The sequence below is a fragment of the Bradyrhizobium sp. genome, from assembly GCF_027307225.1.
Taxonomy (GTDB): Bacteria; Pseudomonadota; Alphaproteobacteria; order Rhizobiales; family Xanthobacteraceae; genus Bradyrhizobium.
Window position 1 is genome coordinate 1 of sequence record NZ_DAHUXJ010000006.1, and the last position, 83,207, is coordinate 83,207.

68 protein-coding genes and 3 pseudogenes are annotated in these 83,207 nt (G+C 61.1%); 31 read left to right on the top strand and 40 right to left on the bottom strand.

What is annotated here, in order from left to right:
* A pseudogene (locus M6D32_RS00700) lies at positions 1-137 on the top strand (integrase core domain-containing protein); the annotation flags it as partial.
* 98 nt (positions 138-235) lie between these two features.
* Here the strand turns inward: M6D32_RS00700 and M6D32_RS00705 are convergent.
* Both M6D32_RS00705 and M6D32_RS00710 read right to left on the bottom strand, forming a co-directional pair.
* Positions 236-874, bottom strand: a complete 639-nt coding sequence (locus tag M6D32_RS00705) for a DUF1109 domain-containing protein (protein ID WP_298252355.1) — start codon at positions 872-874, stop codon at positions 236-238.
* Between the two features lie 2 nt (positions 875-876).
* On the bottom strand, positions 877-1,422 hold the full coding sequence (locus tag M6D32_RS00710) for a sigma-70 family RNA polymerase sigma factor (protein ID WP_298252357.1): 546 nt from the start codon (positions 1,420-1,422) through the stop codon (positions 877-879).
* A 371-nt stretch (positions 1,423-1,793) separates the two neighbouring features.
* Here M6D32_RS00710 and M6D32_RS00715 point away from each other — a divergent pair, with 371 nt between their 5' ends.
* Together M6D32_RS00715 and M6D32_RS00720 are read left to right on the top strand one after the other, a co-directional pair.
* Positions 1,794-2,465 (top strand): hypothetical protein, encoded by a 672-nt coding sequence (locus tag M6D32_RS00715; RefSeq protein WP_298252359.1) that lies wholly within the window; start codon positions 1,794-1,796, stop codon positions 2,463-2,465.
* Between the two features lie 131 nt (positions 2,466-2,596).
* Entirely contained in the window at positions 2,597-3,376 is a 780-nt protein-coding gene (locus M6D32_RS00720; RefSeq protein ID WP_298252361.1) for an enoyl-CoA hydratase, read from the top strand.
* Between the two features lie 115 nt (positions 3,377-3,491).
* Here M6D32_RS00720 and M6D32_RS00725 read toward each other — a convergent pair whose 3' ends face one another.
* Positions 3,492-3,779, bottom strand: a complete 288-nt coding sequence (locus M6D32_RS00725; RefSeq protein WP_298252363.1) for a hypothetical protein — start codon at positions 3,777-3,779, stop codon at positions 3,492-3,494.
* 693 nt (positions 3,780-4,472) lie between these two features.
* On the bottom strand, positions 4,473-6,326 hold the full coding sequence (locus M6D32_RS00730) for an acetyl-CoA hydrolase/transferase C-terminal domain-containing protein (RefSeq protein ID WP_298252365.1): 1,854 nt from the start codon (positions 6,324-6,326) through the stop codon (positions 4,473-4,475).
* 166 nt (positions 6,327-6,492) lie between these two features.
* Between M6D32_RS00730 and M6D32_RS00735 the strand changes: the two genes are divergently transcribed.
* The 3 genes from M6D32_RS00735 (at position 6,493) to M6D32_RS00745 (ending at position 9,507) form a co-directional block, all read left to right on the top strand.
* Positions 6,493-7,110 (top strand): glutathione S-transferase N-terminal domain-containing protein, encoded by a 618-nt coding sequence (locus M6D32_RS00735; RefSeq protein ID WP_298252367.1) that lies wholly within the window; start codon positions 6,493-6,495, stop codon positions 7,108-7,110.
* Positions 7,111-7,197: 87 nt separating this feature from the next.
* Positions 7,198-8,517: an MFS transporter gene (locus tag M6D32_RS00740; protein WP_298252369.1), complete on the top strand. Its 1,320-nt coding sequence runs from the start codon at positions 7,198-7,200 to the stop codon at positions 8,515-8,517.
* Positions 8,518-8,544: 27 nt separating this feature from the next.
* On the top strand, positions 8,545-9,507 hold the full coding sequence (locus M6D32_RS00745) for an amidohydrolase family protein (protein WP_298252371.1): 963 nt from the start codon (positions 8,545-8,547) through the stop codon (positions 9,505-9,507).
* On the opposite strand, the gene M6D32_RS00750 is transcribed toward M6D32_RS00745, so the two are convergent.
* From M6D32_RS00750 to M6D32_RS00760, 3 genes are all read right to left on the bottom strand, one after another.
* Positions 9,495-10,406, bottom strand: a complete 912-nt coding sequence (locus M6D32_RS00750) for a hypothetical protein (protein WP_298252373.1) — start codon at positions 10,404-10,406, stop codon at positions 9,495-9,497. The two genes, M6D32_RS00745 and M6D32_RS00750, sit on opposite strands and share 13 nt — an antisense overlap.
* Positions 10,407-10,424: 18 nt before the next feature.
* Entirely contained in the window at positions 10,425-11,852 is a 1,428-nt protein-coding gene (locus M6D32_RS00755) for a hypothetical protein (RefSeq protein ID WP_298252375.1), read from the bottom strand.
* Positions 11,853-11,955: 103 nt separating this feature from the next.
* On the bottom strand, positions 11,956-13,350 hold the full coding sequence (locus M6D32_RS00760; RefSeq protein WP_298252377.1) for a CoA transferase: 1,395 nt from the start codon (positions 13,348-13,350) through the stop codon (positions 11,956-11,958).
* Between the two features lie 55 nt (positions 13,351-13,405).
* On the opposite strand from M6D32_RS00760, the gene M6D32_RS00765 reads away from it, so the two are divergent.
* Positions 13,406-13,696: a hypothetical protein gene (locus tag M6D32_RS00765; protein WP_298252379.1), complete on the top strand. Its 291-nt coding sequence runs from the start codon at positions 13,406-13,408 to the stop codon at positions 13,694-13,696.
* Between the two features lie 509 nt (positions 13,697-14,205).
* On the opposite strand, the gene M6D32_RS00770 is transcribed toward M6D32_RS00765, so the two are convergent.
* Positions 14,206-15,477: a tetratricopeptide repeat protein gene (locus M6D32_RS00770; protein ID WP_298252381.1), complete on the bottom strand. Its 1,272-nt coding sequence runs from the start codon at positions 15,475-15,477 to the stop codon at positions 14,206-14,208.
* 405 nt (positions 15,478-15,882) lie between these two features.
* Between M6D32_RS00770 and M6D32_RS00775 the strand changes: the two genes are divergently transcribed.
* Both M6D32_RS00775 and M6D32_RS00780 read left to right on the top strand, forming a co-directional pair.
* On the top strand, positions 15,883-16,905 hold the full coding sequence (locus tag M6D32_RS00775; protein WP_298252383.1) for a medium chain dehydrogenase/reductase family protein: 1,023 nt from the start codon (positions 15,883-15,885) through the stop codon (positions 16,903-16,905).
* 367 nt (positions 16,906-17,272) lie between these two features.
* Positions 17,273-18,331 carry an HAD family hydrolase gene (locus M6D32_RS00780; RefSeq protein WP_298252385.1) on the top strand — a complete coding sequence of 353 codons (1,059 nt, stop codon included), beginning with the start codon at positions 17,273-17,275 and terminating at the stop codon, positions 18,329-18,331.
* Positions 18,332-18,422: 91 nt separating this feature from the next.
* On the opposite strand, the gene M6D32_RS00785 is transcribed toward M6D32_RS00780, so the two are convergent.
* The 3 genes from M6D32_RS00785 to M6D32_RS00795 all read right to left on the bottom strand — a co-directional run bounded on the left by M6D32_RS00785 (position 18,423) and on the right by M6D32_RS00795 (position 24,467).
* Positions 18,423-21,974, bottom strand: a complete 3,552-nt coding sequence (locus M6D32_RS00785) for an error-prone DNA polymerase (RefSeq protein WP_298252387.1) — start codon at positions 21,972-21,974, stop codon at positions 18,423-18,425.
* The gene (locus M6D32_RS00790; protein ID WP_298252483.1) at positions 21,971-23,437 is read right to left on the bottom strand and encodes a DUF6504 family protein; all 1,467 of its coding nucleotides are present in this window, start codon (positions 23,435-23,437) and stop codon (positions 21,971-21,973) included. Before M6D32_RS00790 ends, M6D32_RS00785 begins: the two co-directional genes overlap by 4 nt.
* A gap of 241 nt (positions 23,438-23,678) precedes the next feature.
* Entirely contained in the window at positions 23,679-24,467 is a 789-nt protein-coding gene (locus tag M6D32_RS00795; RefSeq protein ID WP_298252485.1) for a DNA repair protein, read from the bottom strand.
* 174 nt (positions 24,468-24,641) lie between these two features.
* Between M6D32_RS00795 and M6D32_RS00800 the strand changes: the two are divergent.
* Both M6D32_RS00800 and M6D32_RS00805 read left to right on the top strand, forming a co-directional pair.
* A pseudogene (locus M6D32_RS00800) lies at positions 24,642-25,118 on the top strand (biotin synthase); the annotation flags it as partial.
* Between the two features lie 88 nt (positions 25,119-25,206).
* A complete protein-coding gene (locus M6D32_RS00805) occupies positions 25,207-26,652 on the top strand; it encodes a UdgX family uracil-DNA binding protein (protein WP_298252389.1) in 1,446 nt (481 codons plus the stop codon).
* A 144-nt stretch (positions 26,653-26,796) separates the two neighbouring features.
* Here M6D32_RS00805 and M6D32_RS00810 read toward each other — a convergent pair whose 3' ends face one another.
* Positions 26,797-27,969, bottom strand: coding sequence for a M20 aminoacylase family protein (locus M6D32_RS00810; protein WP_298252391.1), 1,173 nt, complete (start codon positions 27,967-27,969; stop codon positions 26,797-26,799).
* A 140-nt stretch (positions 27,970-28,109) separates the two neighbouring features.
* Here M6D32_RS00810 and M6D32_RS00815 point away from each other — a divergent pair, with 140 nt between their 5' ends.
* From M6D32_RS00815 to M6D32_RS26895, 5 genes and pseudogenes are all read left to right on the top strand, one after another.
* On the top strand, positions 28,110-29,729 hold the full coding sequence (locus M6D32_RS00815; RefSeq protein ID WP_298252393.1) for a GMC family oxidoreductase N-terminal domain-containing protein: 1,620 nt from the start codon (positions 28,110-28,112) through the stop codon (positions 29,727-29,729).
* Positions 29,730-29,911: 182 nt separating this feature from the next.
* The gene (locus tag M6D32_RS00820) at positions 29,912-30,550 is read left to right on the top strand and encodes a DUF4433 domain-containing protein (RefSeq protein ID WP_298252395.1); all 639 of its coding nucleotides are present in this window, start codon (positions 29,912-29,914) and stop codon (positions 30,548-30,550) included.
* 1 nt (position 30,551) lies between these two features.
* Positions 30,552-31,643: a macro domain-containing protein gene (locus M6D32_RS00825; protein WP_298252397.1), complete on the top strand. Its 1,092-nt coding sequence runs from the start codon at positions 30,552-30,554 to the stop codon at positions 31,641-31,643.
* A 26-nt stretch (positions 31,644-31,669) separates the two neighbouring features.
* Complete coding sequence (locus M6D32_RS00830; RefSeq protein WP_298252399.1) at positions 31,670-32,221, top strand: Panacea domain-containing protein; 552 nt, start codon at positions 31,670-31,672, stop codon at positions 32,219-32,221.
* Positions 32,199-32,784: pseudogene (locus M6D32_RS26895) on the top strand (hypothetical protein). Before M6D32_RS00830 ends, M6D32_RS26895 begins: the two are co-directional and overlap by 23 nt.
* Before the next feature lie 186 nt (positions 32,785-32,970).
* On the opposite strand, the gene hpnO reads toward M6D32_RS26895, so the two are convergent.
* The gene (gene hpnO, locus M6D32_RS00835; RefSeq protein ID WP_298252402.1) at positions 32,971-34,362 is read right to left on the bottom strand and encodes an aminobacteriohopanetriol synthase HpnO; all 1,392 of its coding nucleotides are present in this window, start codon (positions 34,360-34,362) and stop codon (positions 32,971-32,973) included.
* Between the two features lie 122 nt (positions 34,363-34,484).
* Here hpnO and M6D32_RS00840 point away from each other — a divergent pair, with 122 nt between their 5' ends.
* A complete protein-coding gene (locus M6D32_RS00840) occupies positions 34,485-35,072 on the top strand; it encodes a DUF2147 domain-containing protein (protein ID WP_298252487.1) in 588 nt (195 codons plus the stop codon).
* On the opposite strand, the gene M6D32_RS00845 is transcribed toward M6D32_RS00840, so the two are convergent.
* Entirely contained in the window at positions 35,040-37,628 is a 2,589-nt protein-coding gene (locus M6D32_RS00845; RefSeq protein ID WP_298252404.1) for an MMPL family transporter, read from the bottom strand. The genes M6D32_RS00840 and M6D32_RS00845 overlap by 33 nt on opposite strands.
* A gap of 445 nt (positions 37,629-38,073) precedes the next feature.
* Here M6D32_RS00845 and ispH point away from each other — a divergent pair, with 445 nt between their 5' ends.
* Both ispH and hpnH read left to right on the top strand, forming a co-directional pair.
* Positions 38,074-39,000, top strand: a complete 927-nt coding sequence (gene ispH / locus M6D32_RS00850; RefSeq protein ID WP_298252489.1) for a 4-hydroxy-3-methylbut-2-enyl diphosphate reductase — start codon at positions 38,074-38,076, stop codon at positions 38,998-39,000.
* 33 nt (positions 39,001-39,033) lie between these two features.
* Positions 39,034-40,182 (top strand): adenosyl-hopene transferase HpnH, encoded by a 1,149-nt coding sequence (gene hpnH / locus M6D32_RS00855; protein ID WP_298252406.1) that lies wholly within the window; start codon positions 39,034-39,036, stop codon positions 40,180-40,182.
* On the opposite strand, the gene M6D32_RS00860 is transcribed toward hpnH, so the two are convergent.
* The 6 genes from M6D32_RS00860 to M6D32_RS00885 form a co-directional block, all read right to left on the bottom strand.
* Positions 40,123-40,854, bottom strand: coding sequence for a phosphorylase (locus tag M6D32_RS00860; protein WP_298252408.1), 732 nt, complete (start codon positions 40,852-40,854; stop codon positions 40,123-40,125). The genes hpnH and M6D32_RS00860 overlap by 60 nt on opposite strands.
* On the bottom strand, positions 40,851-42,809 hold the full coding sequence (shc, locus tag M6D32_RS00865) for a squalene--hopene cyclase (protein WP_298252491.1): 1,959 nt from the start codon (positions 42,807-42,809) through the stop codon (positions 40,851-40,853). Before shc ends, M6D32_RS00860 begins: the two co-directional genes overlap by 4 nt.
* Positions 42,810-42,869: 60 nt before the next feature.
* Complete coding sequence (gene hpnE, locus M6D32_RS00870) at positions 42,870-44,117, bottom strand: hydroxysqualene dehydroxylase HpnE (RefSeq protein WP_298252410.1); 1,248 nt, start codon at positions 44,115-44,117, stop codon at positions 42,870-42,872.
* 29 nt (positions 44,118-44,146) lie between these two features.
* Positions 44,147-44,986, bottom strand: a complete 840-nt coding sequence (gene hpnD, locus M6D32_RS00875; RefSeq protein ID WP_298252412.1) for a presqualene diphosphate synthase HpnD — start codon at positions 44,984-44,986, stop codon at positions 44,147-44,149.
* Positions 44,983-45,861 carry a squalene synthase HpnC gene (gene hpnC / locus M6D32_RS00880; RefSeq protein WP_298252414.1) on the bottom strand — a complete coding sequence of 293 codons (879 nt, stop codon included), beginning with the start codon at positions 45,859-45,861 and terminating at the stop codon, positions 44,983-44,985. The genes hpnD and hpnC overlap by 4 nt, the downstream gene beginning before the upstream one ends.
* Before the next feature lie 179 nt (positions 45,862-46,040).
* Complete coding sequence (locus M6D32_RS00885) at positions 46,041-46,274, bottom strand: hypothetical protein (RefSeq protein ID WP_298252416.1); 234 nt, start codon at positions 46,272-46,274, stop codon at positions 46,041-46,043.
* Positions 46,275-46,717: 443 nt separating this feature from the next.
* Between M6D32_RS00885 and M6D32_RS00890 the strand changes: the two genes are divergently transcribed.
* Positions 46,718-47,218, top strand: coding sequence for a hypothetical protein (locus tag M6D32_RS00890; RefSeq protein WP_298252417.1), 501 nt, complete (start codon positions 46,718-46,720; stop codon positions 47,216-47,218).
* Between the two features lie 9 nt (positions 47,219-47,227).
* On the opposite strand, the gene M6D32_RS00895 is transcribed toward M6D32_RS00890, so the two are convergent.
* From M6D32_RS00895 to M6D32_RS00910, 4 genes are all read right to left on the bottom strand, one after another.
* On the bottom strand, positions 47,228-49,621 hold the full coding sequence (locus M6D32_RS00895) for an MMPL family transporter (RefSeq protein ID WP_298252419.1): 2,394 nt from the start codon (positions 49,619-49,621) through the stop codon (positions 47,228-47,230).
* 365 nt (positions 49,622-49,986) lie between these two features.
* Complete coding sequence (gene eutC, locus M6D32_RS00900; RefSeq protein WP_298252421.1) at positions 49,987-50,790, bottom strand: ethanolamine ammonia-lyase subunit EutC; 804 nt, start codon at positions 50,788-50,790, stop codon at positions 49,987-49,989.
* Positions 50,791-50,796: 6 nt separating this feature from the next.
* The gene (locus M6D32_RS00905) at positions 50,797-52,380 is read right to left on the bottom strand and encodes a B12-binding domain-containing radical SAM protein (RefSeq protein ID WP_298252423.1); all 1,584 of its coding nucleotides are present in this window, start codon (positions 52,378-52,380) and stop codon (positions 50,797-50,799) included.
* 143 nt (positions 52,381-52,523) lie between these two features.
* Complete coding sequence (locus M6D32_RS00910; RefSeq protein WP_298252425.1) at positions 52,524-53,906, bottom strand: ethanolamine ammonia-lyase subunit EutB; 1,383 nt, start codon at positions 53,904-53,906, stop codon at positions 52,524-52,526.
* Between the two features lie 328 nt (positions 53,907-54,234).
* On the opposite strand from M6D32_RS00910, the gene M6D32_RS00915 reads away from it, so the two are divergent.
* Positions 54,235-55,974 carry a methyl-accepting chemotaxis protein gene (locus tag M6D32_RS00915; protein WP_298252427.1) on the top strand — a complete coding sequence of 580 codons (1,740 nt, stop codon included), beginning with the start codon at positions 54,235-54,237 and terminating at the stop codon, positions 55,972-55,974.
* 63 nt (positions 55,975-56,037) lie between these two features.
* Here M6D32_RS00915 and M6D32_RS00920 read toward each other — a convergent pair whose 3' ends face one another.
* The 4 genes from M6D32_RS00920 to hpaR all read right to left on the bottom strand — a co-directional run bounded on the left by M6D32_RS00920 (position 56,038) and on the right by hpaR (position 60,380).
* Positions 56,038-57,561 carry an altronate dehydratase family protein gene (locus M6D32_RS00920; RefSeq protein ID WP_298252429.1) on the bottom strand — a complete coding sequence of 508 codons (1,524 nt, stop codon included), beginning with the start codon at positions 57,559-57,561 and terminating at the stop codon, positions 56,038-56,040.
* 151 nt (positions 57,562-57,712) lie between these two features.
* Positions 57,713-58,489 carry an aldolase/citrate lyase family protein gene (locus M6D32_RS00925; protein WP_298252431.1) on the bottom strand — a complete coding sequence of 259 codons (777 nt, stop codon included), beginning with the start codon at positions 58,487-58,489 and terminating at the stop codon, positions 57,713-57,715.
* Between the two features lie 146 nt (positions 58,490-58,635).
* On the bottom strand, positions 58,636-59,721 hold the full coding sequence (locus M6D32_RS00930) for a malate/lactate/ureidoglycolate dehydrogenase (protein WP_298252433.1): 1,086 nt from the start codon (positions 59,719-59,721) through the stop codon (positions 58,636-58,638).
* Between the two features lie 134 nt (positions 59,722-59,855).
* Positions 59,856-60,380, bottom strand: coding sequence for a homoprotocatechuate degradation operon regulator HpaR (gene hpaR / locus M6D32_RS00935; protein WP_298252434.1), 525 nt, complete (start codon positions 60,378-60,380; stop codon positions 59,856-59,858).
* A gap of 202 nt (positions 60,381-60,582) precedes the next feature.
* On the opposite strand from hpaR, the gene M6D32_RS00940 reads away from it, so the two are divergent.
* The 5 genes from M6D32_RS00940 (at position 60,583) to M6D32_RS00960 (ending at position 66,219) form a co-directional block, all read left to right on the top strand.
* On the top strand, positions 60,583-60,981 hold the full coding sequence (locus M6D32_RS00940) for a 5-carboxymethyl-2-hydroxymuconate Delta-isomerase (RefSeq protein ID WP_298252437.1): 399 nt from the start codon (positions 60,583-60,585) through the stop codon (positions 60,979-60,981).
* A complete protein-coding gene (hpaE, locus tag M6D32_RS00945) occupies positions 60,974-62,512 on the top strand; it encodes a 5-carboxymethyl-2-hydroxymuconate semialdehyde dehydrogenase (protein WP_298252438.1) in 1,539 nt (512 codons plus the stop codon). The genes M6D32_RS00940 and hpaE overlap by 8 nt, the downstream gene beginning before the upstream one ends.
* 221 nt (positions 62,513-62,733) lie before the next feature.
* The gene (hpaD, locus tag M6D32_RS00950) at positions 62,734-63,717 is read left to right on the top strand and encodes a 3,4-dihydroxyphenylacetate 2,3-dioxygenase (RefSeq protein ID WP_298252440.1); all 984 of its coding nucleotides are present in this window, start codon (positions 62,734-62,736) and stop codon (positions 63,715-63,717) included.
* Between the two features lie 12 nt (positions 63,718-63,729).
* Positions 63,730-64,494, top strand: a complete 765-nt coding sequence (locus M6D32_RS00955) for a substrate-binding domain-containing protein (protein ID WP_298252442.1) — start codon at positions 63,730-63,732, stop codon at positions 64,492-64,494.
* A gap of 99 nt (positions 64,495-64,593) precedes the next feature.
* The gene (locus M6D32_RS00960; protein WP_298252444.1) at positions 64,594-66,219 is read left to right on the top strand and encodes a thiamine pyrophosphate-dependent enzyme; all 1,626 of its coding nucleotides are present in this window, start codon (positions 64,594-64,596) and stop codon (positions 66,217-66,219) included.
* A gap of 93 nt (positions 66,220-66,312) precedes the next feature.
* Here M6D32_RS00960 and alkB read toward each other — a convergent pair whose 3' ends face one another.
* The 11 genes from alkB to M6D32_RS01015 are packed head-to-tail and all read right to left on the bottom strand — an operon-like array spanning position 66,313 to position 76,037.
* Positions 66,313-66,966, bottom strand: coding sequence for a DNA oxidative demethylase AlkB (gene alkB / locus M6D32_RS00965; protein WP_298252446.1), 654 nt, complete (start codon positions 66,964-66,966; stop codon positions 66,313-66,315).
* 12 nt (positions 66,967-66,978) lie between these two features.
* Positions 66,979-67,725 (bottom strand): 2OG-Fe(II) oxygenase, encoded by a 747-nt coding sequence (locus M6D32_RS00970; RefSeq protein WP_298252448.1) that lies wholly within the window; start codon positions 67,723-67,725, stop codon positions 66,979-66,981.
* A gap of 47 nt (positions 67,726-67,772) precedes the next feature.
* Positions 67,773-68,459, bottom strand: coding sequence for a DUF2848 domain-containing protein (locus tag M6D32_RS00975; protein ID WP_298252450.1), 687 nt, complete (start codon positions 68,457-68,459; stop codon positions 67,773-67,775).
* Positions 68,452-69,801, bottom strand: coding sequence for an amidase (locus M6D32_RS00980; RefSeq protein ID WP_298252452.1), 1,350 nt, complete (start codon positions 69,799-69,801; stop codon positions 68,452-68,454). The genes M6D32_RS00975 and M6D32_RS00980 overlap by 8 nt, the downstream gene beginning before the upstream one ends.
* 22 nt (positions 69,802-69,823) lie before the next feature.
* The gene (locus M6D32_RS00985; protein WP_298252454.1) at positions 69,824-70,144 is read right to left on the bottom strand and encodes a hypothetical protein; all 321 of its coding nucleotides are present in this window, start codon (positions 70,142-70,144) and stop codon (positions 69,824-69,826) included.
* Entirely contained in the window at positions 70,141-71,490 is a 1,350-nt protein-coding gene (locus tag M6D32_RS00990; protein WP_298252456.1) for an acyclic terpene utilization AtuA family protein, read from the bottom strand. Before M6D32_RS00990 ends, M6D32_RS00985 begins: the two co-directional genes overlap by 4 nt.
* Positions 71,490-72,203, bottom strand: a complete 714-nt coding sequence (locus M6D32_RS00995) for an ABC transporter ATP-binding protein (protein WP_298252458.1) — start codon at positions 72,201-72,203, stop codon at positions 71,490-71,492. Before M6D32_RS00995 ends, M6D32_RS00990 begins: the two co-directional genes overlap by 1 nt.
* Positions 72,193-72,921 carry an ABC transporter ATP-binding protein gene (locus M6D32_RS01000; RefSeq protein WP_298252460.1) on the bottom strand — a complete coding sequence of 243 codons (729 nt, stop codon included), beginning with the start codon at positions 72,919-72,921 and terminating at the stop codon, positions 72,193-72,195. The genes M6D32_RS00995 and M6D32_RS01000 overlap by 11 nt, the downstream gene beginning before the upstream one ends.
* On the bottom strand, positions 72,911-73,831 hold the full coding sequence (locus M6D32_RS01005; protein ID WP_298252462.1) for a branched-chain amino acid ABC transporter permease: 921 nt from the start codon (positions 73,829-73,831) through the stop codon (positions 72,911-72,913). The genes M6D32_RS01000 and M6D32_RS01005 overlap by 11 nt, the downstream gene beginning before the upstream one ends.
* Positions 73,824-74,753, bottom strand: a complete 930-nt coding sequence (locus M6D32_RS01010) for a branched-chain amino acid ABC transporter permease (protein ID WP_298252464.1) — start codon at positions 74,751-74,753, stop codon at positions 73,824-73,826. The genes M6D32_RS01005 and M6D32_RS01010 overlap by 8 nt, the downstream gene beginning before the upstream one ends.
* Positions 74,754-74,792: 39 nt before the next feature.
* Positions 74,793-76,037 carry an amino acid ABC transporter substrate-binding protein gene (locus tag M6D32_RS01015; RefSeq protein ID WP_298252466.1) on the bottom strand — a complete coding sequence of 415 codons (1,245 nt, stop codon included), beginning with the start codon at positions 76,035-76,037 and terminating at the stop codon, positions 74,793-74,795.
* Positions 76,038-76,403: 366 nt separating this feature from the next.
* On the opposite strand from M6D32_RS01015, the gene M6D32_RS01020 reads away from it, so the two are divergent.
* The 5 genes from M6D32_RS01020 to M6D32_RS01040 all read left to right on the top strand — a co-directional run bounded on the left by M6D32_RS01020 (position 76,404) and on the right by M6D32_RS01040 (position 81,536).
* Positions 76,404-76,814 (top strand): Zn-ribbon domain-containing OB-fold protein, encoded by a 411-nt coding sequence (locus tag M6D32_RS01020; RefSeq protein ID WP_298252468.1) that lies wholly within the window; start codon positions 76,404-76,406, stop codon positions 76,812-76,814.
* A gap of 6 nt (positions 76,815-76,820) precedes the next feature.
* The gene (locus tag M6D32_RS01025; protein ID WP_298252470.1) at positions 76,821-77,960 is read left to right on the top strand and encodes a thiolase; all 1,140 of its coding nucleotides are present in this window, start codon (positions 76,821-76,823) and stop codon (positions 77,958-77,960) included.
* Between the two features lie 129 nt (positions 77,961-78,089).
* On the top strand, positions 78,090-79,004 hold the full coding sequence (locus M6D32_RS01030) for an SDR family NAD(P)-dependent oxidoreductase (protein WP_298252473.1): 915 nt from the start codon (positions 78,090-78,092) through the stop codon (positions 79,002-79,004).
* A gap of 146 nt (positions 79,005-79,150) precedes the next feature.
* Positions 79,151-80,293 (top strand): SMP-30/gluconolactonase/LRE family protein, encoded by a 1,143-nt coding sequence (locus M6D32_RS01035; protein ID WP_298252475.1) that lies wholly within the window; start codon positions 79,151-79,153, stop codon positions 80,291-80,293.
* Positions 80,294-80,462: 169 nt separating this feature from the next.
* Positions 80,463-81,536, top strand: a complete 1,074-nt coding sequence (locus M6D32_RS01040) for an SMP-30/gluconolactonase/LRE family protein (RefSeq protein WP_298252477.1) — start codon at positions 80,463-80,465, stop codon at positions 81,534-81,536.
* Positions 81,537-81,761: 225 nt separating this feature from the next.
* Here the strand turns inward: M6D32_RS01040 and M6D32_RS01045 are convergent.
* Positions 81,762-83,207, bottom strand: a 1,446-nt coding sequence (locus M6D32_RS01045) for a phosphoenolpyruvate carboxylase (protein ID WP_298252479.1), incomplete at its 5' end; no start/stop codon positions are given.

Sequence of the window (83,207 nt, forward strand, 5' to 3'; positions counted from 1 at the left end):
CAGATGACAGAGCCCGACATCTGCCAGAGTGGCTACATCGATACAATTGGCACCGGCCGCATTGCAGCCTAAAGTGCAAACCACCTATCAGCCGTCTCGGTCTGACCGGGGACAACCTCTTGAGGCTCCACAGCTAGAGCCTATCTGGTTTTGATTGAATCAAAACCAGGCTCTAGATTCTTGTTTTGACGCGTTTTCTTCACGCGAACCGCTTCCCACTTCGCTCGAAAACGCTCTAGAACCTGAGCACCTTCGCGCCGATCAACGCGCCAGCCGCGGTCACGATCGCGGTCGCGATCGTGTACCAGGTCACCACGAACAGCGGCGAGTCGTCGGTGCAGTGCGACGCATAGAGCGTCGCCGCGAAGCCTGCCGAGATCAGCCCTGCCATAGCACCGGCCAGCGCCGGTCGCGCCGGCGCGCCATGGCGTAATCCGATCAGCGTCCCCGCCAGAAGCGGCAGCGAGAGCAGCGGAATGGCGAGCGTGCAGACCCGCGAATTATGTCCGATCAGCCGCGTCATCATCGGCAACCGCTGCGGCATCATCATTTCGCCCGCGATCCCGGCGGCAACGATTCCGATGGGAATCAACAGCAGCCATCCGCGATCCCTGAGCGAGGCTTCCGGCCGCGAAAGATGCAAGCCGACTGCGATGGCCGAGATCGCCAGCGCCAATGTGATCAGGAACTTCAGATCGAAAAACGGATTATGCATCGCCGTCATCACATCCGGACGAACGCCGAGCGTTATCAAGAACATCGCGAGCGAAACCGGTGCCGCGGCCAGCAGCGCGAGCGCCAGCACAAATCCAACCGGACGGACGCGGTGCGGATTGTCGGCGGCGAGCGTTCGAATGAGCTGTTCGGTTTCCATCCTTAGCCCTCCCGCAATTTGGCGGTGAGGCCCGCGAGCGCGCGATGCAACGCCACGCGCACCGCTCCTTCGCTCATGGCGAACTTCGTCGCGGTTTCCCTGATCGAGGCGCTCTCTACCGCGATCGATTGCAAGACCTCGCGCTGACGCGGAGGAAGAGTTTTCAGCAGAGTTGCAACCTCGTTGGTGGAAGCAGTCTCGGCGGCGGGTTGGTCCGGAATGGTCTCGGCAAAATCGTCGATATTGACGAAAACCCGCCGGCCCCGGCGCCGTAGCGCATCGATCAGCTTGTTGCGGGCAATCGCAAACAGCCAGGGCGCGAACGGCGCGTTGACGTCCCAGGTATGCCGTTTCAGATGTACCGCGAGCAAAATATCCTGCACGACGTCCTCGGATTGATCGACCGGTTGGCCGGCCCGCGTTAGCCCGCGGCGAGCCCCGGCCCTCAATACCGGAGTGACCGCCCTGAGCAGGCGATGATATGCGGCGCTGTCGCCTGAAATGGCCAACCGCATCAGGCCAGTCCACTCGTCACCACTTTCGCGCACGCGCGCTCCCAACTTCAATTCGGTCGCTTTTTCAAATTGTTACGCCCGCAGGCGCCAGTCACGAAATCGTGATTAGGCCACAAGCCGGCCGGAATCGCCTCACGTGATTCACGCGCTCCGGCTCATACCATATTCTGCACCTCTGGCAGGACCTGATGAATCAGGGCTAATTCAATGGGCCTGCCGCGCTTTCGCCCGGACTTGTCCGAAGATTCCCATTTTTTGCCCCGCTACGGACATAGCAGGCGGTCTTTTTCCTCGTGTAGCGACACTGACGTTCTGACATCCGTAAAGGTGGCCGCCGCGATAGGGAATGTCAGAACCGGGACACTAGCGACACTAGCTGGACTGGCAAAACGGGGAGATTGCCAATGATCATCAGAGCCAGCGGACGCTCGGCCTTGATCGCAGCCGCCGGACTCCTTGTGCTGCTCGCAAGTCCGGTCAAGGCGACGGACGGCGGCGATTCCGCAGCCGGCGCAACGCCGGACAGCCACGCCGCCGCGCCTGCGACCCTCCAAAAGACCACCAAACACGCTTGGCACCACCGCGGACACTCCGCGCACCGCAGGCTCCATACGATCGCGAAGTCCGACGATGACAAGAACGTCGATGACAAAAAGGTCGAGGACAAGAAAGCGATCGTAACGGGGGTCGCTACGACCACGGGCGACAACAGGCCGTTGGCCGATATCCCGCCGTCGATCGCCAACGCCAATGCCCAGATGCTGCTCGCCGGCGTGCAGATCAGTGCTGCCGCGGCAATACCGCCGGGAACCGACGTGCCGCCGACGACAACCGACACTGCAAGCGCTGACAATGGGACCGTGGTGGTCGCCTCTGATCAGCTGAACGATATCGACCGGACCCTGCAGGAAGGCACGTCGACAGTCGCCATGGCAGCGAGTTCGCCGCCCCCATCCGCAACGACGATGACCGGCCAAAGCTCGGCCTGGGATCAGACCTCCCTGATCGGGAAGATCTTCATCGGATTTGGCGCATTGCTGACCATGGCCTCGGCCGCGCGCATGTTCATTACCTGATATCGATGCGTCAAAGTAGGATTCTGGCCGGACCGGCTGTCTGGCCAGATCCGCATCGAACTGCGCCTACTTGAAGCGCATTCCTTCAGCAGGCACATTTGCAGGCCAATGCAGGATACGGAGTGCGGATCATGAAGACATTCGAACACATTATCGTCGAGACCAGGGGCAAGGTTGGTTTGATCACGCTCAACCGCCCGAAGATGCTCAATGCATTGTCCTTCGGCGTATTTCGCGAAATCGCAACTGCCGTCGACGAGCTCGAGGCGAACGACGGCGTCGGATGCATCGTCCTGACCGGCAATGAAAAGGCGTTCGCCGCCGGCGCCGACATCAAGGAGATGCAGCCGAAAGGCTTCGTCGAGATGTTTTCCAGCGACTTCATCGCGATTGGTGGCGACCGCGTTGCCACCTGCCGCAAGCCGACGATTGCCGCTGTGAGCGGTTATGCGCTCGGCGGCGGCTGCGAACTCGCGATGATGTGCGACATCATCATCGCTTCCGACACCGCAAAATTCGGCCAGCCGGAAATCACGCTTGGCACCATTCCCGGCATCGGGGGCACACAGCGGCTGACGCGCGCGATCGGCAAGTCCAAGGCGATGGATCTTTGCCTGACCGGGCGGATGATGGACGCCACCGAGGCGGAACGTTCCGGCCTCGTCAGCCGCATCGTTCCCGCCGACAGGCTGATGAGCGAAGTGCTGGGAATCGCGGAAAAGATCGCCGAGATGTCGCATCCGGCGGTGGAAATGGCCAAGCGCGCCATCAACCGCGCGTTCGAAACCCCGCTTTCCGAAGGGCTTCAGGTCGAGCGCGACCTGTTCCGCTCCACCTTCGCGCTGGAGGACCGTTCCGAAGGCATGGCGGCCTTCATCGAAAAGCGGAAGCCCGTGAACAAGAACAGATAGCTTGTCCTTGCGGATAAGCGAGAACAAGAACCGTCATTGCCTGCGACAAACGCGAAGCTTTTGCGCAAGGGAGCAGCGCGACGAAGCAATCCATCTTTCTTCGTTGCTGGACCGTTCAGGCCGCCTCTAGCCGCCTGATTTCTATTTCGAACTCAAAGCGCAATTGCGCACCTTCGTCGTCGGGCAGCCAGTTGGTCATCTGCGGAAAGATCGTCCGGTAAAGCAGAACGGTCCTGGGCTCCCAGGGAAACCGCTCCGCCGCGCGGGCTTCGGCCAAAATCCTGTAAAGTTCGGCGCGCGCCGAGTCAGGATCGCCGCGATATTCCGGCGTGGGAGAATCCTCGCCGAACAGTTCAGATTGTTTGCCAGCTTGGAAAAGGTCTGTCTGTCCGGAAGAGGCCATGTCTCACGCAATTTCGACGCTGAATCACTAAATCATGCGCGATCTAGCGGGGTTCTTACAACCGCTTCCATTGAAATTGGCCTCTACAAACGTTCCGGCCGTCCGATCTATTTCGGATTATCCGAATTTAACTTGACGCCGGGGTAGAAGCAGGATTATTGCGATTCGGTCCCGTCCCACAAAGGGGCGGCTCGCGATCGTCACGAACGCGGGGCGGGATGCGATGGACGCGGAAGGCGCAGCGAGACGAGCAGCGCCAAAGCGGACGGCGAAGCCGTGTGGTCCCGACGCCCCGACGCTGGCGTCAACTCGCGACAATGCTTGCGCATTGCGCGGGGACGGTGGCAAACAAGCCCGGTCACCGAGGAGAGCGCGGAGGAAACCGCTAAAGCCATTGCGCGGGGAATGCCGGGCGAACCGGCGCAACCGTGGTGACTAACTCGTGTGCTTTTTACTTTTGCCCACGAGGCTGCGGGTGCGGTTGGAGCGCCCGGCATTCCCTGCGCCCTGACCTCGAGGGCAAGGTATCCAAACCAAAACTCGGGCAGATATGCCGCGAGATCGCGAAGCTGTATCCAGGAGATACGCTGCTATTTGACAAGTGAATCTGTAGGCGCTGATAGGCGAAATCGCGGAGGCTGTCACCGGGCGCGCGTTCGCGCGACCCGTTGGCTCGCAATCACGGCTCGGCTATCAACCTTTCGGCTTCCGCGCCAAGGCTGCGATCAGCAGCGCCCGATAAAGCCGTTCCTGCCAGGTCGAAGGTTTATCCAGTCCCAATCTCGCGAGACATTCGGCGTCGGCGCGTTGAAACGGCTGCCGCCATCCCCGCCATACCAGGCCGGGCAAACGCTGCGGCGAGCGCTGCATCTCTTGCAGAAATTGCAAAGCCGGAATCAGGCGCTGCTCGACATCCGTGAAATCGCTGCCGAACGGAAATGACGGAAGCAAACCCGCCTGCCGCGCCGGCCGCAACGCCTCCGCAATCCGCTCCGGATAGTTTTCGCGGAAAGCACGCGGAATTTGAAAACCCGCCGGCAGTTTGCCCGCATCTTTCGCCAGACGGGTCAGTTCGTCCTGAAAACGGGAATCCGTGACCTGCAACATTGCCGCGATCACCTCGGCGTCGGATTTGCCGCGGAGATCAGCGACGCCGTACTCGCTGACGACGACATCACGCAGGTGCCGCGGAATGGTCTCGTGGCCGTAGTTCCAGCGAATGTTGGATTCCAGCCGGCGGCCCGCCCACCGGGTCGCCTCGACGGTCAGGACCGAGCGCGCGCCGGCCAGCGCAAAGGCCTGCGCCACGAAGTTATATTGCCCGCCGACACCGCTCACGACCTGCCCATTGTCGAGGCCGTCGGATATCGCCGCGCCAAGCAAGGTCACCATCATCGCATTGTTGACGAAGCGCGCATCGACACGGGCGCGGCGTTTGCTTTCTTCTTCGCCGTAGAGTTCGTTGGTGAACGACACCGCCGTCATCTGGATGCGCGCGATCTGCTCGCCCGTCATCTCGCGCAAGGCACGATAAAACGATTTTGGGCCCAGGAAAAATGCGCCGTGGAGCAGGACGCCGTCCACCTCGCGCTTGATGATGCCGGCGTCGATCAGGCCGATGAAGGCCTCGAACACCATTTCGCTGACGCCGTAGAGTCCCTTTTCGAAGTGGGCGGTTTCCGACGGCGGCGCGGCCGGCGCGAGCCGCGTCATGGTCTCCTTGAACCGCACGCCGTCGCGATGGCGCAGGATCAGACCTTGCGCCAGCGCATCGCCGACCTGGCCGATGCCGATCTGCAAACTGCCGCCATCGCGAACGAGGCCGGCCGCATGCAAGCCGATCGCGTACTTGGTGTCTGTGACTGGCTCGGACGGCGGTGCGAACAGGGGAAAATCGGTTTCCGGGCTCTCAAGCACCGCGCTGAATTCTTCGGCCGCCAGATCGCCGGCGCCGGGCATGAAGGGCAATTCGGAATTGACTTGCCCGATCAGCCTGAAGGATGCACGTCCCTCGGCACGCGCCCGCAGCACATCGAGCGTCGTATCGGTATTGCAGCTCAGGCTATAGCGAGCGACGCCGTCGACCACGCGCTTTGCGACGAGCTGAGCAACGACATTGAGGCCCCGCGCGAGCAGATAGGACGCAGCATGGGTGTAATTCGCGGAGATATAGTGCTGCTGCGCGAACGGGACGTGCAGCCACCTCCCCGCCAGAAAGAAGAATTCGATCACCTCGACGTTGGGGGGCAATTGGTTGGCCCGCAGCGCATCGGCGTAAGCGAGGTCCGGGTAGCCGCCAAACAGCCGATCGATGACGGGCGAAATAAAGCGCCGCTCGAGCAGATTGGACGGCCGCGGCTTCTCCAGCGTCAGCGCCGAGAACAAGGTGAGGCGGATGGAGCGATCCGCGACCGCGCGCGCGTAGAGCGCATTGACGACATGGTTGGCCTTGCCGAGGCCGAGCGGCAAACCGACCACAAGATTGGTCCCGACGTCACGGACGATGTCTTCCGCAATCGCCTCGGGATCGGAAAACAGCTTTGGCATCTATCTTCCTTCAGAGCCGCCCGGACGCTGAGCGCTACCCGCGTGCCGCAATGGCGAGATGCGACATATCGCTTTCTCTGTTCGTTCGGCTGCGATAACGGTTTTGTCAATGGCAAGCTGTCCGAGAAGTGGACGAGCGCCAGTATTCTGTTCGGAGGTCACGACGATGAAATTGTATTACGCAACGGGCACCTGTGCACTGGCTTCCCATATCGCATTGGAAGAGGCCGGCGCACAATATTCGACCGTCAAGCTCAACTTCGCGACCCGCGAACAATATTCGCCGGAATATCTCGCCATCAACCCGAAGGGACGCGTCCCCGCGCTGGTGACTGACCGGGGTATTCTGACCGAGACACCGGCGATGCTCGCCTACATCGCCCAGCGCTTTCCCAAAGCAAGACTGGCGCCGGTCGATGATCCCTTCGGCTTTGCCGAGGTGCAGGCTTTCAACAGCTACCTCTGTTCGACCGTTCACGTCGCCCATGCCCATCGCATGCGCGGCACGCGATGGGTCGACGATCCCACAGCGATCGAGGCCCTGAAGCGCAAAGTGCCGGAAACCGTCGGCGCCTGCTTCGAGCTGATCGAGAACAAGATGATCAGGGGACCCTGGGTGATGGGTGACACCTATACGATCTGCGACCCTTATCTGTTTACAATCGCGAACTGGATGGAAAGCGACAGCGTCGACCCCGCGCGCTTTGCCAAAGTCAAGGCGCATCGCGACCGCATGGCCGAACGGCCCGCCGTCCGCAAGGTGCTAGCGGCCGAAAAGGGCTGATATCTAGTGTCCCGGTTCTGAAATTCGTATCATATCGCAGCGGGCAGACTAGCCAAAGAAACCAGGTACGGAGCAGGAGGAAATTTCATGGCGGCGGCGGAAGCCACAACAGCAATCGAGCGACAGACGATCGCAAAGGTTTCCTGGCGGCTGTTGCCTCTGGTCGCCGTCGCCTACTGCATCGCCTATATCGACCGCAGCAACATCTCGTTCGCTGCGCTGACCATGAACAAGGATCTCGGCATCAGCGCTTACCTCTATGGCTGGGGCGCCGGAATCTTTTTCTTCGGCTACTTCCTGTTCGAGATTCCGAGCAACCTCATTCTGGAGAAGATCGGTGCGCGAATCTGGATAGCGCGGATCATGATCACGTGGGGGATCATCTCCGGCCTCACCGCTCTCGTCACCGGTTCCACCAGCTTCCTGATTGTCCGCTTTTTGCTGGGGGCGGCGGAAGCCGGCTTCTTCCCAGGCATGATCCTCTATCTCACCTACTGGTTTCCGGCCCAATATCGCGGCCGCGTCATCTCGACTCTCTTTATCGCACAACCGCTTGCCAACGCCGTTTCGTCGATCGCCTCTGCCGCCATTCTCGGCATGCATGGCATGCTCGGACTGAAGGGCTGGCAGTGGATTTTCGTCATCGAAGCCGTGCCCGCCGTGCTGCTCGGGCTCTTCATCTTGCGCAACATGACGGACCGGCCTGAGCACGCCGATTGGCTCGCCGAAGACGAAAGAGGCTGGTTGCAGGCGCGGCTGGCGGCCGAAAGCCGCGAAGTCGCGGGCGCCGGCCATCTGACATGGACAAAGGCGCTCGCCGACCCCCGCGTCGTTGCGCTGTCGTTGATTTATCTTATGAGCGTGACCGCAAACTACGGCATCGTTTTCTTCATGCCGCAGATCGTCAAGGCCATGGGCCTTTCCAACATGATGACCGGCGTCGTTTCCTCGCTGCCGTATTTTGTCGGCACCGTGGGCTTGATCGCCTGGGGCTGGTCGTCGGACCGCAACAAGGAGCGGCGCTGGCACCTGATCGTCGCCTCGACGCTGGGCGCGCTCGGGCTCGCTTTTGCCGGATGGTGCGGCACATCTTATTGGGCGTTGCTTGGAATGGCGGCCGCCACCGTCGGTATCTACGGCTCGCGCGTGGCGTTCTGGCCGATGCCTTCACTCTTCCTGACCGGAACGGCTGCGGCAGGCGCGATCGCCATGATCAACGCCATCGGCAATCTCGGCGGCTATTTCGGCCCCTTCGTCGTCGGCTGGGTCAGGGAATCCACCAAGAGCTTCAGCGCCGGACTTTATTTCCTCGCCGCCTGTTCGCTGATGGCGGCCGTCATCACCTTCCTTGCCGCGCGCGCGTCGGGCGTTCCCGCCGCCGTGCCGGAGCCAAGCGCCGCCGAATAATCAACAACAGCAAAAGAGGAGACGACCATGCTTAATCGACGAGACCTTCTGCTCGCATCCGTTGCCGCAGGCGTCGCGATGCAAAATCGGACAGCGTTCGCCAAGGCATCGCAGCCATCAACCAAAGTGAGTTTCGAAGTTCCGGCCCACGCCTGTGACTGCCACACCCACATCCACCTGCCGGAGAAATATCCGTTCTTCTCGGGGCGCGTTTATACGCCAGAGCCCGCCACGCCGGAGGAAATGGCGGCGCTGCACAAGGCGCTCGGCATCGAGCGCGTCGTGATCGTGACGCCGAGCGTCTACGGCACCGACAACCGGGCGACGCTCGAAGGCATGAAATACCGCGGCAACACGGCGCGCGGCGTGGCGGTGATCGACGACAAGACCTCGGAAAGTGATCTCGATGCGATGGGCAAGGCCGGCATCAAAGGCATCCGCGTCAACCTGGCCACCGGCGGCACCAACGATCCGTCGGTCGGCCGCAAGCGCCTGGAGGGTGCGATCGATCGCGTGAAGGGCCGCGGCTGGCACGTCCAAGTTTACACCATCCTTCCGCTGCTCAAGAACATCACGGATGTCCTTGCCTCGTCTCCTGTGCCCGTGGTGTTCGATCACTTCGGCGGCGCGGAGGCAGCGAAGGGTCTCGAACAGCCCGGCTGGGCAGAACTGGTCGAGGCCGTGAAGAGCGGCAAGGCCTATGTGAAGATCTCCGGCGCATATCGCCTGTCGAACAAGGCGCCCGACTATCCCGATGCCGTGCCGTTTGCGAAGGCACTGATCGCCGCGAACCCGGATCGCCTGGTATGGGGCACGGACTGGCCGCACCCGGATTCGGTGACACCGCCAGGCAAGAAGGCCACCGACTTGAACCCGCTCTACCAGATCGACGACGGCCGCGTGCTCAACCAGCTCGCCGTCTGGGCGCCGGATGCCGCTACGCGCAAGAAGATCCTGGTCGACAATCCGGCCCGGCTCTACGGATTCTGAGGATCGCCGGCCGGCGCCGCGTGCTCCGTCAGGCGCGGCGCCTGTTGGGCAAAACTGCGCCGCCATTCGCCGGCTTTGCGCAGTCCGCCGAACGGAAACAGATGGAGCGCGGCGATCGACCCCTTCGATTTGTCAAAGCCTGCCTGTAGTCCGCAGACGACTTCGTCTGGCCCGGCATCGGTCAACAGGCGGCCGAAACGGCCGATCTGGTTCCGCATCGACCTGATCGAATTGCCGATGCCGCAACGAAGCGCAAATTTGATCAAGGTCGCCGGCGTCGCCGGCCCCGCAACGCCGACGATGACGGGAAGTCCGCCGCCATGCGCCTCGAGCTCGCCGATCCATCCAAGGATCGGTGCGCTCTCGAAACAGAACTGCGTCATGACTTCGACCCTGACGCCGGCCCGGCGACCCCAGTCCCGCCATTCAACGAGCGCCTTGAAAGCGTTATGCGGCGCGAGATACGGATGACCTTCGGGATGGCCCGCAATATTCACGGATGTGATCCCGTGCGTCTCGATCAATCCGCTGTGGCACACGTCGAGGCTCGACCTGAACGGCCCCTTTGGTGCCGCAACGTCGCCTGCGATGACCAGAATGCGCGTGACATTTGCCTCCCCGCGCGCGCGCTCCAGAAAATCGCCGAACGCCTCGCGCGAAGCCATCTCCCGCGCAGCGATGTGGGGAACGGGGTTAAAGCCAGCACGGCGCAGTGCAGCCGCCGTTTCGATGTTGCGGCGGTAGTTGTCGCCCGGCAGGAACGTGATCGTCACACTGGTGCCGCGGTCGAAATTGTCCTGTAGCGCCGGCAGCTGACGTCCGTCCGATGATATCTCGACGGAGGCCGCCGATACGAGCGCCGCGAATTCGCTGGAGATGGCGTGATCCGATACCGTCATCATGCGGTCCTTCGAAAATCAGGCCGGGGCGCGGCGGCGCGAGATCACGTAAGTCTCGTCGTTGAACCACAAGCCGCCGTGCTTTTTCAGGACGCGGTCGGTGGCCTCGAGGTAACGCCCGTCGCGAACCACCTCCGACAACCTGTCGTCCTCGATCTGCGCGACATAGATCGCCGCATTCCAGGCCGCAAACAGCGTGGAGGTTCCGATCGGCCCGCTCACTTCGTCCGGAAGCGTATGCATGTGATAGCGGAAGATCGAGCGCGCGTCGGAGGAAGCATTGAAATTGTAGTGCCGGGCTGCCGCGCCAAGCTCGTGCTTGACCTGCCGCAGAAGGGCATGACGGTCCGACGTGAAGGGATTGTCTCCGGGCCAGACACCATCGATGATTTCCATCCCCGGATCGTTGCCATGCGAATGGATGCCAATCAGCCGGCCACCCGGCCGTAGAGACCGGGCCAGCGGACCGATCACCTTCGATGCCTTGAACTCGACGCTGGCCCGCGCCCGGTAAGGCTGCGACGCGATAACAAGATCGTAATCGGCCATCACCCGGCCGGGCCGCGGCATGATTGGATCGAGCAGGAACGAGTGATCTTCCCGCCGCAGCGTGAGCACGATCGGCCGGGCGTAAACCGGATTGCCGGTGGTCTGGCTGATTCCAGCACGCCAGTTCTCGGCGAGAAATCCCTCCAGCTGCCTGATCTGCTCGGCAAAACCGTGCGCGGTGTTGCCCGACAGCGCGACATCTTTCCAGATCAAGCTTTGCGCCGCGGTCGCCGAGCGCGGTGTCAACCATGGCGCTTCGGCATAATAAAGATTGGTAACGACGAGCACAGTGGCGGGATGTTCGAACAGACGATCCGCCATCTTCTCGAGCATCAGCCGGACGTCCTCGTAGCTGATTTCCTTCGCGACGGCATAGAGCGGCATGGTGGGAAAGCGGGCGTGCAGCGCGCGCATCACGCGCGACAGCACGGTGCCATCGCCCACGCCTGCGTCAAAGATCCGAAGCGCGGGAGGCGTCGGCTGTAATCCGCCCAGTTCGAGCGAAATCCGGTTTGCGACGTCGGTCTTCTCGCTACAGGTGGATACGAAGAGAAGGTACTTCTGGCGATTGTCGAAGAAGCGGAAACCTGAAGGCGCCGCCTCGGTCGGCACCAAGGCTCCGTTGCCGGGCTTCGGCTGTACCGGTACTCCGCCAGGCAACGGCAAGGCGGTGCTGCGATGCTCGGACAGGTAGCTGCGGACCTTGTCGAGCGTGCCCGTGGTAATCTTGGCCCCGTCGCGAAGCCGCGACACCAGTTTGCCGTCATTGACGACAAGCCGCCCGAACGTGGACTCTGCCGTCTGCGTTGCCCGGCAATAATCGCGTATTTCACTCAAGATCTGATCGGAGGTCCCAGGTTGGCCTTGAAGCTGGCTGTGCTGCTCTGCGGTCCGCATCATGAACTCCGGCGTTTCTCCCTGGCCGGCAATCAAGGGCGGCGCGTCGGAGCACGTCAACCACAAACGGAGTGGGCAGAGATTGTGGGCGTGCGCCCATAACTCATCGCGCCGGCCATTGCGGCGGATGACTGCCGAGCGGCACGGCCGGCCGCGACCAGAAGGCCGGCGTCCGCGACAACCGCGCGGCGTGACGGATCGCCTGCAGCGGCCCGAAACCGGATGGCGACGGCTCGACGAAGGGCTTGATCGCCTCCGCCTTCAGATCTTCCGTCTTGAGCCCGTCGGGGACGCGGCCGAGATTCCAGATCCATCGTCCGGTCTGCGCCAGCGATATCAGGACATGCCAACTGCCGCCCTCGCGCGACTGGCGCGCTTTCGCCATCATGGCGCCGAACGCCATCAGGTAACCGGTGGCATGATCCAGAATCTGCGCCGGCAATTCCTTCGGACCGTCGATGCCGGCAGCCTGCCCTTCGGCGTGGTTGAATCCCGTCGACGTCTGCACCAGCGAATCGAAGCCCCGGTGCTCCGACCATGGCCCGACATGGCCGTAGGCGGAAAGCGAAACATAGATGATGCCGGGATTGATCTTTGCTGCCTCCTCCGGCGAAAAACCGAGATGGGCAAGCGCCTGCGGACGGTAGCCTTGCGAAAAGATATCGGCCTCTGCGAGCAACTCCTTCAGTCTGTCGCGGCCCTCGCCCGTCTTGAGGTCGAGGAAGGCCGAGAGTTTGCCGCGGCCGGTATCGATCGTGAGCCACGGGATCGCCGGAAGATCAGGCCCCGACACCAGCAGCACATCGGCGCCATGCACCGCAAGCGTGCGGCCGGCGACGGGCCCCGCAATCACGCGCGACAGGTCGAGCACGCGCAACCCAGCAAGCGGCTGGTCGCCTGAAGGCCAAGGCTTCGGCACGGCATCGCCGATTTTCTCGATCGAGATGACAGGCAGGGCGGCCAGCGCTTTGGCGTGCGGCATTGCCGACCACTCGTCATAGGAGCGCATCATCGAGACCACGCCGCCGGCTTGATACGCCGCAGTCTCGAACGCCTCGGCGTCCCATTGCATCAAGGCAGCTTGAACCGCCTCGCGTTCGGCCTTGCAGCTCAAAACGCGGCATACGGCATCGCGGTGATGGGGAAAATTGGTATGCAGACGGACAAAGCGCCGATCGCGTGTCTTGTAGACGCCCGCAATCGCGTCCCACACCGGCGGTGGCGGCGTGCCTTCGACGCGAAGGTAACGCTCGCTGCGGCATTCGACGACGGCGTGGCGCATATCGACCGCGATATCCTGCCCCTGCCCGCTGCGTAATTTCCAGATCCGGGTTGCGGCCAGTCCAGCCGCGGCAATGCCCACCTGCGCTGCCGCCGCGACACGAAACGACGACGGCAGTTGCGGCTCTTCGCCCGATAGTGAGACGGCATCGAGCGCGGCAGGATCGCCGTCGACAGAGGTCCAGAGGTCGGCCAGGATTTGTTTCGGGCTTTGCATGACGGTTGCTCTTCTTTAGATCTCACTGCTCTGTCCTAACATGGAAGGAACCGCAATGGCTGCGATCGACCCATTGACTGCCGGGGGCGTCTTGCTTGCGACTGCCTTAACCGACGCGGTCTATGTCATGTTTACGTCAGCCGTGGTGGCGCAAAAGCGTGTGCCCGCGGCGACCTGGAGCAGCATCTGGTACCTGCTCTCCTCCTACGCCGTGATCTCCTATACGGAGAACTGGATTTATGTCGCGTTTGCAGCGATCGGTTCATGGCTCGGCGCATTTGTATCGATTACTTACCTGCACCGGCCGCCCGGCGGACCGCCGATTGGCGCGGCGCCTGAGATTTAGATACGCGCTCACAATCTCGCGGCGCGGATAGCGTCCGAGGTTGGCAACGGCATGTCCCTCTCGAAGACTGAGGGCGCAGAGAATGCCGGGCGCTCAGCGCGCCCGCGGCCTCGTGCGCAAAGAGTAGAAAGCACACGAGTTAGTCACCACAGGTTGGCCGAAGCATTCCGGCAGTCCCTGCGCGAATGGTTTTAACGGCTTATTCCGTGCTCTCTCCGGCGATCGGGCTTTTTTGTCACCGTCCCCGCCGTGATGCGTCAGCATCATCGGCCGGTTAACGCCAGCGTCGAGGCGTCAAGACCACACGACTTCGCCGTCCGTTTTTGCGCCGTTCGTCTTCAGGCATAAAAACGTCCACCGCATCTCGCCCAACGTTCGTGACGATGGCCAACGTCCCTCTTTCGGGCGAGACGGGCGAAGCTTTAGGATTGATTTGCCCGACGGGTTAAGCGAAATATTTTCGCAGCGAAGGCTGGACAGCCAGAGCAAATCAGACGTGACGCGTTAGATCATTTGGGGTGCGACGACGCGCAAACCGTCGGCAGCAGACCGTTTGGTCCAGAACCAATAGGGGAGCAGGGTCGGTAGAGCCAGGGCTTTTGCTGTTGAATGATCGTAAGCAGAGGCCCTTTCAGCGGAGAAGTTTTGTACGGCCCAACCCCGCTGCCCTGCCAGGTCAGCTCTCTAGCCCTTTCGTCGTCGGCAAGGGCTGCATCATTGTCGTGCTTGAGCAAGTACACGCTGCGACGGTGCCGATAGGCATCAACATCCTTGCCGTTCAATTCGATCAACTTCGAAAGGTCTGCGATCGCTTCATCAAATTTTCCCGTCAATTGGTAGGCCTTCGCTCGAAGGCGGTAGTTTGCGGGCAAACGTGGATCTATTTGGATGGCCGATGTGTAGTCTGCTATCGCGCCACTAAGTTCGCTTTTTTCAACGCGGGCCAACCCGCGAATCCGGTAAGCCCGTCCGAAAGTCGGATCAATTTCGATCGATCTTGTTGCATCCGCAATGGCGGCATCATTTGCATGGTTATGCTGGCGCGCATTTGCACGAGCTGCATAAGGCAAGGCGCTTTGCGGATCTATCGCGGCCCAGCGGGTGTAGTCGGCGATCGCGCCGCTAAAATCAGACTTCTGCTCGAAGACAAATCCCCGGACTTTGAACCCATCAAAACCAACTTTCGGTGCGATCTTCATCAGCTTATCGAGTTCGGCGGATGCTTTCGATTGTTCCTGGCTTAGACTGTAGGCGTTGGCCAGGACGAAGTGGGCAGTAGGAAAGCCGGGATCAATCTCAACAGCCTTATTTGCATCAGTGAGCGCGCCGCCGGCATCCCTTTCCCTATACCGTGCTGAACTCCGGTCGATATAGGCTCGTTTGCTGTCGGGATCCAACTCGATCGCTTTGGTAAGATCAGCGATAGCGCTTTTATTGTCTCCAGTACCAAAATAGGCGGCGCCTCGCCTCACGTAGGCATCTGCGAATTTCGCGTCTAGCTCGATCGCTTTGCTTTCATCGGCAATGGCATCCGCATAACCTTCTTTTCGCCAATATGCGGCCCCGCGCCGATAGTAGGCCTGAGCGCGATCTACCTCACTCAAACTGCCGGCGTTGATCAGTTCGGTGCAGTCGGCGATCGCGCGAACCTCGGGAACGTCATTACCCGGTTTGCAGGACTTCCAATCCATACTGCCTTGCGCAAATGCGCCATGACCAAGCAGAAGGCACGCGTAAAGCCCTGCGAACGAGCCCCTGATAAAAACCCATCCAAAATCCATTGAACGCGACACCTGCAAAGGAATTATATATCAATTTAAAGCTGCATCGCGGTTCTGAGCAAGGTGTTTCAACGCGCAGGCTCGCGGTGGCGGGTCAGACCGGCAGCGAGCCGGCAGGTCGGTCAACCCGTGACGCCTGGCGTTTGACCGCAGGTCGCCCATGAGGGGTACAGCGGACTAAAGGCAACGCTGATATCGACTTCTGCTCGTGGCCCATACTGACGAGAGCCAGCTTCTCTGATGTGTCTGATGTCAGGGATGGACCGGAGGTGGCCGGGCGCTAGACAACTCGGCGCTGTTGACCCATCACCGACTTGCCGGTTCAGAAATTGCCGTTTTGCGAATATTGTTAGATTGAAGTGCCGGCCGTAGATTGAGGCACGCCCAAGCGAGGGAGCACTTGTCGTGCGACAGATCTGGATCACCCGCGCAGGCCCTCCGGAGGTGCTGCAAGTCAAGGAAGCCGCCGATCCTGCGCCGAAGGCGGGAGAGGTCCGCATCCGCGTCGAGGCGAGCGGGGTCAATTTCGCCGACATCATGGGGCGCATGGGCGTGTATCCGGATTTGCCGCCCATGCCGGTTGTGCCTGGCTACGAAGTCAGCGGTCGGATTGACGCTGTCGCCTCTGGCGTCGACGAGAGCTGGATCGGTCGAGACGTCATTGCGATGACCCGTTTTGGCGGATATGCCGACGTGGTATGCGTACCCGTGAAGCAAGTATTCCCGCAACCGGCCGGGCTGTCGGCACTCGAGGGTGCCGCCATTCCAGTGAACTACTTTACCGCCTGGCAGCTTGTCGTGGTCATGGGAGCACTCAAGGCCGATGAGACCGTACTCGTCCACTCAGTGGGCGGCGGGGTTGGCATCGCCGCGACGCAGATCGCGAAGCATATCGGGGCGCGCGTAATCGGCACTGCATCGGCCGGAAAGCACGACGAAATGCGCAGCCTGGGCGTCGACCATCTCATCGACTACCGGACCGAGGATTTCGAGAAGCGGACCCGCGAAATCACCGGCGGTCGCGGCGTCGAGCTGATCCTCGACGCGGTCGGCGGCGAGTCCTGGAAAAAAGGATACCGTGTGCTTGCCCCTACCGGCCGGCTGGGGATGTTCGGCGTTTCTTCGCTCGCGAGCGGCAAGGAGCGTAATATCTTGTCCATGCTTTCCATGCTCGCCACTACACCGTGGTTTCAGTTCAATCCGCTTGGTCTCATGAACGCGAACAAGGGCGTATTTGGCGTAAATGTCGGCCATTTGTGGGACGAGATCGATCGCTTGCGCGGGTGGGGCGAAGCAATCATGGAGCTTGCGGCACGCGGTGTCGTCAAACCGAAGGTGGCGGCGAGCTTCAGGTTTGATGATGCTCCGAAAGCGCACCACTTCATCCAGGATCGACGCAACGTCGGCAAGGTGCTCCTTGTCCCCTGAGGGCGCGAAACGCGGTTCGCCTAATGTAGCCGGGATGACGTGGGTTGGCCGGGCGTAAATTCCTGGTGGTCGAACAACCATCCAGGAGCTGGTTCAATCCGAAGACCAGCTTGGCCATGTCATCCAGCCAAATGCAACGCCTATGGCCCGGGCCCTGGTTCGATTTCGGCGCTTTCGGGACGAGGCGGAAATTTTCCCGCTGACAACAGACACGATCGCGTGACGCCTGGAAATCTGCCGAAGGCGCATAGCGCGTCGGGTCGCCTTCGACGAAATTTCCCTCGACGAGGCCTTTGATCACACTATTGGCGCCACCTTTCAAATCCCGCCGTTTGCAGTTGCGAGGCTCATATATCGGAGAACTGCCATGAAGTCCGACGACCCGTCGCCTGGAATTGACCGTCGCACTCTGGCTTTAAACCTCATCTTATTGCCATTTCTGTCCTCAACACTGTCTTCCTCGCCAGTCAAAGCGCAGACGACGCCAAACGCACCGCTCGCCTCCTGGAACGAAGGCGCGGCGAAACAGGCAATCCTCGACTTTGTACGCGCCACTACCGATCAGGGAAGCTCGAAATTCGTGCCGCCCGAGGATCGCATCGCCACCTTCGATCAAGACGGCACGCTCTGGGTTGAGCATCCTATCTACGCGCAAGTGACGTATTGCCTGGACCGCGTTTCGGCGCTGGTGGAAAAAAAGCCCGAACTCAAGGGAATCGAACCGTTCAAGACCGTGCTGTCCGGCGATCGGGAAGCGATGGCCAAGCTGTCGAGGCATGACCTTGAGACAATTCTCGCCGCGACCCTGACTGGCATGCCGGTCGAGGAATTTGAAGCCGACGTCAAAAACTGGCTGGATACCGCCACGCATCCGCGCTGGAAGCGCCTCTACACCGAGTTGACTTATCAGCCGATGCTCGAGGTCTTGCAGTATCTGCGAACCAGCGGCTTCAAGACCTATATTGTGACCGGCGGCGGCCAGGATTTTGTGCGCGTCTATTCGCAGCGCGTCTATGGCATCCCTCCCGAACAGGTGGTCGGCAGCATGGGCGGCACGAAGTTCGGCTACGACAAGGAGGGCAAGCCGTTTCTGACCAAGGAGCCAAAGCTACTTTTGAACGACGACAAGGCCGGCAAACCCGAAGGCATTCATCTGATGATCGGCCGTCGTCCGAACGCGGCCTTTGGCAACTCGGACGGTGACCGCGAGATGCTGGAATATACCGGAGCCGGCGACGGCGCGCGGTTGATGATGCTGGTGCTGCACGACGATGCAGCCCGCGAATACGCCTACGGCCCGGCGCGCGGCTTGCCCAACAGCAAGTTCGGGACCTTCACTGCGGCACTCGACGCCGAGGCGAAGAAGAATGGCTGGACAGTCATCAGTATGAAGAACGACTGGAATCGCGTTTTCAGCTTCGAATAAGACGCGCGATTGAATCAAAACCGGGGCTCTAAATTTTTGTTTTGACGCGTTTTCTTCACGCGAACCGGTATCCACTTCGCTCGAAAACGCTTTAGTGGAAATCCCGCGACGGCGGCAGGATGCGAACGTTGCGAGGATGGCGGATTTTCTGCGCTGGACTATCCGGGTGATCGCGCCGGTCGTCATTAAGCGGCTCGATCAAGGCGGCAGCCACCGGTAGCGCATGTTTCTGGCTGACCATATCGTCAGCGAGATCGAGGAGATCGCGGGAACGGTCGAACAGCCTTTCAGCAACGAGGTGCACGACCTTTTCCGGGCTGCTCTGGATAGTGCCCTCAACCAGAATTAGCCGCGATCCCATCACTTCTTTGCGGAAACGCTCCATCGCCTTGGGCCAAACCACGATATTGGCGATACCGGTCTCATCCTCCAGTGTCATGAAGACGACGCCCTTGGCGCTGCCTGGACGCTGGCGCACCAGCACCACCCCGGCGCAGCGGACATACTGCTTGTCCCGCGCATCGGACACCGACGAGCAGGCGATCACGCCCTCACGCGTGAACCTTTTCCGCAAAAATTCCATCGGATGCCCCTTCAGCGACAGCCTGATCGTCTGATAGTCCGCGACCACATGCTCCGGCAGCGGCATCGACGGCAACGGTTTTGCCTGTTCATCCGGCTGCTCGCGGGCGGCGGCGGTCTCGAACAGCGGCAACGGCACATCGTCCGGCAGACGCCGCACGGCCCACAGCGCAGCGCGGCGATCGAGCCCGATGGAACGAAACGCATCGGCATCCGCGAGCAGGATCAGCGCGCGCTTGGGCAAGCCGGTGTCGCGGGCAAAGTCCTCCAGCGAGGTAAAACGGCGGCGATTGCGCGCGGCGACAATGCGATCGGCCCAGTCGTCGATCTCATGCTCCGGCGGTGCCACACCTCTCCCATAGGGAGAGGTCGCGCCGGAGGCGCGGGTGAGGGGCAAGGTCTCTCGAAGGACCTGAGCCCCCTCACCCGATTTGCTGCGCAAATCGACCTCTCCCCGTTGGGGAGAGGTGGAGCAAGACTGCGGTCCCACCGGGTCAACCAAGAAGCATTCTGTAGGCGCATCCCGGAATGACGACTGGATATATTTCAGCCGCTCCTCGTCCGGATCTTTCCACTTGAAGCCGTCGATCTGGCGAAAGCCGAGCCGTACCGCGCAATGGCCCCCGTCCTTTTCTTCCAGCGTATTCTGGGCAAAGCTATGGGTCACGTCGATCTCGCGCACCTCGACGCCGTTCTTGCGGGCATCGCCGACGATCTGCGCCGGGGCATAAAAACCCATCGGCTGTGAATTCAACAATCCGCAGCAGAAGGCGTCGGGATGCCAGTACTTCAGCCATGACGAAACATAGACGAGTTGCGCGAAGCTTGCCGCATGGCTTTCCGGGAAGCCGTAAGAACCAAAGCCTTTGATCTGCTCAAAGCAGTTTTTTGCAAATTGCGGATCGTAGCCGCGCCGGATCATGTTTCCGATCAACTTCTCCTCGAAATTTCCGATGGTTCCGACATTGCGAAACGTCGCCATCGCGCGGCGCAATCCATTGGCTTCTTCGGATGTAAATTCTGCCGCCTCGATCGCGATACGCATCGCCTGCTCCTGAAACAAGGGCACGCCCAGGGTCTTGTGCAGAACCTTGTAGAGTTCGTCCGGGGGGCCGTGTTCCGGCGAAGGCGCCGGATAGTTTTCCTTCTCGATGCCATTTCGCCGGCGCAGATATGGATGCACCATGTCACCCTGGATCGGCCCGGGTCGCACGATCGCAACTTCAATAACGAGGTCGTAGAAGGTGCGCGGTTTCAGGCGCGGCAGCATGTTCATCTGCGCGCGGCTTTCGACCTGGAAGACGCCGAGCGATTCGCCCTTTTGCAGCATCTGATAAACTTCATCGTCATCCTTCGATTTGATGTCGGCAAGTTCGTAACGCTCGCCTTTGTGAAGCGCGATCAGGTCGAAGCATTTGCGAATGCAGGTCAGCATTCCCAGCGCCAGCACGTCGACCTTCATCATGTTCAGCGCATCGACGTCATCCTTGTCCCATTCGATGAAGGTGCGGTCGTCCATGGCGGCATTGCCGATCGGCACATAGGTGTCGAGCCGGTCCTGGGTCAGCACATAACCGCCAACATGCTGCGACAGGTGCCGCGGAAACTCGATCAATTCGGTCGCGAGCTCGACCGCAAGCTCCACCATCGGATTCCGGGGATCGAACCCGGCCTGCTTGACCTGCATCTCGTTGAGGCCACTGCCCCAGCTTCCCCATACCGTATCGGCGAGCGCTGCGGTCACATCCTCGGTCAGCCCAAGCGCTTTGCCGACGTCGCGGATCGCGCTGCGCGGCCGATAATGAATGACGGTCGCGATGATGGCCGCACGGTGCCGGCCATAGCGGCGGTAGACATACTGCATCACCTCCTCGCGCCGCGAATGTTCGAAATCGACGTCGATGTCCGGCGGCTCCAGACGCTCCTTGGAAATGAAGCGTTCGAACAAGAGATCGACCTTGGTCGGATCGACGGAAGTGATGCCGAGCACGTAGCACACGGCGGAATTGGCCGCCGATCCCCGTCCCTGGCAAAGAATTTTTTGCTTTCGCGCGTAATGCACAATGTCGTGCACGGTGAGAAAATAATGCGCGTATTTCAATTCGGCGATGAGAGCGAGTTCCTTGTGCAAGGTCGCGCGCAATGTGTCGTCGATTTTTCCGTCGAAATATTTTTGCACGCCTGCCCAGGTCAGGTCTTCCAGATGTTGCTGCGCTGTCTTGCCCGGCGGCACCGGCTCGTCGGGATACTGGTATTTGAGCTGATCGAGCGAAAAGACGATGCGGCCGGCAAACCGCATGGTTTCCGCGATTGCTTCCGGCACGTCGCGAAACAGCCGCGTCATTTCCTGCGCCGGCTTGAGATGGCGTTCGACATTGGCCTCGAGGCGCTTGCCGGCCGCTTCAATGGTCGTCTTCTCGCGAATACAGGTGAGGATATCCTGCAGGCGACGCTGCGATGGGTCGTGGTAGAGCACCTCATTGGTCGCCAGCAGCGGCACGCCGGCGCGGTCGGCGATGTGCCGGAGCCAGGCCAGACGCCGCCGGTCATCGCCGCGATAGAGCAGGCTCGCCGCGAGCCATACACCGTCGGCGCGACTTGAACGCAAGCGCTTCAGAAGGTCGTCCGCTTTCGCTTCCTCGAAACGGTGCGGCAGCGCCAGCACCAGAAGCTGCCCCTCGGCAAACTCCAGGAGATCATCGATCTTCAGATGACATTCACCCTTGAGCGTGTCCTCGCCCCGCTTGCCACGGGTGAGCAACTGGCACAGCCGGCCGTAAGCCGCGCGATCGCGCGGATAAACCAGGATGTCGGGCGTACCGTCGATGAAAACGATCCGCGATCCGATCAGAAGTCTGGGCTTGTGTTCGATTTCGGGATTATCGAGTTCGCTGTAAGCCCGCACCACGCCGGCCAGCGTGTTGTGGTCGGCGATGCCGATGACGGGAAGACGAAGCTCTCCCGCCTGATGGACATAGGCCTGCGGATGCGAGCCGCCGCGCAGGAACGAGAAGTTCGTGGTGATGCCGATTTCTGCGTAATCCATCAGTGAAGTGTTCATGCGAACAACCCATGCATGAACCAGTTCGGCGATGGCGGCTTGCCTTCCTTCTGTTCGACCTCGTCGAATAACCCGTCGCGATAGAGCCAGAACCGCAAGCCTTCTTCGTCCTCGACGCGGAAGTAATCGCGCGTCAGCATCTCGCCTTGCGCGCGCCACCATTCCATGGCGACGCGCTCAGGACCTTCGACGCGGACGACGGCATGGGTGGCGCGGCGCCAGACAAACCGCGCCGGCGGACCGTCCGGCACCTCGGCGATGACCTTGATCTGTTCCGGCCGCTCGAACAGCCGCAAGGGCCGCAGCGGCGGCTCACCCTCAACGCGCGCGGGCCAAGCGGCTTGCGCGGCTTCTATCAGATGATGCTGCGCCGGCCCGGCCCACACCGCGCGTTCGGGAATGTGAGTATCCTGCGGCAAATGAACGACCACGCGCTTGCCGCCAATGCGCGCGGCGATGCGGTCGATCAGGGCCGAGATTTCGTCCCGGTCATGCACATGGGTATCGAGATCGCGCTGCTCCTGCACGACGATTTCGGTGCGGCTTGCGTCCAGGCGAATAAGGTCGAACCCGAAGCCGGGATCGAGCGGGTCGTTTAAAGCCTCCAGCCGCTCGCGAAACAGCCGGTCGATCACCTCAGCCTTGGTGACGGGCTGCCCGGTATCGACCGAGATGGTGCGAACCGCGCCATCGGTGCGGAAAAAACGCGCCTCCAGCCGCCGCGCGCCCTTGCCTTGCTTGCCCATCGCTGCGACCAGCATCCCGGCCAATCCCGACAAGGTGGCCGAGATCACCGTCTCGGTTGCAACCGGCTCGGCAAAACGCTTTTCCACGATGTAATCGGGCAGCGGCTTACGTGGACTGATCGGCGCATCGCTTTTGCCCAGCGCCTGTTCCAGCATCGCCGTGAAACGAGCACCGAACCTCGCGGTGATTTCGTGGCCAGCGCGGTCCGCCACATCGCCGATGGTTTTCAACCCGGCGCGGCGCAGGCCCGTCACGACAGCCACATCCGCTCCCAGCGCCGATATCGGCAGCGGCCGGACGGCTTCGGCCTCCTCGCCATCGCGAACGATCCGGCCGTGGACATGACGGGTCAGCGTCCGGGCGCAGACGGCCGTTCCGGCGACGGCGGCGCTGACCATAAACCCCTGCGCGGTCAGGATACCGGATACGAGATTCATCATCGCTGCTTCGCCGCCGAACAGATGCGCGCAGCCGGCGATGTCGAGAAACAGACCGTGCGGGAGATCGAGCGCGACCAGCGGAGTGAAACGGTCGCACCAACAGGCGATGGCATTCAGCGCGTCGGCGTCGGCGGTCTCGTCGGCGTCATAGACCTGAACCTCGGGGCAGATGGCGCGGGCGTTCGCGAGCGGCAGGCCGACCGCGAGGCCCACATCGGCGGCCGCATCGTCGAGCGCGGAAATCCGCAGCATGTTGTTTTCCCTGGCAACAACGATGCTGGGTCCAAGGTTTGATCCCTCCCCCCGCGAGCGTAGCGAGTGGTGGGGAGGGTCGGCCGAAGGCCGGGGTGGGGGGAGTTTCCGCAAGACACCGCCCCCCACCCTGGCCTCAGCTTCGCTGCGGCCTTCCCTCCCCACCGCTTCGCGGGGGGAGGGATAAGAACGTGCGCCATCAAATACGATTTCCCTACCCTGCACGGAAGGAGAGGGCCGACCGTCTATGCCGCAAGAAATTTGTTTAGCTCGCGCGTCGCTGGATAATTGCCGTTTGATGCGGTCGGTAGGCAGGCGCGGCAGCCACAGGCTGAGAATACGCCGCCGGTTTTCCGAAAAGGCACTCATCACATTTCCATTCCATGATCCAGCGGCCGGTCGGGCCATGACGATTGCGGACAAGCTGCGCCTCAAACTGCGGCGAGCCCCATGCAGTCCAGGGCTTTGAGCCCGGCGGCGAATGCGCCGCGCGCACGATCCATCGGGTCTCGGCCGTCGAGGCCCTCGGCTCTGCTGCCATCCGCAGCACTAGACCGGTCGCGCCCGAGGCCTGGGCGGCCAATGTCAGCTTGCGGCTGGCAACGAGGTCGAGCTGCTTCGCCTCGCCCCAGACCTCCAGCACGACGGCGCCCACCGCATCGCAGGCCAACGCGTCAGCCGTTGTCCGCAACGCTTGATCCACGTCGGCCGCGCGAACGGTGACGAGAAGGCGCGGATCGAGGCCGAGTTCGGAAAACCCGTGCATCGAGATGGCGCCCGCTTCCACCTCCGCAAAGTCCTGCCGGATCCACACAAGAGGCCGCCGGGCGGCGACGCGTCCTGCAAGTCCCGCGATAAAGCCGGTCGCCGCCGCGCCCTGCCGACCAGCTTCCGCAAACACTTCATGCATGACGCCCAAAGCCAGCCCGCCTTGCAGGTGTGCGTCGGCCTCCGCATGTCCGAGCGGCACCTTGCGCAGGCCACACGCCGCGCCATGCGTTTCGATGCGCTCGATGCTGCTGCGTAAGGCCGCAAAATTTCTTGCTGCGCTCATCCTCATGATGCGCCGCGTCCCTCTGAAAGCTGATGTGACCGCTTCTGATTTTGAGAGAACCAGAAGCTGGCTCATTTGTTCATGATATGTTCTAATTTAAAGCTAACGGAGACCGAAGAGTCAATTCGAATCGGCGATTTGACGATTCATGAATGGAATCAAAGGGATTTAGGGATGGACGTACAACGTAAGCTGGAAATTCTCGCAGATGCCGCCAAATACGACGCTTCTTGCGCGTCCAGCGGCACCGAGATGCGGGATTCCAGCGACGGCAAGGGCCTCGGCTCGACCGCGCCGGGCATGGGCATCTGTCACTCCTACGCGCCGGACGGCCGCTGCATCTCGTTGTTGAAGGTCTTGCTCACCAACGCCTGCAACTACGATTGCCTCTATTGCGTCAATCGCGCTTCCAGCAACGTGCCGCGCGCCCGCTTCACCATCGACGAGGTGGTGAAGCTCACGATCGACTTTTATCGCCGTAATTATATCGAGGGACTGTTTCTCTCTTCCGGCATCATCCGCAGCGCCGACTACACCATGGAGCAAGTGGTTCGTGTCGCGCGCAAGCTTCGCGAAGAGCATCATTTCCGCGGCTACATTCATCTCAAGACCATTCCCGAGGCCGATGACGCGCTGATCGCTGAAGCCGGCTTGATGCCGCAAACCTTGCCCAGCGCTTCAAGCCGAAGGCGGCCCAGTTGGGATTCGGATTCTAAGGCTTCGTCATGCGAGTAACATCATGCACCACATCATCCTTGATCACCAAACCGATTTCGACGGCTGGCGGCAAGCCGCGCGCACGCTCGTCCTCGATGGCATCAGGCCGGAGGATGTGACATGGAGTATCAGGGGTGATGAAGAATTATTCGCACCTGCCGAGACGACATCGCAACCGCGCCCATCGGCTGAGACCTTCAGCGTCTCCGCCAGGTTTGTCGAACTCGCCAAAATCGCGATCCTGCACCACGACCGCGAGCGATTTGCGGTGCTTTATCGTTTGCTGTGGCGCTTACGGGGCGATCACGACCTCCTGGATGTTGCGACCGATCCCGACGTCATCCGCGTTACGGCCATGGCAAAGGCGGTGCGGCACGACGAGCACAAGATGCACGCCTTCGTCCGCTTCCGCGAGATCGGACGTGAACGGGAAGCCCGCTATGTCGCCTGGTTCGAGCCCGAACACCACATCGTGGAGTTGGCGGCCCCGTTCTTCGCGCGACGTTTTGCCGACATGCCCTGGTCGATCCTGACGCCCGAACTCTGCGCGCATTGGGATGGCTTTGCGATCTCGTTCACGCCGGGCGTCAGCAAGGCGGACGCGCCAACCTCCGATCGGCTGGAAGAGACCTGGCGGCGCTACTACGCCACGATCTTCAATCCTGCCCGTCTCAAGGTGAAGGCGATGCAGACCGAAATGCCGAAAAAGTATTGGAGGAACCTGCCGGAGGCTTCGATGATTGGACCTCTGATCGCGGGCGCCGCACGCGCCACCGACACGATGATCGCGAAAACCGCGACCGAGCCGCACAAGGCGCAAAGGCGGCTGGAAGGGCCGATGAGACGCAAGACTGTCGCCGCAGGCGACGAGCTTGAGACATTGCGCGAGGAAGCAGCCAACTGCCGCGCCTGCCCGTTATGGAAAGACGCCACCCAGACCGTATTCGGTGAAGGACCGCCGCATGCGCCGATCATGCTGGTGGGCGAGCAGCCGGGCGACAAGGAAGATCTCGCCGGAAAGCCGTTCGTCGGTCCGGCCGGTCAGATGCTTGACCGCGCGCTGATCGAGGCCGGCATCGACCGCAAACAGGTCTACATCACCAACGCGGTCAAACATTTCAAATTCTTAGCCCGTGGAAAAATCCGCCTGCATCAGAAACCGGCAACGCCGGAAATCAGGGCTTGCCGGCCGTGGTACGAACGCGAACGAGCCGCGATCAAACCGATGCTGGTGGTCGCCATGGGCGCCACCGCCGCGCAAGGCGTATTCGGCAAGATGATGCCGATTAATAAAAACCGCGGCCACCTCATTGATCTCGATGAAAAAACCAAGGCGCTGGTAACGGTGCATCCGTCCTATCTGCTCCGCCTGCCGGATGCGGACGCCAAGGCGCGAGAATACGCGCGCTTTGTCGATGACCTGAAGATGGCTGCTGTGTTTTTACGGAAGTCAGCCAGTGCGGCCTAATAGGGGTCGCCAGCGCTAACTCCTCGAGGGCTCATCATGCGGACTTCTGAACCAAGGCCACACGCGATCAATAATTTTGCCAGTGTCCTTTCCGATTCCGAAATTCGCAAACGTGGCTCCCCAAGATGATGCGAACTTCGGAAATCACGCCGCCAGCGCGTTCTCGACCAGCTTGATCCAGTACGACGTGCCAAAAACGATCGCTTCGTCGTTGAAGTTATAAGCCGGATGATGCAGCCCGGCGCTGTCGCCGTTGCCGCAGAAAATGAATGCGCCCGGCCGCTTTTCCAGCATAAAGGCGAAATCCTCGCCGCCCATCATCGGCGGCATCTCGGAAACGTTGCTGTTTCCCGCGATCTCTTTCGCCACGCCAATCGCAAAATCGGTCTGCGCCGCGTGATTGACCACGACCGGATAGCCCGCCTCGTATTCGAGGTCGATCTTGGCGCCGGTCATCCGCGCCACGCCTTCCACCACTTCGCGAACGCGCTTTCCGACCAGGGTGCGGACTTCCGGCGTCAGCGTGCGAACAGTGCCCCTGATTTCCGCGGTCTGCGGGATCACGTTGCGGGCGTTGCCGGCGTGGAACTCGCACATCGAGACCACGGCGGCCTCGAGCGGATCGACGCTGCGCGACACGATGGATTGCAGCGCCGTGATCAGTTGCGCGCCGACCATGACGGAGTCGATCGACAAATGCGGACGCGCCGCATGTCCTCCGCGCCCCTCGATACGAATATTGACGGCATCGGTCGAGGCCATGATCGGACCGGGCCGGATCGCAAAGGCGCCGACCGGGATTCCCGGGCCGTTATGCATGCCGTAGACCTGATCGATGGCAAACCGGTCGAACAGTCCGTCCTTGATCATGGCGGCCGCACCCGCGCCGCCCTCTTCCGCCGGCTGGAAGATGACAATAGCATCGCCGCCGAAATTCCGGGTCTCGGCCAGATAGCGCGCTGCGCCGAGCAGCATCGCGGTATGCCCGTCATGGCCGCAGGCGTGCATCTTGCCGGAGGCCTTGGAGGCATAGGGTAGTCCGGTCGCCTCCTCGATCGGCAACGCGTCCATGTCGGCGCGAAGCCCGATCGTCCTGATATCTCCCTTGCCGGCAGGCTTTCGGCCCTTGATGAGGCCGACAACGCCGGTCCCGCCAAGGCCGGTCACCACTTCATCGCAGCCGAACTGGCGAAGCCGCTCGGCCACGAAGGCCGAGGTGCGGCCCTCCTCATATCCCAGTTCGGGATGTTCGTGGATCTCTCGGCGCCACGCCTGAATTTCGGGTTGCAGATCGGCCGCGCGATTGACGATGGGCATGGCAAACTCGGTTCTGAATGCTTGATCAACGCCTTATCTAGCACACCGGACACGGACAGCCCAATACCTCTGGATCATTGACAAAGACCCATGGGCCGGACTTTGTCGGCCCTCACCACGCCAGAATGGAAAAGCCAAAAATGGCCACGCGGCTTGAGGGAGATTTCGACTACATCATCGTCGGCGCCGGCACCGCCGGGTGCATCCTCGCCAATCGCCTGTCGGCCGACCCGCGCAACCGGGTACTGATCTTCGAAGCCGGCGGCGGCGACAACTGGATCTGGTTTCACATCCCGGTCGGATACCTCTTCGCTATCGGTAATCCCCGGTCGGACTGGATGTTCCGGACCGATGCGGAGGCGGGCCTCAATGGCCGCTCGCTGGCCTATCCCCGCGGCAAGGTGATCGGCGGTTCGTCAGCCATCAACGCCATGATCTCGATGCGTGGACAGGCCGCCGACTACGACCACTGGCGCCAGCTTGGACTGACCGGGTGGGGCTATGACGACGTCCTGCCGGCCTTTCGCCGCCTGGAGGATCATTTTCTCGGCGAGAGCGAACATCACGGCGTCGGCGGCGGCTGGCGCATCGAAGCGCCGCGGCTCTCCTGGGTTGTTCTCGATGCGGTCGGCGAGGCCGCCCAGCAAATGGGGATACACAAAATCCCGGACTTCAACACCGGCAACAACGAAGGCGTCGGCTATTTTCACGTCAACCAGAAACGCGGACGCCGTTGGTCGTCGGCCCGCGGCTTTCTCAAGCCCGCCTTGAGGCGCGCCAACCTGCGGCTTGAGAAGAACGTGCTGGTCGATCGGCTCATCGTCGAGAACGGCCGCACGGTGGGCGTTGTATTCTCAGGAGACGGACAGGTCTTCGAAGCCCGCACCAAAGGCGAGATCATCCTCTCGGCCGGTTCGATCGGTTCGACGCAAGTCATGCATCGCTCCGGCATTGGTCCGGCGGAATGGCTGGCGCCGCTCGGTATCGCCAGCATCATCGATCGCCCCGGCGTCGGGCGCAACCTGCAAGACCATCTACAGCAGCGCGCGATCTACAAGGTGACGGGCGTGCGCACGCTGAATGAGACCTACTACTCCTATATGCGTCGCGGCCTGATGGGGCTCGACTACGCCTTCCGTCGGCGCGGGCCGCTCACCATGGCGCCGTCGCAGCTTGGGATTTTCACCCGCTCCGATAACAACCGCGAGCGGGCCAACATCCAGTTCCACGTCCAGCCGCTCTCGCTCGACAAGTTCGGCGATCCCCTGCACCGTTTTCCCGCGATCACCGTCAGCGCCTGCAACCTGCAGCCGACGTCGCGCGGCACCGTGCGCATCAAATCCGCCGTTCCCGATTCTGCGCCTTCGATCGCGCCAAACTATCTGTCGACCGACGAGGATCGCCAGGTGGCCGCCGACGCCATCCGCACCACGCGACGCCTCATGAAGCAGCCCGCGCTTGCCGCTTATCGTCCGGAGGAGTTTTTGCCGGGACCGTCGGTCGGCGACGACGAGGCATCGCTCGCCAAAGCAGCCGGCGATATTGGGACGACGATTTTTCATCCGGTCGGAACGGCAAAAATGGGAGCCGAAAACGATCCCTCCGCAGTCGTCGACGAGCGCCTGCGTTTCCGAGGGCTTGCGGGCCTGCGGGTCGCAGATGCATCCGTGATGCCCACGATCACCTCGGGCAATACCAATACGCCGACCGCGATGATTGCCGAAAAAGCGGCTGGGATGATCCTGGAAGATTCGCGTTGAGCCCAACGACTAACCCGAAAATCAGCGAAATTTGCGGTTGTGGTGGAGTTTCCTGTTGACCGACTCTTTACTTGTTCTTAATTTGTTCTCTTTAGGGGAGATTGGCACTGTGGAAGATGGCGCTGTGAATACGGGGGCCGCGCGTCTTTCGCCTGCTGAGGGCATCGGCGTATGGTCGTTTGATGTCCAAGGACCTTTTGAACCCCGAGAAAGCTTTCATTTTTCGGATTTGCCATAAAGGCAACCTTGAGAAGGTCTTGAACGATGGCGGATGCTTATGCCGAAACGAAGCGAATGCCTCGAAGTACGTCGAGATCGGTAATCAAGAGCTGATTGCGAAACGCAAGGCGCGCCCGGTGCCATGTGGGCCGGGAGGAACCCTGGGCGATTATGTCCCGTTTTATTTCACTCCGTTCAGCCCGATGCTTTACAACATCAAGACCGGGTACAACGGCATCCCGAAGCAGCCCATCGAGGACATAGTAATTCTGGTCTCGTCGCTGCACCACCTGAGGAAAAAGGGAATCCCGTTCGTCTTCACAGACCGACACGCCTACCTGAAGCTGGCGCAGTTTTCGGATGATCTTACCAATCTTAGTTGGATCATTTGGCCGGTGTTGCAGGTGAAGAACTTCAGGAAAGACGACATGGACAAGTTCGAAAAGTACCAGGCGGAAGCCTTGGTGCACAAAAAGATCCCGTTGGATGGGATCATGGGCATCGCTTGCTACAACGATACGGTAAAGACCGGCGTCGAACAGTTGTGTGATTCGAAAGGCAGCAAAATTCAGATCATCACCCGCAGGAATTGGTTCCTCTGACATGATCCGCTTTACGCAAGGCAATCTGCTGGACGCTGACGCGCAGGCTCTCGTCAATACCGTGAATACGGTGGGCGTGATGGGTAAGGGCGTCGCTTTGATGTTCAAAGAAGCTTATCCTGAAAACTTCAAAGCGTACGAAGAAGCGTGCCGGTCTGAGGAAGTTCAGATCGGCAAAATGTTCGTCACTGAACGCCGAGGGGAAATGTTCGGTCCTAAGTGGATCATAAATTTCCCGACGAAGGCCCATTGGCGCTTTCCGTCCAAAATGGAATGGATCGTTCGAGGACTGGAGGACCTAAGGCGCTTCATTAGCGAAAACAGCGTTAAGTCAGTCGCCCTGCCGCCCTTGGGTGCGGGCAACGGCGGGCTGGCGTGGAAAGATGTTCGTCAACAAATTGAAGCTGCTCTGGGTAAGCTGAGCGACGTTGATGTGATCGTCTACGAGCCGACTGCAAAGTACCAGAATGTCGCCAAGAGGACCGGCGTAGAAAAACTAACTGTAACGCGCGCGCTGATTGCGGAACTGGTGCGACGATATTCCATTCTTGGGTTTGATTGCACACTGCTCGAAATACAGAAGCTCGGATATTTTTTAGAGCGCTTCGTCGTGAAGCCAAATCTCGACAACCGCATGGACTTCGAGTTCACGGCCAATAAGTTTGGACCATATTCGGAGAAGCTTAAGCATCTCTTGAATGGGCTAGATGGAAGTTACCTGCATTGCGACAAAAGGCTCGGCGACGCTGGTCCGTTCGATGTGATCCATTTCGACGATTCGAAGCGCGACAAGGTTTCGGCTTATCTGACCTTGGCCGAAGCAAAAGAGTTTCGTCCGGCGCTTGAGAAGACCTCTGAGCTAATCGATGGCTTCGAATCACCGTTAGGTATGGAGCTTCTCTCGACGGTCGACTGGCTAGTCAACAAGGCGTCCGTAGAGCCAAACGTCGCCGCCATTCGCGAGCGATTGGCGAGTTGGCCTGGCGGAAGGGCGGCGGGCGAACGGAAACTAAAACTGTTCGAAGATCGCACTATTGAGATTGCACTTTCGTCGCTTGCGGATGCTGAACTGATTGCAACGCCTGCCAAGTAAGCGCGTCCCTTTCTCGATTGAAGTGTATGATGACTGAGGTCTACGACCCGCGCTGCATCGCGAATCTGATGCTTGATGAAAGTGAGCGAATTGGTCAGCACCTGACCAATTTGGCGCTTCAGAAGCTGTTGTATTTCGCGCACGCCATTTTTCTAATCGAACAAGGGCGCCCTTTAGTGTCTGGCTATTTTGAGGCTTGGGAATACGGCCCGGTAAATCCAGCCGCCTACCAAGCGTTCAAACGCGCGGGCGCGGAACCGATTGGCTTCCGGGCTGATAGACAAAACGTCGTAAGGGGCACGCGTGAGCCAATTGCCCCGCCCACCGAACCCGAGATAATTCGGCACATAAGCAGAATCGTTCAGTCGTATGGTCGAATGACCCCCGGAAGACTGGTGGATATTTCGCACGCCAAGGGCGCGCCGTGGCATTTCGTAGTGGACAAAGGCAGAACATCCCTGGCATTTGGGATGCGCATTCCCGATGAAGTGATTCGGGAGCGGTTCAAGCATCACAAAGTTTCTGTCGGCAGTTGCCGGTCGGTCGGAGAGCCACGTGAAGATACGCCCTTTGCCTGAAATAGATCTCGCTCGCATTGCACCGATGTTGCGAGATGAGAAGAGGCGAGCGTTGGAACAGATACGGTTAGGCCACCCGCCGTATTCGTACGGTCCCGTCCGGTGCTCTATGTCTGACGTTTTGAACGTTCAATCTGACCTCATCGGGCCGATGCCACGAACACCGTGGGCAAAAATTGCGCAAGCAATTCAAAGGAAATCGCGTAGTGACGATGAGGAGCAGGCAAATCTGCGCGTCGCTGCCGGGCATCCCATTCTTGGACCCACGTCGCGTCAAACGGCTTACCGTGCAGGGTCGACGCTTTGTGTTCTCAGTAATGCATGAACGAATTCGAGCGGCCGATCCTGACTTCGCTGACGTTTCGTTAGCGGTTGTGCAGTTCGCGCTTTCGGCAAAAGGACCGCGCGAGCCAGCGATCTTTTTGGACCAGGGTGTTGAGTTGTTCACGTTCGACGAATTGGACCGAATGGTCCGAGAGACCTACGAGCTTTGGGTAGAAGTCTGCGAGGAACGGACGGCCGCCACTCGCCGTCGTGGTGCAGCGGGCGGTGGATTATTGTAAGCCGGCAGAGTAAAGCGCGGCTCAGTGCTGAGACATGGATCGCCGATAACTAGCGCGCGCTCCCCGCAAATGCCGACGATCACCTCGGGCAACACCAATACGCCGACCGCGATGATTGCCGAAAAAGCGGCTGGGATGATCCTGGAAGATTCGCGTTGAGCCCGCGCCAGGCGGGAATCCAGAGATTCAGGCGGACTTGCGAACGGCGTTGTCGACCAGCGTCTTGCCGAGCGACCAGATCGCACCGGGAACCTTGTGGCTCGACGCAATCACGGAATCGAATGCCCGTTCGACCCAGTTGCAGTCCTCTTCGGTGATGGTCAGCGGCGGCAACAGCTTGATGGTGTGGCTGCCATGACCCGACACCTGAGTCAGGATCTTGTGGTCCTTGAACAGGGGCACGGTGATGAGCTGACAGAACAGGCCCTTGTTGGCTGCCTCTAACACGTTCCAGGAAGCTTTCAGCCGCAGCGATTTCGGCGAACCGAACTCGAGGCCGATCATCAATCCCTTGCCGCGCACGTCCTTCAGCAGTTCGTATTCAGGCACCATGCGGTTGAGCGCGAGGCGGAGCTCCGCGCCGCGCCTGGCGGCAGCCTCGACCAGCTTTTCCGACTTGATGACTTCGAGCGTGGCGATGCCGGCGGCCATCGCCAGATCGTTCTTGGCAAAGGTCGAACCGTGGACGACCGCGCGATCCATCTGATTGAAGATCTTGTCGAAGATATTCTTGCGCGTGAGAACCGCGCCAACCGGAACGTGACCGCCGGAGAGCGCCTTCGACAACAGAACCATGTCGGGTTCGATATTCCAGTGCTCGACCGCGAGGAAGCGTCCAGTCCGCCCCATGCCGGTCTGGATTTCGTCGGCAACCATCAGCGTGCCGTATTTGCGGCACAGCGCCGCCGCGCCTGGCAAGAATTCGTCGGTCGGCATGTTGACGCCCTTGCCCTGGATCGGCTCGAAGATGAAGGCGGCCACTTCGCGCGATGACAGTGCCTGCTCGAGCGCAGCGAGATCGTTGAACGGAATCGCCGAGCAGCCCGGTAGCAGCGGCTGGAAACCGCCACGGAAATTCGGATCGTCGGTCAGCGACAACGCTCCATAGGTCAATCCATGATAGCCGTGTGTGCAGTAGACGATGCCGGGTCGGCCGGTCGCGCCGCGGGCGAATTTGATCGCCGCCTCGACGCATTCCGCACCTGAATTGGCGAAAAACACCTTGTCCAGATATGGGACATATTTGAGCAACCGCTCGGCCAGCACGCCGGCAAGCGTCGATACGTCCAGCTGCACCAGGTTTGGGAAGTCGCTGTCGAGGACGCTTTTCAGCGCCTCGCGCAGGACCGGATGGTTCCGGCCAATCGCAAAAACGCCAAAACCGCTCAATAGATCGAGGTAACGAACGCCATCGCGATCGAACAGGTATTGGCCCTGACCCTTCTGGAAACCGACGTCGTAGCCGATCGTCTTGAGAACCCGGACGAGTTGCTCGTTCAGGTGGCGCGCATGCATGGAGCTGCGTTGCCCCTGCCGGTCCACAAAAATCTCAGAAACGTCTAGATTGGGATATGTCATCAGCTAAATACTTCGATTGGTGCCCATTCCGTCAACTGAAAACGTCCTATGCGGCGTTTTGCCATCCAGCCGAATTCCCTTTAAGCATAGGCTAGACCATGCTGCATCGCCAACGAGAGATTATGCGTACGACTATTTTTTTGGGAGCATTAACGGTGATGACGACGGCGTCCGCACTGGCGGCGGATCCGACGGGAGATTGGCGCGTGGCGGACGGCGTCGCCCATATCCGCGTGGCGGAATGCAACGGCAATATTTGGGGCGCGGTGATTTGGGAGAAGGAGCCTGGCGGCCTCGACGCACACAATCCCGATGCCTCCAAGAGAAGCAGACTGACGCTCGGCATCCCGATCCTGATCAATATGAAGAAGAAGGCGGGAGTAGATCAGTGGGAGGGCGAAGTCTACAACGCCAACGATGGAAAAACCTATAGCTCGACGATCAAGCCCGTCGGTTCGGACAAGCTGCAGATTCAGGGCTGCGTGCTCGGCTTTCTGTGCGGCGGCGAGACCTGGACCCGTATCGCCGGGCCGATTCCGCCGACCAGTGCAGGTAACGTAGCAAAACCGACAAGGACCGCGGTAGCCCCGAAAACTACGGGTGCTACCGAGCTGTCCAAGGGTCAGAAGCCGGCGGCAGCAGCAGCGATCGCGACCGACGCCGTCGGCGATATCTGTCTAATTCCCGACATCGCGCGGTTTACCCATTAGCGCGGGCTGAAACAGCAACACAGCTGCAAGCGTCGTGACGAGCGACAGCGCCAGCAGTTTGCCCATGCTCGCGGTTCCCGGATGACTCGACAGCCACAGGCTCCCGAACGCCGTGGCCGTGGTCAGCGCGCTGAAAAAGATGGCGCGTGTCAGGCTCGATTGCAGCAGATTCGTTCTCCCCGCGCGCCACGCCGTCACATAATAGATCTTGAAGGCGACGCCGACGCCGAGCAGCAAGGGCAGTGCGACGATATTGGCGAAGTTGAGCGGCAGGTCGATCAAGACACAGATTTCGAGCGTCACCGCGCCGGCCACCAGCAGCGGCACCAGCGTCAGCAGCACGTCGGTGATCCGACGCAGGGTGATCCACAGCAACAGGCTGATCACCAGCAACGCCCAGAAGCCTGCGTGAATGAAGGCTTTGACGATCGTATCGCCGGATTTGAGAATCGAGACGGGCCCGCCGATCGCCGTCGGCTCAGCGCTGAGCACGGCGGCGGCAAACTTGCGCAGGGTATCGTTGTCGTTGGGATCGCCACGCGGCTCGGCTTCGACGCGCATCAGGCCATCCTTGGTTTTCCAGCTACTCACCAAATCAGCCGGCAAGGTGTTCAGGCTGACCGGCCTTGCCTGCAACGCGTTCTTGAGTTGATCGAGCACGACCTTCAGCGGCGTCACGAAGATGGTTTGGGTCTTTTCGCGCGTGGCTTCATTCGAATCGGCAAGCTTTGCCAAATCGTCGGCCAGCCGCCGGGAAGCCACAGCCCCAGGCCCCTTCGCCTCGCCTGCCGTCTTGCGCAGGCTTTCCGCCGAACCCTTCAAGGCATCGACGTTTTCGGCGTCCGAGGGCGCCTGATCGACGGAGTCGGGATTAAGCGCCGGATTGAGAACTTTCGCGCCCTGCGCGATCAGCTTCAGCTTTTCCGGCTGGTCTTCCGGCACAAAACTGTCGAGCGACATGACCCGCAGCACTTCCGGCAGCTTGGAAAGCTTCTGCTCGATCTTTTTCGCATCGGCTTCCGAGTTCGTCATCACGTTGATGGCGTTGGCGCCGGTGTTCGGATCTTTCCTCAGATCAAGAAACGTCGCGATCGATTCAGCCTTTGGGTTGCGCAAATGCATCGGGTTGAAGTCGAAGTGAAGGAAGTAAAGCAGCGGCAAACCGGCGGCCGCCACCACCAGGGTGCCGACAACGATGATCACACGATGATCTTCGAGAAAACGATCGAGCGGCGCGAGAAAGCCATAGCCAACGGGGTCATCCTCCCCGGGCGGATTCAAGAGGCTGAGCAAGGCCGGCAATACCGTGATGCTGGTGAGAAAAGCCACCAGCATGCCGGCGCCGGCGATCTCGCCGAGTTCGGAAACGCCTTTATAGTCCGTCGGCAGAAATGACATGAACCCCGCCGCCGTCGCCATGGCCGCGAGTGAGAGCGGGATGGCGGAATATTCCGCCGCCTTGGCCAAGGCGGTCTTCAGATCGTTGCTCTTGAAACGCTCGGAACGGTAGCGAACGCTGAACTGGATGCCGAAATCCACCCCCAGTCCGATAAACAGCACCGCAAAAGCAATCGAGAGCAGATTGAGCGAACCGATCATCGCCAGGCCGATCGCGGTCGTGATCGCAAGGCCGATGGCCAGATTGGCGAACACCGCCGAGATGATCTTCGCCGAATGCAGCGCCAGCCAGAGGATGAAAAGCACCACGACGACAGTGCCGATGCCGTTGACCACGGCGCCGTCGGCCACCGTCCCGAATTCCTCGTTGGCGATCGGCACCGGTCCGGTCAGGCGGACCCGCGCCCCAAACTGGCTTTCGAGATTGAGATCGCTTGCGGCCTGCCTGATGGCGTCGGTCGCCGCCTTACCGGGCTCAAGCGCGTTGAAATCCAGGATCGGCTTGAACTCGATGAAGGCCCGCCGGTCGGCGTCGGTCAGAGGCTTGTCGCTGACAAGCCGGCGCCAGGAGAAGGTGGCGTTGCCGTTTTTCAGCACATCCTCGATGGTCCCGGATATCTGATTAAGGGGACGTTCGGTGCTGTCGAGCTTGATCTGGCCGCGCCGGACGCCCGCCAGCACGGTTTCCAGTGCCCCCGTCAGCCCGCGCAGGGATGGATCTCCAGCCATGATCTCGATCAGCGGAGCCGCCTGCTCAAACTGTCCCGTGAGCTGGGCCACCTGTTCCTTCGGAAGAAACAGGAACGCGTTTTTCTCAAAGAACTCGCCCGTACCGAGCGATTCCACTGATTCAAAATGCTGCTTGTCGCCGGAGAGCTTGTGGAAGAGCGTGACGGTCGCCGCGGTCGTTGCTTCCGGCGTGGGCGCCTCTACCACGGCCAGGATCATCCGGTCGCGGTCGAAGGCATTGTCGAACTGAATGTCGCGTTTGCGCCAGTCCAGATTGGACGAAATCAGGGTGTTGATGTCGGTATTGATTTCGAAATGTTTGGCCGCATAGAGGCCGGCCCCCACCGCAAGGGCGACGGCGATCAGGACAGTCGTGGCAGCAAACCGCGTGCATGTCGTAACAATCGAAACAACTATCTTGGTCAGCACTTCATCTCTTTCTGGGTCTCGGCGGCCCGCCGGCAACGCTCGCTGTCTAGCGGAGTTCCCCGGGCCAATCTAATGGTCATTTTGAGGTTTTCGCTTTGCTCGGGCGCCGAAAGAGCCGCAAAAAGCGCCAAATCTGGGCCGCCGCGCATGGGACCGATGCTTATCCCGACGCGATGACGCAGCTGTGAGCGGATTTGGGCCGACACCGGCAAAAACCGTATCATGTTACCTAAATTAACGCTGGGAACCGCATATAGGTCTCCCGCGGCGCAAACTGGTTCGAGTCGCCTTTCCTATCCGGTCTTTTTTTGACACAAAGCCGTGCGTCTACGACCCAACGGCGTTGGTGTAGATATTGCGGCGCGGAGACCACAAATGTTGGCGGATGTCCTGACCGGGCGGCGCGCCAAAATGAGGGTAGCTTAATTTGCGTAACGGTCGTCCGATGGAAGTGTTTCTGGCGCAGCCCCGCGGCTTTTGCGCGGGTGTCGTGCGTGCGATCGAAATCGTCGAACGCGCGCTCGAAAAGTACGGTCCCCCGGTCTATGTCCGGCATGAGATCGTCCATAACAAATACGTGGTCGAGAGCCTGAAGAACAAGGGCGCGATCTTCGTCGAGGACCTTTCCGAGGTGCCGGCCAACGCGGTCACGGTCTTTAGTGCCCATGGCGTGGCGCGGAGCGTCGAAGAAGAGGCTGCCGCGCGCGGCCTGCCGGTGCTCAATGCCACCTGCCCACTTGTGACCAAGGTTCACAACCAGGGCAAGCGCTACATGTCCAAGGGCCGCTCCCTGATCCTGATCGGCCATGCCGGCCATCCCGAGGTCGAGGGCACCATGGGACAGGTTCCGGGCCCGGTGCTGCTGGTCCAGAATGTCGAGGAAGTCGCCGCCCTGCCCCTGCCCTCGGACGCTCCGATCGCCTATATCACCCAGACGACGCTCAGCGTCGACGATACCAAGGACATCATCGCGGCCCTGCGGGCCCGATTTACAGACATTCAAGGCCCGGACACCCGGGATATCTGCTATGCGACACAAAACCGCCAATCTGCGGTAAGGGACCTCAGCAAGCTCGTGGACGTTATTCTGGTGGTTGGGGCCACGAATAGTTCCAATTCAAACAGGCTGCGCGAAATCGGCACTGAAGTCGGCGTTCCGAGTTACCTGATTGCCGATGGCAGCGAGCTCAATCCGGAATGGCTGAAGGACGCCAAGGCGGTGGGCATCACCGCCGGCGCTTCGGCGCCAGAAGTGCTTGTTGACGACGTGATTGAGGCCTTGCGGCGCATCGGACCGGTTGCGGTTTCGGTACTGCCGGGCCGCGAAGAAAATATCGAATTCCGGCTTCCGGCCGAACTAGCTGCGGGCTGATTATTCCTCATCTTGGATGCAGAAAGACACGTAATGGCAATACCGTTCTTCAAGGAAATTCGCATCGGTGGCTATCTGATGAAACAGAAGCTGATGGGCCGGAAACGGTACCCGCTGGTGCTGATGCTGGAGCCGCTGTTTCGCTGTAATCTTGCTTGCGTCGGTTGCGGCAAGATCGATTATCCGGATGCCATCCTCAACCGGCGCATGACGCCGCAGGAGTGCTGGGATGCGGCCGACGAATGCGGCGCGCCGATGGTGGCGATCCCCGGCGGTGAACCGCTGATCCACAAGGACATCGGCGAAATCGTTCGCGGCCTCGTCGAGCGCAAGAAATTCGTCTCGCTCTGCACCAACGCTTTGCTGCTCGAGAAGAAGCTGCACCTGTTCGAGCCGTCGCCCTATCTGTTCTTCTCGGTCCACCTCGATGGCCTGAAGGAGCATCACGACAAGGCCGTGTCGCAGGAAGGCGTGTTCGAACGCGCCGTCTCGGCGATCAAGGCGGCCAAGGCCAAGGGCTTTACGGTCAACGTCAACGCCACGGTCTTCGACGGACATTCGGCGGAGGACATCGCCAAATTCCTCGACTTCACCACCGAACTCGGTGTCGGCGTTTCGATGTCGCCGGGCTACGCCTATGAGCGCGCGCCCGACCAGGAACACTTCCTCAACCGCACCAAGACCAAGAACCTGTTCCGCGACGTGTTCGCGCGCGGCAAGGGCAAGAAGTGGAATTTCATGCACTCCGGCCTGTTCCTGGACTTCCTGGCCGGCAACGAGAGCTACGAGTGTACACCCTGGGGCATGCCCGCCCGCAACATCTTCGGTTGGCAGAAGCCGTGCTATCTGCTCGGTGAAGGCTATGCCAAGACCTTCGAGGAGCTGATGGACACCACGGATTGGGATAGCTACGGCACCGGCAAGTATGAGAAGTGCGCCAACTGCATGGCCCACTGCGGCTATGAGCCGACCGCGGCGACCGACGCATTCAAGAACCCGCTCAAGGCGCTGAAGGTGGCTATCCGCGGCGTTCGGACCACGGGTCCGATGGCGCCGGAAATCGACCTCAGCCAGCAGCGCCCCGCGCAGTACATCTTCTCCGCAGAAGTGCAGAAGCGGCTGTCAGAGATCCGCCGCGACGAGGCCCTCGCTGCCGAGCAGAAAGCCTCGACAGCCGCGTAGGCTGCGCAGCGCGCGACTGAAATCGATCCCGGTCGTGACCAGGTCACGCAGCGTCCGCGGGTTCCGCGCGACGCTGCGCAGGACCTTGCGCAGGTCGATGTCGCCGTTCGGCTTGATGGCGGCCATGGCAAGCGACGGCAGAGCGCGGTGAGCGGGATCGCTGACGACGCGAAGGGCCGCGAAAGGCAGCCCGGCATTGGCCGCGTATTCCGCCGCAATATGGCTTTCCATATCGACCGCCGCCGCGCCGGTCTCGAGATGTAACGCTTCCTTGAGATGACGGGCAGCGACCACTTCCTCGGCCCCTGCCAGACGGCCCCTGACAATGCGCCGGCGCCCAAGACCAAAGCCGGCGATCAGATCCTCTTTCAGCGCCAGATCGGCCAGCCAGCGGGTATCGCCCGCCTGCACTTCCGTCGCGACCACGATATCGCCTGACTTCAAGGTAGGATCTAGCCCTCCGGCCACGCCGAAGCTGATCACGCCACGGATCGTTGCTGGATCGAATACGGTCAGAAGCGCGCGCAATTGCTGCGGATCGCTACTGCTGCAGACAACGGCCATTCCGGGGCCGGATGCGATCCGGGCCTCCTGAACAAGACCAGTCACGATGAGCACTGGCCGCGGGTCCAAATTGCCCACGGGCGCGCCAATCCTTGCCCCCAACTTCACATCCCGACCCCTACCGCCCTGCTGTTGGTCTTTCGCAAATTCCGATACCGCGCCAGCGCCCAGAGCGGAAAGAATTTCGCATAACCATGATAGCGCAGATAGAACACGCGAGGAAACCCTGTTGCCGTATAGCGTTGCTCATCCCACAGGCCCTTTTGAGTCTGTGTGGTCATAAGGAATTCGATACCGCGGGCAACGGCCGGATTTTCGACCTCGCCCGCCGCCATTAGGCCAAGCAAGGCCCATGCCGTTTGCGAAGCCGTTGACGGGCAGCCGTCAAACCCCTTCTTGAATTCCTTATAGCCGAGTCGGTAGCTGGTCGCATGCTCTCCCCAGCCGCCATCGGCGTTCTGGACCAAGACCAGCCACTTCGCGGCCCTCTGCACCATGGGATCCTGATGATCAACCCCGGCGGCGTTGAGGGCACAGAGCACGGACCAGGTGCCGTAAATGTAGTTCAGGCCCCAGCGGCCATACCAGGACCCTTCCGCGAGCTGAGTGCCCCGCAGATAGGCTACCCCCGACGCAAGCGCAGGGCTCGTATCGGCGTTTTCTCCCAGTTGGGCCAACATGGAAATGCAACGGGCGGTGACGTCTTCGGTCGGGGGATCGAGCAAGGCGCCGTGATCCGAGAACGGGATGTTGTTGAGGTAATATTCGAGGTTGTTGGCGTCGAAGGCCCCCCAGCCGCCATTCTTGCTCTGCATCCCCTCGATCCACTCACGGCCGCGGGCAATCGCCGCGTCATAGGCCGGGTTCGGCACGCCGCGCCTGGCCCGGTCCATCGCCATGACGACCACGGCGGTGTCGTCGAGATCCGGATAATGGGCGTTGTTGTACTGAAAGGCCCAGCCGCCCGGCCGGGTCTGCGGCGCCCTGACGGCCCAGTCGCCTTTGACGTCCAGGACTTGCAGGGGCACGAGCCAGTCCAGGCCCTGCTTGGCCGGCCCCTTCGCCTCATCGCTGTCGGCTTCGAGCAGGGCATGACAGGTCAGCGCGGTGTCCCACACCGGCGAGACGCAAGGCTGGCAATACGCCTCCTCCTCACCGATCACCAGCAGCTTGGCGAGCCCGCGCCGCTGGATGGCGCGCGGCGGATAGTCCGCGCCCTTGCCGAGCGCGTCATACATCATGACGGTGTTGGCGATTGGCGGAAAAATTGCGCCGACGCCGTCTTCGCCGTTCAGCCGCTCTTCGACGAAGGCGACGGCCGCATCGATCGCACGAGCGCGCAGCTTTTTCGGAAACAGAGGTTCGGCCACGCGGAGCACGCTGTCCAGTGCGCTAAACAGCAGATACCAGCCCCAGCTCTGATGCGGCGCCTTGGACGTCATACCGATCGAGCGCGGGTCTTCCAGGAACAGTTCGTCGATGCCGATACCCCTGGGATTCCTCGCGCGCGGCTTCAGCGCCGCCAGCACCAAGAGTGGCACGAGCGTCGTGCGCGCCCAATAGGAAATCTTATTGAGATGAAAGGGGAACCAAAGCGGCAGCAAGATGATCTCAACCGGAACGACCGGAGCCGCGCGCCAGGTCGTGACGCCGAACAGCGAGAACATGAAGCGCGTGAAAACGTTGCTCTTGATCGCGCCGCCACGCGCATGAATAGCCTCGCGCGCCCGCACCATGTGCGGGGCGTCGATGGAATCCCCGATCATCTTCAAGGCAAAGTACGCCTTGACGCTCGCGCTCATGTCGAAATCGCCGGCATGGACCAGCGACCAGCCGCCGTGGTCGCCCTGAATGCGTCTCAGGTAGTTGGCGATCTTGGCCTCGAGCGCGGTATCGGCCGCCTCGCCGAGGTAGTGGGCGAGCAGCACATATTCGGCAGGGATCGTGCAGTCGGCCTCAAGTTCGAACACCCAATGTCCGTCCGCCTGCCGGTGCCCCAGCAGTGCTTCGGTCGCCGAATGAATGCTCGCCTCAAGGGCGTTTCCCGCCTCAAGCTTGCTCATTGCAGACTGCATTTCGTTCGAAATCTCCTGCTGTGCCGATCATCATCGGAGCTCGCCGCGCTAGGCCGCAGCGAGGACCAGATCGGAAGCGCGGTCTCCTGACCGCACCGAGCCTTCGATGGTTGCCGGCAACCCCGTATCAGTCCAGTCGCCGGCAAGAAACAGGTTTTTGAAGGCCGTTACGGCCCCCGGCCGCAACGCATTCTGTTCCGGGGTCGCCGCAAATGTGGCGCGGCGCTCGCGCACGAGCTGCCAGGGCGGCATTTCGGCCGTTATTCCAGAAGCTTTGCAGATATCCCGCCAAATCGCCTGCGCAAGCTCCTCGCGCGGCCGGTCGACCAGCCGGTCAGCGCCGCTGATCGTGATCGACAGGCGCTGGGGAAACGCGAAAAGCCATTCCACGAGCCCTCCGACCACCCCCAAAATCGGCGGCTGGCCTTGTGGAGGATCATAGCGAAAATGCGCGTTCACAATCGCGTGGAACTGGGTCGGTGTTTTCAGCCCGGGTAACAGCGAAGCCGCCGCACGCGGCGGCACGGCCAGTACAACGGCATCGGCAGGAGCAAGAGGTATCGTCTCCTCGCCAAAGCCCAGCTTGCTGATACGGCCGCCGGCATTGTCGAAACTGCGGAGCTCGCGCCCGTACTGGATCGCGGCCCCCCTCTCCTGCAACAGCTTGATTGCCGGATCGACCAGCACCGCGCTCAAGCCGTCGCGCGCGATCAACGGCCGGCAGGCTTGGCCGCCGGCGAGCAGCGTCTCGCGCACGATGGCGCCGGCAAGGCCGGCCGATCCCTCCGGCGGATCGATATTGAGAGCGGCCAGGAGCAGCGGCTGCACCAGGCGCTGGTACAGCACGCCCTCACACGCGATGGCATCGCCGACGAGTCGTTGAGGCGACGACCAGATCAACGGCGCCAGCGCCAGGTAGTCGCGCACGCTTGTGTCCGGCACGCGCCGCGCGGCATCGAACACCCACAGCGGCAGGCGGCTGTCGCCGAGATCGAGCCGCCAGCGCTTTTCGGTCTTCAGATCGATGAACGGAAATTGCGCGCGTTTCGGCCCGACCAGCCCGGCCTCGGAGCCGATCGATCTTGCATAGGCCAGCGCGTGGTGATTGCCCGAGAGCAGAAGATGGTTGCCGTTATCGATCGTCAGATTGGTTGCGGCATCGAAATAGGAACGGCAGCGCCCACCCGCCTGTTGCGTCGCTTCGTAGACATTAACCTTGTAATTGGCGTTGGCGAGCCTGACGGCAGCCGACAAGCCGGAAATTCCCGCACCAATGATATGGGCAACTTTTTGCATGCGATGGATCGGATCAAAAATCGTGGGCGTCAGAAAAAGCCGTAGCGGAGCAGAATGGAAAATTTGGCCATTTTGTTCAGCCGGACCGGCGTGCGCGGGTTAGCGAACCCGCGCGCAACAAGCAATTGCAGAATCGCGCCGTAGTACTTCGACATGATGCGTGGCGCGCGCACCGCGCCGCGCGAATTGCGGGCCATGATCGCGTCGGATTGCGCAAAATGGTCCCTCGCCCGCGCCACCAGCGGAGCACAGACCTTCGGCAGCGCCGGATCGGCCGCGACCACAAGCGGATCGGTCGAGGTGATCCCCGCCTGCGCCAGAGCTTCCTTCGGCAGATAAAGCCTTCCGATCGCGGCATCTTCGTCGATGTCGCGCAAGATGTTGGTCAGCTGCAGTGCGCGGCCCAAATGGTGCGCAAGCTGGATGCCGTCCTCTCTCGGCATGCCGAACACCCGCACCGAGAGGCGGCCGACAGCGCTGGCGACGTGATCGCAGTAAAGGTCAAGCGTCGCCAGATCCGGCGCCCGGATGTCCTGAGGGACATCCATTTCCATGCCGTCGACGATGGCCAGGAAATCCTCGCGCTCGAGGCTAAACTGCCGGACCGACGCGACGTAGTCGCGCAGCCGCGCCGGCGGACGGCCCTGATAAAGTGCGTCGATATCTTCACGCCACTGTTGCAGCGCCGCCAGCCGCTCATCGCGCGGACCATCGGAATCGGCGATGTCGTCAACCTGGCGGCAAAAACTGTAGATCTGAAACATCGCCTCCCGCTGCTCCTGCGGAAGGATGCGCATCGCAGCATAGAATGAACTGCCCGACGCCGTCGTCCCATAATTCGGATTGGCTGCCGCTGCCTCTCCCGTCATGCGCCGGCCGCCGATTTCGAAACGGGGCGACGCCCGGTGAGACGGCGAATAGTTTCGCCTGCCATGCCGCCGAAGCTGAAGGCCAGCAATTCGAGGGGATTGAGATGCACCCGCTCGGACAGCGGATCCCGCATCTTGAGAAGGCGAACGATCTTGTCCGCGAACGACTGAATGACGGAGATTTCCAGGCCAAGTCGGAAATCCCTGACGTCGGCGGCGAGCATTCTGCCTTCATCGAGCAACGCTTCGTTACGTACGGCCAGCGTCTGCAGGCATTGCAGAAGCGCTGGCGCAGCGCGCGCTTCGCCCAACTGTTCGACAGTAGCGCCCGCGGCGGCGAGCGCATCGCGCGGCAGATAGACGCGGTTGAGATCTTTGAAGTCCTTGCCGCAATCCTGCAGGTGGTTGTTGATTTGCAAGCCGGCGCAAATTGCATCCGACGCCGCCCAGGTGGACGTGTTTTCACCATGCACGTCGAGCACGAACCTGCCGACCGGCATCGCCGAGTAGCGGCAATAGTGAATCACTTCGTCCCAGTTCTCGTAACGAAGCTTGGTCACGTCCATGCGAAAGGCGGTCAAGAGATCGAGCGCATGGCGCGGCGGCATTCCCCGCTCGGCCAGCGCCCGGCGGAGATTGACCGCCTCCGCCTGGCTGTCACCCTTGCCGAGCAATTCGGTCTCGAGAAGATCGAGAAGCGAGAGCTTTTCGTCTCCGCTCAAGGTCGGATGATCGGCGATGTCGTCGGCGGTTCTGACGAAATTATAGAAGGCGAGAATCAGCGCCCGATGCGACGGATGGATGATCCACGACGCGACCGGAAAATTCTCGTCGCGGTAGCCCTTGCCGGATCGCCATTCGCTCGCGTTGATCATCTTGGAAGCTGGCTACGCTGTTTCGTTTGTTTGCGCCGGATATCGCCGCACGCGTGTGGAACCTAAGCCCCATATAGGGGAATAATTCCTCAAAACCAATGCCATGAACGAAGGTAAGCAAGGCAAAGCCGCCCCCGGAACGGGGGCGGCTCGCTTCCAAAGACCTTAATTTTAAGCCCTTATTGGCCGTGGTCGGTCAGAACCTTGTCGCAAGTCTTGGTGAGCTTGGGACGATTCTGTTGCAGGCAGTTCAGCACGATCAGATCAGGCTGATCCATCATCGAGCGACAGAACTTCTGCACGTCGCGAGCGCAGGCTTTCTGCTCCTCCGGCGTTCCGCTGTGTTGATCGGCGAACGCCGCGCCGGAGGCCACCAGCGACAGCAGGCCGGCTACGAAGAAAGATTTACGCATTGTGTTCCTTTGTTCTTACGGCAGAGATTTCCAACCCGAATAGCACGAGGCATCAGCGGGGCAGACTATTCGGGTTGTGAAGGCCGCCGACCGCGGCAACAGAAGCACTGGCAAATACGGCCAAATTTGCGACGGCCATCCTCCTAAATTGCGGTCCTCGAAGGCAGATTCGGAGGAGCGCGTAACCGATTGGTATCACGGACCATTTTTGCGGATCTAAGCGCTAGACGATTGTCGCGCGGCGAGAACTTCACAATACCTGAAGTCGCACGCGTTTCGCGAGCAAAAAAAAGCGATTGCCGCAATTTGCCTCATCCATGCAGGATTTTCCGAGAACTGACGCTGCGTTCGACTGGCCTTTGAACCTAACCCTTGGCCGACACACCAACCACATGCGCGGCGATGGCCGCATCCAGGAATGTCACATTCGAAGGGGGTTCAGCATGAAATGCTCGGGTTCAGGCTTGGTCGGGCAAACCATCAAGGCAAGCGCCGTTATCGCCACACTGGTTCTGTCGACGTCGGCCGGGCACGCGCAGGCGCGCCCGTTTGCCGGCTTTGACGGAGCCTGGTCCGGCAACGGAACAGTTTCGCTGTCGGACGGCTCGAGCGAGCGGCTGCGCTGTCGAGCGGTCTACCAAGTCGATGGCACTGGGCTTGTATTGAAGCAAACGCTTCGCTGCGCCAGCGACAGCTACAAGTTCGATCTCTCCAGCGACGTCACCAGCCACGGCGATCATATCACCGGCAACTGGTCGGAAACGAACCGCAATATCTCGGGGAGCCTGCTAGGAACCGCCGGCAACGGCAAGATTGACGTGACGGTCGAATCCGCCGGCTTTTCTGCAACCTTGACGTTGCGGACCACCGGCAACAGGCAGACCGTTCAGATCAGTTCCAAGGGCGACATCAGGGGCGTATCGATCACGATGGTGAGGAGCTAAAGCGCTCACCTAGCCCTTCCCGCCCGATTGCTGCGCTGGTCCTGCGGAATGCGTCATTCCGCGGATCCGCTGCGACAGCGTGATCAAAAACATCGCCGTCGGGCGAAGAATGAAGAGGTCGGCCACCAGCGCCGACACCATGGAAAAGGCGCTGAGCCAACCGAACAGGCGAAGCGACGGCAGCGCGGAAAATACCGTGACGACGAGGCCGCAGGCCAGCACCACCGTGGTCAGGATCAATGCGGGGCCCATCAGCACCGTCGCACGCTCCACCGCAACATCGGGCGTGACGCCAGGCTTCGACTCCTGCCTCAGGCGGTTGAGGAAGTGAATGGTGGCGCTGAGCCCCAGACCGAACGACACCGTGAGTGCCACGACGCTCGCAAATTGCAGCCCCTCACCCAGCAGCCAGAGCACCGTGCCGGACAGTACCACCGGAAAAATTCCGGGCAGGATGCAGGAGAACATCACAACGACTGAACGGAACGCGAGCCCGATGAAGATGGCGACGAGCGCGAATTCAACGGTCAGGCCGCGGTTGAGCTTTTCGATCATGTTGGCCGAATTGCGCGCGGCGATCGCTGAAAGTCCGGTGACCGCGATCTCGTAGCCGGGATGCGCCTTGCGCACGGCATCCAGACCGTGGTCGAGCTTCTCGACCACGGGAAGGATTTGGCTGGAATCAAGGTCCGGCACCCTGCCCGACACCACCACTGCGTCCTGATTGGCGTCGATAAAACGCTGCACCAGATATTTGGGGATGACGCTGACATATTCTTTCAGCGTCGCAACGTCCGACTTGCCGGTCTTCTCTGCGAGCCAGCGCCGCAGCGTCTCCAGTGACCAGACGTTTCCGACGCCCGCCGTCTTCTCGACCTGCGAGTGAACATCCGCGATGGTCTGCAAGGTTTGCGGGTCGTAAAGCGAAGCGCCCTTCGGGAATTCGATCAGCACGTCGATCGCATTGGCGCCGGTCAACTTGGCGTCGAGCCGGCTGCTGGCGGCAACCGCCTGCTGCTTGTCCGGCACCTGGTCGGCCAGCCGGTAGCGCGGCTCGAGATTGGCGTAGATGGTCGCCAGGCCACCGACGAACAATACCGCAATCAGGCTGAAAAGGCCGGGCCGGCTGACCATCCGCACGGCAATCCAGTAACAAAAATTCCGCAGCATCTGCACGCCGGCGTCGGCGCTCTGGAATTTGACCGCAAATAATCTTTCGTTGCGCACGAACAGCACGCCGAACACCGGCACGAGCGACAACACCGCGACAAGCGCAATGATCGTCGCTGCCAGTCCGGCCTCCCCGAACTTGCGGATCAGGTCGGAGTTCGAAAACTGCAAGGCAATGAACGAGATTCCGGCGGTGCCGTGGGTCAATACGCAGGCAGGTCCGACGACCAGCACCGCGTTGCGGAACGCCGTGAATTTGTCTTGTCCGGCAATCAGGCGGTCGCGCGCGGCAAAGGTGAGCTGCATCGAATCGGAGAAGCTGATCACCATGATCAGCGGCGTCATCACGTTGAGGAACATGTTGAGGCTGAAACCGGCCCAGCCCAGGCCGCCGAGCGCCAGCAGGATCGCGATGATCGGCGGGAACGCCGCCACTACCATGAACGATATCTTGCGGAAGAAGATGATGGCGATGACGCACCCGGCCAGAATGCCAAGGATGTTGTAGGTGAGACCGTCACGCTCGACCGCATTGCGGATTTCGAGTTGCATCACGGGCACACCGGATAACTCGACCTTGAGACCGGTATTGCCGAGATCCTCGGCCATCAGCTTCCTGATGTCGCCGATCGTCTTGCCGAGCTTGTTGCTGGCGACGACGTCCGGCTCGAGCGACAGCACGATCAGCGCCAGCGTGCCGTCTTCCGACAGCAGCTTGCCGCGAATGAGTTCGTTCGACTTCACCGTCTCGATGAACTTGGCGTAGTCGGCGCCTTCCGGCAGCTGCGAGGGAAACAACGCAGCCGGGAATTTACCAGGCGCCGGCGCCTGACGCGCCGAGAACAGCGAGATCAGGCCGCGGGTGCCCTCGACGAGTTGCAGATCGGTGACGAAGTCACGCAGCTTTTCGAGATTGTCGCGCGCAAGCAGGTTCTTGCCTTCGACAACCACGAGCACGTCGAATTCCGTCGCCGGGAACCGTTTGATTTCCGATTCATACTGCCGGTATTCCTTGGAATCCGAGCGGAACAGCTGGCTCAGCGAATCGTCGATCTTGATGCGCTGGATTCCGAAAATCGCGCCGATGATGAGCGCTACCAGAATGATGCAGGATACGATCGGGGCTTTGACTGCGATGAGCCCCATTCGTTCAAGCCCGAAGGCGATGCTCGACATCGGCCGCTGTTCGATTTTCTCGACATGGACTTCGTTGTCGCTGTTCTTTTCGAGCATGCCCTGTCCAATTCTCACATCAGCTCAAATAGTCGCAAACCAAGTAACGAAAAACGGATCCAACCTGGAAAGTTCCGGATGATGGGGGCGAAGCGCCACGCAATAGCTGTTGAAAACAAACAACAATTTTGCAGACGACGTGTAGCAGGTCCTGAAGGCTTCCCGCAAGCAGAGCCCTTGGCCGAACGCGACTACCGGCCTAGTACCGCCGATCTGAAGTCCCTGCACCACAAGCGGCGAATTCGATCCGGGACTTCAGATCGATAAAGCGGTACTAGAATCAATAAGTTTGTGAGTAGCCTATGACTTTCCGAAGTTCGTGAAGGTGGGCGCTGCGGTGGAGCATGAACTTCGGAAAGTGGGCACTATTCCTCCACGAAATTGTCACGTTCGCCTGAATTGACGATCAAACCGCCGCCCGATTGACCCCCGCTTTCGTCCTTCAGCGCGATTCCCGTCACCTCCCGAGCCAGGCCTTCGCGAATCAGCCAGCTTGCCTTTGCTGCGGCATCTTCATGGCTGAGCCCGGCGCGGTGGATATTGGAAACACAGTTGCGCTTTTCGTCCGTCATTCCGACGGCCGGCGCAAAGGTCAGATAGACCCCGAGGCTGTCCGCCGCCGACAGACCCGGCCGTTCGCCGATCAACATGACGGTCATGGACGAACCGAGGATACCGCCGATCTCATCGCCCAATGCCACGCGCGCGCCGGTTGCGACAACGCCGTGGGCGAAACCGATGGCGTCGGCCGCCAAGAGCGGCAGCAGCCGTCGCAACAGCGCCATAGCATGCGTATTGACCGCGGTCGGTGAAAGCCCGTCACCGATGACGATCGCGAGCCCGCCCGCCCGACCGGAATGGCTTGCGAGCCTGGCTTTCGAATCGTCGTCAAGCCTGCGTCCGAGATCGGGACGAGCGAGATAGTCCTTGCGGCCTGGCGCCCGGCTGGCAACGCGTGTGGCATTCAAACCAAGATCGGCGAGACCCGCCACGAGGCCATCTGCGTCGAATGCCGCATGGACCGCGTCCCGTGCCCGCGCATGATCGAGGGAAAATTCGAGCAGTTCTTTGGTCGGCAGGCTCGCACCGGCGAGGCCGAGCGCCACGCGGGCAGGCGTCAATTCGCTCAAGCGCGAGAGCGACGGCAATTGCGACACCTCGGTCTTCATAAGACGTTACTCGGCAGGGACGGAAGCCTCACGCAGCCGCATGGAATAGTTCGACGCATTTTGCCGGCCGGCGGAAGCTGCGCGCGCGAACATGATGAGATGATGGCCAACGGTCAGCGCCTCGATCAGATGCTCGATCTCGCCGCGGGCCAGACGGCGCAGGGCGAACTTCCAGAATTCAAGCTTGTAGTCGCCGAGAACACCGACCCTCCAGAAGATGTTTCGCAGCATGATGAGACCAAGCCTGATGTGCGGCCATGTTGCCCGTTTTTCTGACGGCGGCTTGATCCGCTTGCTATAGGTTTCCCGGATTTGAAATTCGTAACGCTGCAGCAGTTTGGCGGGCTCGTAGGCTGCGCCCATGCACCTGCGCCAGGCGCCGACGACGTCGTCATACGGCATGCGAAAATCGACGTTGGACTCCCTCCCCTCATCCTCGACCAGGCGGTTCTCCCTGATCAGGCGATCCCAGAGCGGTGTCTTCGGCAACGCCTGAAGCAGGTTGATGGTGAGAAGCGGGATTTGCGACGCCTCGATGAACTGCATCAAGTGCTGTTCGGTCTCCGGCTTGTCGGTATCCAGCCCGAGAATGATTCCCGACACGACTTCCATGCCGTAGCTGTTGATGGTCCGGATGCCTTCCATGATGGGGACCATCATGTTGTGATCCTTGTGCATCGCTTTCAGCGCCACCGGATCCGGTGTCTCGATGCCGCAGAAAATCGTGCAGAAATAGGCCTCGCGCATCCCGGCCAGGATTTCAGGCCGCTTGGCGATGTTCAATGTCGCCTCGCATGAGAAACGCAGGACGAAGCCGGTCTTCTTTTGCCACTCGATCAGATGCGGCAGCAGTTCGAGCGCCGCCTTGCGGTTGCCGATGAAATTATCGTCGACGAAATAGACCGAGCCGCGAATTCCACATTCAAGCAGCTTGTCGAGTTCGGCCGTGATTTGTTGCGGCGTCTTCAGACGCGGGTTGCGGCCATAGAGCCCGGGAATGTCACAGAACTCGCACTGATACGGACATCCGCTCGAATACTGAATGCTGCCGAGAAAATAGTGCTTGAGATCGGCGAGTTCATAAGCGGGAAGCGGAAACTTGGCCATGTCGAGACGATCGGCGGTCTTGAGCACGACTTGTTCTGCGGGACGCGAACAGTCGCGCGCGAGGCGCGCGATCAACTCATCGGTGGCATCGCCCAGTTCCCCGACATGCAGATAGTCGAACGAAGGATAGTAATCGGGACATGCGCTGACCGAGGGGCCGCCGATCGCAACCGGGAGGTCGAACGCATGCGCACGTTGGCAAATATCGTTCATCTGGCGCCGCTGGATGTGCATGCCGCTGACAAAGACGGCTTCCGCCCACTCGAAATCCTCGTCGGTTGCGGGCCGCATATTTTCGTCGATGAAGCGGACCGACCAGTTTTCGGGCATGTAGGCTGCGATCAACAGCAATCCCTGCGGCGGCATGAAGCCCCGGACACCGTCGGTCAACGGATAGGCGTGCTCGAACGAACCAAAGGACGGTGTATAGCGCGGAAAGACACACAAAATACGACGCACCGTGTCAGCGTTTGCAGCTCTCATCACTCCCTCTGGCGCCTCTTTCATCTAAGTTAATCACGCAACCCGCAGGCTGAACCACCAATTTTTCGGGATTGTGGCAGCGATCTAACCCTGCATCAAACGAAGAGTTGCAAACGCTGCAGGAAATAGGTTCGCGAAGGCTGTCAGGCAATCATCAGACGGGCGAATTCCGGCAACAAATCACCGTTACCGGCAAGGCGATGATTCGCATCCGCAAGCCCGGTACGGAATAGCCAGTCGTCGAATTCCGGCGCCCGCTTCAGCTTGAACAGGTCCCGGACATAGAGTGCATCGTGGAACGACGTCGATTGATAATTCAGCATCACGTCGTCGGCGCCCGGCACCCCCATGATGAAATTCACACCGGCGGCCGCCAGCAGCGTCAGCAGGTTGTCCATGTCGTCCTGATCGGCCTCGGCATGGTTGGTGTAGCAAACATCGACGCCCAGCGGCAGGCCGAGCAGCTTGCCGCAAAAGTGATCCTCAAGGCCGGCGCGGATGATCTGCTTGCCGTCGTAGAGGTACTCGGGACCGATAAAGCCCACGACGCTGTTGACCAGCAGCGGGTCGAACGCACGCGCAACGGCGTAAGCGCGCGCCTCGCACGTCTGCTGATCGAGGCCGTGGTGGGCATTGGCGGACAGCGCCGATCCCTGCCCTGTTTCGAAATACATCACATTGTTGCCGACGATCCCGCGCTGGAGCGACCGTCCGGCATCGTGGGCCTCGCGCAGCAACGCGAGGTCGACGCCAAAACTCCGATTGGCCGCTTCCGTGCCCGCAACCGACTGGAAGATCAGATCAACCGGCACATGCTCGGCGATCAGCCGAAGCGTCGTCGTGACATGGGACAGTACGCAAGCCTGGGTCGGAATTTTCAGCCGGCCGATGACGTCGTCGAGCAGATGCAATAGCCTGCCGATGACAGCAGGATCGTCGCTTGCCGGATTGATGCCGATACAGGCGTCGCCGGCCCCGAGCAGGATGCCATCCAGTATCGACGCGATAATTCCCTTCGCATCATCGAACGGATGGTTGGGTTGCAGCCGCACGCTCATTCGCCCGCTCAAGCCGATGGTGTCGCGGAAGGCGGTGACGACTTCACATTTTTTGGCGGCCAGAATTAGATCCTGGTTGCGCATCAGCTTTGATACGGCCGCCGCCATTTCCGGGGTAATCCCGCGCGAGATCGCCTTGAGAACATCTCGACTGGCCTTCCCCGAGAGCAGCCAGTCACGGAACGATCCAACCGTAAGCGAAGAGATAGGCGCAAAGGCTTCCGGATCGTGGCTATCGACGATCAGGCGGGTCACCTCGCAGGCCTCGTAGGGAATGACCGTCTCGTTGAGGAACTGCTTGAGGGGGACGTCCGCCAGCGCGATCCGGGCGGCGACCATCTGCTCGGCGGTTTCGGCAGCGATCCCCGCGAGGCGATCGCCTGAGCGCGGAGGGCTCGCTTTGGCGAGGAGATCGCGCAGATCAGCGAAGACGTAGGCGGTGCTACCGATGACGTGCCGATGGGTCATGTCTGCTCCGAGCCGGACACCGATACCAGCAAAATGACCTCTCTATCCTAGCATTTTGCACTGCACCTTGCGCCCAACACCGGTCCCATTCGACACCGCAAATTTCCTCGCTCGGCTTCTCTGGTTTTCAGCCTAACAAATTGATATAACTAAAGTTCTTAGAAATCGGAGTTGGCATGCAAAATACCAACCGCGGGTTGAAACGGTGTCATATTGCCTAAAGCAACGTCAAATTTACAATTTCTAGAGGAAGATTTCACATAGTTTCCATGACGGGCCGTCAGGTGCGACTGGCCCCTCCGAGCGCGGCTGGGGACGCCAATCCATTATGAAATCTATTGCGCCATCAGGCTCCAAGAAGGCCTCGAGCCTTTCGCTCGCTTTCAAGCTTTATTCGGTTTTTGCCCTGTTCGCGGTCTTGACCGCAGCGATCACGGTGCTCTCCGACTACAACACCCGGCGCGCCGCCGCTCTTACCCAGGAAATCGAAACGGCGGGCGAGGCTGCGCTCAATGTCGAGCGCGTCAACTCGCTGGTTTACGCCGTGGTGATGGAATCCCGCGGCATCTACATGTCGACAGACCTGCCGGTCGTGAAAAAATACGGCGACGGGCTGCACAAGTTCAGCGACCGGTTGCTTGGCGTCGTCAAAAAGTGGCAATCCATCGTCCAGGACGACGATCGCGAACAATTTGTCGCCTTCAAGAAGCGTATCGATACATTCGTCGAATTCCGCAACGAACTCGTCCGCCGCGCGGTCGAAATCAGTCACGGGGCGGGCCGGGAATGGGGCGACAACGACGCCAACCGAAACGTGCGCAAGGCGTTAAATAAGGATCTGGAAGCTCTCTCGAAGGTCTATGCGGAACGCAGCGGGAAGATCGCCGAGCAGACCGCGGTTAATCACGAGTTGGCTTTCCTCCTGACCTGCCTTGGCGGGTTGGAACTAGCGCTTGTCGCCATCGGCATCTTCATCATCGCGCGGTCCGTAGCGAGGCCGCTGTCCGTGATTACCACCACCATCAAGCAGGTTGCCGAGGGGACCGAGGGCATTGAGGTTCCGCACACCGGACGGCAGGACGAAATCGGCGCATTGGCCCGCGCGATCCAGATTTTCCAGGAAGCGATGGAACGCAACCGCAACCTCAATTCGCAGGTGCTGATGGATTCCAAGGCGCGCGACGAGCGCACCCGACAAATCGAGACTTCTGTGGAATCGTTCCGTGGCGCCATTGGCAGCGTCCTCGGCGCCGTGAACGACAATGCCTCCGCCATGCGCGATACCGCGCAGTCGATTTCCAGCGTCGCATCCGACGCCAGCGGGCGGGCGAATGCCGCCGCGCGTGCGACCGAACAAGCCTCCAGCAATGTCTTTGCCGTTGCGAGCGCCGCCGAGGAGTTGTCGACTTCGATCGAAGAAATCGGCCGGCAAGTGCGGCAATCGGCGGAGGTGGTCGAACAAGCCGGCCAGCGCACCGAAAAATCGGTTGCCGAAATTGAAAGCCTGGCTGCGGCAACCCAGCGCATCGACGGCGTGCTCAACCTCATCCAGGCGATCGCTGAGCAGACCAACCTTCTGGCGCTGAACGCCACCATCGAAGCCGCCCGCGCCGGCGAGGCTGGCCGCGGTTTTGCCGTCGTGGCCCATGAAGTCAAGGCGCTCGCCGGCCAGACTGCCAAGGCCACTTCGGAAATCGGCCAGAACATCAGCATGATCCAGGCTTCGACGCGCAATGCGGTCGAAGCGGTGCGTGAGATCGGCACCGCGGTGCGCGAGATCAACGCAGTCACCAGCAATATTGCCGGTGCGGTTGGGCAGCAGGATGCGGCTACCCGCGAGATCTCGCAGAATGCCCAGCTCGCGGCCGATGGCAACTCGACCCTCGTCGAGAACATCGGCTCGCTCAACGACGCAATCGAGAACACCAACAAGGGCGCCGCATCGGTGCTCTCCACCTCAACCGACCTCGCATCAACCGCCGAACGGCTGTCGCGTGAAGTCGAAAAATTCTTCCAGGATCTGCGCGCCGCGAGCGATAACTCCGCGCTGACGGTTGCCGCCGGCTAAACCAGCGGGCAAGGCGTCAACGGGCATGAGACTGACGAATGGTCCGCATTCACCATTCGCTTCTCACATTGTCGCGCCGAGCACCCAGGGCGCGAATTCGGCGCCGCCGAAATCAAAGCTCTCGCTCTTGGTCGGCAGACCGGAAGCGGTCTTGAGCATCAGCTCAAAAATGCGCTCGCCGCATTGCTGCACGGTCTCCTCGCCATCGAGGATGGTGCCGCAATTGACGTCCATGTCGCCTTCCATGCGCTTGTACATCGGCGTGTTGGTCGCAAGCTTGATCGATGGCGCGGGCTTGCAGCCGAACACACTGCCGCGGCCAGTCGTGAAGCAGACGAGATTGGCGCCGCCCGCGACCTGTCCCGTCGCCGCGACCGGGTCGTAGCCGGGCGTGTCCATGAAGACAAAACCCTTCTTGGTGACGGCTTCGGCATAGTTCAGCACGTCGACCAGGTTGGTGCTGCCGGCCTTCGCCATCGCACCCAGCGACTTTTCCAGGATGGTGGTGAGACCGCCGGCCTTGTTGCCGGGGCTCGGATTGGCGTTCATCTCGGCGCCTTCGCGCGCCGTGTAGTCCTCCCACCAGCGCATCAGGTTCACGAGCTTCTCACCGACCTCGCGGCTGACCGCGCGCCGGGTCAAGAGATGCTCGGCGCCGTAGGTCTCCGGCGTCTCCGACAGAATGACCGTGCCGCCATGGCGGACAAGAAGGTCACTCGCAGCTCCCAACGCCGGGTTGGCCGAAACCCCGGAATAGCCGTCCGAGCCGCCGCATTGCAGCGCCACGGTCAGTTCGCTCGCCGCGACCGCCTCGCGCTTGACCTTGTTGGCGTCGGTGAGCGCCTCGCGCACAAAGGCAACCCCGGCTTCGACCGTCTTGCGCGTGCCGCCGATCTGCTGAATCTCCAGCTCGCGCAAGCGCCCGGCGAGTTTCTGCTCCAGCATCAGCCCGCCGATCTGGTTGACCTCGCAGCCCAGGCCCAACACGACAACGGCGGCGAAATTCGCATGCCGTGCATAGCCGCCAAGCGTCCGCCGCAGCAGCGCCAACGGCTCATCCTGCGTCATGCCGCAGCCGGTCTTGTGGGTCAGCGCGACGACGCCGTCAACATTGGGGAAATCAGCGAGCGGATTGTCGCCGGTGAACGGATTCTTCCTGAATACGTCGGCCACCAGACCGGCGACATGCGCGCTGCAATTCACCGAGGTGAGGATGCCGATGTAGTTGCGGGTGGCGACCCGCCCGTCGGGACGACGGATGCCGTCGAACGTCGCCGGCAGGTCGAAATTCGGTGCCGGCTTCACATCGACGCCGAACGCATAGTCCTTGGCGAAATCGCCCATACCGCAATTCTGCGTGTGGACATGCTGGCCCGGCGCAATGGGTGTGGTGGCAAAGCCGATGATCTGGCCGTAACGGCGGACCGGCTCGCCGACCGCGATCGGTTTGATCGCGACTTTATGACCGGCCGGAATGCGCTCGAGGGTGGTCACGCCCTCAGCGACCACAAGACCCGCCGGCAGGCTCGATCGCGCGATCAGCACGCCATCATCGGGATGCAGACGAATAACGGGCGGTGGGGTCATGGGGATCTCCTTCATACTCTAAAAGTATCGTGCCGCGGACGCTGCGCAGCGCGAGCGATGCGCTGCTGATCCGGGGCCCAGGCAAGCGCGCAACGTCAATGGATCCCGGATCTGCGATGCAGCGCTGCATCGCGTCCGGGACACGAGAGGCTCAGGCCTTGCCGCCCGACTCCTTGCGGGTCTGCGCGACCTGCATCCGCGCATAGGTCGCCATCAGGCCAACTTCGTTGAACAGGGTCACCAATTGGAAGCCCATGTTGATCGCGCGCTGTGCGCCATCGGCACCGGAGCAATGGATGCCGGGATGCAGGTTGCGCTTGCCGCATTCCTTCACGATCTTCTCGTAGATCTTGAGGATCTCGGGCTCCTCGCGATCGAGCTTCGGCACCAGCCCATAGGAGAAACCGAGGTCCGACGGCCCGATATAAACACCGTCGATGCCTTCGACATCGAGGATCGCCTCCATGTTGCCGATCGCGGTTCTCGTCTCCATCATCGGCAGCAGGACGATTTCATGGTTGGCCGTTTTTTGATAGCTGCCGGCTGTGCCGTAGAGGCCCGCGCGGATCGGGCCATTCGAACGCGTGCCCATTGGCGGGTATTTGCCGTAGGCGACGAGGTTCCTGGCTTCTTCCGGCGTGTTGATCATCGGGCAGATCACGCCATAGGCGCCGCCATCGAGCACCTTGCCGATGATGCCGGGCTCGTTCCACGGCACGCGCACCATCGGCGTCACCGGATGGCCGTGCATGGCCTGAAAACACTGGATCATCGACTGATAGTCCTGCACGCCATGCTGCATATCGACGGTGACGCTGTCGAAACCGCATTGCGCGATCACCTCGGCCGAGAAGCCGGAGGGAATCGCAAGCCAGGAGTTCAAAACCACCTTGCCCGACGCCCAGATTTCCTTGACCTTGTTTGCCATCATTCTTTCCCTGAGTTCTTTCCCTGCTTTGTAATCGGTTTCGGCCTCGCGAACGGAGGCCGCAAAAGGGCCAATTCGATATCCGTTTGTAGCGTTGAACCAGGCACTTGGCTCGCCAAAATCATGCACTACTGGGTTGCCCCGCATTACTGGGTTGCCCTTTGAATGCTCGCCTCGCCGACGCCGACGTCGCGGGCGGTGTTGACGATTGCCGCCCAGGTATCGTCCGGCAGCGGGACGCCATTTTTTGTGCGCTCGGTGCGGGTCTTGCGCTCGACATCGCCCGGGATCATGACCGGCTCGCCACCTGCGATCGGCTTGGTGGCGCGGATGAAGTCGACGTAACGGGAAATCTCGCCATCGAAGAAATGCGCGGGATCGACGACCTTCGGGTCGATGTAGAAGGCCAGCATGCCATTGGCGAAGCGCCGGTTGGGTGCGGTCGCGCCCGTCCCGGTCAAAGCGCCGCCGAGCAGCTCGCACATGAACGCAAGCCCTGATCCCTTGTGCTCGCCGAAGGCGCGGATCGCGCCTGACCCCTTGGTGTGATCGCGCGGACCATCTGATGTATAGGGACCATAGAGCACGTGTGGATCTTCGCTCAACGAGCCATCGGCATCGATCAACGCGCCCTTGGGCAGCTTCTTGCCGCCGCGGCTTGCGACCAGACACTTGCCTTCGGCGACAATCGAAGTCGCGAAATCGAGCACAATGGGGTCCTGGCCCTGGCGCGGAACGCCGACGCAATAAGGTGCGGTCGACAGCCGTTTCTCCACACCACCGAATGGCGCAACCAGAAGCGAGCCGGCCGCATTGACGAAGTGCACGGAGACGAGGTCTTCGGCTGCCGCCATCTCGGCCCAGTCGCCAACCCGGCCGATATGTCCGGCATTGCGCAAGGCAACGGCGGCGAGCCCTGCCTTCTTGCATTTCTCGATGCCGATCTTCACCGCAACCGGCGCGACGGTCTGCCCATAACCGAACTTCCCGTCCACCACCGCCAGCGACGGCATATCGACCACGACCTCCGCCGTCTGGTTTGGAACGACCGAACCCATCTTCTTCCAGCGCATATAGACGGGGACGCGGATCACCCCATGGCTGTCATGCCCGGTGAGGTTGGCGGTCGTCAGATAGCTCGCGATGCGGCGCGCTTCCTCCGGCAAGGATTCGGCGTGGCCAAAAACATCGGCCACAAAGTCAATGAGATTTGAAACCTGTATCGTGACCATCTTCGTCGTCGTTCTCCCTGGTTCGGCGCCCGTTTTATCGTGACGCCTTATGCACTTTTCCATGCGCGCGTTTTGTCCGGCAAGCAAGACCGCCAGGCATGCCGAAACGCCCGGTACGACATGAAGATTTGCGGCTATCGTTTGCCTTCCGAAGGTCCGGCATCGCTCACTTCGAGCGTCGCCAGGCTAGCTTCCAGCACGGCCAGCATGTCCTGCAGTTCGGCAAGTTTTTGCGTGCCATAGCGCTGCGTAATCGCGGCGTAGATGGCTTCCGAGGTAGGAGCAACAAGTTCAATCAGCTTCAGTCCCTTCTGCGAGATCGAAACGACGCCGCGGCGCAGGTCGGCCTTTGCGGTTCGGCGCTCGATCAACTGGCGCGTGTCAAGATCGCGCAGGATCCGCGACAGGCTCGGGCCAAGCAGGAAAGCGAGGCGGGCCAATTCCGTCACCTCGATCGCCTCGACAGCGGCAAGCGCCCGCAGGATCCGCCATTGCTGCTCGGTCAATCCATGCCGGCGCAGCGATGGGCGGAACTGTTTCATCACCGCCTCCCGCGCGCGCAACAGCGACATCGGGAGCGATTTCGAGAAGTCCCGCATCGGAATTGGACGCTCAAGCTGGTGCGTATCGCCCGTGCCGATCGATTTCTTAGCCGTCATGGTCGGTCGTCCGTTGGCCGAAGGATGATGCACCGCACAAATCTCAATTCGATTTGCCGGGCATAATTTAACATGTTAATCATCTTCCCGACATCAGGATTTTTACGTTCTGCGCCAAGGCCGGCACAATCCGTGCCGACGATGGCTCGCCCGGTGAGCCGATATTGCCCGCTCGAGAGCGCCCACATGGAGTAACCCCGCCATGCCCCATTTCACGATCGAGTACTCGGCCAATCTCGATAGCCAGATCGACATGGCGAAGGTCGTGGAAATGGTTCGCACGGCGGCCGTGGAGGCGGGTATCTTCCCGCTCGGCGGCATCCGCGTCCGCGCGGTGCGCTGCGAACATTATGCAATCGGCGACGGCAATCCTGATTTTGCTTTCCTCGACATGCTGCTTCGGCTCGGCGAGGGCCGCGACCTCAAAACCCGGAAAGAAGCCGGCGAACATATTTTTCGCGCGTTGTCGGCATACCTTGATCCCGTTTTCGCGAAACGCAAATTCGCCCTGTCGTTCGACATGCAGATCAACGACAAGGAAACCAGCTGGAAGCGCAACAATATCCATGAGGCGTTGAAAGCGGAGGCTGCACATGGATAAACCGGCTCCAAAGTCCGACCCGTTTCGCGCCAATCTAGACCGCGCCGCTCCCCTGCTCGCGAAATTGAAGACCGAAGGCATCTTGCATCTGATCGGCGGCCAGAGCGTGCCGTCGATTTCCGGCGCGACCTTCGAGACCAGGTCGCCGATCGACAGCACCGTGCTCGCGAACGTGGCGCGGGGAACCGCCGAAGACATCGACCGCGCGGCAACTGCCGCCAGCCTTGCCTTCAAGACCTGGCGCGATATGGCCGCGGCGATGCGGCGCAAACTATTGCACCGCGTTGCCGACGCTATCGTAGACCACGCCGACGATATTGCCGTGCTCGAATGTATCGACACCGGGCAGGCCTATCGCTTCATGGCCAAAGCGGCGATCCGGGCCGCAGAAAACTTCCGCTTCTTTGCCGACAAATGCGCCGAGGCCCGCGATGGGCTGAATACGCCGAGCGAGGAGCACTGGAACATTTCGACCCGTGTGCCGATCGGCCCGGTCGGCGTGATCACTCCGTGGAATACGCCCTTCATGCTTTCGACCTGGAAGATCGCGCCGGCGCTCGCGGCCGGCTGCACGGTCGTGCACAAGCCCGCCGAATGGTCGCCGGTCACCGCCGACCTGCTGGCGAGGCTCGTCAAGCAGGCAGGCATCCCGGACGGCGTTCTCAATACCGTGCATGGTCTCGGTGAAGAAGCCGGCAAGGCGCTGACCGAGCACCCGGCCATCAAGGCGATCGGCTTTGTCGGTGAAAGCGCGACGGGCTCGGCGATCATGACGCAAGGCGCGGCCACCCTGAAGCGGGTGCATTTCGAGCTTGGCGGCAAGAACCCGGTGATTGTGTTCGACGATGCCGAACTCGACCGCGCGCTCGACGCCGTCGTCTTCATGATCTATTCGCTCAACGGCGAACGCTGCACCTCCTCCAGCCGGCTCCTGATTCAGCAGAGCATTGCGGACAAGTTCATCGACAAGCTCGCTGCCCGGGTGCGAGCGCTCAAGGTCGGCCATCCGCTCGATCCCGCAACCGAAATCGGCCCGCTGATCCACGAGCGGCATCTCGCGAAAGTCTGCAGCTATTTCGACGTGGCGCGGAAGGACGGCGCGGTGATCGCGGTCGGGGGCGCACCGCATCAAGGTCCAGGCGGCGGGCATTACGTGCAGCCGACGCTGGTCACCGGCGCAACGCGCGACATGCGCGTGGCGCAAGAAGAGGTGTTTGGACCGTTCCTGACCGTCATCCCCTTCCGCGACGAGCGCGAGGCCGTCGAGATCGCCAATGAGGTGAAATACGGGCTCACCGGCTATGTCTGGACCGCCGATATGGGCCGTGCGCTGCGCGTCGCCGACGCGCTGGAGGCGGGCATGATCTGGCTCAATTCAGAAAACGTCCGCCATCTGCCAACGCCGTTCGGCGGCATGAAGGCTTCCGGGATCGGCCGCGACGGCGGCGACTATTCGTTCGATTTCTACATGGAAACAAAGCATGTCTCGCTGGCGCGCGGCACGCACAGGATCCAGCGATTGGGAATTTAGCGCTAGTGCCCACTTTCCGAAGTTCGTGCTCCATCGCAGCACCCACTATCACGAACTTCGGAAAGTCATGGGCACTAGTAAACTTACCGATTCTAGTACCGCTTATCGATCTGAAGTCCCTGATCGAATTCGCCGCTTGTAGTGCAGGGACTTCAGATCGGCGGTACTAGCCACAGCCGTTTGAGCCAACGTGAGCCCCGGCTTTGCCAGGAAGGACCATGATGCCCATTCCGCAACACGTGTTCGATCCGCAGTTCAACATCATCCGAAGCAGCCACGTCGTGCTCGACGTGGTGGACCTGAACGCGAGTTCCGCATTCTACGAAAATGCCGTCGGTCTGCATGTCGAGGAACGCGGCAACACGGCGATCTATCTGCGCGGCAGCGAGGAGCATCAGCATCATTCACTGGTACTGCGCAAAGCCGCTGCGGCCGCCTGCCATCGGCTTGGCTTCAAGGTCGGCAATGAAGAAGACCTCGACAAGGCAGCTGCGTTCCTTTCCCAGAATGGCATCGCTCACGCTTTTTCGGAGCAGCCGTTTCAGGGCCGCACCCTCCAGTTCTCCGATCCTTTCGGTTTTGCGATCGAGCTCTACGCGTCGATGGACAAGCGCCCGCACCTGCTGCGCCGCTACGATCTCTACAAAGGCTGTCACCCGCAGCGGCTCGATCACTTCAATGTTTTCGCGGCCGAAGTGCAGGATACGGTCGATTTCTACGCTCGCCTTGGCTTCCGTCTGACCGAGTACGCGGAAGAAGATGGACCCCAGGGGCGGATCGCGGCGGCCTGGTTGCACCGCAAGGGCAACGTTCACGATTTCGCTATCACCAACGGCAGAGGCCCTCGTCTGCACCATTTTGCCTATTGGGTGCCGACAGCCATGAACATTTTGCACCTGTGCGACGTGATGGCTTCGAGCGGGTACCTCAAGAATATCGAGCGTGGCCCCGGCCGGCATGGTATTTCGAATGCATTCTTCCTTTACGTCCGCGATCCAGATGGCCACCGCCTTGAACTCTACACCAGCGATTACTTCACCGGCGATCACGACCATGCACCGATGCGCTGGTCGTTGAACGATCCGCGCCGCCAGACGCTGTGGGGGGCGCCCGCCCCGCGCTCGTGGTTCGAGCTGGGGTCGCCATTCCCCGATCAGGCCGTGCGCGAGCCGCAGTTCGTCGCCGACGTCGCGGTGGCCGACTAATACGGAGACCTCATGAAAATGTCCCTGATTGTGGCAGCCGCCTCGGTGCTCGGCCTGGCTCCAATTTTGTCACCATCGGCCGGCGCGCAGGCCGACGAGCTGAGGGTGCTGGCTGGCGGCTCGCTCCGCAGCATTTTGACCGAGCTCGGCCCGAAATTCGAACAGGCAACCGGCCACAAGCTCGCCGTCCATTTCGATACGACTCCCAACCTGATCAAGGCAGCGACAACAGGTGAGCCGTTCGACGTCGGTGTCGTTCCAATCGACGTTTTCTATGATCCGGTCGCCAAGACTCATTTCGCTCCCCCGGTCGAATTCGCACGCGTCGGCTACGGCGTCGCAATCAAGGCCGGCGCACGAAAGCCCGATATCAGCACGCCGGAAGCTTTCAAGAAAACGCTGCTGGCAGCCAAATCCATCACGTTCCTGCCGGCAAGCGCCGCCGGCTCCTACATCCTGAGACTGTTCGAACGGCTCGGCATCGAAGATGCGATGCGAGCCAAGACCGTCCCGCAAGACCAGCCGACCGGCATCATTCCGGCCGTCGTCAATGGCGACGCGGAACTCGCGATCTTCGTGAATAACGTTTTGACCGAGCCCGGTGTCGACATCGTCGGTCCCTTCCCCGCCAAATACCAGCAAGAGCTGGTGTTCCCGGTAGCGCTCGCGGTCGACACCAAGCAAAAGGACGCGGCCAAGGCATTCGTCGACTTCATCATGTCCCCGGCATCCAGCGTTGTCGTCAAAGCCAGGGGCATGACTCCGGGTAGAAGCTAGCAGGTTCACCTGCGGCTTGAGAAGTTGATGATCTCTTCCGACATCGCCAGGTTCGCCGTTGATGGCGCCACGACAAGTTTCTACTGATCGGATCGTTCAATGCCCCTAAGTTCTGGCGGCGAAGCCATTGTCAGCGGTCTGGTCGCGCACGGCGTCGACACCGTGTTCGGCCTGCCAGGTGCGCAAATCTACGGCCTGTTCGACGCGTTTCATCAGGCGCAGTTCAAGGTGATCGGCGCCCGTCACGAGCAGGCCTGCGGCTACATGGCCTTTGGTTATGCGCGATCGACCGGCAAGCCCGGCGTGTTCAGCGTGGTGCCCGGCCCCGGCGTGCTCAATGCGGGCGCGGCATTGTTGACGGCCTTTGGCGGCAATGAACCGGTGCTCTGCCTGACCGGACAGGTGCCGACGGCGTTTCTTGGCAAGGGCCGCGGCCACCTGCACGAAATGCCGGACCAGCTTGCGACGCTCCGCACCTTCGTGAAGTGGGCCGAGCGTATCGAATATCCGGCCAACGCGGCTGCCCTCGTTGCGCGTGCCTTCCAGGAGATGCTGTCGGGGCGCCGCGGCCCGGCATCGCTGGAAATGCCGTGGGACGTATTTACGCAGAAGGTCGAGGTCGGCGCCGCCGAGATATTCGATCGCTTTCCAGCGCCTTTGCCCGATCCCGACCGGATCAAATCGGCAGCGAGCCTGATCGCGGCCAGCAAGACGCCGATGATCTTTGTCGGCTCCGGCGCGATCGAGGCCGGCGACGAAATCCTCGAGCTCGCCGAACTGATCGACGCGCCGGTGGTCGCCTTCCGCAGCGGCCGCGGCATCGTTTCCAACGCCCACGAACTCGGGTTGACGATGGCCGCCGCCTACCGGCTGTGGCCAACGACCGATCTCATGATCGGCGTCGGCACGCGGCTGGAATTGCCGGCGATGACCCGCTGGCCGTTTCGCCCCGACGGACTGAAGTCCATCCGGATCGACATCGATCCCGCCGAAATGCGGCGATACGCTCCGGATACGGCGGTTGTGGCAGATGCCAAGGCCGCCACGTCTGAGCTTGTGTCCGCCGTGAGGAAAGTTGGCTACGCCAAAACCAGCAGCCGGCGTGCGGCGATCCGCGAAGCATCGAGCGCGGCGTCGAAGGAGATCCAGAAGATCCAACCGCAGATGGCCTATCTGAACATCCTGCGCGAGGTCTTGCCGCCGAATGCGATCGTGACCGACGAGCTATCGCAGGTCGGCTTCGCGTCCTGGTACGGCTTTCCCATCTACGAGCCGCGGACGTTTATCAGCTCGGGCTATCAGGGCACGCTCGGCGCGGGATTTCCGACTGCGCTCGGCGCCAAGGTCGCGCATCCCGACCGGCCTGTGGTCGCAATCACCGGCGATGGCGGTTTCATGTTCGGCGTGCAGGAGCTCTCAACCGCCGTGCAATTCAAGATCGGCGTGGTCGTGCTCGTGTTCAACAATAACTCCTACGGCAACGTGCGGCGCGATCAGCGTGAGCGCTTCGAGGGCCGCGTCGTGGCCTCCGACCTGGTCAATCCGGACTTCATCAAGCTTGCAGAATCCTTTGGCGTCGGCGCCGCGCGGGTCTCCTCACCCGATCATTTCCGCCCCGCGCTGGAGAAAGCGCTGGCGCACGGCGGTCCCTATTTGATCGACATCGAGGTGCCCCGGGATTCCGAGGTCAGTCCGTGGGCGTTCATTCATCCGGCGAAGCCTTGAAAGGCTTTTTTGTTTGCGCATGATCTCGGCGCAAACGCGTTCCGCGTTTGTCGCGAGGGAAAACCGCTACACACTTTTCCGGATCATGCGCTGTCAGCGGATTTTTCGGAACGTCAGATTGAGACGCTGCGGGCCCATCGCCGGATGACTGCCCTCGGCGAGCGGTGCGACACCGTGAAAGAACAGCCGCGACGGCCCGCCCCACACCGCGACATCGCCGTGCTCCAGGCGAAATCGCCGCGGCTTGTCGGCCCGCTTCAAGCCGCCGAACATAAAAATCGCGGGCAAGCCAAGTGAGACCGAGACGATCGGCGCGCCAAAATCGAGCTCGTCCTTGTCCTGGTGCAGCGACATCTTCGCGCCCGGCACGTAGCGGTTGATCAAGCAGACGTCGGGCTCAAATCCGGAAAAGCCTCCGCTTTGGGCCGCGCGATCTGCCAATTCGCGAAATAGCGGCGGCATCGCCGGCCACGGCTTGCCGGTTTCGGGATCCTCGGGGTCATAGCGATAACCGCTGCGATCGGTAACCCAGCCGGCACTGCCGCAATTGGTCATCGCGACCGACATCTGATGGCCGCCTGGCGTGAACATGCGGCGAAACGGCGCTTGAGCCACAATATCGCGCAGGGCGGCGAGCAAGCCGGCTTCTGAATCGCCAATGAAGCTGCGCAAGAGCACGGCGCCTTCGGCCATCTCCTCCCGCGAGGCGCGCGCTTCCGGAAAACAGGCAAACAAGTCTGTCGTCAACGCGACAAATCCTCACTTGGCGTCATGGAAGATCACGCCGGCGGTATGACGGCGGCCCGAACGAAGTCGGCCCACGCCATGGCGCATATTGACACGATAGATCCCGCGCGTCCCCTGCACCGGACGGACATGCACAGCAAAGGCCACGCCGTCACCTTGGCGAAGCGGCACCACCTCGGCCCGCGACTGCATGCGCGGCCGCTGTTCGGTCAGCACAAACTCACCGCCTTCGAAGTCGCGCTGGGGTTCCGACAACAGGATCGCGACTTGCAGCGGAAACACATGCTCGCCATAGAGATCCTGGTGCAGGCAGTTGTAATCGCCTTCTTCATATTGCAGCAGTAACGGCGTCGGCCGAAGCTGGCCCGCTTGATGGCATCGGGCCAGAAACGCCTCGTGGTCTTCCGGATAGCGGATATCGATCCCCATCGCCTCGTTCCAGCGGTTCGCGATGGATTGAAGCTGCGCATAGAGCAGCGGCCGCAGTTCGGCGATCGGCTGGGGAAGCGGATAGGAGAAATACTTGTATTCGCCGCGACCGAAGCCGTGGCGGCCCATCACGATGCGGCTGCGGAATAGCTTGTCTTCGGGATAGCGTTCTGCCAGCGCGCGACACTCGTCGGGGCGGAGCAACCCCCTGAGCACGGCGCAACCCTGCGCATCGAGATCGCGCGTGGCTTGCTCCCAATCGATCCCGGCCACGCGGGTGGCGATGCCGGTTTCAAGCTGGGAACTTCTGTGTTGTGCGGCTGTTTTCATGCCTGCCACCGTCGCAGGTTGGTAGCCCCCTCGCCACCCGATTTCTGCTATCCCATCACGGGAAGTTCGACCACGTCATAGGCGTGGCGGATCGTGCGCTTCAGCACAGGATCCTCAAGCTCGAACTCGAACCGGCTAGCCGGACGGATGCCGCCTTTGGCGGCAAACGTGCCGCCGAACATGGCGCAGCCGTCGGGCAGCTTGCCGCCGGCAAAGCCGCGCGCAAGCAACTCGGAGACCGGTAGCATCGCATCCAGCGTCCCGTCCTGGTAGAGCTCACGCTGACCGCCGATCCAGGCATGGGAGCGCAGGATCAGGCGGTCCCAGTGACCGATCACTTCCTCGAGTTCCCACAGCGTCGAGGCCATGGGCTTGTCACACATCTGCTTGGACACCGTGACGCTATAGCCCTCGACCTTGCGGTCGGTGTGATCCGAGCCGAGCCCCACAAACGTGCGTCCCTCCCAGCCGATCAGCACGAACTCCACCTCGCCGCTGGAATTTCCGCCGCAGACCTCAATGCTGTCTTCCTGGGTCAGCCGCCGCGCCGAGCAGCGATAGTAGATCGGAGTCGTTGCCGGCCGCGCAATGCCAATCGCCTCCAGTTCGGCGATGTGCTTGTCGCGCGCCACCGGGTCGCGACCGGTCCAGCCGGCGATCACGGCCTGATCAATTGCAATCGTCAGCGGCGTGGTGCCGTTCCCTGTTTCGATGGTAAACGTCAGGTCAAACATGGATTGCAGCCTCCACGCCTGCGGCCAACTCGAAGAGACGACGATCCGAACCGCCGACGGCGCTCAGCATGAAACCGACCGGCGCTTCGCCGGCGCGATGGCAGGGCAGCGAAATCGCGCAGCCGTCCATCATGTTGATCAGCGTGCAATTGCGCAAGGAAAGCAGGTTGGCTTTTGTGAACGCATGATCGTCGGCGAGATCGGCTATCCGCGGCGGTGTGATCGCGCAGGTCGGCATCGCCAATGCATCATATGGAGCAAGCCGCACGTTCGCGCGAGCGATCATCGATTTTCGCGCTTCCAGCATGTCGATGTAATCTGCCGCTGTGATAGCTTCGCCGCGCTGGATGCGTGTGGAGACCCGAGGGTCGTAAATGTCGCCATGGTTCTCGATCAGATAGCGATGCCAGGCATAGCTTTCAGCGGCGGCGAATCCGCCCTTGCTGTTCATGACGGCGACGTCGAGAAATTCCGGCACTTCGATGCGTTCGATCGATGCGCCTTGACGCGACAAGGTTTCAAGCGCGCGTTCGAAGGTTTTCGACACATGATCGTCAAGCTCATCCAGCGCAACGGTCGTCGGCACCGCAAGCCGCATTCCCTTGACGGGGCGCGGCTGCAGCGGCCGAACCGGCTCGTCCGCGAGGATCGAATCGAGCACGGCGCAGCACTCGACAGTGCGCGCCAGCGGCCCGAAACTGTCGAGCGTGAACGACAACGGCGCGCCGCCGTCGCGCGGGATGCGCTGCTGCGTCGGTTTGAAACCGACGATGCCGTTATAGGCTGCCGGAATCCGGCACGATCCGCCGGTGTCCGAGCCGAGCGCGCCATGCGCCATGCCGTCGGCGACCGACACCGCGGCGCCCGACGACGATCCGCCCGGTACATGCCCGGCGCCGCGCTGCCAGACGCTCTTCGGCGTGCCGTAATGCGGATTGATGCCAATACCCGAATAGGCAAACTCGGTCATGTTGGTGCGGCCGATCAGGATGAAACCGGCGCGCCGCAGGCGCGACACGACCGGCGCATCGGCTTCGGCCGGCGGAGAATCATCAAGCGCACGCGAGCCGGCGCGGGTGACCTGGCCCTTGATGTCGAACAGGTCCTTGATCGAGATCGGAATGCCGGCAAAGGGAGACGGTGCCGCCCTGACCTCGCGCAGCCGATCCATGGCCTTCGCCGCTTCGATCGAGGCTTCGACATCGACGTGAACGAAGGCGCGGCCGCCTTCGCCCGACTTATCGGCAATTTTATCCAGGCACTCGTCCACGAGTTTCCGCGCATTGGTGCGGCCGCTTTCGAGGTCGGCGGCGAGGGACGTCAGTGTCGGAGTCTTGTGCATGGTCATCTTTCTCGTCGATCGGCTACAACTTATCTGGAACGGCTTCGATCTCCAGATCGAGCAAGGCAGAGCTCAGCGATTTGCCATGCGCATCCAGCGCCAGCGATCGCGTCACCCCGCCTCCCAGCGCCCGGTCCATCACGAAGTTAAGCGCAGAGATCCTGGGCAGCTCGTAGCGAACGACTTCGCCTTCGACAACGCCCGCGAAATGCGCCTTGACCCGCTCAGGGGTCACCTGAGCCAATAGCAGCGGATAGTGCTTCGCGTCATAGGCGATGATGGAGATATTGGAGATATTGCCCTTGTCGCCGGTACGGGAATGAGCGATCTCGCGCAGTCTCATCGCGATCCATCTCCCACAAATTGAACTCGCGGCTGCGCCAGCTCGCGCGGCAGCAGCACGGAAGCCACCGCGACGACGTCGCGGGCGGATTTGTAAGCCCCACCCCCACCGGCCGGGCCATTGGTGTAGAGCGTCTCAACCTCGTTGCCGATCCGCACCGCCTCGCGCAGGTTTTCCGTGCGTCCCGTGACGCGCACGCGCACCTCGTAGGGCTCATTGGCGTGCGCCGAAACATGTGGCCCGTGCAGGGAATCGACGCCGATCAGGTCGAACCGCAATTCGTTCGCCGCGACGCCCGTGAGCTTCAACCGTTCGCGAACGATGTCGAGCGCGAGCCGACCACGCGCCAGCGCACCGGGGCCGGCGTAGGAAATCTGGCCTTCGCCGATGAAGCTGTCGACATAGCCGACCGATACTTTGAGGCTCAGTGGACGTTCGCTGCCCCGCCCGCCGCTGACGCGCACGCGATCCTTGCCTACTTCCTCGATTTCAATTTGCGAGAAATCGGCGATCACATCGGGCTGGATGTAGCGGACAGGATCGTGCACTTCGTAAAGCAACTGCTCCTTGCAGGTCTGTGCGGTCACCGAGCCGCCGGAGCCTTCGACCTTGGTGATGACGAGGCTGCCATCCTCGCCGACCTCACCGATGGGAAAGCCGAGCCGCGCCAGGCCAGCGACGTCCTTGTACGACGGATCGGCGAAATAGCCGCCGGTGACCTGGCCTGCGCATTCCAGCAAGTGCCCGGCGACGATGCCCTTGCCGAGCCTGGTCCAGTCATCCATCGGCCAGCCGAAGGCGTGAATCAACGGCGCCAGGAACAGCGCGGGATCGGAGGCCCGGCCGGTGATCACGACGTCGGCGCCACGGCTCAACGCTTCGGCCATCGGCGCCGCGCCAAGGTAGGCGTTGGCGGAGATCAGGCGATTGCCGAGCTGGCCGATCGTGCCATCGAACTCCATCACCGGCAGATCGCGCTGTTTGCAGGCTTCCAGAACGTCGTCACCGACGACGGCGGCAATCTTCAACCGGGAAAGCCCCATCGACCTGGCAATTTCGGCGGTCTTGCGGGCTGCTGCAAGCGGATTGGCTGCCCCCATATTAGTGACGACCTTGATGTCTTTGGCGGCACACACGGGCAGCACCGCCCGCATCCGCTCCTCGAGCAGTGGGTCAAAGCCGCTCTCCGGATTCTTCAGCCGCGCCTGCTGGGCGAGCGCCACGGTCCGCTCGCCAAGGCATTCGAACACGAGATACTGGATGTCGCCCCTTTCGGCGAGTTCCACCGCGGGCTCGATGCGATCGCCCGAGTAGCCCGCGCCTGACCCGATCCGGATGGTTCGCATTATTTCAGTCCGAAATACGCCTTCCGCAGCGCTTCGTTATCGGTCATTTCCGCCACCGTCCCCGAAAAGCGGATGCGGCCGCCTTCGAGCACGAACACGCGACTGGCTACCTCAAGAAAGGCGATATTCTGCTCGGCAATCAGCAAAGCCAATCCCCTTCCGCGCAGGTCGCTCAGGATGCGGATCACTTCCTTGACGAACAATGGCGATAGGCCGGCTGAGGGTTCATCCATTACCAAAAGGCGAGGTTCGGCCGCCAAGGCCTTGGCAATACCGAGCATTTTTCGCTGACCTCCAGACAGGCTGGAGGCCGGCGCGCGGCGTTTCTCACGCAACACCGGAAAGGTCTCGTAGAGTTCGTTGATGTTCGGATTGGGATGACCGAGCGCCTGCGCGCCGATGCGGATGTTCTCTTCGATGGACAGGTCAGGAAAAACCGCAAGTTCCGACATATAGGTCATGCCGAGCCGCATCCGCTCGCTGGAGCGCATCCGCGTCACATCCGCATCGCCAAGCCGGATGTTGCCATGCCGCGCCTCGATCAGGCCGACCAGCGATTTGAGAAAGGTGGTCTTGCCGGCCCCGTTGGTGCCGAGCAGCAGCACGGTCTCCCCGGCGCGCACGTCAAGGTCTACGCCCCACAACACCTGCATGGTGCCATAGCCGGCATTGACGCCTTGGGCCGTCAGCAGCGATGTGGCATCAGGCGGCATGTTCGCCTCCTAAAAACACCTCGATCACCTGCGGGACCTTGACCGCAACCGCGAGCTTGCCGTCAAAAATCTCCTTGCCGGCATTCAGAACGATGACGCGGTCGGTGATGTGCTCAATGAAACCCATGAGGTGCTCGACCACGATGATCGCAATTCCGCTTTGCGCAAGCGTCTTGATCCGTTCGGCGATCCAGTCGAGTTCCGCCGGGTTGAGACCGGCGGCAAGCTCGTCGAGCAGCAGCAGCCGCGGGCGGGTGGCGAGCGCGCGCACGAGGTCGAGCATCTTCTGCTGGGCGTTGTTGAGATCGGCCGCCGGGCGGTCAGCCACTTCCGCCAGGCGGTACTCATCCAGCAAATCCGCCAACGCAGGCGCCGAGGCGGCTCCGCCGTAGGCCAGTGCCACTTCGACGTTCTGACGGACGGTCAGCGACAGGAAGGGCTTTGGAACCTGGAACGTGCGGTTGATGCCGCGATGAACGAGCTTGTGCGAGGCAACCCCGCCGATCGAAGCCCCTTCCAGCACGACTTCGCCGCCGTCGGGCGCATAAAGGCCCGAGATCACGTTGATGGCCGTCGTCTTGCCCGAGCCGTTGGGACCGACAAGTCCGAGGATCTCGCCCGACGAAACATGGAAGCTCAGGCCGTCGAGCGCGTAAAAGCCGCCGAAGCGTTTCACGAGCTTGGAGACGCTTAAGATGGGCGCGCTCTCAGGGGACATGCCAGCCCCTGCGGGTTGCCAGCGACACAAGGCCGGCGGGCAAAAACAGCACCAGGCCCATGATCAGCAGGCCATAGATCAGCTGGAAATATTGCGGGGTGGTGAAGCCGATCAAGTTGTAGATGCCGTAGAGAATGATGACACCGACGATCGGGCCGGTAATCGAGGCAACACCGCCAAACAGCGCAAACACGATGGCAAAGATGCTGAAATCGCCGCTGAACACGTTATCCGGATAGAAGACCGAGACGTACCAGGCGTAGACGCCGCCGGCCAGCCCCGCGACCAGCGCGGAAACCAGCCACGCAATGACCCGCATGCGGACGACGTTGACGCCGGCCATCGATGCACTCACCGCATCTTCCCGCACCGCCTGCAAGGCGAGGCCGAAACGCGAGTTCTTCAGGTACACGACCGCGCCCAGTGTCAGCGCCAGCACGACCAACCCGGCAGCATAGGCAGAGGTTGGATTGAACGTCGCTGAAAGCGAGACGCCGTAGGGGCCACGCGTAATCGATTCGAGCGCCGGATTGGCGATGAGGTGCAACACCGCCAGCGACGCCGCCAGATTGGCGATCGCGAAATAGGCGCCGGACAGGCGCAACAGCGGCGTCAGCAACAGTCCAACCACGACGCCGGCCACACCGGCGGCCAGCACGGCCGGTACACCCGGGGCGTGAAGATGCATCACCACCACCGCAAAGCCGTAGGCACCGGCGCCGAAGAACCCGACATAGCCAAAGGGCAGATAGCCGGTGAAGCCGTAGATGATGTTCACGCCCTGCGCGAGGATCAGAAAGATCACGAAGTTGAACAACAGCAGATGATTTTGATAGACGCCCGGCAGCACCGCAAAGATGACAAGCACCGGCAGCGCGATGAAGAGCGTATGCTTGAGAGCGTTAGGCAACGCGCACCCGCCTTCCGAGCAAACCGCTCGGACGAAGCAGCAGGATGAAGATCAGCAGCACATAGGGCAACAAATCGGCCCATGAACTCAAATAGGTCTGCACCACCATGTAGCAGATGCCGTAGATGACGCCGCCGAGCGCCGTACCGAGCGGGTTGCCGAGCGAACCCAGCACCACGATGGCAAACGATGTGACGGTGGCGTCGGCGCCAAAGGCGGGCGTCACCGAGCCGAACATGAAGGGCGCAAAGACGCCGGCGATGGATGCCAACCCGAGGCCAATGCCAAAGGCGGCCGCCGAGACGCGGTCGACGTCGATCCCGGTCGAAAAGGCCTCGTCACGCCGTGACATCACCGCGCGCGTCAGCGTGCCGAGGCGTGTCTGGTAGAGATAGACATAAACGAGCCCGATGGCGACCAGGCTGGTGATGGCGGCGATCACCCAGGATGCCGGAAATCCCTGACCAAAGATCTCGACCGGTCCGCCGCCGCTTTCGGGAGAGCCGCCGAACAATTTGACCTTGATCGTGGAAAACACGGTGCCGAGCGCCCGGCTCGGAATCGAGCGCTCGCTGGTGCCGAGAAAGATCGTCGCCACGGCTTCGATCACCTGCGACAGGCCGAAGAACAGGATGATCGACAACATCTCCGGGTTCGTCGAGCCTTGTAACCGCGGCACCAGGACCCAGTAGAGCAAGAGACCCACGATCAGGAAGATCACGAAGGCAAGTGGCACCGCGAACAAGGGGTCGATGCCGGCCAGCGTTGCGACGCCAACCGCCACAAACGCGCCGAGCATCAGGAAGTCGCCATGTGCCAGATTGACGATGCGCATGACGCCGAACACGAGGTTGAGACCGATACCGACCAGGCTGAAATACAATCCAAAGAGAACGCCTGCGACCAGCGCATAAACTAGCATCGAGGCGTTACTCCCCCAGCCTGTCGGCCGACATCACCCTCATGGACGCGGATAGACGGGCTTGCCGGTCGCCGTGTCGTGCGGATAGACCGACACGAACTTGAGATGCCCATGACCATCGGGTTCGAGCTGACCGAGCGGGGTCAATTCGCCGGTTTGACCGCCCGTTTCGTCCAGCGCAAAAGGTCCGCACAGCGTCTTGAGGTTTCCGGACAGGCTGAACACGGCGCGACGCAGTTCCATCTGGTCGAGGCTGGTCGCTACCGACAGCGCCTTCTCGATGACGAGCCCAGTGGTGTAGCCGGCCACGGCGTTGAGGCCGAACTCAAGTTTGCCATCGGAATTTTTCTTGTCCCAGGCGGCCTTATAGGTCGGGAGATTCATGCCGAAATTGACCGGATATTCCAGATCCGAGGCCGGCACGTAGGTGAACACGTGCTCAAGTCCCTTGTCGCCGACGTTCTTCTCGAGAAGCTCCTTCTCGAGGCCGGCATAAATCACAAACAGCATTTTGAACTTGACGCCGACATCCGCGACGTTGCGCAGGAAGGCGATGTCGTTCGGCGCGTATCCGAAGGTAAATACTGCATCTGGATGCGTGTTGTTGATGTTGTTGATGATAACCGTGTAGTTGGTCGTTTCGGTCGGAACGCCCTGGTCGTAAACGATCTCGACCGGCACGCCGGAGTCCTTGATGAACTTGCGGAAGGCGTTGGCCTGGGTACCCGTGAATTCGTTGGTCGAGTAGAGGATCGCGATCTTCTTGATTCCAAGCGCCGGACCGTCATGGATGACGAAATCCGCCACCGGCTTGGGCCAAATCGTCGAAACCGGGTCGGCCATTAGCGCGATGTAAGGGTTGTCTTTCGAAAAGAAGCTGGCCCCGGTGCCGGTCTGGTCGAACAGGAACATCTTGTGATCGCGCGCGATCGTCGCGGCGGGCGCGGTCAGCACCGAGCCGGAATCGGCGACCAGCAGGTCGACCTTATCCTGGGTGACGAGCTGGTTATAGAGCGTCGACGCGGTCGCCGTATTGCTCTGATCGTCATAGGCAACGAGCTTTACCGGCAATTTCTTGTCGAAAGCCTTTACGTAGACCCCGCCATCGGCATTTTTCAGGTCCGCCCAAAGCTTGAGGCTGGTGTAGACCGGCATCGAGATCGAGGCGAAGCGCCCGGACGACGCATAGAGGGTGCCGATCTTGATTTCCGTCGGCACTTCCGCGGCATAGGCCTGGGCCGTCAACGTCACCCCGGCAAGCGCCGCAATTATCACCCTCAACATAACTTCCTCCCGGCTTTTCTCTTGGTTCCGCCGGACCATAGCCCGGCGGCTTGTTAGTATACAAGCACCCCGGGCCAGAGCTCCGATTCCGAGGTTCGCAAACCATTGCGGTTGCCTCTGATGCGAACCTCGGAATCAAAGGAGCTCTGGCAAATATGGTCGGTAGTGCGACTTTGAATTTGAAGTTCCTATAACAAACCGGCGGCGAAACTGATAGGAACTTCAAATCCGCCGCACTAAGCAAAAAATATTAGAAAATAGAAACCCATCGGCCGCCCGACTGGACCGTTGACGGCGCGCGGTTCATTGTCGCATCAACGATCAAAACAAGCGGGGCAAACGCCCTGCTTTTCAAGGGAGGACGACATGGCCGAGCCGGCCCGCGGGCGACCGAAGGCGACACCCGAGACCCAGCATTTCTGGGATGGCGCCCGGGCCGGGGAGCTGCGGCTCCAACGCTGCGACGCCTGCGCCCAGGCCTATTTCCCGCCTCGCCCCTTTTGTCCTGCCTGCGGCTCGCGCAAGGTCAGCACCTTCAAGGCAAGCGGCAAGGCCACGCTTTATAGCTACGTCATTCATCACCGGCCGGTGCCCGGCTTCACTCCGCCTTACGCCATCGCCGTGGTGGCACTGGAAGAGGGTCCGCGGATGATGACCAATATCGTCGATTGCCCGCAAACTCCGGACGCGCTCGAACTCGATATGAGGCTCGAAGTCACCTTCGAGAAACTCGACGAGGCGATCACGCTGCCCTTGTTCCGGCCGGCAAAGGATTGAGGGGCCATGCGCAGGAACCAGGTCGCCGTTGTCGGCGCCGCGGAGACCACCGAACTCGGCGTGATCCCGCATATGTCACAAATCCAGCTCCACGCCGATGCGGCGCTGAATGCGATCGCAGATGCGGGCCTCAAGCTGTCCGACATTGACGGTTTTGCAACCGCCGTCGAGACCCCGCAGCAGATCGCCCATTATCTCGGCATCACGCCGACCTGGGTCGACGGCACATCGGTCGGCGGCTGTTCGTTCATGCTGCATGTCCGACATGCCGCTGCCGCGATCGAGGCCGGCCTGTGCAAAACCGTTCTGATCACGCACGCGGAAAGCGGCAAGTCCAATATCGGGCGTACTCCGCGCATGATCGGCCCGGACAGCCTGAACGGCCAATTCGAACTACCTTACGGCGTCTCGACCCCGGCGAGCCTCTTCCCGATTCCGGTACTCCGTTACATGAAGACCCACGGCATCACCCATGAGCAACTCGCGATGGTTGCGGTCGTCCAGCGCGAATGGGCGGCTAAAAATCCGCGCGCCACCATGAAGACGCCGATCACCGTCGAGGATGTCCTCAATTCGCGGATGATCGCCTATCCGTTCCGCATCCTGCAATGCTGCCTCGTTACCGACGGCGGAGGCGCGCTGATCCTCACCTCCGCGGAGCGCGCAAGGGATTTTCCACAAAAGCCGGTCTATATTCTCGGTACCGGCGAGAGCGTCGAAACGCCGATGGTCAGCCAGATGCAGACCTTCGACAGCTCGCGCGCGTTCAGGGTCGCAGGTCCGCTGGCCTTCAAGGAAGCCGGCATCACCCACAAGGACGTCGATCATCTCATGATCTACGACGCCTTCGCGCATTTGCCGCTGTTCGGCCTGGGCGATCTCGGCTTCATGCCGCATGAAGACGCTGGAAAGTTCATCGCCGGCGGCCATACCAGGCCCGGCGGCAAGCTGCCGCTCAACACCAATGGCGGCGGCCTCAGCTATATGCATTCCGGCATGTACGGCATGTACGCCCTGCAAGAGAGCGTGCGGCAGATGCGTGGGATTGCGCCGGCCCAGGTTCAGGGAGCCAAGATCTCGGTCTGCCACGGCGTCGGCGGCATGTTTGCAGCTTCAGGCACGATCATTTTTACGAACGAGACATAACCTTCGTCATTCCGGAATGGGCCGAAGGGCCATATCCGGAATCTCGAGATTCTCTGACGTGCAATTGCACATCAGAGTTCGACGCTGGCGCGCCGCCCCGGAATGACGAAGAGAAAACAGGAGACCTGGATGACAAAATCACTCGACGGCAAATCCATCATTGTCACCGGCGCGGGACGCGGCATCGGCCGGGAAATCGCACTGTTATGCGCCTCGGAAGGCGCCAAGGTTGTCGTCAATGATCCGGGTGGGGCGGCCGATGGCTCGGGCACAAGTGCCGCGCCGGCCGAGGAAGTCGTCGAGGAAATCAAAAAGCGCGGCGGAACGGCGGTCGCCAATTTCGAAACCGTCGCGGAAGCGATACCGGCGAGCCGCATCGTCCAGGCCGCAGTCGACCATTTCGGCAAGCTCGACGGCGTCGTCAACAATGCCGGCATCCTGCGCGACGCCATCTTCCACCGCATGAGCATCGATGCCTTTGAGTCCGTGATCAAAGTACACCTGATGGGCTCCTTCTATGTCTCGCATGCCGCCGCACGGCTATTTCGCGAGCAGGAGAGCGGATCGTTTGTCCACTTCACCTCGACGTCGGGCCTGGTCGGCAATTTCGGCCAGGCGAATTATGCGGCCGCGAAGCTCGGCATCGTCGGCCTCTCCAAATCGATCGCGCTCGATATGAACCGGTTCAACGTGCGCTCGAACTGCGTGTCGCCCTTCGCCTGGAGCCGCCTGATCGGCACCATTCCGACTGAAACCGAGGCGGAGAAAGCTCGTGTGGCGAATATCCAACGGATGGGTCCTGAGCGGATCGCGCCCATTGTCGCCTATCTGCTCGGCGACGGCGCCAAGGACGTCACCGGCCAGATCTTCGCCGTGCGACTGAACGAGATTTTCGTGATGAGCCAGTCGCGCCCGCTCCGCTCGGTCCACCGGGGCGAAGGCTGGACGGTGGAAAGCCTTGCCGAGCATGGAATGCCCGCGCTGAAGCCATCGTTTTACAAACTTGATCGCTCGGCAGATATTTTTAGTTGGGACGCGATCTGAGAGAAACCTGAAGTCTTCCAGAGACTTGCAAATCGCTTCAGCTCCTCGCTCCGCCAATCCTGGGTTGCTTGACGACAAAGCCGCCCGCTTTATGCCGAAATGTCGGCACATGATTTCCTTCCAACAAAAAACTCAGGGAGGCGATCATGACGAATATGTTACGTCGAGAATTTCCCGCTGATGACGTCCGCGCCGGTTTGGATCGGCGCAAGCTGATGAAGGGAGTTGCGGCGTTGGCCGCGACAGCCGCAACCGCGACGGCAGCCTCTGCGGCCGAGCGGCCGTTAGGCGAAACAGGAGTTCGGCTCCGAGACACCCAACCGTTTCCGTTGGGACCGCTGCCCGGCACGCGCTACCCCGACGCGCACATCGAAGCTCTGGACAAGAGCTTCAAGGGCAGCGCCGGGACTGGCGCGGTTGAACGCGTAGCGACCGGCTTCCGCTGGGCCGAGGGGCCGGTGTACTTTCCGGCTGGGCGCTATCTCCTGTTCAGCGACATTCCCAATAACCGGATCATGCGCTACAGCGAAGATGACGGTCACCTGAGCGTCTATCGACAGCCGTCGATGAACTCGAACGGCAACACCATAGATCGGGAGGGGCGCCTTCTCACCTGCGAACACAGCGGCCGACGCGTCACGCGTACCGAGCTTGACGGCTCGATCACGGTCATCGCGGACAAGTACCAGGGCAAGAAGCTCAACGCGCCAAACGACATCGCGGTAGCGTCCGACGGGAGTATCTGGTTCACGGATCCGGGCTATGGAATCAAGGGCGACTATGAAGGCCTCAAGGAGCCGTTCGAACAGGACAAGCACAACGTCTTCCGGGTCGATCCAAAATCTGGCGAGGTCAAGGTCGTCGCCGACGATTTCGTGATGCCCAATGGCATTGTGTTCTCACCCGACGAGAAGAAGCTCTATGTCATCGACACGGGCCTCACGGAGGGAGAGGGAAATCCGGCGTGGATCCGTGCGTTCGACGTCGATATCGGTGCGGGCAAGTTGTCGAACAGCAAGGTCTTCGCCAAAGACTTTGCTCCCGGCTTTACCGACGGGATGCGCTGCGACACCGATGGGAATGTCTGGTGCTCGATGGGTTGGGGTGACCCCAAGGAGGATGGCGTTCGCTGCTACAATCCCGAAGGCCACCTGATCGGCAAGATTCACCTGCCGGAGACCGTTGCCAACCTGACTTTCGGCGGCCAGCAGCGAAACAGGCTTTACATCTGCGGCTCGACATCGCTCTACGCGGTGTACACCAGCGCAAAGGGCGCGATGAAGCCCTAACCGCTTCCTCGTCCCGCGGACGAGCATCTTTGCGTGGTATGCGATCTATGTCGAAACGCAACGCGCGTATAATTGCTGAGAAGCTCACTTCGGGTTAGCCTCCGGTCATTCGGGACGCGTTGCCGCGTCCCGAATGCTGTGCAGGGACGACGAACAGTCCGGAGGAAGAATGACAAACGAGTTGCGGCCCCCTCGCCAGGACGAGGGTGCCGATCGCGCCGGTCGCCGTAGCGACACAAGCAGGCCACCACGTGACTTCGGGCCGAACGCCCCGCCCCAGCGCTATCCCGATCCGGACATTGTCGTCATCGATCCCAAGCGCTTCAAGGCGAAGGTCGGTAACACGGCCATCAAGCGCCTTTATACCGGCTGCCTGTGGGCCGAGGGACCGGCCTGGAATGCGCAAGGCCAATATCTCGTCTGGAGCGATATTCCGAATAACCGGCAGCTTCGCTATCTCGACGGTGACGGTGGGTACATCTCGGAAAACTTCCGCAAACCAACCAACGAAGCCAATGGCAACACGTTCGATCTCGAGGGGCGGCAGATCACCTGCGAGCGAACGCGCGTGGTTCGCTTCGAGCACAACGGGTCCGTCACTGTGTTGGCCGAGCACGCCAACGGCAAGCCGTTGAATGGACCTAACGATGTCGTCGTTCATCCCAATGACGGCTCGATCTGGTTCACCGATCCCGGCTATGGCGCGATTGTCCTCTACGAGGGACAGCGGTCGGCCAATGGCTCGGTCCAGCCCCATCAGAAAGAAGCGGTCTACCGGGTCGATGCGCACACGGGCGAGATCAGGAAAGTCGCCGACGATGCATTCAAGCCGAACGGCATCGCCTTTAGTCCCGATTACGAGAAGGTTTATATCTGCGACAGCGGGGCCACCCATTATCCGCAGGCCAGGAAAGTCGTCTGGCAATACGACCTCAACGGCGACAAGCTCTCAAACCCGCGCCCGCTGATCGACATGGCGATGGGCGATAGATCGGGCTTCCCGGACGGCGTGCGGGTCGATACCGAAGGCAACATCTGGGTCGGCGCCGGCTGGGTCGGTGAAGGCTATGACGGTGTGCAGGTGTTCGCGCCCGACGACGGTCAGCGGATCGGTCAAATCTGCCTGCCGGAATGCTGCGCCAATCTCTGCTTCGGCGGCAAGAAGCGAAACCGCCTGTTCATGACCGCAAGCCAATCGCTCTATGCGGTCTATGTGGAGACCCAGGGCGCGCATCATTGTTGAGGGCCCGCTGCTCAACTTCGTCATCAGGCGCGCTGCGGCGCGCCGAATGAGCGGAGCTAGTGGAGTGGATTTGACATTCGCTCCCCACCGCGCAGCAGACTGTCAAAGCGAATGTCAAATCCAAAACTCCACTAGAAACCTATATTTGCTAGTGGTCCTTTGATTCCAACATTTGCAAAAGTGCCTGCCCAAAAGGGATGCAAATGTTGGAATCGGACCACTAGTCTAGCCGCTGTTGCGAAGGCCAGCGGAAATTCCGTTGATCGTGATCTGAATCCCGCGCAGCACCTGCTCGTCGGTGTTCTGCGCGCGGTGTTCCTTCAACAGTTCGACCTGAACATGGTTCAACGGATCGACATAGGGAAAGCGATGGCGGATCGAGCGCTCGAGCAACGGGTTGGTTTCCAACAGCCGAGTCTGCCCCATGATCTCCAGCAATACGTCGATCGAACTTTGCCATTCTCGCCGGATGCGCTCGAAGATCTTTTCGCGAAGCACAACATCCGGCACCAGCTCCGCATAGCGTGAGGCGATTGCGATCGAACTCTTGGCCAGCACCATGTCCATATTCGACAACAGCGTACGGAAGAACGGCCACTCGCGGTACAGCTCTTTCAGGAAGGCCATGCCGGTATCGGGGTTTTCCTTGAGCCAGGCCTCGACCGCACTGCCGAACCCGTACCATCCCGGCAACATCAGCCGGCACTGCGCCCAGCTGAAGACCCAGGGAATAGCGCGCAAATCCTCGATTGCGCGGGTCTTTTTACGCGACGCCGGGCGGCTGCCGATGTTGAGAGTGGCAATCTCGGTGATAACCGTCGACGCCCAGAAATAATCGGCAAAGCCATCGGTCTCGTAGACCAGCCCGCGATACGCCTTGAAGGCATGCGCCGACAGCTGCTCCATGGCTTCCAGATATTCCGCACGCGGCGCGCTTTGCCTCGGCTGCAACAGGCTTGCTTCCAGCGTTGCCGCCGCCAGAATTTCGAGGTTGTCGAGACCGACATCGGCGTTGGCGTATTTGCTGAAGATGATCTCGCCCTGCTCGGTGATCCGGATCTGGCCGTTCACCGCGCCGCCGGGCTGCGCGATAATCGCATCATAGCTCGGGCCGCCACCGCGTCCGACCGATCCGCCGCGGCCGTGGAACAGGCGCAGCCGGACATGGTGCCGCTCGAACATCTCGATGAGGCCGATCTCGGCCTTGTAAAGCTCCCAACCCGACGTAACGAAGCCGCCGTCCTTGTTGCTGTCGGAATAGCCGAGCATCACCTCCTGAACCGCCCCGCGGCTGTCGACCAGCTTGCGGTAGTCGTGCATCGACAGGATGCGATCCATGATGTGGCTCGACGCCTGCAGATCCTCGATCGTCTCGAACAACGGCACGATATTGATCGCGCTGCGGCCGGAAGGATCAACGAGGCCGACCTCCTTCAACAGGATCGCGACCTCCAGCATGTCGGAGACGCCCTTGCACATCGAGATGATGCATTGGGGGATAGCCTCGGCGCCGTATTTTGCGTGTGCTTCGGCCGCCGCGCGGAACATGGCGAGTTCGCCGATCGTTTCCTCGCTGTACTTGACGAAGGCCGAGGTCAGCGGCCGCGCATTGCGCAGTTCGCCGGTGTGCAGCGCGATCCGCGCCTCCTCGACCAGAGCCAGATAGGTCAT

What these genes read in the sequence shown, in the direction of transcription:
- M6D32_RS00960 (WP_298252444.1), top strand. Translation starts at nt 64,594, where the DNA reads ATGCCCCTAAGTTCTGGCGGCGAAGCCATTGTCAGCGGTCTGGTCGCG.
- M6D32_RS00765 (WP_298252379.1), top strand. Translation starts at nt 13,406, where the DNA reads ATGGCTGCGATCGACCCATTGACTGCCGGGGGCGTCTTGCTTGCGACT.
- M6D32_RS00830 (WP_298252399.1), top strand. Translation starts at nt 31,670, where the DNA reads ATGATGACTGAGGTCTACGACCCGCGCTGCATCGCGAATCTGATGCTT.
- hpnH (WP_298252406.1), top strand. Translation starts at nt 39,034, where the DNA reads ATGGCAATACCGTTCTTCAAGGAAATTCGCATCGGTGGCTATCTGATG.
- M6D32_RS00720 (WP_298252361.1), top strand. Translation starts at nt 2,597, where the DNA reads ATGAAGACATTCGAACACATTATCGTCGAGACCAGGGGCAAGGTTGGT.
- M6D32_RS00940 (WP_298252437.1), top strand. Translation starts at nt 60,583, where the DNA reads ATGCCCCATTTCACGATCGAGTACTCGGCCAATCTCGATAGCCAGATC.
- ispH (WP_298252489.1), top strand. Translation starts at nt 38,074, where the DNA reads ATGGAAGTGTTTCTGGCGCAGCCCCGCGGCTTTTGCGCGGGTGTCGTG.
- M6D32_RS00895 (WP_298252419.1), bottom strand. Translation starts at nt 49,621, where the DNA reads ATGCTCGAAAAGAACAGCGACAACGAAGTCCATGTCGAGAAAATCGAA.
- M6D32_RS00770 (WP_298252381.1), bottom strand. Translation starts at nt 15,477, where the DNA reads ATGGATTTTGGATGGGTTTTTATCAGGGGCTCGTTCGCAGGGCTTTAC.
- M6D32_RS01010 (WP_298252464.1), bottom strand. Translation starts at nt 74,753, where the DNA reads ATGCTAGTTTATGCGCTGGTCGCAGGCGTTCTCTTTGGATTGTATTTC.
- M6D32_RS00740 (WP_298252369.1), top strand. Translation starts at nt 7,198, where the DNA reads ATGGCGGCGGCGGAAGCCACAACAGCAATCGAGCGACAGACGATCGCA.
- eutC (WP_298252421.1), bottom strand. Translation starts at nt 50,790, where the DNA reads ATGAAGACCGAGGTGTCGCAATTGCCGTCGCTCTCGCGCTTGAGCGAA.
- M6D32_RS01040 (WP_298252477.1), top strand. Translation starts at nt 80,463, where the DNA reads ATGACAAACGAGTTGCGGCCCCCTCGCCAGGACGAGGGTGCCGATCGC.
- hpnE (WP_298252410.1), bottom strand. Translation starts at nt 44,117, where the DNA reads ATGCAAAAAGTTGCCCATATCATTGGTGCGGGAATTTCCGGCTTGTCG.
- M6D32_RS00815 (WP_298252393.1), top strand. Translation starts at nt 28,110, where the DNA reads ATGGCCACGCGGCTTGAGGGAGATTTCGACTACATCATCGTCGGCGCC.
- M6D32_RS01030 (WP_298252473.1), top strand. Translation starts at nt 78,090, where the DNA reads ATGACAAAATCACTCGACGGCAAATCCATCATTGTCACCGGCGCGGGA.
- M6D32_RS00990 (WP_298252456.1), bottom strand. Translation starts at nt 71,490, where the DNA reads ATGCGAACCATCCGGATCGGGTCAGGCGCGGGCTACTCGGGCGATCGC.
- M6D32_RS00725 (WP_298252363.1), bottom strand. Translation starts at nt 3,779, where the DNA reads ATGGCCTCTTCCGGACAGACAGACCTTTTCCAAGCTGGCAAACAATCT.
- M6D32_RS00735 (WP_298252367.1), top strand. Translation starts at nt 6,493, where the DNA reads ATGAAATTGTATTACGCAACGGGCACCTGTGCACTGGCTTCCCATATC.
- M6D32_RS00995 (WP_298252458.1), bottom strand. Translation starts at nt 72,203, where the DNA reads ATGCCGCCTGATGCCACATCGCTGCTGACGGCCCAAGGCGTCAATGCC.
- hpnC (WP_298252414.1), bottom strand. Translation starts at nt 45,861, where the DNA reads ATGATCAACGCGAGCGAATGGCGATCCGGCAAGGGCTACCGCGACGAG.
- M6D32_RS01020 (WP_298252468.1), top strand. Translation starts at nt 76,404, where the DNA reads ATGGCCGAGCCGGCCCGCGGGCGACCGAAGGCGACACCCGAGACCCAG.
- M6D32_RS00705 (WP_298252355.1), bottom strand. Translation starts at nt 874, where the DNA reads ATGGAAACCGAACAGCTCATTCGAACGCTCGCCGCCGACAATCCGCAC.
- M6D32_RS01025 (WP_298252470.1), top strand. Translation starts at nt 76,821, where the DNA reads ATGCGCAGGAACCAGGTCGCCGTTGTCGGCGCCGCGGAGACCACCGAA.
- M6D32_RS00780 (WP_298252385.1), top strand. Translation starts at nt 17,273, where the DNA reads ATGAAGTCCGACGACCCGTCGCCTGGAATTGACCGTCGCACTCTGGCT.
- M6D32_RS00730 (WP_298252365.1), bottom strand. Translation starts at nt 6,326, where the DNA reads ATGCCAAAGCTGTTTTCCGATCCCGAGGCGATTGCGGAAGACATCGTC.
- M6D32_RS01015 (WP_298252466.1), bottom strand. Translation starts at nt 76,037, where the DNA reads ATGTTGAGGGTGATAATTGCGGCGCTTGCCGGGGTGACGTTGACGGCC.
- M6D32_RS00805 (WP_298252389.1), top strand. Translation starts at nt 25,207, where the DNA reads ATGCACCACATCATCCTTGATCACCAAACCGATTTCGACGGCTGGCGG.
- M6D32_RS00745 (WP_298252371.1), top strand. Translation starts at nt 8,545, where the DNA reads ATGCTTAATCGACGAGACCTTCTGCTCGCATCCGTTGCCGCAGGCGTC.
- M6D32_RS00840 (WP_298252487.1), top strand. Translation starts at nt 34,485, where the DNA reads ATGCGTACGACTATTTTTTTGGGAGCATTAACGGTGATGACGACGGCG.
- M6D32_RS00930 (WP_298252433.1), bottom strand. Translation starts at nt 59,721, where the DNA reads ATGGTCACGATACAGGTTTCAAATCTCATTGACTTTGTGGCCGATGTT.
- M6D32_RS00955 (WP_298252442.1), top strand. Translation starts at nt 63,730, where the DNA reads ATGAAAATGTCCCTGATTGTGGCAGCCGCCTCGGTGCTCGGCCTGGCT.
- M6D32_RS00715 (WP_298252359.1), top strand. Translation starts at nt 1,794, where the DNA reads ATGATCATCAGAGCCAGCGGACGCTCGGCCTTGATCGCAGCCGCCGGA.
- M6D32_RS00825 (WP_298252397.1), top strand. Translation starts at nt 30,552, where the DNA reads ATGATCCGCTTTACGCAAGGCAATCTGCTGGACGCTGACGCGCAGGCT.
- M6D32_RS00905 (WP_298252423.1), bottom strand. Translation starts at nt 52,380, where the DNA reads ATGAGAGCTGCAAACGCTGACACGGTGCGTCGTATTTTGTGTGTCTTT.
- M6D32_RS00915 (WP_298252427.1), top strand. Translation starts at nt 54,235, where the DNA reads ATGAAATCTATTGCGCCATCAGGCTCCAAGAAGGCCTCGAGCCTTTCG.
- hpaE (WP_298252438.1), top strand. Translation starts at nt 60,974, where the DNA reads ATGGATAAACCGGCTCCAAAGTCCGACCCGTTTCGCGCCAATCTAGAC.
- M6D32_RS00910 (WP_298252425.1), bottom strand. Translation starts at nt 53,906, where the DNA reads ATGACCCATCGGCACGTCATCGGTAGCACCGCCTACGTCTTCGCTGAT.
- M6D32_RS00970 (WP_298252448.1), bottom strand. Translation starts at nt 67,725, where the DNA reads ATGAAAACAGCCGCACAACACAGAAGTTCCCAGCTTGAAACCGGCATC.
- M6D32_RS00980 (WP_298252452.1), bottom strand. Translation starts at nt 69,801, where the DNA reads ATGCACAAGACTCCGACACTGACGTCCCTCGCCGCCGACCTCGAAAGC.
- M6D32_RS00890 (WP_298252417.1), top strand. Translation starts at nt 46,718, where the DNA reads ATGAAATGCTCGGGTTCAGGCTTGGTCGGGCAAACCATCAAGGCAAGC.
- M6D32_RS01000 (WP_298252460.1), bottom strand. Translation starts at nt 72,921, where the DNA reads ATGTCCCCTGAGAGCGCGCCCATCTTAAGCGTCTCCAAGCTCGTGAAA.
- hpnD (WP_298252412.1), bottom strand. Translation starts at nt 44,986, where the DNA reads ATGACGGGAGAGGCAGCGGCAGCCAATCCGAATTATGGGACGACGGCG.
- M6D32_RS00760 (WP_298252377.1), bottom strand. Translation starts at nt 13,350, where the DNA reads ATGCAAAGCCCGAAACAAATCCTGGCCGACCTCTGGACCTCTGTCGAC.
- M6D32_RS00785 (WP_298252387.1), bottom strand. Translation starts at nt 21,974, where the DNA reads ATGAACACTTCACTGATGGATTACGCAGAAATCGGCATCACCACGAAC.
- M6D32_RS00920 (WP_298252429.1), bottom strand. Translation starts at nt 57,561, where the DNA reads ATGACCCCACCGCCCGTTATTCGTCTGCATCCCGATGATGGCGTGCTG.
- M6D32_RS00750 (WP_298252373.1), bottom strand. Translation starts at nt 10,406, where the DNA reads ATGACGGTATCGGATCACGCCATCTCCAGCGAATTCGCGGCGCTCGTA.
- hpnO (WP_298252402.1), bottom strand. Translation starts at nt 34,362, where the DNA reads ATGACATATCCCAATCTAGACGTTTCTGAGATTTTTGTGGACCGGCAG.
- shc (WP_298252491.1), bottom strand. Translation starts at nt 42,809, where the DNA reads ATGAGCAAGCTTGAGGCGGGAAACGCCCTTGAGGCGAGCATTCATTCG.
- M6D32_RS00820 (WP_298252395.1), top strand. Translation starts at nt 29,912, where the DNA reads ATGTCCAAGGACCTTTTGAACCCCGAGAAAGCTTTCATTTTTCGGATT.
- M6D32_RS00925 (WP_298252431.1), bottom strand. Translation starts at nt 58,489, where the DNA reads ATGGCAAACAAGGTCAAGGAAATCTGGGCGTCGGGCAAGGTGGTTTTG.
- hpaD (WP_298252440.1), top strand. Translation starts at nt 62,734, where the DNA reads ATGCCCATTCCGCAACACGTGTTCGATCCGCAGTTCAACATCATCCGA.
- M6D32_RS00795 (WP_298252485.1), bottom strand. Translation starts at nt 24,467, where the DNA reads ATGAGCGCAGCAAGAAATTTTGCGGCCTTACGCAGCAGCATCGAGCGC.
- M6D32_RS00885 (WP_298252416.1), bottom strand. Translation starts at nt 46,274, where the DNA reads ATGCGTAAATCTTTCTTCGTAGCCGGCCTGCTGTCGCTGGTGGCCTCC.
- M6D32_RS00755 (WP_298252375.1), bottom strand. Translation starts at nt 11,852, where the DNA reads ATGCGGACCGCAGAGCAGCACAGCCAGCTTCAAGGCCAACCTGGGACC.
- M6D32_RS00985 (WP_298252454.1), bottom strand. Translation starts at nt 70,144, where the DNA reads ATGAGACTGCGCGAGATCGCTCATTCCCGTACCGGCGACAAGGGCAAT.
- M6D32_RS01035 (WP_298252475.1), top strand. Translation starts at nt 79,151, where the DNA reads ATGACGAATATGTTACGTCGAGAATTTCCCGCTGATGACGTCCGCGCC.
- M6D32_RS00975 (WP_298252450.1), bottom strand. Translation starts at nt 68,459, where the DNA reads ATGTTTGACCTGACGTTTACCATCGAAACAGGGAACGGCACCACGCCG.
- M6D32_RS00810 (WP_298252391.1), bottom strand. Translation starts at nt 27,969, where the DNA reads ATGCCCATCGTCAATCGCGCGGCCGATCTGCAACCCGAAATTCAGGCG.
- hpaR (WP_298252434.1), bottom strand. Translation starts at nt 60,380, where the DNA reads ATGACGGCTAAGAAATCGATCGGCACGGGCGATACGCACCAGCTTGAG.